Source organism: Pricia antarctica (genome assembly GCF_900101815.1).
Lineage (GTDB): Bacteria > Bacteroidota > Bacteroidia > Flavobacteriales > Flavobacteriaceae > Pricia > Pricia antarctica.
The window spans coordinates 1-115,343 of sequence record NZ_FNAO01000001.1; the positions used below are offsets into that span (position 1 = coordinate 1).

Sequence of the window (115,343 nt, forward strand, 5' to 3'; positions counted from 1 at the left end):
ATAGTTCTTTTTGCCTTGCATACCTTGAATTTACGGATTTCCGCGCATTGGTGAAAGCAAAAATTGATGTTTATCGGAGTTGTGCAACAGCCACGTTCGTTTTATGGGACACTGGATATTAATCCTAGATTGTTAAATTGGTGTTGTTCATATTCCTGTGTATAGATGTCCGGTCAATACTCCTATGTTATGGTTTTAGGTTAAAAATCAACCTTTCGGAGGTACCCTTCGGTCAAATATTATTGCAGTTTTCCCTAATTCTAATAAATAAAATGAAAAGGGGAACTACAATCTTGGTATTGGTAATGGCACTCGTTTTAGGAAGCATGTCATGTATGGCCAAGACGATAGGATGATGGACGGGGCGTCCACGATGTACTCACAAGGAAAAACCACCACCGATATTGCACCGAAGGTGTCCTAGGTGTTAAGAAGGCACCTTGGTAACGGTCTCTATGTTTGACAGCAGAGGGCCGCCCGAATATTGGATCAGCAAAATAGCACAACAAGATAATACATCCCAAATCAGAACAGGGTAATGGCTGGACAGGAACCCTATTGCCCAAAGGGAAGGGTTTTGAAAAAAAGTACCGAGAGGCAATAGAAATTAGGCTTTGGATAGCAAAAAGCATCCTGACGGAGTCAAAAAATGCAGCAATCGTAAAGGCATCCACGCAGGTGCCACTTAAAACCACCAGCCTGCCATACCAATCCCCATAGGAAACAACGTTGTCAAAGACCCGGTGTAGTTCAATCGAGTAGACGGGTCCGCCCCTAGTTAGGAACGGACTGCGCCTCTCACAGCCGTACATACGGGTCTCGTATACGGCGGTTCGTCATTTCAGAACTTTACACGGAAGTAATACGCTAGCAAACTTTCATAACCTCTTTTTCTTAGGCATTTTTTGGTAATAGTAGTCCCGAGAATAGGGCTTTGGGCTACTGCCCATCCTCCCATTCTTGTCCTACTCCAAGCAAAGGCCTGTCCCTGTTTTATTCCTAATCTAATGAGGTTCTTGCGTTTGCGCTCTGGTTTCTTCCAGTCATGCCATATACAGTAGCGAAGTCGGTTTCGTAGCCATTCATCCATCTTTTTAAGTTTGGTCTGTATATTTCCTAAACGAAAATTATTCAACCACCCTTTATAGATGAGTTTTAAGCGTCGTAGTCGTTCCGCTAATGATAATGGCAGCGTTTTCTTGGTAGCGAACTTGAGCTTGCGTTTAAGTGCTTGCCAAGCTGTTTTACTTACTGTTAACTGGTACTTGCCTTTTCCGCCTTTCTTATACATTGGCGTAAACCTATAACCCAAAAGTGTAAATGTAGAAGGTCTTCGGATACCGCTCTTGGCTCGGTTTATAGGCAAATCTAGCTTCTCTTTTAGAAAAAAATAAACCTCGTTCCCTATCTCTCGTGCTGCCGCTTTTGATTTGGTATAAATACTAAAATCATCGGCGTAACATATAAACTTGAACCCTCTCGCTTTTAGGTATTTGTCCAATTGGTCCAACACTATGTTCGACAGCAATGGACTTAATGGGCTGCCCTGTGGTAATCCTTTTCTACGCTTACACAGTCGTCCATTTTCTACAATGGGCGCTCGTAACCATTTGCGGATCAGCCACAAGGTGGTCGGGCATTTTACCTTGTTATAAATAAGTTGTAATAGTTTGTAATGCTGTACTTCATCAAAGAAACTCTTTAGGTCTATATCTACTATGTCATGGTAGCCATCATTGATGTACCCTTGACTTTTTAATAATGCCTGTTGCAGGTTCTTCTTAGGGCGAAAACCATAACTCTCATCCTCAAAATCTAATTCAAAGTGAATCGCTAATTCTTGACTTACCGCCTGTTGAAGCCATCTGTCTACTACTGTAGGCACGCCCAGTAATCTGGTCTTGCCATTTGGCTTGGGTATCTCTACCCCTTTGATAGCTTGTGGTCGGTAGCTTTTTGAAATAATCTGATGAACCACTTCTGAGCGGTGGGCAGTTATAAATGCCTTTAGCTCTTTTGTAGCCATCCCGTCTATTCCTGCCGAACCTTTATTGCGAACTACCTTTTTACAGGCATCACTCAGGTTTCTAGCGGCTACTACTTTTGCTATCATTCGTACTGTTCTTGTCCTTCTAAGTATAGGCTATCAGGTAAACTGATTCCTATACAAATCCAGACGTGATTTAACGTTTAGTCCTTCCTTACTTGTGAGACCTCTAGGCTAATGCCCTAGCTCATTTCCCGTAAGTACTATGACCTCTGCTGACTTCTCCATATAGTTACACGTAACTTTGGAGACCTCCCCAGGTAAGTACATCTTCTTTCCTCTAATTACTGCCTGATCTACTATTTTGGTAGTCTCCAATTGCTTGGAGTCTTGGGCGTTACAATGATGTGTTTGCTTACCCTACCGCATAGCCTCGTGTCAGATTCCTGTTCGTCAGTACCAGAGTTTGTAGGCTCGCTTCCTTCAGTCCTATCCTCACGGATAACAACCTTGCGACTTACTAATGGTTCAAGGCACTACCCCTGCCCATAAGGGACTCGCACCCTCTAGATTAATTTGATTATATTAATATAACCAAAAAGGTGCCCATGCTGGGCACACACACCTCATTCATGCTCGGTCGTACCGACCGCACGAATGCTCAGTTATTGCCAATAGTATCCTTTTAGGATAATCACGAGGCGAAAACCTATCTTTAAATAATCAGATTTTTGTCGGTACAGTACTTTCTTCAGGTTTCCTTTTGTGGTCTTAGGAGATGATTCCAAAAGATGAATTTCCGCTGCTCATTCTAGCAGATTCGGATATGATTTGGAATTTTTCTGTTCCTGCCGTTAAATCATTCCCAACAACAGGATTAGGTAATTTTAAATTTTTAGTAGTTAAGATCTATAGACATTTGCAGAACTCCCCCATCATATGAAAATTCAGCGTCAGAAAAAGAAGGAGCACTCAATGTGACCTCAGCACCACTGGAAAAACCATAACCTTCCTTCGGAATCCCAAAAATATTAGTGTCAAGTTCACCGTTGAAGTTTTCATCATGGATCACGGCAATGGCATATTTTCCCTGTAGAACATCTGAAAACTCAAAACTCGCATCTGTTCCACTTATTTGTGTTATCATGACCTTAGATGCGAATTTCAGGAATTTGCCCGGGAAACCTTCGTCGGATTCAAAAATCGCACAGGCGATAACCCCAGTATTGTTACTTATATTCTGAATTTTTACATTAACGGAGGGGCATTCTGTCTGAGCAAACCCATTTGACGGCAGCCATACTAAACTAAGAGCCAGCCAAAAAAGCAGCCGTGAAAATTTTCGGAAAATCCGGGGCATTTCAGAATGCCCGGTATTTTGGGGAAAAAACTTAAAAAGCAGATTATTCATTATTTTACTGTGTTTTTTGTAGACACGCTAATTTAATCATTTTGGCGGTAAAATAAAAGACGTACTAAAGTTCAAATAAAGCATGTTCAATCTGAAGTGATTAAAATTTTTTTGGATCGAAAGAAAAGGTTACGGATATTTGTGTCGAAAAACGCAAATAACTAAAGAACAACTCTTTATGTACAGTGTACTCGACAAAGATATGATAGAAATGGAAATAGTGCCATTAATTCCAAGGGACAAAGAGGTTTTGTGCCTACGGTCCGGTGGCCGAGATCATCAATGCAATCCTGTACAAGCTCAAAACCGGTGTGCAATGGAACCAGTTGCCGGTAAAAGCACCGTTTTCAGGAGTGGTGGCCCTTAGCTGATAATCGGTCTATTACCATTACAGAAAATGGTGTCTTTGTTGTGAATGGAAGGGTTGTTGGGTCAAATTCCTGAAAAGGCATAGTGGCGATCTGGACCTTTCAAGCGTAGACCTTGACGGTAGCCATATACCGGCGATAAGGGGCGGGGCCAATTTCGAATATCAGGGTAGTAAAAAACGCAGAGCGACCAATGCCCTCTACCTGACCGATAGGCAGCGGACTCCCTTGGCCATGTCAGAACCCGTGGCGGACAGGGTGGAAACCCCAAAGCTCGGCGCGGCCTATTTTCTTATCAAGGCCAACTCGTTCCCGAAGATGCGCAAAGGGATCGCCGAGGCCATCGACACCGTTTTTTCGGGCTGAAATCGTGGCCGTTGGTATTTGTGCCGCGCCGATCGTTGCCATTTAGCTTTCCTTTACGGTCTCCCCTACGGGAACAACCTTCGGCCGTCCGCGGCCTATCCCGGGTTCCCTTGAACGGCCATTTTTGCCGTCCCCAGGCTCCTTAGCATCTTGATATGTTCCATGATGGCCGAAAGGAAGGTCCTATTGGTATGGTAGGGTATCCCGAACTCCTTTGCGGTCCTTTTGACTATGGGCGAGATCTTGCGGTAATGTACATGGCAGATATTGGGGAACAGATGGTGCTCCACCTGATAGTTCAGACCCCCGATAAGCCAGGAAAACAACCTGCTGTCGGGGGAAAAATTGCTCGTGGTCGCCAACTGGTGCGCGGCCCAGTCGTTATCTATGGTCCCGTTTTTATCGGCAAGGGGATATTCCATCCCGGGCATGATATGGGCTATCTGGAAAACGCTGCTTATCAGCAGGCCGGTGACCAGGTGCATGGCGATGAAACCCGAAACGACGATCCAGGGGGCCATGGGCAGAACGATGATCGGTAAAATGAGCGAATACAGGTAATAGAGGGATTTCCATGCGATCAGTTTCATCAGCGTATTCCTGAACTCTCCTTTTTTACCGAGAAAGCCCATTTTTTTATACCGGTAGAGCCTTACGAAATCCTTGGCCGTGACCCAGGCTATGGTCGACATACTATAGAAGAACCATACATAGAGGTACTGGAACCTATGGATCCTATATTTTTTGGCATGGGGCGAGAACCTCAGGAAAAAGGGCATATTGATATCGTCATCGGCCTCCTGTACATTGGGATAGGTGTGGTGCAGTACATTGTGCTGGATCCTCCAGACGGCCGCGTTCGCCCCTATGAGGTTCATCGTATAGCCCAAATACCTGTTCACTGTCCTGTTCCTGGAATAGGAGCCGTGTATGGCATCGTGCATGATGCCCATTCCTATCCCGGCCATCCCCAGGCCGCTTATGATATAGAGCATGAACACGGGCCAGATCTGTGCGATAAGCCCTGTGTTCAAAATTATAAGGGGGGCCAGAAAAAGAAAGAGCATCAGGACGGTCTTCCAGCGCATGCTATTATTGGCATGCCGGTCGGTACCGCTGTCCTTGAAATGCCGTTTTATCCTTTTTCTCAACGTCCTTGAGAAGTCGGACGGTCCTTTGTTCGAAAATGTGGGTTTGCCCATAATATAAGTTTCCGGATTTCTAACGGTTTCCATCTACGGCCTTTGCGGCCCTACCGGAACTTTCCCGTTCTAAGAAACCCCGCAATTTTAAAATGCCGCTTCTTTTTCGTGTCTTTACGGTGCCCAACGGAATATTCAATCGGTCGGAAATTTCCCTTTGGGAATATCCCTTTAAATAGAACAGAATAATGACAACAATGGTATTGTAAGTATAATTCAATGCCTCTACCAAATTAAATGTGATCGATTGTTCAAATTCACCCTTCCCCATGATTTATTACTCTTATTAATTGATGCCATGCTGTGTCCTTGGTTCTTTCCGTCCTATATCGCTTTATTTTTTGAATTCTGCTTTGCAATTTTAGCTTCTTTTTTTTCCTTCCGGGTTTTTAAGGGTGCTGTTTTATCTGATTTTGCCTTTCCATCCTTTTCTCTCAACATACTCTTTTATTTTTAAATTATCCATTTTTGAACATTGTCAAAGGTTCAATTAAAAGCCTGTTTTATGGTAGGGGATCCACGCTATATTTTCTCAAATACCAATCTATAATGATCCATTATTTCTTTTTCAAAGCATATTTTGTTCGGACTAATCCTAAAAACGGCTACCTGATGTCTAAATTCCTTATCCACAACGTATTTGGGAATTAATGACACATAAAGCCAGTACTTTTTCAGATTAAACTTCCTGAATCGCTTTCGCCATTGGCGTATCGTCTCAATATAATCGAGTCTTCCGCTACTTTTGGAAATTAGTTTAAAGGTTGGTTGAGCATTTCTAATGACCATTTCTGGACCGTAAGGAAGCCAGGAACCTGGAAACTCTTTAACCATTAGTGCCATAACATGTGCGGCTGAACCTTTTTTGGCGTTGACATCCAAATCTTTATACTCGATCATATTCTTGCTAAAAGTCATGGTCTGCATATAAAATCTTCCGCCACTGGGTAACAAATTGCCTACGGTTTGAAAAAAATCCCGATATACCTTTTCCTGCTTTCCTTCTTTCCATTCTTCAACGGAACAGAAATGTTCCAGTCCGCCAATGCAGCTAATGGCATCAAACGTTCCAAAATCTTCCGGTACTACATAGCGACAATCTTTCACAATGACGTTCATCCCATTTTTTTGACAAGCTTCAGCTTGCCCCTCCGACAAGGTCAGGCCCATACAGATTGCACCCCTTTCTTGAGAAGCGTATTTAATAAAAGGTCCCCAACCACAGGCCATATCCAACACTTTACTTCCATTTTTAATATGAAGACTGTCCGCTATAAATCTATGTTTTTCTTTTTGGGCTTCCTCCAGCGAAAGGGAAAAATTACCGTCATATCTGGCTCCGCTGTAATCCCCTGTTTCCCCCATACTTAATCTGAATATATGGTCTATGGTGGTATATGTAAAATCTAAATCCTTTTTATCGGCCATTGTTTTAATTTTAAGTTTGACTGCCCATTTTCTTCTAAACCCCTTTTGAGGTGTTTTTTCCTGGGTAAGATGCTGTTTTGAAATATATCGACTATTTTTTCCTGCCCGTCCGACAGCTGGATACGCTTCTTTTCCCTAGATGGTAGTTTATAGTAAAATACCAAGTTTTACATGGAGACCAATGACGTATTCTACGTATAATTTCCATTGGAAATGCGAAGTGGTTGTAAATAAGTGTTGAATATCCCTCTCTCCCCTTTCGGCATTACATGGGTATGTGGTTTTTGGAAAGGTTTTTAATACAATCGAATTCCTATAAAGATAGTCAATATACAGCTTCCTTCAACCTCTATTTAATCTCTATTGGGTTTAATTCCCCTAGGCTTGCCTAGTATTTTAGAGAAAAGTTTGAAAACGGATGGTTTTCATCAATGAAAAAGACATGTTCCTCTGAATGCCTCGGGGGCTTGCCCCGAGGATTATTTACTATTCTTGACAGTAGGTAAAATACTTGTTTTTAGTACTTTAACATACTATTTGGAAGCACTATATAAATCAAACCTACCTTTAGGCTATCTACATTCCCGGCAATAGTGTATCGTCCGGAAGTTGTTCTTCCAACTCCTTCAATGTTTCCTCTTTTTGATCATTAAAACTGACCATCCATTTTATCCCAAATTTATCGGTAAAACTTCCGTAGTAGTCGCCCCAAAACTGTTCCTCCAAGTGCATCTCGATATCGCCGTCTTTTGAAAGCTCCCCGAACAGACGATCCGCCTCTTTTTTACTGGTAGGGCTGAGCATGATATGTATATTGTTTCCAGGCTCGAGGCCTTGGCCTGAGGACTCGATAACGTCCGAGGCCATTAAAATAGTGTCTTTCGCGATGGGCAGCGAAATGTGCATGGTACGGTCTTGATCTTCCCTGGAGAGATTCCCGCTATCGGGGCCGTCCTTCATTTTCATGTGTGACACAAATTCCCCGCCGAAAACCGACTTGTAAAAATGGAACGCTTCTTCGGCCTGGCCGTCGAAGTTTAAATACGGATGTACTTTCATGATCTTTAAATTTTAGGCCTGACCGTTTTGTGCAGTCGGGTATTAGACGTTACAATTTAGCTTATTTTTCCGAAAGCCCCTTTACCTTTTGTAATGCTTTGGGAAAGGCCTTTTGAAAATCGTCTAGATACTCCTCGGCCACATCAATTTTAACGGTCAGTTCCGTTTTGCCTTCCGTTTTTCCAGCGTATAGTTTTCCATCGCTCCCGCCCATCGTTCTACCTTCTCGCTTGTAGTATCTTCTACACCATGTTCAATAAAGCCCAAAGGTTTAAAGGACATAAAATTATAGGGGTCGCTGGTCTTTATTCTTGTCAATTACAAAAGACGATGCGAAAATAAAAGAGTAGATGCGAATTCTACAAGAGTATATGCGAAAAGCAGCGCAAAGAACAGTTATTAAGCTATTGACTTAGGCACTTCACCAATAACCCTGAACGCCATACTGAATGGTTGGGCTAAAGCCCATGAAGTTGTGCCCTATATTGAACACGGGCTGAAGACCCGTGGCAATTGAAAATTAACAGAAAACAATTGCCACGGCTTTTAAGCCGTGGGGATAATTGAAAGAATATAGACCGGGCTTTAGCCCAAACGGGCAGCGGTTCGGTTGCAATGCTCTATGTATTAGAACAAAAACACATGTAAAATAAGTGCTCAGACGTTATTGACTAGGTGCCTAAGTCAATTAAGCTATGTACCTTTTCATTGAAGGCGGAACACCGCCCAACTGATTGAGATGGTCCCAAAAAACGTTCCTTTTTTGGCACTGTCGAGACTTTGTCAAAAAAAGAGGTTTTCGTAACCTGCAATATCATGTCTAGTGTATTCAACGCTGTTTTGTTTTAGCGGTCAAAATATCATTATGATTATCTTTACCGGATGGCACGTAATACATTCGATAAATCGGAATATGGTGATTGGATAAAATCCATTAAGGATAAAATCCGCTCCGCAAAGAACAAGGCGGCACTTTCGGTCAATCAACAACTCATACAACTGTATTGGGAACTGGGTAAGGATATCACCTTCAAGATGAAGGATTCAAATTGGGGAAGCAAGGTAATCGAACAGATTTCCATTGACCTTAATAACGAGTTTCCGGATATGAAAGGCTTTTCAAAAAGGAATCTATACGCCGTAAGGCAATGGTATCTATTTTATTCACAACGATTTGAATTTGTGCCGCAGTCCGTGGCACAATTGCCATGGGGCCACAACAGATTGATCATAACCAAGATAAAAGACGTTGAGAAGGCCCTGTTCTATTCTATCGAAACGGTTAAAAACGGCTGGCCGCGGGATATCCTGGAAGTACAGATCGACGATAATCTGATAGAAAGGGTCGGCGGCACCTCCAATAACTTTGAGAGTACCTTACCGGTTCCCTATTCCAAAATGGCGGGACAGACACTGAAAGACCCCTATAATTTTGATTTTCTTGGCCTTGAAAACGAAGCCAAGGAAAGAGAGATAGAGAACGAGATTTCACGGAACATCACCGATTTTCTATTGGAACTGGGGAAAGGATTTGCTTTTGTCGGTAGACAGTATCCCTTGGAGGTCGGTCAAAACGAATACTTCTTGGACCTGCTCTTCTATCACCTTGATCTCAGATCTTATGTTGTGTTGGAGCTCAAGTCCGGTAAGTTCAAACCGGAATATGCCGGAAAGCTCAACTTTTATCTATCTGCCGTGGATAGCATCCTTAAAAAGGAATCGGATAATCCGACTATTGGCATCCTGCTCTGTAAGAAGAAGGATAAGATCGAGGCCGAATATGCGTTAAGGGATATCAACAAGCCAATGGGAATCAGTGAATACAAGCTGACGGAGGCCATCCCGGAAAATATTAAAACAAAGCTTCCTACGATAGAGGAGCTGGAAGAGGATTTGAAAATGAGAATAAAAAACAAGGATAATTGGAAATGACATTAACGATTTCTCACGCCCAGTCCCATAAATGTTTCGTTTTACGGAACTGACGGATTATGGTTATTGCTCCCTTCGATCTTCGATTTCAAGCTATTTATGTGGCAATAATTGGATTTTTAACAATTCCCGAAAGTATGAAAATTGAAAACCAAAACTCATAGGTATTGAGTGATTGCCGTTGAGAGCATCCTAGAGCCCCCAAAAATATTAGCAACGTTAAATAGTCGATTAGAGATGTTTTTCGGGAAGCATTTTGGAATGTAGAATCCGGACAATAAAAATATCACTTTTGCGCTTTCGGTAATAAATAACATGGCTTTCATACCTAAAAAACAAGTACTGTTGCTCTGTACGGGTATGCAGAAATCCTCGCCCTATATCAGGACGGCCTGCAAGCGACTGCATCCTTTCCTTGAGCCCCGCCAAATATTCCAAGGTCTGGGTCTCCCCAAAGTCTGCCATACTGCGCTTGGTAATTTTCTGGATATCCTCAGTGCTTTTTTTTGAACGGGTATAATTATTCACTGCGCAGCCTCCGTTTTTTGCTCCGCAATGGCTCCCCGCACGACGTCGTCAAAATTCTCGGTACATTCGCCACTTTCCTCACCTTCCTCTAAGGCCTTCATCAAGGTCCCGTATTTTGCCTCTTCGTCTTCCAACAAACGCAAGGCGGCCCGCACCGCTTCGCTAGCGGAACCGTATCGTCCGGCTTTGGTAAGGCGCGCTAAAAATCCTTTGAAATGGTTACCTACATTGATACTGGTCGTGGTGCTCATGTTGCTGAATTTTATTAGTAACACTATAAAATTACTATATTTTGGTAATTTATGCAAATAGAAAATTACAGACATGTAAAAAAATGTTTAAACTAAACCCCATATCATGACTTGTGCTCTTGTTAGAAGCTGAAATATTGATCTGGGTTATTTATGATACAATAGTATCTAAAGGTTCAGATATAGCTGGGATTAGCTCCATTAAAACGTTCCTTTTAGGGGATTGAAACAAATAAGTCAGAAATCTAAAATAATAGCTCAAATCGGGATATTCTTTCAGGGAATGGCCGGTTGGGAAGGGTAGAGACCCCGTGGATAAGCCGTTACTTTCAGAACATTTATCCATGGAGAAATATCAAGGATTATCTATTTTTATTTTGGTTATCAAATTTGTAAAAATCAATGAATCTGATGGTCTAGGAGCAGAAATTGTTTCAATTTTATCATTATATCCAATGATTATGTACCTTGGAATCATAAATGTGCCGGGTCTGTTATCTGTCAAGAAACTGATAATTGAGGATTTGTCGGTATTCAAAAGTCTATATTGATACTCATTTTTTAGAAATTCTCGTAACTCTTTTGATTTATTCAACCATTTTTCTTGATGGCTATCAACAGAGATAAAAACCCATTCAATATTTTCGTTATTTGCCAAATGTTTTCTAAAAGTCTTTGTTTTTGTTATTTCAGAAATACATGGCGAACACCAACTGGCCCAAAGGTCCAAAACCTTGATTTTGTTTTTGGCCTTTTTCAAAACATTATCTAGTGTAACTGTATCACCACTTAGCCCTATCAATCGTTCGGCCATGACTTTTTCAGGAAATTTAAGACCAAAAGCATCCAATTTCTCATCTATTCTGTCGAGTGCTTCCCGATAAGAAGGGTTTAGACCCTTGTCTTTATATTCATGTATTAGATTTTTAATTTCTTCCCTATCGATTTTTCCCTGTCCAAAACCTTTTTCATAATAATCGTGTATAAGACTTGTTATCGCGTAGTTTTCCAAGGACCCGTTCAAATGATTTTGTATATACTCCTTCTCTGTTTTAAAATTCACAGTAGAATAGTTTAATCGTCCGTAATTGACATAGTAGGATCTTATAAACGCAACCAAAGATCTCTTAAAATAATCCTCGTTCAAAAGCTCGGGCCTTTTAAAATCATTAATTGTAATATGGTCCATATAATCACCCACATCAAAAAAGCCATCTCTTTCCACATCGTAATCCTTGGCAATGGTTTGGAAGAAACCTTCTTGACTATTTACGTTAAACCCAAATTCCGTCGTAACGGACCTAGGGGCCACTAAATTATACAAATACTCAAACTTAAGTTCTGCGCCCACAATCCTCTTGAAATCATTCGAAACCTGGTTCTTTACTATATAATCCTCAAAGAATTGATGTCGCCTTTTATAAATGGATAGACATCGCTTTTTATAATCCTTAATATCACCTTTATATTTATTTTTTGCCCATTCGGTGTTTGTCGAATCCAGCTCAGCAAAAAAATTGTACTGAGAAGCATTTCTCCCATTAAAACCAATTCCCCTTTTATCAATTAACATTGCAATCGAGTCTCCAGGGCTTGCAAAAATTCGAGTACTATAATTTGTGGAATCTCCAAAAGAAAAAACTTCAATTATTTGGGCCTGATTAATCGATTCGAGGGTAAATATTGTGGTGTCATTAATCTTTTCCTTAAATAGGTTATCATGATTGGCTCCTCGGAAATAAGAGTAGTTGATAAAATTCATATAATCAAAGGCTTTCGCATCATCAGCAAATCCTTTTATTACTACGTTTTTGGAAGAATTCGTTTTATCCTTAAGGACAGACGTTATTTTTCGGGTATTGTTTTCGTTATTTTGCTTACAAGTTATGAATGACAAAAGGACCAGGGTTAGCAGAAATATTATTTTGTTTTTTAGAAATCTCACGGATGATAAAGTTTTAGTGAAATATTTAGGAGTATGGATTATCTTCTGTTTTTAATGTAGGCCTCATCAGCGTTAATAATAAATTTAATACTTAAAAGTCCCCGGTGCTTCGCAGTGGAAGCCTAGTATAAAGTTTGAAAACGGATGGTTTCCATAAATTTCAAGACTTTTTCTTTTCATACCTCGATGGTTCTGCGGGTAAATTCGTTAGACTCTTGATTTTTCTAATAAATCAAGGTTCTGGCACAAGTACCCACGTCACACTTTCATGACGTATGAAAATCATCAACTCATTAATTATTAATCTATTATTTCAATAACATAAATTTAAGACTTTTTCGTAAATAGACCTAGTCCTATAAAACGGCCGATTTACCTTTTTGGGTTAAAAGATTAGCGAAGTCCCAAGAAAGGTTGGTTTTATGAAACATTGAAAAAAAGAATGGAAGGCCACAATCTCCGAATGGTCAAATGTCTTTCTGATAATCACCATATTCATCAGAGCATGTAGAAAATACAATAGATCATCCCAAGATTGAAACCGGAATGGCATAAAATTGCTCCCAGTATTGACCCGGAATAGAACTTGGAGGCAAAGAAAAAAATGCTGGCCATGAACATTCCCAGTACCCAAATGATTGTTGGCAATAGCAGAAAGTTCCAGCCACCTCCTACAAAAACTAACCCAAAGTGAGAAATGTGGGTAAGTGCGAACGCAAGGCTGTCCACAAGAGAAGCTTTCCTGTCCCCGATTGATTTCGCAAAACTTGAATGTACGATTCCCCTGAAGAACAGTTCTTCCCCAATGGGGCTAAAAACCATTCCCGTGACAGCCATTATTAGGAACATAGCCACCTTATCTTCTTTACCGATATCAGGTGGGATGTTATAGGACCTGCCTATATAGTTGTACCAATTATTAAAGGTATCTCCATAAATATAATCTCCTAAATAGAAAAGTAACAAGCTAATTATCAGACCTATGAAAAAACCGATTAGCAACCATCGGTAATTCTTTGGTTTTGTTATTCCAATTTCTTTTAAGCCCTTTCTTGTCAAGAATATAAATGGAGCCAGTGCCGAAACCACCATTACCAAACCTATATATCCATAATTCTTGGTGGCATTCGCATCTAGGACCAATGCAAATCGAGGAAGACAAACCACCAGAATCAAAAAAAGTCCGAATTTCCAATTAAAATTAAAGACCTTTTTCCATACCGGTCTCAAAATATTCTCCATACTTGGTTTGATCTTAATCTGGGAAATTAACAAAAAAGATAGTCCCAAAAAAGCGTTCGATTAACGGAACTAATCAAAATATGAGATTATCATGTCTCGCCTAGTTGTGGTGGTGGGGGGGCAGTCCAAATCATCTTCATTGGATATTTTGAATTTAAAAATTAGCTGTGGATAAGTGAATTAGTTTGAGGGATACGGTTTTGCGAGCAGATTTTTTACACTAGTCTAATGAAAAAGCTCATAAGATTTACAAAATTATGGCCAACAGTTGGAAAAATAAGATTTCCAGAAAACTTTCGTAAAATTCCTAAGCTTAAGGATGTAATTAATGTTATATAAGCTATCGTTATATAATCAATTTTGATTTCCATCGTTTCAGTCAAAGCTACTCCGTGAACCATTGCAAAAGTGAATGTAACTATTATAAAACCCCAACCGAACATCATTCCTTTGATTTTTTTGGACGGAGCAAATGCCTTGCTCAAAATCCATAATAGAATGCCACGATATACTATTTCTTCTGAAAACCCAGGCATTGTAGCTTGAAAGCCAAATTGTTCCAAATTGAATTCGCCTCCTTTTGGAAATATTATCATTTTAAAAATGAAATCGAATAGAAGAAATCCGAGAAATATCCAAATTCCAAGTTTTAAAGTTCTTTTATTGAATTTTGTTGTAAATCCAATATCCTCTCTAATTTGTTTTGAATGATATAAAACGAAAATCAGGGCTAAAACCAAAGCTAAAAACGCGCCGCTCCAGTTCCAGTTCAAATGGAGAAAATCTAATTTAAGATATTGACTACCAAATATTCTTAAATAAGAATCAAGCAAAAAATAGCCGGCAAAAAGTATGAGATATTTAGGATTTGTTTTTTTTGAGAAGATTTGTGCTACAATTAATAAAGGTAGAATAATTCCGAGATGTAATAATGGTGTCCATAAAGGCATAAAATTCACTTGTTTCTAGTTATAAAACTAGGACGATTTAATATCGACTTTGTTACAATGCTTGCTTTTTTTAAGTGCCAACGCGTTTAGTGTATGTTCGGTGGCACCTATCCGGAAACTTGTTTACGGCTCAAAAAGTGAGTAGTCCATTAAAACGTTCGGTTCACGGGACAACTAAAAAATTCAATAGCTTTCTTCGACAATTCTCTGGGCCTCGGTTTGAGCATCTGAATGAGTTAGAAACTCCTTTTTGAAAAAATAAAAAATTGCTATACTATATTTGTGTAGTTCAAGGAAAATGAAATTACCCATGGAATGGAAAAAATGAAAATCTTTGTTTGTAGTTTTAATAAGCAACAATGAATTCAATTTATTTGACTTTTTCATTACTGTTATTCGTTTAGCCGACTTCCTGATTTCGGAAATGACTTTATAGGGACTATAGTCAATTTCTTGCCTCAAAACAGATAACGGAAAGTCTGATAAATAAGGAATAAACCCACTATCTTTTGAAGATAGGAAGCGCCTTTTTGCATTGAGAACTTGAAATTTGTAATCTATGATTTCCAGCCATCTAATAATATTCATTAAATACTCATCGTCCGGGTAACTTTGATTCAGATCCAATCCGGATATTAGAGTTTTTATATAAGCTTCCACAGAGCCAAGAATGTTGTTGTTACAATTTGCGCAGGTCGGGATTGTTGTTTTATTGTAGGTCTGAGAAAGGCCATTTATATTCGTGGTGAACTTCTTTTTTGTGCTAGCGTCAATAAGCCATTTTGGGACAACATGTTCCTTTGTCAAATTTTGGTCTGTTCCACAAAACATACACAAAACTTGGTTATCAATCTTTGACGTGGGGTTTCTTGAAATATAAACGGAGTTAATATGGTCAGTTACTACTTTCGAGTTCTTTCTGGTTATCTTCCGAAGCACTTTAAAATTACTTTCAATGCCCATATCATTTCGAGAAAACTTATCCATATCCCTGTTTAATTTTGTCCTAAGCAATCAAATATAATTATACTGGAGTACAGTTTTATATAATGGCCGGTTGAAGAACGGAATTTGGAATGGCTGAGAAAACGGAGAACGTGCCAAAAAACGTTCGTTTTAAAGGAATATTGAAAATTGTTTTTCAGCAAGTATGAAAATAATTAGAAGGACCTCTTTTTGCCTAATTTTTTGCATCATGCCAATTTACATCTAATTCGAATACCAAACATTCATACTTTCCAAATTACCACGTATTACCGTATTGTTCAATAGGGCTCCTCCAAATGAAAATCCATGTTTGGCAAAGGCAATGTTCAAACCATAGGAAGTGGCCCTTACTTAGGGATAAATGGTTTTCTAGTAGCTCTGATCCATATTTTTCTTGATTTCCTGTACAAGATAATAGGATAGGTTTTGCTCTTTATAATCAAGGTTTATAGAAAAATCAACGATTTCTACGTTGGATTCTTTATTATGTATTTGGCCTAAGAAGAAAGTTTATCCTTAAAATCGTTTATTACCCCACCCTTCAGCAACAATCCTATTTGCCTATCGCTAAGGCTATGTTTAGTGAAAATCTCCTCGGTATTGTTCTTATTTTTGACCTTAACCTTAATGAGACCTTTATTAATTATGTCTTCCCTTAGGTCTTTGAACTCGATCAAAGCCCCTTGTTCGATATCGTCATAATTCTGGGGGTTATCGAATTCCAAGGGAAGAATACCGAAATTTATTAGATTCTGCCATGCGATCCGTGCATAATCTTTGGCAATGACCGCCACTTGACCTAAATATTTTGGTGCGATTGCAGCATGTTCCCTACTACTGCCCTGTGCGTAGTTTTCCCCGGCCACAACGATATGACCACCGTATTTTTCTTTGGCAAGCATGGCTCGGTCATAAAACTTTTCATCGATTACGGAGTAGGAGTATTTACTTATTTCAGGAATATTACTCCGAAACGGAAGCACCTCCGCACCTGCTTTCAATATTTCATCCGTAGAGACATTGTCCCCCATTTTTAATAGTACGGGAACTTCGTATGCCGATTTTAGTGCGTTCATCTCTGGAAGGGATTTAATATTAGGTCCCTTTTTAAGCTTTATTTCGAGGTTGTCCTTGGTCGGCGGCACCAACATATCCAGATTGATGATTACCTCATCCGGGAACTCATATTGCGGATATTTCATTCCGAACAACTTTTCAAGATCTCTAGGATCCGTAATTTTTCCTGTTAAAGCGGAGGCGGCAGCAGTTTCTGGACTACATAGATAGACTTGGTCGTCCTTTGTCCCAGAACGGTCCGGAAAATTACGGGGCATTGTCCGTAGACTTATAGTGCCACTTGCCGGGGCTTGTCCCATACCAATACAGCCCATACATCCGGACTGGTGATAGCGCGCCCCTGCCTTTATCAGATTGGCAAAAGTTCCGTTCCCGATCATGTTCTGGATGATCTGTCGGGAAGTGGGATTGATATCGAAGGAAACTTCTTGGTTTACGCTTCTATCCTTTACAATAGCACCTGCCATCCAAAAATCCCTAAGTCCCGGATTGGCGGAAGAACCGATGACCACCTGACTGATTTTTCTATTCTCTACATCGCGAACGGGAACAACATTGCCGGGGCTTGTGGGCAATGCAATTAGAGGAACCAGTTCGTCCAGAAGAATTTCATGCTCCAGGTCATAGGAACAACCTTCATCCGCTAAAATTTCGTTCCAATCGTCTTCCCTTCCTTGGGATTTTAGAAAGCGACGGGTTTCCCCATCACTTGGAAATACCGTTGTAGTAGCACCGAGTTCGGCACCCATGTTCGCTATGACATGCCGATCCATGGCACTCAAATGCTTTAATCCGCTCCCATAATACTCTATTATGCTGCCTACTCCCCCTTTGACACCGAAACGACGTAACATTTCAAGTATGACATCCTTGGCGCTTACCCAATCGGGTAGTTTACCCATCAGTTTCACGCCCATGATCTTTGGCATTTTAACAAAATAGGGTTGCCCGGCTATGGCAGCGGCCACATCCAAACCACCTGTGCCAATGGCAAGCATTCCCAGAGACCCCGCGGCACAACTATGACTATCGGAACCTACTAAGGACTTGCCTGGGATTCCAAAACGCTCCATATGAACGGGATGACTTACCCCGTTACCGGGCTTGCTGTACCATAACCCGAATTTTTGAGCAGCCGAATATAAAAAAAGATGGTCGTCCGCATTTTTAAAATCGGTCTGTAATAAATTATGGTCTACATATTGCACGGCCACTTCGGTCTTTGCCCTATCGAGACCCATTGCTTCCAGCTCCAACTGCACCAAAGTTCCTGTAGCATCTTGCAACAACGCCTGATCTATCTTTAGACCAATTTCCGTTCCTGGATCCATTGTCCCGGTTATCAAGTGGGATTGTATCAATTTCTGCGCAACGTTCAATGAGTTCATGTTTTTGATTTTTTTAGAGAATACGTTTAACTAAAGTGCTCGATAGGCTTGAAAAGAGAAAGTATCGAAGAATTGGAGATTCTGCTAAATTTTAACTGCACTCTATAAGATATGCATTTTAGATTAGTATGAAAAATACGAAGGAAAGAAGTTCTGCTAAACGTATCAGGTTCTGCTTCTTGAGAGCCTTTTAACATAGGTTTAACCTGCTTTGACGGAGAGTTCGCACCCAATGTTGTATATTATAAGTTATTGTAAATCAATAAAATAGAAAAATGAGCGATAAAAGAAAATTTAAGAGGAAAGTAAGACAATCAAACCCTACTAATCCATCCGGGGGCAGCGATATCAAGAATAAGACATTTGATATTGACAAAAAAACTATAGACGAAAACCAAAGTAAAAAATAGCGTCGAAAAGAACATTGGAACCGCACAATTATAATGTAGATGTCAATTGGGAAAGAAGATAAAGATTGAAAAAGAGTAATTAAACCAAGAAAATGCAACAATGAAAATTCAATTTAATACCGATAAAACGATAAGTGGTAATGAAAAAGATCAGCATTATTTTACCTCCTTGATAGAAGAAGGGCTGAAAAATTTTGAATCTTATATTACAAGAATAGAAGTTCATCTATCAGATGAAAATGGAAAAAAGGAAGGACTTAACGATATGCGATGTTTGCTGGAAACCAGAATTGAAGGCAGACAACCTTTAGCAGTTTCATGTCAGGCCAATACCGTTGAATTTGCTGTTTCAGGTGCCATTGATAAACTCACAGCTTCTTTAGAAACAATTCTTGGAAAGATACAAGATCATCAAAAAACCACTTAATGAAAATGAAAAAACTAGGAATCTGGATGGATCATGAAAACGCAAATTTAATTGATTTAAATTCCAAGAAACACAGTCGTTCCATAACCTCAGAATTTACTTTCAATACAAAAGAAGACGCATTGAATAGAAGTGAAAGTCTTATGCATAATAAAAGGCAGCAAATGCATGAAGCCTATTACAAAGAAATTGCAGATGTCATTTTGAAATATGATAATGTGCTTTTATTTGGTCCGACAAATGCAAAAACAGAACTACATAATTACTTGAATAAGGATTTACACTTTAAGGATATAAATATTGGTGTCGAATCAGCTGATAAGATGACGGATAACGAAAAAGATGCTTTTGTGGAAAATCATTTTAAAAAGTAATCTTCTACGATTTCTCTTGAATTACTAAATTTTTTTTCGTGTTTGATTTAGGAAGTTGGCTTTTATAGCTAAACCTATATAAAGATTACTATCAGAACACATCGCATACAAAAGGATTAATCTAAAAACAGAATACTAGTGGACAAATTACCAAAGATTGCTTTACCCGCAATATTCATATTGATTGTACTTGTAATTTTAATTTCTAAATCAGCTATCACCATAGGTTCTGGAGATGCTGGTGTTTTATACAAAACCTTTGGCGGAGGTGTGGTTACAGATGAGCCGCCGATGGGAGAAGGCTTTCATATCGTCGCACCATGGAACAAGGTTTTCGTTTACGAAGTGAGACAACAAGAGGTTTTTGAAAAGATGCAAGTACTTTCTTCGAACGGATTGGAAATTAAATTGGATGCCTCTGCTTGGTTTGAACCTAAACGTGAATTCTTGGGTAAATTACACCAAGAGAAGGGAACTGAATATATCCAGCGCGTATTGCTGCCTACCATACGTTCCGCAGCAAGAAGTGTTGTTGGCCGGTACACGCCTGAGCAACTATATTCAAGTAAGCGAGACGCTATTCAAGCTGAGATATACGAAGAAACCAAGAAAATTGTTGATGGTCAGTACATTCAGTTGAACGAAGTATTGGTGCGTGATGTAACATTACCTGCTACGATTAAAGAAGCAATTGAACGTAAATTAAAGCAAGAGCAAGAATCATTGGAGTATAAGTTTCGATTGGTTACCGCTCAGAAAGAAGCTGAAAAAGTAACTATTGAAGCCCAAGGTAAGGCAGATGCAAATAGAATATTGAGTGCATCGCTAAATGATAAAATTTTACAGGACAAAGGAATAGACGCAACCTTAGAGCTTGCAAAGTCACCAAACTCAAAGGTGGTTATCGTTGGAAGTGGAGATTCCGGTCTTCCATTGATTTTAGGAAATAACTAAACTATATCAGGTTGAACGAGGTCAAAGCCATTTCGTCACAATTGGGACACCATGTTTAATGCCATGCTTATTAATTTTTCCATAGTTTAAAAAGCATTTTAATCCCTTAAGAATATAGTATCAACTCCAATAAATTAGAAAAAACAGCATTAAATTCATTACGACTACCAGTGCCATAAAACGGCCGTTTTACGGGACACTTTTACCAAAGCGGAAAATCTTTTGCAGGAGTGTCCTATTTCTGGTCCTTTTTAGTAGTTTCGTTAAATAACGTTTTACGGGACAATTATGGTACTAGGATATGCACGGGTCTCCACAAAGGACCAATCGTTGGATTCACAGAAGAACCTCCTTAAAAAGGCGGGCTGTGAAAAAATATATTCCGACGTCGCCAGTGGAACTAAAGAGGACAGAAAAGGGCTTAAGCGGATGCTCGAACATCTTAGGGATGGCGATACCGTTATTACATATAAGAACGATAGGATGTTCAGGTCATTAAGGAACATGATCGATCTAATAGATGTTTTCAATGATAAGGGAATTCATTTTAAGAGCCTGAGCGAACCGGAGTTCGACACCACTTCGGCCAACGGCAAGTTCCTTCTCCAGATATTTGCCTCCGTGGCCGAATTTGAACGGAACCTTATTTCCGAAAGAACAAAAATGGGTCTGGTCAACGCGAGGAAGAGAAAAAAATTATTGGGAAGGCCGAAGGGGGTGTCAAATGCGATAAAGGATAAATATGAGTACGCAAAACATCTTTATGATAACAGGGATATCCCGATAAGGGAGGCCTGTTCAAGGGCTAAAATCAGCAAAACTTCGTTTTACAGGGTGGAAAATGAAATATCCCAAAAAAAACTCTAAAATAAAAAGGATGGGGAAACCAAGAGCTTTTATGGAACAGCGGTGAATTATGAAATTAGCCTTAAGGAACATTCTTTAAATGATAAATTATATCACGGAAGTTCTTTTGAAGCGGTGATAAAAGAATTAATCAACACCAGATGCGCGACAAAGCTTCTTATTTCTATTAGTATTTTTTAGTAAAGACTGGGGAAATCAATAAAAATGATTCTCAAAAAAGCACGCTGAAAACACGCTGACAAAGAAAAAAGGCAGCTACATTTGAATGTAACTACCTGATTTTAAATCTCCTCCTCTTGGGCTCGAACCAAGAACCTTCTGATTAACAGTTGGTTGTGCTGTGTTAAAAATTATTTATCACTAAAAGCATTCATCCAGTAACATATCTAAAGTGAAGTAGATGAACTCATTTGTTGTACCTATGTTGTACCTGAAAATAAAAAAAGGCTTTAACATTTCTGTCAAAGCCTTTCGTACTCGAGGCGGGAATCGAACCCGCACGTCCTAAAACACTGGATTTTGAATCCAGCGCGTCTACCAATTCCGCCACTCGAGCATACTAGTTTTACAAAAGACGTTGTAAAACAGGACTGCAAAACTATAAAATATTTTGATTGCTGCCCTAAAATTCTGAACATTTATCCTTCTCCTACCCGAATTAATTTCTAAATTTGCACCTCCCTTAAAAAAACCTATGTAAATATAGGTGAAGTCGAGGGTATCAATAAACGCGTTGACAATTTTATCCATGCCGTACCAAGTTCCCGAGCCTAAAATTTTTGCCTGTACACAAAGTACCGTATTGGCAGAAAAAATCGCTAAATCGTACGGTGCCGATTTGGGCAACGTCCATTTTTCAAGATATAGTGATGGGGAGTTTCAGCCTTCTTTCGAAGAATCGGTACGGGGCGCACGGATCTTTATTATAGGTTCGACAAATCCAAGCTCGGAAAATCTCATGGAAATGCTGTTAATGCTCGATGCGGCAAAAAGAGCCTCGGCCCGTCACATAACGGCCGTAATGCCCTATTTCGGTTGGGCGAGACAAGATCGTAAAGACAAGCCACGGGTGCCGATTGCGGCTAAGTTAGTCGCAAAAATGCTGGAGGCGGCGGGGGCGACCCGAATCATTACGATGGACTTGCACGCCGACCAAATTCAGGGTTTCTTTGAAAAACCGGTAGACCATCTGTTTGCATCGACCCTATTTTTGCCGTATTTGAAAAAACTGAATTTAGACAATCTGACCATCGCCTCCCCCGACATGGGCGGATCGAAAAGGGCCTATGCCTATTCAAAAGCGCTGGAATGCGACGTCGTTATTTGCTATAAGCAACGCGCCAAGGCCAACGTGATTTCCCATATGGAACTGATCGGCGATGTGCAGGGAAAAAACGTAGTTTTAGTGGATGATATGGTCGATACGGCCGGAACCCTCACCAAAGCGGCCGATCTCATGAGAGAGCGAGGCGCATTGAGCGTAAGGGCCATTACGACACACGGACTTTTATCGGGCAACGCTTACAAAAAAATAGAGGAGTCAAAACTGTTGGAGTTGATTATCACCGATTCCATTCCAATTACTAAGGATAGCGAAAAAATAAAGGTTTTATCCTGTGCGGAGCTTTTCGCGGATGTCATGCATAGGGTCCATCATAATACTTCGATATCGTCGAAGTTTTTAATGTGATCTCCACCGGCAACGCTCTCAAATTTAAGGGTAGCCAACGGGAAGCATAAAACATATAGCTTTGCAGTAAGTGTAAGAGTAAGAGTAAGAGTAAGAAAAATAATTAATATTAATTAATAATTCTATCTATTTAAAATGAAGTCAATTAAAGTAAAAGGATCAGAAAGAGAAAGCGTGGGCAAGAAGGCAACGAAGGCCCTACGTAATGCTGGAAAGGTTCCTTGCGTTATATACGGAGGGGATAAACCGATACACTTTTCAGCGGACGAACTAGCGTTCAGGGATTTAGTGTACACCCCCGCCGCACATACCGTAAGCGTGGACTTCGGCGGAAAAATGGGCGTCGTCAGGGCCATTATGCAAGACATCCAGTTCCATCCGGTAACGGACAATATTTTGCATATCGACTTTTACGAGCTTTTCGATGATAAGCCAGTGACCATGAACATTCCCGTTCGTCTTCAGGGCAACGCGCCCGGCGTCAGAAACGGTGGTCGTCTGTTGTTCCGAAAAAGAAAGTTGTCAATCAAGGCCGTACCCGAGAAACTTCCCGATTTCTTTGATATCGATATTTCGAAATTGAAAATCGGAGATAATATTACCGTGGAAAGTTTGTTGAACGACGAATTTGAAATCCTACATCCCGAAACGACGGTTGTTGTGCAGGTGAAAACCATGCGTGCGGCCATAGTCGTCGAAGAAGATGAGGAAGGCTTGGAAGGCGTTGAAGGAGAAGAAGGTGTTGAAGGAGAAGAAGGTGCTGAAGGCGCAGCTGAAGGGGGCGAAGCTTCCGAAGGTGGCGACGAAAGTAAAGAATAGTTTTTCTTTGGAATGCCAAAAAAAAAGCATCCCGGCCTCGTGTCTGGATGCTTTTGTATTTTTATGGCCATTGATAGCCTGAAGAAAACCTACCATGTTACACTTTTTTAAATCCCTTTTCAACACTGACAAATCCCTCTTAGAAGAAACAAATGCCATGAAGAAATTTTTGATTGTAGGATTAGGAAATATTGGGGACAAATACACCGAAACACGTCACAACATCGGTTTCAAAACGCTGGATGCCCTTGCCGCGAAAGAGGATTTCACCTTCGCAACCGTAAAACTAGGCGACGTGGGAACTTACAAAATCAAGGGACGCAGCATACTCTGCCTAAAACCCTCGACTTTTATGAACCTCAGCGGAAAGGCGGTGAACTATTGGATGGAACAGGAAAAAATTCCTCTTGAGAATGTATTGGTCATCACCGACGACATCAATTTACCTTTCGGAACGATTCGTTTAAAGACCAAAGGTAGCGATGGCGGCCACAATGGGCTCAAAGATATTCAGAACGTGCTACAGACCACGAACTATAATCGATTTCGGTTTGGGGTGGGCGCTGATTTCGGACAAGGAAGACAAATTGATTATGTGTTGGGCGAATGGAACGATGCCGAGAAAAAAGAGTTACCCGAACGTTTTGAAAGGGCTTCTGCACTCATAAAATCCTTCGTCCTTGCGGGGGTCAAGGTTACGATGAACGAATTCAATGGCACTTAAGAGCCTGTTTAAAACCTACTTCATCGTTTGATTACTTTGGTTGTTCCCCTAGTGTTTTCACCTTCGAACTTGACGATATAGACACCCCGCGACAATCCGGTAAAGTCGAGATTGACCTGATTTCCGTTGGGGACGTACTCATCTTCTTTCACCAATTGGCCATCCACCGAAAAAATGGCAATGCTCAAACGTTCTTCGATCCCTCCTAAAAATAGTTGGGTAATGCCGCTTACCGGATTTGGAAACGCGGTCGGGCCGGTGGAAATGAAAAATTGGTCTTCATAGACTCCTTGGCAGATCTGGCCGGTGAAAACTTTAACAGTATTACTTCCAGTAGAGAGGTCCAATGTGATTTCGAACTTTTCCGTGCGCAGCGTTTTTCCGTTCAATATTACGGTATAGGCATCGGCACCTTCCATAGAAAGCATCACTTGGTTGCCGCTTTGGGCAATTTGCGAAGTAACGACCAAGGGTTCCGGTTCCACTACTGTTGCCTCGATGCAAAATGCCTCGTATTCAATTTCGGCTTCTGAACCGTTTATGCATACGGTATAGCTGCCGACAGAAAGGTTCGGGGCTGTAAACGTATCCGTAAAGGTATCGGTAATCGCAGTTCCGTTTCCGGTTATAGTTATCCTGTAATCAACCTCAGTAAGCAAAACGGCCTCTACCGTTATTTTGCCATCGTCGCTGCTGGGGCAGGACAAACTTTCTACGGATATCGAAAAGTTATCGCTGGGAAATCGGTAAACTGGGCATCCTGAAGCATCCACTTCGGCTCCTTCGGGGGTACCGAGGCACTGGTCGTCGCCATCGTCAAAAACACCGTCTTGGTCGGCATCCGGCCGAAAATCGCCCTCGATACAGACATCCAATGAAAAAGCGTTCAGAGAACCACCGTCCCCATTGGCAATATCTTGAATTTCCAAAATCCACTCCCCCAGAATGGATTCTCCCTTAAATGAATCCAAGTTACCCGAAGGCTTTACCGTGCCGGAGATACCCACAGCGGAAGCGGCACCACATATAAAATCGTTCGCATCATCGTCAAAAGTGGCGTTAATATTTTTAAAATCCCCGCAGGCATTGGCTACCAAGGTAACCGTAGTTTGCGATGGCGAAGTCAGGGTTATTATCACATCTTCCAAATAATTATGGTCGATGTTTAGGTTGACATTGAGATCCGAAATTTGTCGGTCTTCAAAGAAGGATATCGTTGAGACTACGCTGGGCTCACCCACCGATGAAATCACCTCTGGAAGACCGAAAGCTGCTTTCGTATCACAGCTAACCGGGATGGTAGTAAATGAAAAAGGAGAGCTAAAGCTTCCCTCACCACACTCGTTGAATGGTTTTATCCTCCAGAAATAGGTGACGTCGTTACCCAGATCTCTACCCATATAGCGGTTGGAGAATAGGACCGCAGTTTCGACAACATCTTCAAAGTTTTCATCCGTAGCAATCTGTATTTCGTAGGAGGTATAGGATGGATTTTCCTGCCATTCCAAGGCCACCCGCGCCGAGGTGTTTACGGATCCGTCGGTAGGGGATTCCAGAATCGCGTCGGGAAAATCGGCTTCGAACACGGTCAGGCGAAGACCGATCTGTCGGGTGATACTTGCGGAGGTAGCGGTCAGCAACAGGTCATAATTTCCTTTGGGAACGTTCCCTGTGTTATCGAAGAAGATGCTTACCGGCGTATCCCCCATAGTTACGGTATCCGCGGAAAACGAAACCTCAAGACCAGCGGGCGCATTGGCAATGCTAAAACGTACTTCCTCATCAAAATCGAGATAGGATTCATACACAAAGGGAATGGTCAAATCTTCGGATTGGCATATTTCGTAGTTCAAATCGGAAATATTCAGTACAATTTCGGAAGCCACGATCGAAAAATCGGATGCATTGACCGCGAGAAAGACATTATCGGCCGCCTTGACCATGACGCGGGCTTGGGATGTAGGCAACCCAGGAACTAGTATCTCATGTGTGCCATCGTTCGCAACGCCTTCGGCCAGGGCTACTGGAAAAGTGAGTCCGCCATCCGTGGACAACAAAATATCAACGGTTTGTGCATTTACCGGAGCGATATCGGTATCGGCAACGTCCCATATAATTTCTTGCACCTCCCCCGCAGCATAGATTTCATTGGCGGCTTGTGATATGACCAAAAAAGGCCCTGCCCTGTTCGTAACCGATACCGTGGTCAATTGGGAAACTACCTGCCCGCCACCCGGAGCATTGTCCCGCACCGTAAACGCAAAATTCATGTCCCGCTCAACCTCGGAAACGGTCTCCCACGCCGAGTTCAGTGCAGGATCGGTCTGGGTGAGCGAACCTGCGACCACCCGCGAAAGCATCGGAAAATAGCGGATCGGTTCGGCAATGGGCGGTCTGGACCTGAAATTCGCCCCGTTCGGATTCGTAGGTCCGAACGTAGCTTTTTTAACAATCCCATTATCAATCTGCTCCCAAGTATAGGTCAGGATATCATCCGGATCGGGATCTGTAGCGTTACCGCTTAAAACAAATGCGGTAGATTTAGGTATTACGTTCGTAGCAAGCGCATTTACGACAGGAGGATTATCCGCTATCGGAACCACCTCGCCACAAGTTTTGCCTGTCAAATTTTCGATAATCTGCTCGATACTGACATAGTGGAAATAATCGTCCCCGTTCGGTGTGACATTCTCGTTAACGATAATGCCCGCATAGCCCATAATCGTCGTGCCGCTTCCGGGCTCTACCTGTACGGTCGTGCCCTCCGATTCATAAGACCAACTATGGTTCGCGCCCAACTGATGCCCCAATTCATGCGCCACAAAATCCAGATCGAAAATATCCCCTTTGGGATTTTGGCTTGAAGAATAGGCACTGCCCTTTTGGTTATCGACACATATAGCGCCGATAAACCCGGCATTACCTCCGTTGCCGCCCTTGTGCAATACATGCCCGATATCATAATTAGCTTCTCCGACTTCATCGGTCAAGGCTTTTTGTCCCTGGTTACCCAATGCAGCCAATGTACCGCTGAAAGGATCGGTATCCGGATCCGTAAAAATTGCGGCATCAGTAGTACCGACAAGCTCAAGCGTTACCGCCAAGTCGGTCTCGAAAACTTCATTGACCCGTGTAATCGTGGCATTTATTGCGGCTAGCGCATCGGCCACTGTTCCCCCGTGAAAAGCGGTATACTCGGCCGATGTGGTTATGGCCAATCGATATTTTCGAAGCACTTGCCCATCGACCGGTTTGGCCGTCTGACTTCTAGATGTTTTGGCTATCCTATCCTTCGTGCTACAGATAAACTCGGTATTGGTAATGTTTTCCGAATCTCTTGAGTACATCACATAGGTCTCACCGGATACTTTTTGAACAAAACTGGTAGCGCGACCATCGGCATGCACGATCATCGCCTGTACCTCTTTTGGGGAGATACTAAACCTGACCCTATCCTTTGAATCATCCATACTATGACCGATGTAGGATTTTATCTGCGGATATTTTTGCGAGAGTTCAGGGGAGAAAACTGGGGATTCGACCACGCTATAAGCCGAAAAATCTCCCGCTCTATTCGGAAAATACACAATCTTGGAACCTTTGCCGGTAACCGAACCCAAAGACGCCTTGAAACGATTTTCCTGAAAGGAGAACACCTCGCCTTTTTGGACATCGAAGCGATCGGCTATTTTTTTGGTAACGGCATTTCTTGCGGACTGACGTTCCCAATATTGAGCCTGCGCCGAGGCGTAAAAGGAAAGAAATACCATGGTAATTGAGAAAAGTAAGCGTAATTTTGCGTGCATTCGGGAGGAGTTAACCAATCCCAAATATAAGCCTTTTATTACTTTTACTACGTGGTAACAGTCCAAAGCATCTCCAATTACGATCAAAGTCATCCCACGGCCATTACCATCGGCACATTTGACGGGGTGCATGTCGGACACCGTAAAATACTGGAACGCCTGATGAAAACCTCGGCTACCGGAGCGCTTAAATCCACCGTTCTTACCTTTTTTCCGCACCCCAGAATGGTGCTACAAAAAGATGTGGATATTAAATTGCTGAGCACGATAGGTGAAAAGACCAAAATCTTAAAGGCCATGGGACTCGATCAGCTCATCATCCATCCCTTTACCAAAGAGTTTTCACGGCTTTCCGCGACCGAATTCGTTCGCGACATTCTAGTCAACAAGCTAAAAACCAAGAAAATTATCATCGGTTATGACCATCGTTTCGGTAGAAATCGCAACGCGAATATTACGGACCTAAAGACTTTCGGAAGTGCTTTGGATTTTGAGGTGGAGGAAATTTCGGCGCAGGAAATCGATGAGGTATCCGTCAGTTCGACCAAAATCCGGAAAGCCTTGAATGAAGGGGATATTCCTACTGCGAACGCTTATCTGGGCTACCATTATATGCTCACCGGAAGCGTTAAAAAAGGGAAGGGCCTAGGCCGACAAATCGATTTTCCAACAGCCAATCTGAACATTCCGGAAAGTTATAAATTAGTGCCCAAAAATGGGGTATATGCTGTGCAAAGCGAACTGTTCGGCAAAACGGTGCATGGTATGATGAATATTGGCTTCAACCCCACCGTTTCCGGAAAAAAGCAGGTTAGTATCGAAATTCATTATTTTGATTTCAATCAAGATTTATATGGACAGGAGATACAGGTAGACATTTTGCACCGCATCCGCGACGAGCATAAATTCGAATCCGTAGAGGCCCTTAAAAGTCAACTTCGCAAGGATAGGGAAACATCGCTTTCCTTAATTTCAAAGTAAGATGCCTAATCGTTTTCTTTTCTCGAAAATCGATAATTCACCACTCATCATTTTTCGGATTTTTTTCGGTATGCTGGTGGCCTTGGAGTGCTATGGCGCGATTCTGACTGGATGGATCAAAAGAACCTTGATCGAGCCGAAGTTTACCTTTAGTTTTATTGGTTTTGAATGGCTGCAACCCTTGCCCGGCTATGGGATGTATTTCTATTATTTTATCATGGGCACCTTGGGCATCTTGATCGCACTGGGTTACAAGTATCGCTTCACTATCATTTCTTTTACCCTGATGTGGTCAGGCGTTTACCTAATGCAGAAAACATCCTACAATAACCACTATTATCTGTTGGTACTCGTTTCAGGATTAATGTGTTTCTTTCCCGCCCATAGAAGCCATTCTTTAGATGTGCGGCAAAATCCGGCACTTAAAGCGGATGCCATGTACGCCTGGGTAAAATGGGCGATAATTTTTCAGCTTCTGATCGTTTACGTGTATGCCGCAATCGCCAAAGTATATGGGGACTGGCTCGATTTCGGCATCATCCACATTTTGATGCTCGGCAAGGCGCATTATCATGTTGTGGGTGACCTCTTACAACAACCTTGGATACACAAAATCATCGGCACCGTCGGAATTCTTTTCGATTTGCTCATCATACCGGCCCTGCTTTGGAAAAAGACCCGCAGGATCGCTTTTTTCATATCCATCTTTTTCCATCTGTTCAACTCCTTTGCCTTTCAGATCGGAATTTTCCCCTACCTCTCCTTGGCGTTCACGGTTTTCTTTTTTGAGCCGGAGACCATTCGCAAAATATTTTTCAAAGGAAAGACACCCTATGTGTTGAACAAGGTTGAAGCCCCATCCTACAAACCGGCACTCTATAGCCTTGGCGGTCTTTATTTTCTGTTGCAACTGGCGCTTCCTCTACGCCACCACGTCATCAAAGACGATGTACTGTGGACGGAAGAAGGCCACCGGCTCAGTTGGCGGATGATGCTGCGAAGCCGAAGCGGCACTATACAGTTTAAAGTGACAGAAAAAGAAAGCGGCAAGTCGGAAATCATCGATTTCAACGACCATCTTTCTAAAAAACAAAAGCGGCGCATCGCCGCCTATCCGGATTTTATTTGGCAGTTCGCCCAGTATCTAAAAAAAGAGTATGCGGAAAAGGGCATCCCGATCTCCGTGCATGCCGCCAATTCAAAGGTAAGCATTAATGGCAGGCCCTGGCGCGCCTTTATCGACCCCGAAGTCGATTTGGCGAACGCGAAATGGGATTATTTTTGGCATAACGAATGGATATTGCCGAGCTCCGGGGAAAAATAGTTTACCGATAATCCTATCTTTGCAAGAAATTTAAAACAAATGACCCGAAAACTCTTTACCCTTACCTGTGTGCTATTGTTGGCAATGGTCGGATGTAAGCATGAAAAAAAACAAAACGCCGAAGTCGTTACGACAAGCGCCGAAATCGATAGCACTACGGTGCAAGTGCCCGCATCATGGATTGAAAACCGGGTAGCCAAAGCCAAGGAGAAATTAGAGACCAGCGATGCCGGTAAAATCGTTTGGGAGGCCATGGAAGCCTCTGGTGGACTGTCAAAATGGTTCGCTAATGGTCCTATATCATTTCATTTTGACTACGAGCCATTAGATGGCGGCGAACCCCGAAACACCAAACAAGTTGTGGATACCTGGCGGAACCGGGCAAGGCACTTTTCCACGGTCGATTCGACCCAACAGTTCGGCTGGGACGGTGAGGCAGCATGGGTAAAGGCCAAAGATAGCAGTGTTTTCAACTACAACACCCGTTTCTGGTCGCTAACGCCCTATTTCTTTACAGGGCAGCCCTTCGTACTCGAAGGAAAAGGTACCCAATTGGAGCTTTTGGACCAAGTGACGTTTAAAGACAACTTATATAATGCAGTAAAAATCACTTACGATTCCGGTACCGGCGACGCCCCCGATGATTATTATGTACTGTATTTCAATACTCGGTCTAGAAAACTTGAGGTCATTCGCTACATCGTTTCTTACCCCGGTTATTTTGAAAAAGGAAAGCACCTACCCGAAAAGTTCATGGAACTCTTGGGCGAACAGACCGTAGAGGGTATCACGTTTCCCGAAAATTATAAGACCTATTGGCTGAACGAAGAAAATGCTCCGGGAGAACATATTACGGACATACAACTCTCTGAAATCCAGTTTCTACCGGAATTGGAGTCTACCTATTTTGATATTCCAAAAGACGCTCAGGTTTTGAAGGGGTTATAGGAATATCGCCACAACAAAACTCGCGTTGCACGAAATGTATGCCTAACCTAGGCTAAAAATGAATATCACGGATTACTTTCCCTCATAATCCAACAAGACGCCCTCTGAAATCCACTTGGCGAGGGCCTCTCGGTTTTCGGGCACCAGAATACGGTTTTGATCCTTTTTATTACGGATGTTTCCCACTTCGATAAACGTCATGGCCGGATGCGTCTTTTTGACCATGTACAACGAGGTTCGATCTGCAAACGTACCGGAATACACACGGTTGGGCTGGTATTTCTTATAGTTTTTTTGGAAGGTATTATGAATGCTCTCCGCTAGTTTTTTACCGTTTTTGCTCTTTTCATGATGGTAGAAAAAAACGTCGATATTCTGCCCAACGCTACGGCTGTCGACATGGGTAACGATCAAGCGTTGGTACATGCCCCGATGTCTTTCGTATAGCCCATTGACAATATCCACCCTTTGTTTCAAGCGTTTTACCTGGTTCAGGGGGATGGCCTTTTTCAAATAGGCCACCTCGTCGTGGTCGATCTCGAGGATACGCTCGTCGCGGATACCGTCGTTTTCATCACGGATAATGACATATACCATGGCCCCGTGGGAAATCAGCTCCCTTGCCAAACGCAAAGTGATATCGTATGCATATTCGTCTTCGGCGATGGTCTTGCCGCCATATTTGGCCATGGCACCTGGATCGGGGCCGCCGTGGCCCGAAACCAAATAATAGACGGTACCTGCTAAGCGTTTACTTTTTATTATTACCGTAGAATGTTTTTTCCCCAAAATAGGAATTTCCCTACTTTCGATTTTTTTGAATTCGGATGTTTTTCTTTGGATGGAGTCTACGACCGTAACGGTATCGAGGTCTGCCGGGGGAATACGATAAGTGCGCCCCGCATATAAGTGGACGCTATCACGGAGATTGTCCACATTCATGGCGATAAAATTATCATAGTTCGCATAGGGGTCCACTCCTTGTTTCCGTAAAAGGGATAGGATGCCATCCCCTTTTTCGGCGACCACGGTCTGAAGCGCATCTTGGGCAAAGCAAGATAGCGACATCCCAAAAAATAATACCAAGGTGCCAAGCTTCCGGATTCGAGAAAGGGAACAAAGATTCATTCGAAAAGTAAATTTCAATCCAAAAATCAAAAACAATGCCCAAAACGGGACGGTTTCCGTACAAAATTAAAGAACCCTTCCGTAATTTTGCATGCACTGCGTAAATTTAGTTAACGAGGTAGTCAACAATTTCATCCCGTTGCATCAAAAGCAAAGCCGATATGAAGCGTTCCATTTCCATTTTATACCTGACTGTACTTGTAGGTTTGTCTTCCTGTAACACCGAGAAGAAAAAAGATACCATTTCATCCCATAAAAAAGAAGAAACTTTAAAAAATGGAGATGCACAATCCGAAACAAAGCTAATGGATAAAGCCGACAGCTTGGTCCTCAAAACTATCGCGGCGCACGGAGGGGAACTTTACGATACCGCAAATTACAAATTTCGGTTCAGGGACAAAAATTACAGCTTTCACAATAAACCGGGAGGCTACACCTATACGGTAACGGGCCAAAAAGAGGGTAAAGAAATCCGCGATGTGCTAGAAAACGGAACCTTGACCCGCACTGTAGACGGAACGGAGAACGAACTTTCGCCCAAAGATGTCGTGAAATATACCGAGGCCCTGAATTCCGTAATCTATTTCGCCACATTGCCCTACAAACTGAACGACGCTGCGGTAAAAAAATCCTACGAGGGGCAAACCACTATCAAAAATCAGGATTATGAGGCGCTCTCGGTAACCTTTGCCAAAGAGGGTGGCGGCAACGACCACGATGATAAATTCATGTACTGGATAAATAGGGATACGAACACGATTGATTATTTGGCCTACAGCTATGAGACCAATGAGGGTGGCGTGCGGTTTCGAAGTGCCTATAATCCAAGAACAATAGGCGGTATACGTTTTCAGGACTATATCAATTATGAGGCACCCATCGGCACTCCCCTAAGCGAACTGCCCGAACTTTATGAAGCCGGGAAACTGAAGAAATTTTCTAAAATCGAGACTGAAGATGTGACCGTTATTGAAGATTGACAGCAGGGCAGGGTCTTAGATTTCGAAAATTTCTGTTTCGACGTTTTAAAGTTGTTGTTGAAAATTACAAGCCTTCAATGAGATACGATGCGTATATTGAGATCTACTGTTGGCAAATTCAAAGTTCAGAATAAAAGTGCTACAAATTGTACTGGCCCATAATTCCAGAAGCTTCGAATTTCCTGGAGGTCCTGATTCTTAATCAGGCAATTATATTCAAATTGTTATCGACCTAAAAGGGTATAGCTATACTACTTGCAAGTTCCTAATTATAACTCATCATGGTACTTTTCCATCTCATACCTCAGTGATTTTTTTACGGCCGCCCATTCCTGTTCGGTTATCGAAAAAACAACGGAATCTCGGCAACTTCCGTCGGCATTCAATCTGTGATTTCTTAAAACGCCATCTTGTTTGGCCCCGAGTCTAGCAATCGCCGTTCTTGAACGCGAATTATGCCAATCCGTCATAAATTGAACCGCGATGCAGTTTAGGTTTTCGAACGCATATTTAAGCAAAAGGTATTTGCATTCTGTGTTGACCCCGGTCCGTTGGTGTTTTTTCGCATACCAGGTAGATCCAATTTCCAAACGTCTATGTTCGGACTGCATGTTTAAATATCTGGTCGAACCGATGATATCGCCCTTGTTTTTGTCCAATACCACAAATGGAAATTCCGAGCCGTTTTGCTTTTGGTTTAATGCGTGTTCGATGTACTTATCAATATTGCTCGATGAGGGTACCGATGTAAACCAAAGTTCCCATAATTTTCCATCAGCGGCGGCTTTTAAGAGTCCCGCTTTATGCGATTTTTGCAGCGGAACCAGTTTTACTTTTTGTCCCTCTAATTCTATTGTTTTTAGCCAATTTTTCATTTTAAGCGTATCGGGTTGGTTTTGGTCCTCTGATTTCGAAAAAAGTGTCGTCGATTTTCCGAACAAGCATAAATCTTGCAGTCATAGTCATTAGTATTTTTTCCTTAATCGTTGCAACACGTAGATCAGCATATAGTTCAAGCGGAAAAAGGGTTAATACGCTTTATAAAACTTCCGTAAAACCCCTTCTGCCGGCTTATTCTGGGGCGTAAAGCGATTGTCTTTTGCGCCGCCGGATTTTTTGTGTTCGATAAACCATTTCCAGACATAGCCGCCGGCGAACCAGTCCTCGGGCCAGAATTCTTCGAGTATCGCTTGTGTGGCGTTCGCTTGGGCTGTCAGGTTCACGGGTTCTTCGTGGCGGTCGACTAGCCAAGGTTTCCAAGCGGTCTGGTCCGTGCTTCGATATCCGAATTCGGTAAAGAGTACGGGCTTTGAACAGGTGCCGCTCAGTGATTTGATGTTTTCTTTTTGCTTTTGCCATCCGGCTTTCAATTGTGCCACGGAGGGTGTTTTTTCTTCGGATAACGGGAAATAGGCATCGATGCCAATATAATCCAGATCTTGCCAAAAGGGAACGCGGGGGTATTCATCCCAATTGGCGGCGTAGGTCAGTTTTCCGTTATAGACCTTCCGTATTTTTGCGATGAGCCTTTGCCAATATTCAGGACGCATGAGTACGAACTGCTCCAGTTCGGTACCGATACAGAACAGCTCCGAACCGGTCTCCTGCGCCATTTCCGCATAGGTTATGATGAACTTATCGTAGGAATTCTCTAATATTTGCCAATCCACTTCAGAAGCCATTTTCAGGGTGCCGGTGAACTCGCCCTTCCAGATCCATATCTGGGGCTTGACCATTGTTTTGATGCCGTTCTTATGCAAAAGTTCGATGTATTGCATGGCGCCTTGCTTGGTCTCGCCGAACCATTGCCGATCCGTATTAAAGATGATTTCGGGGGAATTGATATCCTTTATAAAACCGAAAGGCATGAGCGCCGCATGATTGGCATGTAGTTCGATTACCTCAACAACATGCTCTTGGGCGATTTTCTCTCGGGAGGCTACAAAGCTTACGCCTTTGACCTTTTCCGTCACCTGACCATAACAGGAAAGCTGTATAGCACAAATAATAATCAGTACCCATCTACGCATACAATGCTTTTAACGTCTAAAATAGAGGTTTTAAGCGAACTATAGGATTCCCGCTCCAATATATAATCTGCACCAATGCGGATAGGATGTGGTCCAAAACGATTTTGCAATCTACATCAAGTTCTTCTTGAAAAAATCGATAGTCCGTTGCCAAGCCAGTTCGGCGGCTTCCCGGTCATAACGCGGCGTGGTATCATTATGGAAGCCATGATTTACGTTGGGATACGTATAGGCCGTATATTCGATATCGTATTTCTTCAAAGCTTCTTCGTAGGCGGGCCATCCGACGTTTACGCGTTCATCCAATCCGGCGTACTGTAATAAAAGTGGGGCGTTGATTTTGTCGATATCTTCTGTGGGCTGTCCGCCGTAAAAGGGAACGGCGGCGGCCAAATCGGAAATCCGTACTGCCATCATGTTAGAGATCCATCCTCCGAAACAGAAGCCGACCACGCCTATTTTTCCGGTACAATCCGGGACCTTTTTAAGGTATTCGTAACCTGCGATAAAATCTTCAAGCATTTCGTCGCGATCCCGCTTACTTTGCAATTCACGCCCATCATCATCATTGCCCGGATAGCCGCCAAGTGGGGTCAGCGCGTCCGGAGCCAAAGAGACGAACCCGGCCAAGGCAGCCCGACGCGCTACATCCTCGATATGCGGATTGAGACCGCGGTTTTCATGAACTACCACGATGCCCGGAAGTTTCCCCTTGGCATCTGCGGGTTTGGAAAGAAGGGCCTTTATTTCCCCGCCTCCTTTTGGGGATTTGTAGGTAATGTATTCCGTGATCAAACGGGGGTCTTCTTGTTTGATCTGGATTTTTTTGACGTAATCGGGTGAAATAAAACTTAACAAGGATCCCACGGTAATGCCTCCAACTGCATACGTGGATAGCTTATCGAGAAACAGCCTTCTATTGACCCTGTTATGCGCATAATCGTCGTAAAGATCGAACACTTCCTGTTTGATATCTTCTTTTTGGAGTTTTTTCATTTTCTTGTTCTTTTGATTTGTGATATAAAGGCGTTTGCCAACCTAAATTTACGAATCCTAAGATAGGGTTTTAGTTTTCGGTACCGCAGTAAAAAAATCAACTTCTCAAAAATTATAGGATATTCAACGCAATCGAAATAGGACCATATTAGGGTTACAATCAATAGACCCTATCTTGGTTAGCGTTCTTAGGAAGGGTTGTCATGGTAGTTGCTTAAATAGGAAGGATACCGTACTATTTCATCTCGTTCAAAGTCCAGTCATACTCATAATAGGACACTTTTGCACCATCGGGAAGTTTTTCGGCCCGGCATGTGTTGATAAAATCCACAATGCGTTGACCGTCTTTGGTAAAATCGGTCGCGTACCACTCGAAAATCTGGGAGAACTTTATATTATTTTTCGCAACCCTGATGAACTTGGGGTCGTTCAGGGCCTTTTTGGTCTGTTTTTCCAACTGCCGGTTTAAAGTCGCGGGCATATAGGCCTCGTCAATGATCGGCGGACAGCTCAACGCTCCGCAGACCAGCACAAAATGGAAACGGGGCTCATCGGGGAAATTGCCGCGTAGTAATTCGTTCTCGATAGCGTTCAAGGTAATTTGGGTACCGCCGATGTTTCTTTTTTCTTTATCGAAAAATCCGTCGATATCCATGGGTGAGTTAATGGGATAATTGTCCACGATGCCCTTAATGACCATCAGATTGTATCCGTTGATCCAAAAAGCCTGATATTCATCGACTTTATCCTTCGAAACGGATAGCTTTCCGGCCATTTCGACCAATGCATCCAATGCGTCGGGGTGGTCATGGATACCCTTATAATCGACCAATCCATCCTTTACATTTTTCTTTAAAAAAGCATCTGCCTTTGAAAAGAACTCCGAAGTTTTTTGGGCATAAGTCGTCGATATTATGCAAAAAAAGAGAATACCAAAGAACAGCAATGATTTCTTCATACCAGTAAATTTTAAACCTAGCATTCTATATAGGTCGTACTATATGTCATACCCTACAAAGGAAGTCAAAATTTAAATCCGTTCTAAATTGATGCCATACATTAAGTTCTTACCTTTAAAAGCGACAGAAGTCACTATCACCAGAAATAGTATGGAACATATAGTCATTATCGGTAACGGTATCGCAGGGGTTACTGCGGCGCGGCACATCCGAAAACTTTCAGACAAAAAAATCACCCTAATATCGGCAGAGACCGATCATTTCTTTTCCCGTACCGCCCTGATGTACGTCTATATGGGCCATCTGCGATGGACGGATATCGAACCCTATGAACATTGGTTCTGGGAGAAAAATCGGTTGGAACTAAAAAAAGCCTACGTCGATCGGATCGATACCGATGCCAAAGCCCTTTATTTTTCAGAAGGGGATGCCCTAAACTACGACAAACTGATCATCGCCACGGGATCCGTGACCAACACCTTTGGCTGGGAAGGACTCGAACTCGATGGCGTTCAGGGCCTAGTTTCCAAACAAGATCTCGATGCACTCGAAAAAAATGCCCCGAACAAGGAAATCTGCCCCAGTGCCGTAATCGTTGGCGGAGGATTGATCGGCGTCGAAATGGCGGAGATGTTACGCACCCGAGGCATTGCCGTCAGTATGCTGGTTCGTGAAGATGCTTTTTGGACCAACGTACTGCCCAACGGGGAAGCCGAAATGATTTCCCGCCACATCAAATCACACGGCGTAGACCTTCGACACAATACCAATCTCGATAAAATTTTGGGCGATGAAAACGGACAGGTACGCGCTATATTGGCAAAGGAAACCGGAGAAGAAATATCCTGTAAAGTCGTTGGCGTTACCACAGGCGTGAAACCGAATATCACCTTTTTAAAGGACAGCGGTATTGAAACCGATAAGGGCGTACTGGTCAATCGCAAGTTGGAGACCAATATTAAGGATATTTATGCCATCGGCGATTGTGCCCAACAACGCGAGCCCATTGGCAACCGGCCTCCGGTGGAAGCGGTTTGGTATACGGGCAGAATGATGGGCGAGGCCTTGGCGCAAACAATATGTGGTAATGCGTTTGAGTACAACCCCGGCCACTGGTTCAACAGTGCGAAGTTTTTCGATATCGAATACCAGACCTATGGATGGGTGTTTTCCGAGCAACGGAGAAAGGAATACGAGCAACATTTCCATTGGAAACATGAAGACGATACCAAATGCATCACGATTGCCTATCATAAAGACAACCAAAAGTTTTTGGGCATCAATACGTTCGGCATCCGCTTGCGACATGAGATAATGGACCGTTGGCTGACCGAAGAGCGCGAGGTATACTATGTTATGGAGTATCTGAGGGATGCCAATTTCGATCCCGAATTTTACGATACCTATGAAGCCGAAATCGTGAGCAAATTCAATTCGGAAATGGATACGAACATCAAGCCTAAAAAGAAAAACTGGAAACGGATATTTAGTTACTAAGAAAACAAAACATGAACGCTACGAACAATAACATGTCCCTCACCGGCGAACCACCAAAGGCACTGAACACCCAACAAAAGATGGCCACCTTTATCGGGCTTGCAGGTTTGGCCATACTGTTTTTAGCAATGTTCAACCTCGATTTCCCAAACAAGGCTATCTGGTTGACAGTTTCCCTGGTTTCCATAGCGGTAGGCACCATCTGGTTCGCAAAAGCGGCCTATTTAAACAAGCATGAGGGCATCAAGAACGATGGCGTTTATTTTAAATCAATATCATCGAAAGGATTATGGGCTTGGGTATTGGGTATTGCCATGACGCTTTTCTACGTTGTGCTCTACTGGTTTCCTGCATATCTCGGCCTAGTCAAAGAAGGTGATAATCAGGGAGTCATCGCCTTGTTCGACCCCTTAAGCAAACAGCTCAGCGGTAACCCGGCCAGCCAATGGTTTCTTTACGGCACCTTGTATACCCTTGCCATTTTGGCTTTCGGTATCAAATTTATTTGGAAATACCGGCATAACCGCTACGAGATACTGCGTACGATATCGGTCATGTTCTTTCAGTTAAGCTTTGCCTTTATCATCCCCGAAATATTGGTCCGCTTGAACCAGCCCTACTACGACCTGAAAAATATCTGGCCCCTAAACTACGACCTGTTCGCCGGCTATAAAATCAACGAATTTTTAGGCGCGGGGAACATTGGGCTTATCATGCTAATTTTCGGAGTACTATCCATATTCGTCATCACCCCTATACTCACCTACAAATTCGGAAAACGCTGGTACTGTAGCTGGGTCTGCGGTTGCGGCGGGCTTGCGGAAACGGCTGGCGACCCTTTTCGCCATCTGAGCGACAAACGTCAGTCCGCCTGGAAGGTGGAGCGTTGGGTGATACACAGCGTCGTGGTCTTCGTTACCGTCATGACCACTGCGGTCGTGTTTTCCTATTTAAGGGGCAATGAATCGGAATCCATTTCAAAATGGAGCAATCTCGACGATAAAATGGTGGTCATTAGCGAACCGGAAGGGAAACCAATCGGCGAACGCATCTTGGCGGCACAGGAAGCCGGGGCGAAAAGTGTCATCTTTCTTCTCAAGGATGCTTCCGAGAAACCACCGGTCATCGAAAAGACGGAAGGTATCACTATCAAATATGGGGTGGTTTCGCAAGCGGATAACCAACCGGTGCTGAAGCGCATAGAAGAGGGCCAAGATGCCGCCCTTACAGCGACCGACGGAACCTCCTTCATAGTGCAAAAGGGCGCTGACGTCAAGCAATATGACAACTCACTGATTTCCAAAGAGTTTTTTGTCTGGGGGGTAATCATCGTGCTGACCCTCATATTTTCGTGGGTGATGCTCTTTAAGCGCCAAGAACTGGCCAAAGATGCGAAATATGGGGCCATCGGCTACTTCGCCGTAGTCATAAGTATTCTGCTTTTCACCTACTACAGCAGTCCCGGTAAACTATTTTTCTTCGACGCCTACCAACTGAACAAGGCCTATGGTTTTGTGATTGGATCCATTTTCAGCGGGGTAATCGGTGTTGGCTTCTACCCAATTTTCGGTAACCGGGTCTGGTGCCGTTTCGGCTGCCCCATGGCCGCTATATTGGGGTTTCAACAGCGGATGCTATCTAAATTCCGTATCACCGTTAATGGCGGACAGTGCATCTCCTGCGGTAATTGCTCGACCTATTGCGAGATGGGCATTGATGTACGGGCCTACGCCCAGAAAGGAGAGAATATCGTACGCTCTAGCTGTGTAGGCTGCGGTATCTGTTCGGCGGTCTGTCCAAGAGGCGTTTTGAAACTGGAAAACGGACCGCTAGAAGGGCGTATTGACGGCAACGAGATTTTGTTGGGCAACGATGTGGATTTAATGACCCTGGTCAACAGGAAATAAAATCGGTTAGGAGTTGACATTTAGGTAAGCAACCCTCCTTTTATTCGACCAACCATAAAAGCATCCTAATAATGTTCCCTAAACTATTTTTAATGGTGGCGCTCTTCCTTTTCCTCGGAAATCAATCCGAAGAAACCGGCGTGTACCAACGGGACTATTATCCAACGGGTAAACTAAAGTCCGAAGGGTGGTCGAACAACGGGGTCAAAACGGCCTATTGGAAATAGTACCATCCCACCGGGAAATTATCCGAAGAAGGGCATTATCAAAACAATCGGCGCGCCGACTATTGGAAGTTCTATACCGTTACCGGCAAACTACTGCAAGAAGGCCATTATAAGAACGGGAAGAAGACCTATTGGTGGCTATTTTTCGACGCCCAAGGAAAAATAGACCAAAAATGTCAATTGAAAAATGGCACGAAAAACGGCTACTGCCTGAAATACAAAAACGGAAAATTGGCTTCCGCAGAAAAATACATAAATGGTAAAAAGAGTAAGGAATGGTACAGTTTCAGTAGTTTTGCAAAAGAAAATAACCTATCAGACCTGAGGTAAATGACCGCAGCATTCGCCACTAAACCAGATATCAGAGTCATTATTCCTGCATTTAATGAAGCCGATTCCATTGCCGAGGTAGTTAAGGAACTACCTGCCTCCGTTTCCGAAATAATAGTTGTTAACAATAATTCTTCTGACAGGACCTCAGAGAACGCCCTATCCGCGGGAGCCACTGTATTGACGGAAGAAAGAAAAGGCTACGGCTATGCCTGTTTAAAGGGAATGGAGTATGTAGCCCAGCAATCCAAAACACCCGATATTATCGTATTTATCGATGGAGACTATTCCGATTATCCGGAAGAACTCGACAAGGTGGTGGCCCCTATATTGAACGAAGGCAAAGATTTTGTAATCGGCGCTCGGGTGAAACGACTAAGGGAGGAAGGCAGCATGACGCCCCAGCAGATTTTCGGTAATTGGTTAGCCACTGCGTTGATGAAATTGTTTTTCGGGGCAACGTTTACCGACCTCGGTCCTTTTAGGGCGATACGATATGACAAATTGTTAACGCTCGACATGGAGGATAAAACCTATGGCTGGACCGTGGAAATGCAGTTAAAGGCGATAAGGAAAAAACTGGCATATACCGAAGTCCCAGTGCGTTACAAAAAAAGAATAGGGGTCTCGAAAGTGTCGGGTACCGTAAAAGGTAGTATCTTTGCAGGCGTAAAAATATTAGGTTGGATTTTCAAATACAGTATCGGATAAAATGGGATTGATTATTTCATATATTATACTTGCCATTTACAGCATAGCCTTGCTGTTGATATTCTTTTATAGTTTGGCACAATTGAACCTCTTGGTCAACTACTTAAGCTATAAACGCCAAGATCAGACCGCACCGAAATTCAATCTTCTAGACGCTAAGGAAATTCCTTATGTAACCATTCAACTTCCCGTTTACAACGAAGAATATGTAATGGAACGCCTACTTGAAAATATCGCTAAAATCGAATATCCAAAAAGTAAGCTCGAAATACAGGTCTTGGACGACTCTACTGATGATTCGGTTGTAGATACTGCAAAATGGGTAAAAGACTTACAGGAGACCGGACTCGACATCCAGCATATACGCCGCGAAAATCGCCAAGGCTTTAAAGCAGGCGCCTTAAAGGAAGGCTTAGAAACGGCCAAAGGGGAGTTCGTCGCCATTTTCGACGCCGATTTCTTGCCCGCCAGCGATTGGTTGAAAAAAACGGTTATCTATTTCAAAGATCCGGAAATCGGTGTGGTGCAGACCCGATGGGGGCATATCAATAGAGACTATTCCACTTTGACCCGTATTCAAGCGTTCGCCCTTGATGCCCATTTCACTTTGGAGCAAGTAGGCCGAAATGCCAAGGGCCATTTTATCAACTTTAACGGTACCGCAGGTATTTGGCGCAAGAATTGTATTCTCGATGCCGGCAACTGGGAGGGTGACACGCTGACCGAAGATCTGGACCTTAGCTACCGCGCTCAATTAAAAAATTGGAAGTTCAAATATTTGGAGGATGTCGAAACGCCTGCCGAGCTTCCCGTGGTCATCAGTGCAGCACGTTCACAGCAGTTTCGTTGGAATAAGGGCGGAGCAGAGAACTTCCGAAAATCCGTTTGGAGTGTTGTGTCGGCCAAGAACATATCGTTCAAAACCAAGTTTCATGGCGTGATGCATTTATTGAACAGTTCGATGTTTTTGTGTGTATTTCTCGTGTCCTTGTTGAGTATCCCAGCCATGTATATCAAGGCGATTTACCCGCAGTTCGACATTGTGTTTTCGTTGCTTAGTTTTTTTGTGCTGAGTACCATTATACTGTTCGTCTGCTACTGGTTTACCTATAAAAGCATACAGGGCAGCAGTTTTGATAATTTTGTGGATTATATCAAGATTTTCTTTACCTTTTTCTCCGTCGCCTTGGGTTTCTCCCTGCACAACTCCATCGCCGTGCTCGAAGGCCACTGGGGCAAGCGGAGCGAATTTGTTCGTACGCCCAAGTTCAACCTCGACAATTTGACCAATAGCTGGAAAGGCAATAAATACCTCGCCAAAAAACTGTCGCCGAACATGATTTTAGAGGCTTTGTTGATGGTATATTTTCTCTTTGGAATGTACAGCGCCATTCCGCTCAATGATTTCGGACTCTTTCCGTTTCACTTAATGCTTTTTATGGGTTTTGGATTCGTGTTTACCAAGTCATTGACGTCGCGGGCTTGAAAATGATTTGCAATGTCTTACCTCTCATCCCAGAGCATTGCATCGAAAAGAAGTAACCTAAGAGGAAACCTAACATTACTCCGTGATCAACTCATTTCTCAATAATCCGGAGGCGTATTGCTGTTTTTGAAGTTACTTGGAAAAAGGTTGGTAAAGCAAAAGTTATGGGCTTTGGGTATAAAAATCCCCCGAATCAACAAAATGATATCAAGGAAGCTTCCGAACAAATAGAGCAGGGATTGACAACGGCATGTGAAACCTTCATCCTGAAACACCGATAATGGGCTGAAATCGATTCCAAGAAAATCTATATCCTGACGATTTTTGCACCAAAGCAACATCCAGATACACGGGATACAGATTTAAAATGAATTTAAATTCCTTCAAAACCCCTAAATTCGTCCGACAGAAAGACCGGACCAAATGCCCAACAAGCTCACCACATACCTAAAGTTGCACAAAGTCCCCATTGCATTGGCGCTATTGACCCTGATTTTTTACTATACTTTCGCCTACAATCTGGTGCGTATCGATTTCATTAAACTGATTGCCCTGTTTGCTGCGCTGTTCTTTCTTTGCCTTCGGATTATCCAGTTCGAAAAGTGGAACCTGAAATTTTTATTGGTCATTGGCATCCTTTTCCGGTTGGTGTTTCTAATGGCCGAACCCAATCTTTCACAGGATTTTTATCGGTTTATTTGGGATGGCCATTTGGTCGCCAACTTCATCAATCCGTATTTAGAGGTGCCCGACATTCTTATCCAACAAAAAGATTTGATCATTCCCAACGCCCAGGAACTTTACAACGGAATGGGCGAGCTGAGCGCGAAACATTTTAGCAACTACCCGCCCTTCAATCAACTGATTTTCGGCTTGGCCGCTCTGCTAGGCGGAAAAAGCATCATGGCTTCGGTACTGGTTATGCGTACCGTAATTATTTTGGGAGATATCGGCATTGTTTACTTCGGAAGAAAGCTTCTGAAACACCTCAACCGCCCTCAACACCTTATTTTCTGGTATTTCCTAAACCCTCTGGTCATCACAGAACTTACGGGAAACCTTCATTTTGAAGGGGTTATGCTTTTCTTTTTCGTTTGGGCGCTATACCTGTTATCGCAGAAAAAATGGATGCTGGCCGCTGTACCGTACGCCCTATCCATCGCTATTAAATTGGTGCCGCTACTGTTCCTGCCGCTTTTCCTGAAATATCTTGGACTTAAAGAGAGTTTCATTTTCTATCTGTTGGTCGGCGCAATCTGCATTTTGTGTTTCCTTCCGTTTTATTCCCCGGATTTCTTGGCCAATTATTCCCAGACTATAGGACTCTGGTTCTCCAATTTTGAGTTCAATGCAGGACTGTATAACGGCGTTAAACAAATCGCCATCGCCTTCGACGGCAAGCCTTGGGAGCTGATAAAAACCTACGGGAAGATTGTTCCGATACTGACCATATTAGCGGTTTTGGGTGTTACTTTTTTTCGCAAAAACCAAAATCTGGCCGTACTGTTAACGTCCATGCTGTGGGTCTTGACGCTGTACTATTTGCTTTCGGCCACGGTGCATCCGTGGTATATCATTTTCTTGGTCTTGCTCGGCGTTTTCACGCAATACCGTTTCGCGGTACTTTGGTCGTTGGTGGTAGTGCTCAGTTATTTTGCCTATTCCAATCCGGCCTTTACCGAAAACCTTTGGTTGCTTGCCCTTGAATATTTTGTTGTATTCGGATTCTTAGCCTATGAAATCTTCAATCCAAAGCGGCAAAAACCGATTTTTCATAAAAATTAGGCTTCAATTGTTGTAGTTTGGACGTATTCTTGTACATTTGAAATTCAATGAAAGAACAAAATCACATAGCAAGCATGAACAGCATCCCTGCTCCCGTTCGTTCTTTTTCTCCACGCCGTCGCCCGTAAGGGTGCGTATACTTCTATGGAAATAGGTGAGTCCATTTCCGCTCAACTCCGAAAACATTATTTATTTACCATTAAATTGTCATAGCAATGAAAATCGTAATTGCTAACGAAACCCATTTTAAATACGCCCAGATCATTTGCGACACCATTGCCGAGTCGGCCAAGGTACGCGGTACCGGCATCGCCAAGCGCACCCCCGAATACATCCAAAAAAGATTACAGAACGGGAACGCGATAATCGCCTTGGACGGCGACACATTCGCCGGTTTCTGTTATATCGAAGTTTGGGGACATGAGAAATTTGTCGCCAATTCAGGCTTGATCGTACACCCCGATTACCGAAACCAAGGCTTGGCCAAAAGAATAAAAAAGCGGGTTTTCGAACTTTCCCGTGAAAAATTTCCCAATGCTAAAATTTTTGGGATTACCACCGGTCTGGCCGTCATGAAGATGAACTACGAACTGGGTTATAAACCGGTCACCTTTTCGGAACTCACTGACGATCCCGAATTTTGGAAAGGCTGCCAAACCTGCAAGAATTTCGACATACTTACCCGAACTGAACGGAAAATGTGCCTTTGTACAGGCATGCTGTACGACCCGAACGCAAAATCGAAAATAGAGGAAAGGAAAAAACCGAACAGTAAATCTTTTGAAAGATTGAAAAGTATCAAGGAGAGTTTGTTTTTGAAGAAAAAGTCGAAATAAAACACGAGATACCAATTTTAAAAAATAAAACATGAAATTAGTTCTAGCATACAGCGGCGGTCTCGACACCTCGTACTGCGCCAAATACTTATCGAAGGAAAAAGGATTCGAAGTCCATGCCGTAAGCGTAAACACCGGTGGATTTTCAAAGGAAGAAATCGCCGACATCCAAGAAAAAGCACTGCAATTGGGAGCCACTTCCTATACTTCCATCGATGCGGTACACTACTTTTACGACAAAGTCGTCAAATACCTCATCTTCGGCAATGTGTTGAAAAACAACACCTACCCCTTATCGGTAAGTGCGGAACGGATCGTACAGGCTATCGAAATCGTAAACTATGCCAAAAGGGTAGGTGCACAATACATCGCCCACGGCAGCACGGGCGCAGGCAACGACCAGGTAAGGTTCGATATGATTTTCCAAATTATTGCCCCCGAAATCGAAATCATAACCCCTATAAGGGACAATACCTTATCGAGGGAAGCCGAAATCGAATACCTAAAGCAGAACGGTGTCGATTACGCTTGGGAAAAAGCCAAATATTCCGTCAACCGCGGACTTTGGGGTACCTCGGTGGGGGGCGAAGAAACCTTGACCTCGCAGAAGCCGCTGCCCGATTCTGCGTATCCAAGTCAGTTGCAGGAAAAAGAACCCTCTGAAATAAAGCTGACTTTTGACAAAGGGGAACTGGTCGGTATCGATGGTGAACAAGCTACTCCAGTAGAGAATATTATCAAGCTTGAGAGGCTCGCATCAAAGTATGCCATCGGCCGCGATATTCATGTAGGTGATACCATTATCGGCATTAAAGGGCGGGTGGGCTTCGAAGCACCGGCGTCGCTAATTATTATCAAAGCACATCATTTATTGGAAAAGCATACCCTTAGCAAATGGCAGCAGTTCCAAAAAGAACAGTTGGGCAATTTTTATGGGATGTTGCTTCATGAGGGCAACTATCTCGACGAGGTCATGCGGAATATCGAAGTTTTTTTGACCGATACCCAAAGAAACGTCTCTGGCGATGTGTATGTATCGCTCCACCCCTACCGATTCGAACTCAACGGAATATCATCGGAACATGATTTGATGAACGCCTCCTTCGGAAGCTATGGTGAAATCAATAAAGGCTGGTCGGCCGATGACGCCAAGGGCTTTATCAAAATTTTGTCGAATTCCGGGAAGATATACAACCATGTGAACAAGAATTGATAGTCGTTGTCAGGTCGAGCGCAGGCGAGACCCACATGGGCAAGATTGCATTCGAAGGGCGGTAAGAACAAAAAAGGCATTTTTTTATGATCAAAGCAGGAATAATAGGCGGTTCAGGATACACGGGTGGAGAATTGATCCGAATTCTCCTGCACCATTCCGAAGCGGAAATCGATTTTGTGTTCAGCACGACCCGGGCCGGGAAGACATTGGTTACGGCGCATCCTGATTTATTAGGGTCGACTGAAATGGAGTTTACAGGAAGTATAAATCCCGATGTAGATGTGGTGTTTCTCTGTTTGGGACATGGTAATTCCTCAAAATTCTTGAAGGAGAACCACTTTTCCAATACCACTAAGATTATCGATCTCAGCAACGATTTCCGGTTACAGGAGGATGCTGTTTTCGAGGGAATGAAATTTGTTTACGGCCTTCCCGAACTTAAAAGATCGGATATCCAAAAAGCGGATTATATCGCCAATCCCGGCTGTTTTGCAACTACCATTCAATTAGGATTGCTGCCCCTGGCCAAAGCGGGACTTCTAACTAACGACGTTCATATCAACGCCGTCACCGGAAGCACCGGTGCAGGCGTAAGTCCGTCGGCGACCTCGCATTTTAGCTGGCGGAACAATAATGTGAGCTGGTACAAGCCTTTTACACATCAACATTTGGGGGAAATCAACGAAAGCTTAAAATCCCTACAATCCGATTCAGGGGAACTGTTTCTCTTGCCCAACCGCGGGAATTTTACAAGGGGGATTTTGGCCACCGCCTATACCAAGTTTGAAGGAAGTGAAGAAGAAGCCATCCGATTGTACAAAGATTTCTACAGCGATGCGGTTTTCACACATATTTCCGAAGAACCCATCTACCTAAAACAAGTGGTGAATACAAACAACTGTCATATCCATTTGCATAAACATGAAGATATCCTATTAATTACATCCGTGACCGATAACCTATTGAAAGGGGCTTCGGGGCAGGCGGTGCAGAATATGAACCTAATGTTCGGATTTGAAGAAAGTGAAGGATTGCAATTGAAGGCCGGCGTTTTTTAACTAAATAACTGAAACCATGAAAATAGCCATTATCGGGGCCGGAAACCTCGGCTTGTCCATAGCCAAGGGCATTTTGAATTCCAACGGCGCGACGACCATGTATTTGACCAAGCGGAACCTATCGGAAATTCAGGATTTTGAGAAGTACGGCAATGTAACGGTAACTTCCGACAATCGCGAAGCGGTCCAAAATTCCGATATCTTGATCTTGGCGGTGCAGCCCAGTCAGTTAGAGTCCGTTTTAGAGGATACTAAAGATCTGCTAACCGAAAAGCACGTGGTCATCTCCACGATAACCGGGTTCAGTATTGCAAAGATGGAGTCGATAATCGGAACAGAACACAATATTATCCGTAGTATGCCCAACACGGCAATTTCGGTAGGGCAATCGATGACCTGTATCTGTAGTAACGAAAAGGGCAAGAAAAAAATAGAACTGGCAAAGGCCATTTTCAACAGGATGGGCCATTCGATGGAAATTCCCGAGCCACAAATGCAGGCCGCAACGGTCATCTGCGCCAGCGGTATCGCCTTTTGGATGCGCCTGATCCGCGCCACCACCCAAGGCGCCATTCAGTTAGGATTCGATGCCAAGGAAGCGCAAGAACTGGCCATGCATACCTGCAACGGTGCGGCAAGCCTACTGATTGCCTCCGGCAGCCATCCCGAAGCGGAAATCGATAAGGTGACCACCCCGAAAGGATGCACGATACAAGGCCTTAACGAAATGGAACATCAAGGGCTAAGTTCGTCGCTGATTCAGGGAATTGTGGCATCTTACGAAAAAATTAGTCGCATTCAAGAAGGGCAGTTGTGATAATTGCTATGCAAATTACGCTTATCGCTAAATAAAAAATACGAATTGCGCGTGGCGAAGAGCGCCGGGCGCAAAGCCAAGATACTATGAAATTATTCGATGTTTACCCATTATACGATGTAACCCCGGTTTCCGCCAAAGGTATCGTCGTAACCGACGACAAAGGCCAAGAATATCTCGATTTCTATGGCGGGCATGCCGTGATTTCCATCGGACATTCGCATCCGCATTACATAAAGCGTTTGAAAGATCAGCTCGACAAAATTGGATTTTACAGCAATTCCGTGAAAAACCCGCTACAAGAAGAGTTGGCCGACAAATTAGGTCGATTATCAAGCTGCGAGGATTACAATTTATTTCTCTGCAATTCTGGGGCAGAAGCCAATGAGAATGCTTTAAAAATGGCCTCCTTTCATACAGGGAAATCCCGCGTTATTGCCTTTAACAACAGTTTTCACGGCCGCACATCGGCGGCGGTCGCGGCGACGGACAATCCGAAGATAAACGCGCCCATCAACAAGCAGCAAAAAGTGACATTTTTGCCTTTTAATGATAGTGACGCACTTGAGAGGGAAATCAAAAAAGAGGACGTGTGCGCGGTTATTCTGGAAGCCGTGCAAGGCGTAGGCGGACTGGACCAACCTTCCACAGCATTTTATCAGCTCATCGAGAAATTGTGTAAAAAGCACGAAGTCATTTTGATTGCCGACGAAGTACAGTCCGGTTTCGGTCGAACAGGCAAATTTTTCGGATTCCAACATCATGGGATTACCCCCGATATTATTTCAATTGCCAAAGGCATGGGCAACGGCTTTCCCGTCGGTGGCATTTTGATTCACGAAGATATCAAGGCATCCTATGGATTATTGGGCACCACCTTCGGAGGTAACCATTTGGCCTGTGCCGCGACCATGGCCGTTTTAGAAGTATTGGAAAAGGAACGCCTAATCGCAAACGCCAAGCATTTGGAAGGCTACTTTAGAGGATTGGCCGCCGAAATCCCACAGATAAAAAAAGTAAAGGGCAGGGGATTGATGATTGGACTGGAGTTCGATTTCGAAGTGGCCGACCTAAGAAAACGACTGATTCACAATCAATATCTTTTTACTGGGGGTGCCAAAGACAAGTACGTTCTTCGAGTGCTTCCGGCATTGAATATTACGGAGAGGGATTTGGATAGCTTTTTTGAGGGATTAAAAGCTGAATTAAACGGAACACCATAATCATCAGGCCATTATACAACCAGAGGTTAGGCAGTATTGAGATGAGTGAAAAATTAACCTAGTTAAACAGATTCCCGACTAAGCCTGGGCCCAGCGCAGTGGAAGTGAGGGAATGACAAAAGAGTAATCATTGAAACGTCGCATACTTATAAAAATTGGCTCCAACACCCTGACCAAGGAAACCGATCAGATTTCCAGAGGAAAAATCGAGGATATCGGTCGACAGATTGCCCTGCTGAAAGTCGATTATGAGTTTATCGTCGTCAGTTCGGGCGCGATTGCCGCGGCCAAACAGTTCGTGAAATTAGAACATAATGGAGAGGAAATCAATGTAAAACAAGCCTTGGCCGCTATCGGGCAGCCGCATTTGATGCGTATGTTCCAAGAGAGTTTTCGAGAACTGGGCCTGTTTGCCGCACAATGCCTGTTGTCGTATTCCGATTTCGAGAATCCAAAGTCAAAAGCCAACATTAAGAATACCATAGATGTTCTGGTATCGAACAATTTTATTCCTATCATCAACGAAAACGATACGGTAGCGGCAGACGAAATCCAGTTCGGCGATAATGACAAGCTGGCCGCCTTGACCGCATCCCTTTTGCATGCCGACCTATTGATTATCGCCACAAATACCGATGGCATTTACACCAAAGTTTCCTTAAAGGATACCCATCCTAAAACAATACCTTCCATTACGGACATCGATGCATTGGCCAAAGAAGTCGGTGACGAAAAGTCCTCGCACGGTACCGGGGGCATGCAATCAAAGATCGAGGCCGCCACGATAGCGCAGAAAGCGGGAATCGAAACTTGGATCGTAAACGGACTGAAAGACAATTTCATGGTCGATGCCCTGAACGGGAACAGCGAACACACCAAAATAACTGTATAAAATTAGCCATAATACTGTTGATACCAACCGAGATGAATACTGGTGAATTACATCTGACCGCTGAAAAGGAAATGAACTTATATAGAGGTATTGTTTAGAACCGTTAATGTCGGTTTTTGAGGTCAGATGAAGTCATTTTTTAATATCATTGCAGGGCTATGGTTTCAAAAATGAGGGAATAGGGCCTCAAATTGTGATATTCGGAGGTAAAAGAAAAAGTCTAAGTGAGTTCAATAAAAAGAAACAGATGAAAAACTATTTGTCTATAAAAGATATCGACAATCTGCCCGGTTGGGTCGAGGAAGCCAAGAAACTAAAACAAAATCCCGTTACCCATAAAAACTTGGGAGCAGGAAAGACGCTCTGTCTTCTTTTTTTTAACAACAGTCTCCGTACACGCCTCAGTACCCAAAAAGCGGCCCTAAACTTGGGCATGGAAGTCATGGTGATGAACTTCGGCAACGAGGGATGGATATTGGAATACGGTGACGGAACCGTCATGGACCAAGGCAATTCGGAACATGTCAAGGAAGCGGCCCAAGTCGTTTCGCAGTATTGTGATATCGTCGCCATCCGTGCTTTTGCGGGATTAAAGGACAAGGCAAAAGACGAGGCGGAAGAGGTTTTGAACGGCTTCGCAACATACGCCTCCGTACCGGTCGTAAATATGGAAAGTTCGGTCGGACATCCGTTACAGGCACTTGCCGATGCGATTACGTTGTCTGAACAGCATCCCACAAAACGTCCTAAAATCGTACTTTCGTGGGCCCCGCATCCCAAAGCCTTACCGCATGCAGTGGCGAATTCGTTTGTAGAGATGATGCGCTTGCAAGATGCAGAATTCGTGATTACCCACCCAAAGGGATATGAATTGAATCCGTCTATAACCGAAGGATTGACCATTGAATACGACCAAAAAAAGGCATGTGAAAATGCCGATTTCATATATGTGAAAAATTGGAGCAGCTATTCAGATTACGGGAAAGTGCTGCATCAAAATCCGGATTGGATGATGACCCAGGAGAAATTGGGAGGTGCAAAATTCATGCACTGCCTGCCTGTGCGAAGGAATGTTATTGTGGCAGATGCCGTTCTGGATGGGGCAAAATCATTGGTTATTGAACAGGCGAACAACCGGACGTTTTCAGCACAGGTTGTTCTAAAGAAATTGTTGGAGCAAACCTAACCCCCTGAATTCCCTCTGTGACACTGAGATGGAGCTGTTGAACAGCGATATGCGGAGAAGGCACGGAGATATACCGAGAAAATAAAGAGAGATTCCCAACGCTGTTTATCCTGAGTGGAGTCAAAGGACAGGAACAACAAAAAAGATGAAATTAAAAGATAAAGTCTGCATTATCACCGGTGCCACCAGCGGTATGGGAAAAGCAATTGCCGAATCTTTTTCAAACGAAGGGGCTAAATTGATACTTTCAGGTCGCAATGCCGAAAGGGGAAATGCCCTTTCCGAACGATTGCCGCTTTCCATTTTTGTGGCAGGTGATGTTAGCGAACCCGCTTACAACGAAAATCTGGTGAAAGCGGCCCTAGAAAATTTCGGCCAATTGGATATGCTATCCCTGAATGCGGGAATGCTCGGCTTGGGCAATGTGGTAAACCTCCCTGAAACGCTATGGCATATGACCTTGAACGTCAATCTTAGCTCGATTTTTTACCTTTGTAAACATGCTATTCCACATATGCAAAAAAGCAATAGCGGGGTAATAGTAATCAACACTTCCATTGCGGCGTTCAAGAGCTTTCCGAACCATCCGGCCTATTGTGCCTCCAAGGCGGCGGCCGTGGCGCTGATGAAACAGATGGCGGTCGAATATGCACCGAACATCCGAATCAATGCTATTTGTCCGGGTCCGGTGGACACTCCTTTTTTATGGGATTCAGCAAAAGCTTTTGAACATGAGGATACCGCCGTGGAAGATGCCAAAAATACGACATTGATGAAGCGATTGGGTACGCCCGATGATATAGCCAAACTGACTTTGTTCTTAGCGTCCGCAGATGCCTCTTGGATTACGGGAACGGCAATGACGATTGATGGGGGTATTTTAAATGCATGACATGAAACCAAGCCTTTCCATACTAAAAATCGGCGGAAACGTCATCGAGAACAAGGCAGAGTTATCCCAATTCCTGACCTTATTTTCCAAATTGGAAGGCTTTAAGATCTTGGTACACGGCGGTGGGAAACTCGCTACTGAAATTGGGAAAAAAATGGGCATCGAATCCAAAATGGTCGGTGGCCGGCGCATCACGGACGAACAGAGCCTGGAAGTCATAACCATGGTCTACGCAGGCCTGACCAATAAAAGAGTAGTTGCCGAATTACAGGCAAGAAATTGTAACGCCATCGGTCTGAGCGGTGCGGACGGCAATACGATTCAAGCCCATAAACGCCCAGTAAAAGATATCGACTACGGTTTCGCAGGCGATGTCGATGGGGTCAACGAAGGGCTGCTCTCCCATCTTTTGACCTTGGGGCTCACGCCCGTCTTTTGCGCTATGACCCACGATGGTAAAGGGCAACTGTTGAATACCAACGCAGACACCATTGCTTCTGAAGTGGCTATTGGGCTTGGCGAACGCTATGAAACCACGCTGTACTACTGCTTTGAAAAAAATGGGGTCTTAAAGGATGTTTCCGATGACCGCTCGGTAATTCAACATATCGATACCGCAACTTATAATGAATTGCTCGAACAGGGAATTATAGCAGACGGAATGCTTCCGAAAATGGCCAACTGTTTTCATGCATTGAACAATGGCGTAACCAAGGTTTGTATTGGAAACATGGCGATGTTGACCCAAAATGAAAAGCTGTACACGACGATAACCCTATGAAGATGGATAAAAAACAACTGACGGAAAAGGCTTTGGATTTACTGAAACAGCTGATTTCAATACCATCATTTTCCTCCGAAGAAGATAACACCGCCGATGCTATTGAAGCATGGTTCAAGGCATTTGACATCCCTTTTAAGCGGGAAATCAATAATGTATTTGCGGTAAATAAACACTTCGATGACAGCAAACCGACTTTATTACTGAACTCCCACCACGACACGGTCGAGCCGAATTCCGCCTATACCAAAGACCCGTTCCATCCACATATCGAGGACGGCAAATTATACGGTCTAGGCAGTAACGATGCCGGTGGTGCCTTGGTATCCTTGATCGCGACTTTCACCCATTTTTATTCCAAAGATAACCTGAGCCATAACCTTTTAATGGTCGCCTCGATGGAAGAAGAAAGTTCAGGGGATAATAGCTTACGCGGACTTCTACCCCAGCTGCCAAAAATCGATGTAGCAATCGTAGGGGAACCGACCTTGATGCAATTGGCCATTGCCGAAAAAGGCTTGGTGGTTTTTGACGCCCAGGTAAAGGGTACGCCTTCGCATGCGGCACATCCGAATGAAGACAACCCCATTTATAAAAGTATCGAAGTACTTGAATGGTTTAAAAACTATAAATTTAAAAAAGTCTCCGAGGCTTTGGGCGAAGTCAAATTGACGGTCACCCAAATTAATGCGGGCGTGCAGCACAATGCTGTCCCTGCCCAAGTCAATCTGGTCATCGACGTTCGCGTTAATGACAAATATACCAATGCCGAAATAGCGGAAATCTTAAAAAAGGAAGCGCCATGCGTACTGAAGGAACGTTCGTTGCGGTTAAATTCCTCGGCCATAGCCAAAGATCATCCCCTGGTACGATCGGGCATCGCCGTGGGCAGGGAAACCTATGGCTCCCCCACCCTATCCGACCAAGCTGCCCTGACGTGCCAAAGTCTTAAACTGGGCCCTGGAGATAGCACACGATCCCATTCCGCGGACGAGTTTATTTACGTTCAGGAAGTTGAGGAGGGAATTGATTTGTATATTCGGATCTTAGAGGGATTTTTAATGAAAAAGACATGAGATTTTAGTTATTATATGTGAGATAAAACGTGATTTCCACAATCACACATTCCGATTTTACATTTCAAACGCAATACTAGGAGAATTCAAAGATATACTAGCCATTTCCCCGCCGGAGTTTATGCAGAGCGTAGCCGAGGTACGGGGAAGACAAAAAAATTAATTCATGAAACTCTGGGACAAAGGCTATAGCACCGATAAAAAAATAGACCATTTCACCGTGGGCAACGACCGCGAACTCGACCTGCACTTGGCAAAATACGACGTAATCGCCTCGAAGGCACATGCCAAAATGCTGGGTAAGATCGGTTTGCTAACGGATGATGAAACAAAATCTTTGGTAGATGAACTGAACCATATTGCCACTTCAATTGATAATGGGAATTTCGTAATAGAAGACTCGTTTGAGGATATGCATTCCAAAATTGAATTCCTACTAACGGAAAAACTGGGCGATACGGGAAAGAAAATCCATACCGCCCGTTCCCGAAACGATCAGGTCTTGGTCGCGATGCATTTATACCTAAAGGATGAATTGATAGAAATCAAAACCCAGACCGAAATACTCTTCGACTTGCTATTGAAACTGGCGGAAGAACATAAGGATGTACTGCTCCCCGGATATACCCACCTGCAAATAGCAATGCCCTCATCTTTCGGGTTATGGTTCTCGGCCTATGCGGAAAGCCTGATCGACGACCTCTATTTTATCGAAGCGGCGTATAAGGTGGCGGACCAAAATCCGTTGGGAAGTGCTGCAGGTTATGGAAGTTCCTTTCCCATTGATCGGAGTTTTACCACAGCGGAAATGGGTTTTGCCGCGATGAAATACAACGTAGTCGCTGCCCAAATGGGCCGTGGAAAAGTCGAAAAAGCTACGGCCTTCGGTATGTCAAGTATCGCTTCCACGCTATCGAAAATGGCGATGGATGTCTGCCTCTACATGAGCCAGAACTTTGATTTTATTTCCTTTCCCGATGAGCTGACCACCGGCAGCAGCATCATGCCGCACAAGAAAAATCCAGATGTATTTGAGCTGGTCCGTGGGAAGTGCAACAAACTACAGAGCATCCCCAACCAATTGACTTTGGTCATCAACAACCTGCCCAGCGGCTATCATCGCGACCTGCAATTGGTGAAGGAAATCATCGTTCCCGCCATTCAGGATATGAAGGCCTGTATGGAAATTTTGACGTTTAGCCTAAAGGAAATCCGTGTCCATAAAAACATCGTCAACCATCCGAAATACGATTATATGTTCAGTGTCGACACCCTGAACGAACTGGTACAAAATGGGATGCCCTTTCGGGATGCCTATAAGAAAATGGGGCACGAAATTCAGAAAGGAACCTTTACGCCCAAACGCGATATCGAGCATACGCACGAAGGAAGTTTAGGAAATTTGTGTCTGGAGCAGATTCGGGAAAAAATGAAAAAAATCTAAATAACATGATAAAAAAACACGATCTCATTCTGGCGCTTTCATTACTTTTATTTTCTCCTATAAACGCCCAAGACACCTACCAAAGAAACGCATCCGCCGATGTTCAAAGCTACGTCTTCAACCTCACCCTTAACGACTCTACCAACCAAATCGAAGGCGAAGCCGAAATTACTGTAGCGTTTAAAAACAATCCCGAAGCCTTTACGTTGGACCTCATCGCCAAATCTCAAACCTTCGGCATGGAAATCACCGATATTCTTGAGGGCGAAAACCCAGCAAACTACTCCTTCAAGAACGACAAAATCACAATAACCCCCTCATCCGATTCGACCCGATCAAGAACTTTTAAAATAGCTTACAACGGCATCCCCGAAAGGGGACTGGTCATCGACACCACCAAATTCGGCCAACGTTCTTTCTTCGGCGATAACTGGCCCAACCTGGCACGACACTGGCTGCCTTCGGTTGACCACCCCTATGACAAGGCCAGTATCGAATTCCGTATCACCGCACCCGAACATTACGATGTGGTCGCTACGGGCGAAAAAATCGAGGAAAGCTATTTGGATGATGGGCAGAAGCTGACCATTTATAGAGAACCCGCTCCCGTGGCAATGAAAGTTGTAACCATCGGGGTAACTCAATTTGCCAGCAGGTTGATCGACAAGGTCCACGATATTCCCGTAACCGCTTGGGTCTACCCCGAAAATCGGTTGGACGGATTTTCAGATTACAGCGTTGCCTCCAAGGTGCTGAACTATTATATCGATAATATTGGTCCGTATTCCTACGCGAAACTCGCCAATATGCAGGCCAAGACCCAATGGGGCGGACTCGAAAATGCGGGTACGATATCCTACTTTGAAAATTCCGTCACCGGAAAAAACGAGGTCGAAGGCCTTATAGCCCATGAAATTGCACACCAATGGTTCGGTAATTCCGCCACAGAAAACGATTGGAACCATGTTTGGCTTAGTGAAGGTTTTGCCACCTACTTCGCCATTCTCTACCAAGAAAGCGTCTATGGCGAGGAAAAGCGAAAGGAAGAGCTGGCCCTCGACCGGAAACAGATTTTCGAGTATTACAGAAAAAATCCTTCCCCGATCATTGACCTTAGCATTACAGATCCCCTTAAAGTTTTGAGCGTAAACACCTATCAAAAGGCCGGCTGGGTCTTAAACATGCTACGCCATAAACTGGGCGACGGCGTTTTTTGGGTAGGTATCCGTACCTACTACAAGCGGTTTCAAAATGCCAATGCCATGACGACCGATTTCAGAAAGGTGATGGAAGAAGTATCCGGCACGGATTTGAAAGTTTTTTTTGAGCAATGGATGCACACCAAAGGATATCCCGAAATCAAATGGGATTGGAACTATAGCGATGGTAAATTGGCGATTACCATCGCGCAGCTGCAAAAGCATCATATCTTTCAATTCCCCTTGGAAGTCGGCGTCATTACCGATGGTCAGATGGAAATCAAAACGCTGCAAATCGATGAAAAATCGAAGACTTTTGAGATTCCTATCAGTGACAAACCCGATGCCCTCGTTCTCGATCCCGAGTCATGGTCATTGTTCGAGGATAAGAAATAAAGCCATTGCTATCGCACCCAGCGTTGTGTCAAGCCTGTTTTAGCCGACCCGAAAGACTTAACCTAACATTATTTGGGTTGTTATCGCCAGAAATAATAAAAATTCGAAATACCACCACCAACATCCTTATAAAACAGAATACAAGCTTTTTCAGATGGGTCTTAAATCGACCAACTGCACAGAATAACCGTTGACCTACATTAAATCTCATTTCACAACATAAATTTTTTCTAGGGATACTTCCCCGCTATTTTTAAGAATCATTTGGATTACCTACACATCCACAGTCCAAAAATAGTCCCAAATCATGAAGAGAATAGTCCTACCTATTCTATCGCTCTTGGCGGTAGCATGCAGTTCAGAAATCGATGAAGTTACCTTTGAAGAAGTCAACGAAAAAGTAACCGCAGAAGCGTATACCGATAAAACTGCCGAAGAAAACAGTTCAGCAAAAGACGCAAACAGCGCCGCTTTTTTCAAACAACGCTCCTTTACCGTAGCCGAACACTCCGAAGCAGGCAGTAGTATCGGTTTTTTGCCAGCTACCGATGCCAACGGACACCCAATGACCTATACCCTGGAATCGGGTACCGATATCGATATCGATGACCTTACTGGCGAACTAAAGGTTGGTGCGACCCTAAAACTCGATTTCGAACGTACGAAAAATATGGAGTTTTCAGTTTCCGCATTTGATGGAAAGACCAGTATCGAAAAAAAGATTTCCCTAGCGATTCAAGATGTAGATGAAATGGCCCTCTTGACAGCCGACCAAAAAGAACTGATTTCCTATTTTCAATACTTAACGCTTTGGAAAGGGCCGCACGTAAGCGAGATCGATAAGAACAGAAAATGGACAACCCTGATGATCCTGCATCTCGATGGCACGATTACAGACGCGTACAGTGCGACCGTAGAACGTGTCATCGCTCAATACAATGCCCTATTTACAGAAAGTGATTTTAGAATTACATTGACCGAAGATGCCGATAGTGCCAATGCAAGTTTATTTTTTGGAACTAAGGAAGCGGTTGCAGACGTCTGGCCAGACATGTACGCTGTTATCAAAAACGGTAACTATGACGGATATACGAAGACACCCTCGAAAAATTCCGCAATCACCTCTACCCGTATATGGATTTCAAACCCCATCGGAGTACTTATCAAACACGAAATAGGTCATGCCCTCGGCTTCGGCCATTCAGATCATTGTGAAGGCAAAAAGAGTATAATGTGCTCTACGGTCAGTTCAGCCAGCACTATTTTGCCCATTGAGGCAAATATAATTCGATACCAGTACCATCGAGACTTGCCCTCCGGCCTGTCGGAAAAGGAAATCGAAGAAGTTTTGGCAAATATTATTCTAAACGAACGATAAGTTCTTCTTTGGTTTGAAGGGGCACCTGTCTTCTTTAATTGATCATCCCCAAATTTACTATTTCCTGATCGGTCAGATATCGCCAATGGCCACGCGGTAAATCTTTCTTGGTCAAGCCGGCGTAGACAACCCGGTCGAGTTTCACTATTTCATACTCTAAAGTCTGGAAAATACGGGTTACGATCTTACTGCGTGAGCTGTAAATTTCCATACCTATTTGGGTCTTGGGGGCATTGTCGACAAAACTGACGTCGTGCACCTTTACGACTTTTTGGTCGACCAAAAGACCATCTTGAATCTTTTTCAGGTCGGCACTTCGTAACGGCTTGTTCAATTCGATATGGAATATTTTTCGCAATCCATTTTTAGGGCTGTTCAGACGTTTGGTCAGTTCACCGTCGTTGGTGAACAGTAGAAGTCCGGTTGTGTTTTTATCCATTTTACCGACGGGCTTTAACTCGACTTGGGTAGCTTTTGAGATAAGGCCAATTGCAGTTCGGTTACCGTGCTCGTTACGCGCGGCCGTGGTAAAATCTTTGGGCTTATTGAGTAATACGTATTCTTTTTTTGCGGGATTCAACAACCGTCCGTCAAACCGTACCTCATCGGTACGTTTCACTTTATGGCCCATTTGGGTGACCGGCTTTCCGTTGACCGTAACACTACCTGCCGTTATCAGCACATCGGCCTCCCTACGCGAACAGACCCCGGAATTCGATAGATATTTGTTCAATCGGATCAGGTCGGGATTACTAGATGACTGCCCGTTGCCATTGCCTTTTATCGGGGCGTTCCCACGGGAATAGCTCTTTTTTCTGAACGTACCGCCCTCTCGACCAGATGCTTTTTGACCCCCCTCCTTTTTCGACCTGTTCGACGATTTATTTCCCTTATTGGACTCCGATCGGCTCATGATTTCTGTTTTTGCAAAGGTAGGGAAGGGAATCCGTTTAAAGACCCAATCCACAGTAGAATTGATTATCACAAGATACGGTTCAATACCAAATCTACATTGATCAATAAAATACTAAAAACGCCCACCACAATAATCAACTTCAGAATATTGTGCAACCAGACATAATGCCTTTTTGTACCTGATTTCAGCAACAGCACAAGAAAGAGTAATAAAAGCAATACACATCCCATAAAATAATAATGCATATAACCAACATCGAACTTGATAATTAGCAACAGCGAGGGAATCAAGGTGAGCAGAATCAAACAGGATATCAATAATTTCGAGACTTTGGCACCGTATAAAATGGGTATAGTGTCATAGTTTTGGGCCAAATCACCGGTCATATTCTCGAGGTCTTTGATCATTTCGCGAGCCAGAATAAGCAAGAATAGGAAAATGGCATGTACGAATATCACGGTATCGAAGTTCTTGTAATAGACGAAGACCGCAAAAAAGGGGGAAATGGCCAAGGTTGCGGAGACAAAATTGCCCAAAAAGGGTATTCTTTTCAGTTTGTGCGAATACAACCAAATTCCAAAAATATAGGCCGAGAAGAACACGACCGCGCGAAAAGAAACGTAACTGGCGGCGAGAACGGACAAAAAATTAAGCACAAAATACGTCGACAGTTTGAAGCGTTGACTGACCAAACGATCTAACATGCTCTTACGGGGCCTGTTGATCAGATCTTTTTCCGCATCATAAAAATTATTGATAATGTATCCACTGGCGATAATTAGCGCAGAGGCAACCACGATCATAAAAAGGTTCAGGTCGAAAACTACCTGTCGCAGTGGCAGATCAGGGGCAAGAATATAAATTGAGGCCAAATACTGGGCCAAGGCAATAATGAGAATGTTGTATCCGCGTACCACCGAAAATAGGCTCAACAACTTTAAGAGTATGAGTCTATTTTTTCTGCTCAGCATGTAGGAGAGAGTTTCTAAAAGTTATAGACCACCTCTAAATTGTAATCTTTTAAGGCCTTTTTGGCCTTATCGATGTCTTGGGTAAAGCCTAAAATATAGCCTCCACCACCGGAACCGCAGAGTTTTAGGTAGTAATCGTTGGTCTCGATACCTTTTTGCCAAAGTTTGTGGAACTTGGTGGGAATCATCGGCTTGAAATTATCCAGTACTACGTGCGAGAGCTGTTTTAGGTTTCCAAAAAGCGATTTTACGTTGCCGTTTACAAAATCTTCAACACAGGCGTCGGTATGTTTGATGAACTGGTCTTTCAGCATATTGCGGAAACCTTCGTGTTTCATTTTTTCCATAAACAGTTGTACCATCGGTGCGGTTTCTCCGGTCGACCCACTATCCAAGAGGAATACGGCCCCTTTTCCGTCCAAATTTTGGGAAGGGATACTCGTCGATTCGATATCTTCCTTCGAATTGATAAGGATGGGAAGGCTCAAATAACTGTTCAAGGGATCCAATCCGGAGGATTTTCCATGGAAGAAAGACTCCATTTTCCCGAAAATCCGTTTTAAACGCAGTAATTTTTCACGGGTCAGGTTTTCGAGGATAGTTATTTTATCGTTAGCGTATTTATCATAGATCGCAGCGACAAGAGCGCCACTGCTGCCCACACCATAACCTTGCGGAATGGAACTGTCGAAATACATGCCAGATTCGATATCGCCTTTCAGGGACTCGAAATCAAAAGAGACCAAGTTGGGACTGTTCTTATGAACCATTTCAAGATAGCCCACAAATTCGCGAAGGCCTTGATTGGATTTTCTGGCCTTTTCAGAAAGATTGTCGTCGGTCTTTAAAGCACCCTTAAAAAAATTATAGGGAATGGAGAGTCCCTTGGAATCTTTTATGATGCCATACTCCCCGAAAAGGAGAATTTTTGAATAGAACAACGGTCCTTTCATATACAAGTTGGATAATTACGGTGCAAAGATACGAATTTTCGGACTGTAAAACATCCAGACGTCCTTATTTGAGATATATATCCGTTTTCAGGTACCAGTGATTTTGGACAGATTTTTCGATCCTAATCCCGTTCGATCACAAATATGCTTTTCGTCTTTACAGAAGTGAAGCAGCTCATTTTTGATAAATTCGTAAACAGTTTCCTTTTCTTGCTCAGGGTATAACACATGAACGTTGGCTCCGGCATCCAAAGTGAAACATACTTTTGCTTTTGAGGTTTCCCGAAAAGACCATATCCTATTGATAATCTCTAGCGTATTGGGCTTCATCAGTATAAAGTACGGATGACTCGTCATCATCATCGCGTGCAAGGTCAATGCCTCACTTTCTACGATTTTTATGAATTTGTCCAGGTTTCCATCGGCCAAAATAGAGCGAAAATCGGATAGATGGCTATGCCCCTGCCCAAAACGTTGTTCGGCAAAGGGGTGGCCGTGCATTAAATCATGGCCTACGCTACTACTTATTTGCTTTTGACCTTCGTCTACCAATAAAATGGTATCCTGAAAATTCCTGAAAATTTCGTGGATTTTATAAGGATATTCGATACCGTAGAAATCGGAACTTCCCTCGATTGTGGAATGGTTTCCCCATTGTACTAGTGGTCCCTCTATACTGCGGCAGGCACTACCGGAACCCAACCGGGCAAGAAAGGATGCTTTTTTATTGAAAAACTTGGTGTCCATTTCGGATACCAATTCCCTTTCCATCGACATGAGACATAGCGCAAGGGCACTCATTCCCGAAGCCGAGGAAGCAATGCCACTGCTATGGGGAAAGGAATTGGAGGTCTCGATCTTAAAATGATATACCCTCAAAAAGGGAAGGTACGAATCGATACGATTGAAGAAAGTTTCAATTTTTGGTCTGAAATCACTCTTTAACTTCCCCTCAAACAAAAGGTCGAACGAAAATCCTGTTGTCCTTTTGTCCAATTTATGATATGAAATCGTGGTATCGGTGGCGCAAACATCCAACGTAAAACTTAGGGAAGGATTGGCCGGCACCTGATTTTTTTTCTTGCCCCAATATTTGACCAATGCAATATTGCTCGGGGATTTCCATCTAACTTTGCCCGTATTTTTTAAGGACCCATATTCTGATGTAAGAAAATCTTTCTCCGTCATTGCGATAAGAATTTTTGCAAATATAGTTTTTACGTACAACGGGAGTAGCGCCAAAGAAATAAATTACTATTTTAGGGGAAACCTACCGGATCACTTGAAAAAAAAGGGAACCTATATCTTTTACGCCGTCGGTATTTGCCTACTCACGGGATTTCTAGCGGGCTTTGCCACAGAAAGCTCGGTCAATGACTGGTACACTACCCTGAACAAACCCGATTTTACCCCACCGGGATGGCTTTTCGCCCCAGTATGGATTGTGCTTTATGTGTTAATGGGCATTGCCGCAGGCCTTGTTTGGGCGAGGGGCTTTTATCATCGTTGGGTCAAGAAAGCTTTGTACCTTTTTTGGTTTCAGTTACTGTTCAATGGCGCCTGGAGCATCGTTTTTTTCGGTCTCAAAGAACCCTTTTGGGCTCTTCTAATCATCGTTACCCTGTTGATATTGATCGGAATGACCATCCGCTGGTTCAAAGTGGTCAACAAATGGGCTGCGCTACTATTGGTGCCGTATCTGCTCTGGGTCTTCTTTGCGACGGCGCTCAATTATAAGATTTGGGAGATGAACTAATGCGGGGTACTCTATTTTCAAATCGTTAAATTGACACCTCTTTATATAGAAACGTACAGCCGAAACCGCTACCGCCTACTTCCCCGCCATTTCCCACAATCTCGCCATCGTTCGATAATTGCGTGTGGTAGCCTTGACCTTTAGTTTTCTTTCGACAAGATTGTTGTTGAACTTTGCCTTGCCATAGCCGTTTTCACATAATAGATAAACGCAATCATCTTCGATTGCAAATTTTTCTGTCTTGTAGATTTCTTTTTGAAGTGCAATCCTCTTCTCTTTGTCGGGAGTGTTTTTAAGCAAAATGAAATAGACTTGATTCTTTTCCAAGGCTTCCGCGTCTTTGAACGGATTTTTCCGAAATATCTTTTCGAAATCCGCTTTGGATTTCACTAACACCGGTACATCGAATCCAAAAGTGCGCTGAATGTGCCTTCTAATTTCATCCTCTAAAGCATGGGTATCATTTTTATGCGAACTGAAAACCGCATTGCCACTTTGAATATAAGTGGAAGTATCCTTAAAATCCATTTTCTCCAACATACTGCGTAAATCGGCCATGGGCAGTTTCTTTTGGCCGCTAACGTTTATCCCTCGGAGCAGTGCAATAAAGGTGTTCATCCCATTTACTATTAATGCCCTTAAATATACTGACAAAAGTACCGATTGTCAATTGTACAGTCCACAAAATAATACGGGAGCGTTTCCCGATCCAAAATGATTGATGGCAGGGATTAAATTTGTAATTTCCTTTGCTGTCTAGCCCATAAACGGAAACTATTACTATTTTTGACAACGAAGTATCCGCTTAAAAAGCGTCAAGACTAATCAAGGAAATACATGATCGAAGGCAGAGCTTAGAATTTCCTTTTATATACATTTAAATATATCATATGCGCTATATTCTTTGCTTACTGACCGTTATTAGTCTTACCTCTTGTAAATCACAGAAAAACATGCCTGAGTTCGCCAAAAACGTAGTAGTGGCCCACCGAGGTGCCTGGAAGGCCCAGGGACTTCCCGAAAATTCCATAGCCTCGTTAAAACACGCCATTGCCTTGCAATGTGCCGGGTCCGAATTCGATGTGCAAATGACCTCCGATGATATTCTGGTCGTCAACCATGATGAGGCTTATGAGGGGATGGACATTGCCGAAACCTCCTATGCCAATCTAGCCGTTCATAAACTTTCCAACGGCGAAACCTTGCCCACCTTGCGCGAATACATCCTAGCGGGCATGGATAAAAACACCTCCACGCGATTGGTCTGTGAGATAAAACCCGCCAAAACCAAGGAGCGGGGACAAAAGATAGCCGAAAAAACGTTGCTGTTGGTCAAAGAACTGGACGCCGAGGATATGACGGTCTATATCAGTTTCGACTACGAAATCCTACAGAAAATCGAGGAATTGAACCCCAATGCCCATACGCAATATCTGGAAGCCAATAAATCGCCCGAACAAATAAAGACCGACGGCATCGATGGCGCCGATTATCATTTTAAAGCATTCAAAAAACATCCGGAATGGATTGAAAGTGCCAAAAAAATTGGCATTACCCTAAATGCTTGGACCGTGAACGACCCTGATGATATGGATTGGCTGCTCGAGGAAGGTTTCGATTTTATTACCACCAATGAACCGGAACTTGTATTGGAAAAATTAAAGACTCGATAGGGATGCGATGCCCTGCGCCGCAATATACCCGCCCGTCCACGCATTCTGAAAATTGAATCCGCCCGTGATAGCGTCTACATCGATTACCTCTCCTGCAAAATAAAGACCTGGCAAAACTTTGCTTTCGAAGGTCTTGAAATCAATTTCCTTGAGGTTCACCCCCCCTGCGGTTACAAACTCTTCCTTGAAGGTACTTTTGCCATCGACCAGAAATTCAGATTGGGTAAGTTGATGTGCCAAACTTTCTAAATGGGCCTTCGTCACTTCCGCCCATTTCTCGGTCTCGCCAATACCGGAGGCCCTGACGAGGTTCGTCCATAAACGTCTCGGAACATCTACAGCCTTGGTGCGCAAAACGGTTTTTTTGGCCTCGATTTCCTTGATTTGCATAAGCAGACCGATAAGGCCCTCAACATTATATTCGGGCAACCAATTGATCCGTATTCGAAACCGGTATTTCATTTCGTTCAACAGTTTGGCTCCCCAAGCGGACAGCTTCAGAATGGCAGGGCCGCTCATGCCCCAATGCGTAATAAGCAAGGGGCCTTCGGATGTCATTAGGGATTGTTCCGTTTCTCGGCTTCGGAGCTTTATAGTAATTTTAGGAGTGCCCAACCGCTGTTCGAGTACATTGACGGCTGCATGGGTACTTACGCCCTGTATTCCCTTTATGCGCTTGTCCTTAATATTAAAGGTGAACAACGAGGGCACGGCAGGCTCAAGGGTATGGCCCAGTTTTTTCAGTAGTTTCCATATTTTGGGATTGCTGCCGGTGGCGACCACTATTTTCTTGGCATGGTAGGTGTGTTTTATGGATTCTACCTCCCATAGCATTGATTTTGTTTCGTTGGATGTAGGAATCCCTTGCGGTGCATTCGCAATAGAATTGCCGATCTCAGTTGAAACGCCGTGCAAGTTGACCTCCCTACGCCGAATGTCGATTACCGCACTATGCCGCAAAACCCGAATGCCCAGCCGATCGGCCTCGTTCAAAAAACAATCGATAATGGTCTGTGAGGAATCGGAGACAGGAAACATCCGCCCATCCGCTTCGATTTTGAGGGAAATGCCCCTTTTCTCGAAAAAGGCCAGGGTATCGCCACTGCAATAGGTGTGAAAAGGTCCCAATAATTCTTTTTCGCCCCTAGGATAATTTTTGACTAGTTCACCAGGGTCGAATTCGGCATGAGTAACGTTACATCGCCCGCCCCCCGAAACCTTGACTTTTCCCAAGACTTCCTTACCACGCTCCAGAATGGCGATTTTCAGGTCAGGTCGAGCTTCGGCGATGTGGATTGCAGAGTAAAAACCTGCCGCACCACCACCGATAATTAGTACATCGAACATTACTGGACCTTTAAAATAAACGATTCCAACGGATTAATATCAATGCGAACTTCCCCCATGCCATTCTTTACTTCCAAGGTATGTTCACTTCCATATAACACATCCTTGATTTGATGGTTTCCTTCGGATAGTCCCCATTTTTGAACGATATCTTCGGGAAGCTTCAATTCGAATCCGAAGCGGTCGTTGGCATCGAAATTGGAGATAATGATCAATTTTTCGTTATCGGACCATCGCACATAGGATAACACATGATAATTGTACCACAAGGTGTTGTCCCGATTATAAAAATGGATATCTTGATATGTACCCATCAAGGCATCACTATGAATCGTGAAATTAAGTAAACGTTTGTAGAAGTCCCGCAATTGAGACTCCGCCTCGGACAATTGCCCGCCATCGAATTTCTTATCGTTGACCCAACGCTGATGATGCGGCACGCCGATATAATCGAAGATGGATGTTCGGCTGGGGCTACCAAAACCGGCGTTTTCGGCCCCGGGTTCGCCGACTTCCTGTCCGAAATAAATCATAACGGGGGCCGTGGTCATGGTAGCGGAAACGACCATGGCCGGTTTTCCAATTTCTGCATTGCCGACAAATTCAGGACTGGCAATACGCTGTTCGTCATGGTTCTCCAAAAAATGCAGCAGATGGTGCTCTATATCCTCTGTCCCTTTTTTTACCACGGGGATGTGATCCGTCCACCCATCGCCTTGCATGATGTTTTTCACGGAATCATACATTTCGACCTTGTCGTAGAGATAGTCCATTTTTCCCTTTTGGATATAGTTGCGATATTCATCCGGGTTATAGACCTCGGCCAATAAAAAGGCCTTCGGGTTTTTTGTTTTAATATAGGAGTTCATATAGCTCCAGAATTCCACAGGAACCATTTCAGCCATGTCATACCGGAAACCATCCACCCCCATATCAAGCCAATAAAGGGCAATATCCTTAAATTTCACCCACGAATCGGGTACATCCTTATCCTTCCAAAACTCATTATGCGCCGCATAATCCTTCGACCCAAAGCCCTCGGGAAGCGTATCGAAGTTGTAAGAACCATCAGGCCGCACGCCATAATTGATCTTGACGGTTTCGTACCAGTCGTTAAAATTGGGCTTTGCCAGCCTAGAACCGTTGCCCGTCCATTTTGCAGGATTTTCGTCGAATTTTCCATCCGCCATCGGATGGTCTTCTCCACCAAGGGGCAAATAACCGTCCCGCCAATCCGGCACTTGAAAGGCTTCACCGGGGATGTAGTAAAAATTATTATCCTTTGCATATTCCACCGAAGTATCATCGGAAGCACCGAAAGGTTCATGGCCCTCGGGCGTGGACTTGCCTTCGTAGTTCCGTGCCACATGGTTCGGTACGATATCGATGAGCAATTTGAGGCCCGCTTTGTGGGTTCGGTCGATAAGGGCCTTGAATTCCTCTAACCCGTTTTCAGGATTCTCCGCCAAATCGGGATCCACGTTGTAATAATCCTTCACCGCATACGGCGACCCTGCCCTACCCTTCACCACATCGGGGTCGTCGTTAGAGATGTTGTATTCGGTATAATCATGAATCACGGCATGATGCGGCACCCCAGTGTACCATATATAGGTAACCCCTAGGTCTTTGATTTCCTGCAAGGCTTTTTCCGAAAAATCGGAAAACTTGCCCACCCCGTTCTCCTCGATAGTGCCCCAAGGTTTGTTGGTGGTATTCGTATTCCCGAAAAGTCTGGTAAAAACTTGGTAGACGACCTCTTTCTTCATTTCCTTTTTGTTATCTTCAATGACCTTTTCCTCGGTATTTTTTTGTTTACAGCACAATACAAGTAACAGAATGCCGAATAGTAGTATTTTATTTAATATCTCCATGCTATTACTGTCCTTCCGATACAAAATGAGCATCTTCTCGCTTAAACCGCGACAACCGTATCCGGATGCAATACCACTCTTTCCCCATTGACCCGAATGGACATCTCATTTTTGCCATCCAAAGAAAATTCAGTTTTTTCTTTTGTAACGGTCACTTTTACGATGCGGTTCCTGAAATTAATTTTAAAGGAATATGAGCTCCACTGCTCGGGAATCCTAGGCCTAAACGATAATTTGTCGTCCACGATACGCATCCCGCCAAAACCTTCGACAATGCTCATCCAAGTACCTGCCATAGAGGTAATGTGTAGGCCTTCTTCTACTTCTTTGTTGTAATCGTCGAGATCCAGCCGGGACGTTCGCAAATAAAATTCATAAGCCTGTTGCATCTTGTCCAATTTGGCGGCTTGAATACTATGTACGCAGGGCGATAAGGAAGATTCGTGTACGGTAAAGGGTTCATAAAAATCAAAATGTTTTTCCAGTTGTTTCGTGGTAAAATGGTCCTCGAAAAAATAGAATCCCTGTAAGACATCGGCCTGTTTGATATAAGGGGAACGCAGAATCCTATCCCAGCTCCATTTTTGGTTGATGGGCCGCTGCGCTTTGGGCAGGTTTTTGACGGTAATCAGTTCTTTATCCAAAAATCCATCCTGCTGCAAAAACACCTGATGTTCTTCGGAATAGGGAAAATACATATTGTCGGCCACCTTTTGCCACTTCGCGGTCTCTTCATCGGTCAAACGGGTCTTGCCGATTACGCGTTTGTAATCCTCCCCAAAACCATCCTTAACCTTGGTGAGCTGTTGTAAGGCATACGCGATGCACCACTTTCCGATATAATTGGTATACCAGTTATTGTTCACATTGTTCTCGTACTCGTTAGGCCCGGTAACGCCCAAGATGACGTATTTGCCCTTAAGTTCGGAAAAATTGGCCCTTTGGTGCCAGAATCGGGCAATGCCGATAAGTACCTCGAGTCCCATTTCGGGAATGTAGGAGTAGTCGCCGGTGTACCGAAAATAGTTGAAAATGGCAAATGCTATCGCTCCGTTGCGGTGGATTTCCTCAAAGGTAATTTCCCATTCATTATGGCTTTCCTCGCCGTTCATGGTCACCATGGGGTACAAGGCCGCACCTTTGGTGAACCCCAGTTTTTGCGCATTTTCAATGGCCTTTTCCAAATGATTATAGCGATATTTTAATAGGCTTCGGGCCACTTTTTGGTTCTTGGTCGCCATATAAAAAGGAATGCAATAGGCCTCGGTATCCCAATAGGTACTGCCCCCGTATTTTTCGCCGGTAAAGCCCTTGGGGCCAATGTTTAAACGGGAATCCTTGCCCAGATAGGTCTGGTTCAATTGGAAGATATTAAAACGGATGCCCTGCTGCGCCTTGATATCGCCTTCGATGGTAATATCGGCCGTATCCCAAATTTTTGCCCAGGCCTGCTTTTGTTGTTCCAAAAGGGATTCAAAACCTAAATCGACGGCCCTTTTCAGGGATTTTTTCGCTGCATCTACCAATTCGGATGCCTTATGGTTTCGGGAAACCGTGTATCCCCCAAACTTTTGTAAGGTCAAGGTTTCACCGTTTTTAACGGTCTGCACAAATTCATGGCCGATCCGTAGTTTATTTTTTACTTCGGATGGATTTTTGTTCAAGTGCTGCCCATCTAAAAACAGATGCGATTCCATAAAGGTACAGACCTGAAAGTTCGTCTTTAATGTTTGGGATTCGATAAAGGCCCGATTTTCCTTGGATGTTAGCTCTGTCGTTTCCCAAAATGTATCGTCCCAATTCGTATCTTCATTCGTGATTCCGCTGTCCAAATACGGATGGAATTTTACTTCAACATCGGCGTCCCTAGGAATAATTTCATAGCGTATCGCCCCGACCTCATCAATATGAAGGCTCAAAAACCGGATGATATTCACTTGTATCATCACCTCGTTCGGTAAAGTGGCCGTAAAAGAACGGCGGTACCATCCCTCTTTCATGTTCAGCTCTCGTCGAAAATCGGTCACCTTTTTGCAGGTGTTCAGATCCAGAGGTTCCCCGTTTATAAATACATCGATTCCAATCCAGTTGGGCGCGTTCAACACCTTGGCAAAATACTCGGGATACCCGTTTTTCCACCAGCCGACACGGGTTTTATCGGGATAGTACACGCCTGCGATATAACTTCCCTGAAAGGTATCCCCTGAATAGCTTTCCTCGAAATTGGCACGCTGGCCCATGTGGCCGTTGCCCTGACTAAAAATACTTTCCGAGGATTTTACACGGTCTTTGTCGAAGCCCTCTTCGATGATGGACCAAGGGTCAGGTTTTAGGTAGTCATGCATATGGGGATGTTCTTAAGTTCTTTGTTTACGTTTTTGTTGTAAAATTGCCTGATGGCCGATGATAAATTAGCGAAAAAAAATAAACTGCTAAAGTTGGGAACTGTTTACCGAGCCTTCGTCAACCGCTCTAAAAATTCAGTACTAATCTCAGTAAAATCCTTAAAAACAAAATCGGCTTCGGAAAGGGTTTTGGCATCGCCGATACCGATACTGGTCATTCCCGCCTTGTTGGCCGCTTGTATTCCCGCCACGGCATCCTCGAAGACAACGCAGTTTTCAGGTTTGGTATCCACTTTATGGGCAGCGATCAGAAATACTTCCGGATCCGGTTTGGCCTTGGCGACGTCCGTACCGTCGACTATGGCATCAAAATACGGCAATAGTTTTACTTTTTCAAGTATCGGTTTCGCATTTTTACTTGCGGAACCTAGGGCGAGGAAAGCTTTTTTATCCTTTAGATAATTTAAAACCTTCAGTACGTCGGGAAGTATTTCTGAGGTATCCATATCCTCAATATAAGACAGATAATCCTCGTTCTTTTCTCTCATCCATCGGTCAAAATCTTCCTGAGTGGCCTCAATACCCCCGATATCCAATAAAATGGCTAAACAACGCTTGCGGCTTACGCCTTTGAAAAGCTCGTTCTGCTCTTTTGTAAATTCGAAGCCGAGTTCGTTGGCCAGTTTTTTCCAAGCGAGGTAATGGTATTTGGCAGTATCCACGATGACGCCATCTAGGTCGAAAATGAAAGCAGTTTTACTCATGAAGTTGGATTAATTTCAGGCAATATACAAATGTAATACCGTATCGTTATAATAAATAGCTTAGGGCAAATGTCAACCGCTACCTTTCTTAGTTCACCGTCGACCCCCTTTCGATGATAGTTCCCTCAACAATTACTGTTCGGAAAGGTTTTTCTTCGTCGATCTCAATACGTTCGATTAGCATTTCGGCAGCAATTTCGCCCATACGTTCGCCATGCTGCGCTACGGTCGTAAGGGTCGGGTTTGAATATTTGGAGAGAATACCGTCGGTAAAACCGATAAAGGCAATGTCATCGGGAATCTTCCTCCCCATTTTTTGAACAACGGCCATACATTGTACGGCAAAAATTTCATTGACACACAACACCGCATCTATCTTGGAAGCGCTAAAAAACTTCCGGATTTCATTGTCATTGACATCCCTATAGGGCAACGTAAGCCTCAGCTCTGGTCTGACGGAAATCTGCTCTTCCAATAGCGCTTCTTCGTAACCCTCGGCCCTTTTTTCGCTGACATTAAAATAGCTTTCTGTGGTCACCAAGGCAATGTTCTTTCTCCCATTGGCGAGAAACTTTTTTACCGCCTGATAAGCAATTTCCCTATCGTTCAGGATGACCTTGTCGCAGGAGACCTGGTCGTCTACCCGATCGAAAAGCACTAACGGAATGCCTTGTTCGGTAATTTCAAGAAGATGGTGGAAATCCATTTTGCGCTGGGTTCCGGCAGATAATGACATAACGAACCCGTCGATACTGCCATTCGCCAACAACTCGGTATTGATTACCTCTTTATCGAAAGATTCATCGGAAACGCAGACGATTACATTGTATCCCTTTTGGTTCGCCAACTTTTCGATACCCCTAAATACCGTGGTAAAAAAATAGTGGACAATATCCGGAATAACGACCCCGATATTTTTGGTGCGTTTATTTTTTAGGCTAAGGGCAATGTTATTGGGCCTATAATTATACAATTTGGCGAAGGCCTGCACCTTTTCTTTGGTGTCGCGACCAATTTCCTCACTATTTTTAAGTGCCTTTGAAACTGTAGAAATGGATACTTCGAGTTCTCGGGCGATATCTTTTAATGTAATTTTCCGTTTCAAACTGCGTCTAAATTTTAAAGAATTGAAAGGTAATCCTTAAAATAGGCAAAAGTAAAAATTCTTAGTTTTTTAACAATCCACCCAATAGCAACCTAAATCAGAGACGTAATCCAATCCTGATTGAATTCTAAAGAAATGTATTATCTTTGAAGAAAATTAACAATTCCATATTTAATTCATCTTTAATTGTAAAGTCCCCAATTATACCCATGCTTGTCTATTGGGATGTTCTTTTTAGGAAAGTTATCAACACGAAACCGTTTGCGTAACACTTGTATAGTAATATGTTAAGCGTTTAAGGATTTTTTTGCATATGTTTAACCTTTGATTTTTAAATTAACTCAACTCAAAAACAATTTTTATGAAGATTACATGGATTAGGACCCTGATGATGTTTGGGGCTTTTTTGTGCCTTGCATTCGTTCAGGCCCAAGAGGTATCGGGAACAGTTTCCGACGCCACCGGCCCTTTACCGGGAGCTAGCGTCGTAGTAAAAGGAACAACTACAGGTGCACAGACCGATTTTGACGGAAATTATACATTAAGCGAAGTGCCTGATGATGGCACATTGGTCTTTAGCTACATCGGCTATGCCAATCAAGAGATTGCCGTAAATGGGCAAACAACTATTAATGTTACCCTTGAAGAAGATGCCCAGGCATTGGACGAGGTGGTGATTATAGGATATGGGACCACTACGGTAAAGGATGCTACCGGGGCCGTCTCCTCAGTTAAATCGGAAGATTTCAACAAAGGTATAATAAGCTCCCCAGAACAACTTATACAAGGTAAAACGGCAGGTGTACAAATATCACAGTCCAGTGGTGAGCCAGGTGCCGGTATTTCATTGAGAATTCGGGGTACTGCATCGGTTAGGGGAAATAACAGTCCTTTATTTGTTGTCGATGGTGTTCCTGTATCGAACGAAAGCGTTTCTGCTTCGGGCGCCGATATTGGCGTTGGATCAAGTGGTTCTAAAAACCCGCTGAACTTTTTAAACCCTAACGATATCGAAAGCATGAGTATTTTGAAAGATGCATCTGCTACCGCCATTTATGGTTCTAGGGGAGCCAACGGAGTTGTGGTCATCACCACAAAATCTGGAAAAGGTGGGGGAACAGAAGGCCAATGGGGCTTTACCAGCAATCTAAATATTTCCCAGGCTGCCAATGAATATGATTTGTTGAGTACCCAGGAGTTTGTAGAAAGAGGTGGTGCCGACCTTGGTGGTTCGACCAACTGGCAAGATTATGTTTTTAGAACGACAGCGTCGACCGATAATAACCTATCCTATTCCCAGAACTACGGAAGCGGCAATGTTAGGGCCACTTTCGGCTATTCTAAACAATTCGGTATCATTGAAAATACCGATTTGGAGCGTATCACAGGAAGGATTAATGTAGGCCAACGGTTTTTCGACGACAAATTAAAGGTTAATTTTCAGGGGACCGTTTCGAGAATCAATGACAAAAAGCCTTTTATAAGCAGAACCGCAGGAAGCACAGGTGATTTATTGGCGGCCAGCTATTATTCCAATCCTACGCTTAATGCTAATCCCTTGGCAAATACAGACCCGGACTTGAATCCTGCCAATCTATTGGCCTACTATGATGACAATACCCAAACAGATAGATTTCTTGGCAATCTATCGCTCGAATATTCCATTACGGATAATTTATCGGCCAAGGTAAATTTAGGTCTTGATACTTCTACATCTTCACGTGGTCAAGTGGCCGGCCCTGCATTACTTGGTTTGGGGAATGGTGTACAGGATAACGGACGGGGGTCGGTTCGTAATTTAGATACTGAAAACATGTTGTTAGAACTCACCGTAAACTATACCAAAGAATTTGAAAATTCTAATTTGGACGCATTGGTGGGCTTTTCCTATCAAGATTTCAATAGGCAGGGAGAAAATCTCTTGGGACAGGGATATGGCACCAGCGATCTGAATGCCATTGCAAAAATTACCCAAGAAGCATTCGATGATACAGAAAATCTTGCCAACAACTATCAAGGCTATGGTATCGGTACTTTTCAGGATAATGCCGATGCAGGAAATCAACTTAGAGTTTTGAGCCTGACGCCGGGTGTAAGCGATACGACACTGCCCTTACCCAACATTCCAATTGATGCTTTCGCGGCAGACACCTTTGATTTTACCGATGAACTGCAATCCTTTTTCGGAAGGATCAATTACACACTTTTTAATAAATATTTATTTACCGCTACGGTAAGGGCCGATGGTTCTTCAAAATTTGGCGGCAACAATAAATATGGCTATTTCCCATCTGCCGCTTTTGCATGGAAACTTAATGAGGAAAATTTTATAAACGAGGAAAAGGTTTCGACGTTGAAACTACGATTGAGCTGGGGTATCACCGGTAATCAAGATGGTCTAGGGTACGGAAATTATCTGAATAGAACTAGATGGAACGGTTTAGGCGTTTTAAACAATTCGCAACTAACCACTCCTGCCACTTCCGAAGTAGCATTCGCAAATCCCGATCTGAAATGGGAATCGACCGCGCAATATGGTCTTGGATTCGATTTTGGTTTTAATAATGATCGTTTTAACGGAAATATCGATGTATACCGTAAAGAGACGACCGACATACTCCTAAATCTACCCGCAGTGCAACCGGCTACTACGCCCTTCGTTTTTCAAAATGTAGATGGTACACTCATAAATCAGGGTATTGAATTGGGTCTTAATTACGATATCGCAACTTCCGAAGACTTTTATTGGAACGCCAGCTTTAATATTTCATACAACGAAAACGAACTTACCAATTATAATGGACCTACCATTCAGGCCGGTAATTTATATGGCCAAGGTCTTACTGGAACTACTTCTCAAGTATTGACGGACGGCAAGCCAATTTATACGTATAATTTACGGTCCGTCGATGACAACTTTAACGTAGCAACGGATCCCGAGGTACTCGATAAATCAGCACTCCCCAAGATTATATCAGGGCTATCGACCAGTGCAAGCTATAAAAACTGGGATGCCTCGCTATTCTTTTCCGGTCAATTTGATTTCTATGTGTACAACAATACTGCCAACGCTTTATTTGCCTCGCCGCAAATCGGAAGTAGAAATAATTTAAAAAGCGTTGTTGATGAAGGTGTCGTTCTATCCGCGACAAACCCAAGCACCTTTTTCTTGGAGAAAGGAGATTTCGTAAGACTGCAGACTGCATCGATTTCTTATAATGTACCTTTGAGCGGGGACGGACTGTTCAAAACTATGCGCTTAAGTGCTATCGGGCAGAACTTATTTTTAATCACTGATTACAGTGGGTTAGATCCAGAGGTCAGTACCTCTGACATACCGGCAAACGGTTTACCTTCTGCTGGAATTGATTATCTTTCATATCCGAGACCAAGAACTTACAGTATTGGATTTAACGTTACATTTTAAAGTACAAAAAAAATAATTATGAAAAATATATTGAATTACGTGTGCGTAACGCTTGCTATAAGCCTTGCACTTTCATGTACCGATTTGGAAATAGAACCTACCGATTCGCTGATTACCACGGGTTTTGCCGGTGTCGCTGATGTTGAGTCGGAAGTTGCCAACCTTCAAAATATTATTGCAAACGGTAATTTGGCAACTCAAGATGGCCTTTTTGCTTTGAACGAAGTTTCTTCCGACGAATATTTTGTACCTACCCGGGGAACCGATTGGGGGGATAACGGAAGGTGGTTAGCTATTCACAGACAGACCTGGAACGCAGAACTGCAAGATATTGTCCTATCTTGGCAAGAACTTAATAGTGTTACCATAAACGCTACCCGTGTGATAAACCCTCGAAGCTCCAATACCTCCGACGGAAATATCACGGAGCTTAAAGCCGAAGCCCGTTTTTACAGGGCGTGGGCGATGAGTTGGATATTGGATATGTGGAGACAGGTACCTTATAGGGACGTCAATTTACCCAACAGTGCTATTCCTGAAGTATTGACGGGGCAAGTGGCCATCGATAGTATTGTAGCCGACCTGAACATAGCGATTCAAGACCTACCCGATGTCACTGCAGGCGATGGAATAGCTCTTAAGTCGTCTCCTTCAAAAGCGACTGCCAGACATCTATTGGCAAAGGTACATTTGAACAAGCACGTCTATCTGGGAACAGAGCCCGAGACTGCAGATATGCAAATAGTTATCGATGCGGTAGATGAAATTGCAGCAAGTGGATATACCTTGGCAGCACCAGGAGACTTCTTTGATATTTTTAGGCCCAGTAATGATGTAGAGACTATTTGGTGGTCTCCATCGAGTACCGAGTGGAGAACTTGGCTTACCCTTCACTATAACCTAAATTCACCGGATAATACGGGTGGTGGCTGGAACGGCTTTGTCACCTTATCTGAATTCTATCAATCCTTCGAGGGAGATCCCGACACAAACTATCAAGGTGATGGACAAGAAGAGCGCAGAGGATGGGTGCCGGATGCCGTAACTGCCAATGCCGATAATTTGGGTATCGGCTATGGATTCTTAATCGGGCAGCAATACGAACAGGATGGAACCCCCTTAAATGCCAGAGCTAATGTCGGTTCTGTTCCCTTGGTCTTCACCAAAGAAGCTGAAAAGGCAGAATACACGGCTCCGGCGGATAACGCCGTGTTAGAAACCGCAGGGACAAGAATGTTAAAATATCACCCCAATGAAGAAGGAGGCCATGCCAGAAGACATATTGTGCGATATCGATTCGCCGACGATTATTTAATGAAAGCAGAAGCCATGTTTAGAATGGGCACCGATATCACCCCTATGATAAACGAATTAAGAACTATTAGGGGAGCCACGCCTTTGCCCGCTGTAGGTGAAACCGAACTATTGGCGGAACGAGGCCGGGAAATGTATCAAGAAGTTGCAAGAAGACAAGATCTGATACGCTTCGGTCAGTATCTAAGACCTTGGCATTTAAAAGACGCTGGAGATGAGCATTTAGAGATTTTCCCCATACCATTGGCCGATGTTCTGGCCAATCCAAACTTAGTACAGAACCCGGGCTACTAAAAAAGCCTTTTAAATTTTTTAAGTGTTTAGAAAGTCCTGACAATAAAAAGTCAGGACTTTTTTATATACTGCAGTTTGCCATATTAAAACAAAAGCAATATCTTGGCTTTCCATTTTTAAACGTACCTTACAAAATGTATTCCATCGGTTATGACATCGGCAGTTCTTCCATTAAAGCGGCATTGGTGGAGACCGCCACAGGAAAAACTGTGGCCGTTGTCAGCGAGCCCAAAGTCGAAATGGAGATGACGGCCCTAAAAAATGGTTGGGCCGAACAGCATCCCGATACGTGGTGGACCCATGTTTGCCATGCTACACAATCCCTTGTAAAAGACAACCGTATTGAAGCCGCCGACATCACAGGTATCGGCATTTCGTACCAGATGCATGGGCTGGTCGTTGTAGACGAAACCGGGAAACCTTTACGGAATTCCATTATCTGGTGCGATAGCCGAGCCGTTGAAATAGGCCAAAAAGCCTTTGACGACCTGGGTAACGACAAATGCGCGGAACATCTTTTGAATTCCCCTGCCAACTTCACGGCATCCAAATTAAAATGGGTCAAAGAAAACGAGCCTGATGTTTATTCAAAAATTTACAAGTTTATGCTCCCCGGCGATTATATCGCGTACAAACTGAGCGGTAAAATCAATACTACGATCTCAGGGCTTTCAGAAGGTATTTTCTGGGATTTCAAAACAAATTCCATAGCGGATTGGTTATTGAATCACTATGGTATCAACGGGCATCTGATCGCCGATATTGTAGATACCTTTTCCGTACAGTCAAAAGTATCGGATAAAGGGGCAACAGAATCCGGATTGGCGGAAGGAACGCCCATTTATTACAGGGCGGGCGACCAACCTAACAATGCGCTTTCGCTGAACGTGTTCAATCCCGGGGAGGTGGCCGCAACAGGAGGTACATCGGGTGTAATCTATGCCATTACCGACAGTCTTTCGGTAAAGGAAAGTTCGCGGGTCAACAATTTTGCCCATGTAAATTATACCGTTGAAAATCCCAGAATCGGTAAGATGGCCTGCATCAATGGTGCGGGCATCATGTATCGATGGTTGATGAACAACCTTGAAGTATCCGATTATAAAGAAATGAACGATCTGGCCAGTTCGGTGCCCATCGGTTCCGACGGGGTTACGATACATCCTTTCGGCAATGGTGCGGAACGTGTTTTGAACAATAGGAGTTTAGGAACCCGTATGGCCAACATCAATCTCAACAATCACAATAAAGCCCATCTTTGTAGGGCCGCTTTAGAAGGTATTGCCTTCGCTTTCGTTTATGGGATGGAAATCCTGAAATCCGACGGTATCGCATCCAAAGTCATGCGCGCAGGAAACGACAACCTTTTCCGTTCCGAGATATTTTCAAATACTATATCGACCCTAATCGGACAGGAAATCGAAATTTATAATACGACAGGGGCGATAGGCGCTGCCCGGGCATGTGAGCTTTATATGGGGGATTTTGATACTTTCGGCAAACGAATCGTGGACAATGATTTCGTGATGGGGTTCAAGCCCTCCGAGGAGAAAACAGAATACGTAAAGGCGTATCAGAAATGGAAAGATGAATTGGGGGAGATGCTACAATCAGACTAAAACGGTTTTACGAACTCGCGGTAAGGTGCGTGTGGTAAACTTTTTAAGTTTTTAGCTAAGATTAACCGTTGCGTTATTTTTAGCCTTTTGTCAAAACTCGCAATAGTTCACCCAATTGGAATATTAAATAGATTGCTTCGCTTTTTCGCGGAAGCGAAAACGCTCGCAATTACGAACATACAATAATCAATAACTAAAATACAATGGCAACACTAGGAGACAAAGAATATTTCAAGGGAATAGGTGAAATCAAATACGAAGGCAAGGATTCCGACAATCCGCTGGCCTTTAAATGGTACGATCCAGACCAGAAGATTGCAGGTAAAACGATGAGGGACCATTTCAAATTTGCCATCGCTTACTGGCATACTTTCTGCGGACAAGGTGCCGATCCGTTCGGACCCGGAACCCAGAATTTTCCATGGGACGAGCCCTCCGATGCGGTCGAGGCCGCCAAAGCAAAAGCGGATGCCGCTTTTGAGTTCATTACCAAGATGGGCTTCGATTATTTCTGTTTCCACGATTATGATCTGATTCAAGAAGGTTCGAGCTTCGCAGAATCCGAAAAGCGGCTGGCTACAATCGTCGACTATATCAAGGGCAAGAAAAAAGAATCCGGTGTAAAGCTGTTATGGGGTACGGCCAACTGTTTTTCCAATCCAAGGTATATGAACGGGGCTTCCACCAATCCCGATTTTAAGGTGTTGGCCAGGGCCGGCGGACAAATAAAATTGGCCATGGACGCCACCATGGAACTCGATGGTGAAAACTATGTATTCTGGGGAGGCCGGGAAGGCTACATGTCCCTTTTAAATACGGACATGAAACGCGAAGTCGACCATATGGGCCGTTTCTTGGGCATGGCGCGGGACTACGCTCGTAGCCAAGGTTTTAAAGGCACTTTCTTTATCGAGCCCAAGCCCATGGAGCCGATGAAGCACCAGTACGATTTCGACTGCGCCACCGTTGTAGGGTTTCTGAACCAATACGGTCTGCAAGACGACTTTAAAATAAACATCGAGGTCAACCACGCAACCTTGGCCAGCCATACCATGCAGCACGAGTTGGAAGTAGCCGCCGCCCACGGTATGCTGGGCAGTGTTGATGCCAACCGTGGCGACTATCAAAATGGATGGGATACGGACCAGTTTCCCAACAACGTCATGGAAGTCACCGAAGCCATGCTGGTATTCCTTAAAGCTGGTGGACTGCAAGGTGGCGGCGTAAATTTCGACGCCAAGCTACGAAGAAATTCCACGGACATGGACGATGTTTTCCACGCACATATCGGCGGGGCGGACACCTTTGCGAGGGCCTTAATAACCGCAGATAAAATTATCTCATCTTCAAGCTATGACGAACTCCGCAAAAAACGATACAGCTCTTTCGACTCCGGAAAAGGCAAGGATTTCGAAAACGGAAAACTCGATTTCAAGGCCCTTTATGATATTGCCAAGGAGAATGGAGAGCTTGAATTACAAAGTGGTAAACAAGAACTTTTCGAGAATATTGTGAATCAGTACATCTAATTCAAATATAACATCCCAAAAACTTGTTAGAAGGGTATGTCGCAGCTTGATAGCGAAGCGATACATCCTACTAACCGGGTTGTTTTGAGCCCAAAATCCTCAAAACGACTTGAATCTCTATAAGGTTACCCTAACTTGCAGGTATACCCTAAATACCACTAATATTTTAAAGATCTGCCCTTTGGATATAATATAACAATCTGTTGAAATTAACAGGTATTGGGTAGGATGGGTGTATCGTAAAGGCTAATTTTGCTTAAATCATTAAGTCCAAGATGGTATGGGCAATAGTACAATCAGCCTATATTATAGGGGCAATAAGAAAATGAAATTGATTTTTAGGAAAAAAATCGTACTGCTTTTTGGGGTTTTGGCCGGGCTACTTTCCTGCACCTCCGATACGAAAGAAACCCCTAATAACGTAGAGCAAAAAGAGACGTTGTTCACTATGCTTCCCGCAACGGAAACGGGGATAGATTTTACAAACAAGGTCATAAACGAGAAAGACTTCAATATTTTCATATACCGTAACTTCTATAACGGTGGTGGCGTAGCGATCGGAGATATCAATAATGATGGCCTAGCGGATATTTATCTCTCCGCCAATATGGGAGGCAATAAACTGTATCTCAACAAAGGGAGCTTAAAATTTGAGGATATTTCCGAAAAAGCCGGCGTCACTGGTAACAAACCTTGGTCGACAGGCGTAGTGATGGCCGACGTCAACGGTGACGGTTTGCTGGACATTTACGTCAGCAATGCCGGCAATATGGAAGGCAATAATCACGACAACGATCTCTATATCAATAACGGTGACCTGACATTTACGGAAAAAGCGACAGAATACAATCTGGCAAAATCCGGATTTTCGACCCAAGCCTCCTTTTTTGATTATGATAAAGACGGTGACCTCGATGCTTACATCCTGAACAATAGCAATGTACCCGTGAACAGCTTGGGATATGCCGAGCAACGTAATGTTCGCGCGCAGGATTGGGAAGGTGTACCCGATATTTTTAAGGGCGTAGGCGATATGCTATTGCGAAACGATAATGGAAAATTTGTCGACGTCAGTGAAAACGCCGGTATTTATGGTAGCCTTATCGGTTTCGGCCTTGGCGTGATGGTAAGCGATATCAATGGAGATCTCTGGCCCGATATTTATGTATCCAACGACTTTTACGAACGTGACTATCTATACATCAACCAAAAGGATGGCACCTTTAAAGAGGAAATCGAAGATTGGACGCGCCACCTCTCCCTCTCCGCCATGGGTGTGGATATGGCAGATATCAACAACGATGGCAATGCTGATATATTTATCACCGATATGCTTCCCGAAGGCGATCAACGGACCAAATCAGTAATGGAGTTCGAAGGCTACAATGTATTTAAGCTTAAGCAGAGCAAGGATTTTTACCAGCAGTACATCCAAAACACACTACAGCTAAACAATGGCAATGGTTCCTTTTCCGAAGTTGCCTATCATAGTGGGATCGCCAAAACCGATTGGAGCTGGGCGGGACTTCTTTTCGACATGGATAATGACGGTCTCCGTGATATTTATATAACCAATGGTATCAACCACGACCTCACCGATCTCGATTTCGTTGATTTCTTTGCCAACGAAATCATGCAAAAGATGGAAGCGACAGGAAAAAAAGAATCTATAGATTCCATCATTAAGAAAATGCCGGTCAGACCCCAACCCAATTACGCTTACAAAAACAATGGGGATATCACTTTTGACAATACTTCTAAGAAGTGGGGCCTAGACATACCCAGCTTTTCCAATGGTGCGGCATACGGAGACCTCGACAACGACGGCGATCTCGATTTAGTGGTCAATAATGTCAACATGCCCGCTTTTGTATATGAGAACAGAACCAACGAACTGACCGACAACCAGTATATCAAATTGAAGTTTGAGGGCAGCGGTAAAAATACGTTCGCCATCGGGGCGAGCATCAAATTGTATTATACCGACAATGTGGTTTTTCAAGAATTAATCCCTTCGCGCGGATTTCAGTCCTCTATGGACTATGTAATGACCATCGGTCTGGGGAAGATCAATAAAATCGATTCCCTGCGCGTTATCTGGCCCGATGATTTTACCCAAAAACTGACCGGCATTAATGCGAATCAATTGCTGACCCTTAAACATTCGGATGCCACTGAAAAATTCATTATTCCGCAAAAGAAGGAACGCAAAACCTTTTTAAAGGAAATCAACGAAGAAGATCTGATTGCCCATAAAGAGAATAATTATCGGGACTTCGACCACGAGGGCCTGATCTCGAAAATGATTTCACAGGAAGGTCCCGCCTTGGCCGTCGGCGACGTTAACGGAGACGGCAATGAAGACATTTTTATAGGCGGTGCGGTCGATGAAACGGGCGTAGTTTACATCAACAAGGGGAATGGGAAATTGGAGGCCCGCCCCTTGAAACTCGATGAGGCGTTCGAAGATACCGCAGCGGCTTTCTTTGATGCCGATGGCGATGGTGATACCGATTTGATGGTCGGCAGTGGTGGTAACCAAATTGGCGATTATAAAACCTATCGTGCCCGCCTATATCGTAACGATGGCCATGGAAATTTCTCAAAAGTAAAGCAAGACCTACCTTCGACCTTCGCCAATATTTCTGTCATTGCACCGCATGATTTCGATGGGGATGGTGATATTGATGTGCTGATCGGATCACGGAGCGTGGTAGGTACTTATGGCGTAGACCCCGAACATCTTTTCTTAGAGAATCAGGGAGACGGCAGCTTCACCGACGCCACCGAACGTTTTGCCTATGACCTAAAGGATGCCGGAATGATGACCGATGCCATCTGGGCCGATGCCGATGGCGATGGTAAAAAGGATTTGATTACCGTTTCCGAATGGGGCCGACCGAATATCTATAAAAATTCAGGTAGACGCATGGGTAGAATTTCCACATCCCTTGACAGCCTGTATGGCTGGTGGAACACTGTTGAGGCCGCCGATCTGGACCGTGACGGTGACCTTGATTTCATCTTGGGCAACCAGGGAAGCAATGTGTCCTACAAAGCCTCCGTAGATCACCCTATGAAATTATGGATCAACGATTACGATAATAATGGCACCTTGGAGCAGATAGTAACCCAAAATTTTGAGGGAAAGGATTATCCTATCCATCAAAAAAGAGAGCTGACCGCACAGGTTGTATCCCTAAAAAAACAAAGTGTTAAAGCTTCGGAATACGCCAAAAAAACGATCAATGCCCTTTTTCCGGAATCCGTTTTCAATAATACCATTGTAAAGCAGGCCAACACCATGGAGTCCGTTATAGCCATCAATGAAGGCGGCGGAAGGTTCACCATTAAAAAATTGCCCGCTCGGGTACAATTATCATGTGTATGCGGAATCAGCTGCGCCGATATCGACCAAGACGGAAATCTGGATCTCATCATGGGCGGTAACAATTTTGAGTTTAAGCCTCAATACTCTCGCCTTGACGCCAGTTACGGCCATGTGCTTTTGGGAGATGGCAAACTGAATTTTGCGTGGCAAAATTATGAGGATAGCGGATTTTTTATCCGGGATGAAATCAAGCATATACAACAGTTCAAGGATAAAGATGGTAAAACCTTTTTGATTACGGCAATCAATAATGCAAAGCCCAGGGTGTATGCATTGCCCCAAGAAGCTCCCAACCCTTAAAATTGCATATGTAAAGGCAAATGGATAAATTTTTAAATTTCATACTTATCGTTCTTTTTCTGACTTCTTGTTCAGACGAAGGTTCGCTATTTAAAAATCCTACCCCTCTAAAAACGGGTATCACCTTTGAAAATACCCTTACCGAGACCAACGACTTGAACATTCTTGACTACCTCTATTTCTACAACGGCGGCGGCGTGGCGATCGGCGATATAAACAATGATAGCCTGCCCGATATTTTCTTTTCGGGCAATCAAGTAAAAAACAAACTATACCTCAACAAGGGAAATCTAAAATTCAAGGAGGTCACCGAGAAAGCAGGCGTTGCCGGTAAAAGTACCTGGAACACCGGCGCGGTCATGGGCGATGTCAACGGAGATGGTCTTTTAGACATATACGTCTGTGCAGTAGTGGGCATCAACGGCTTTAACGGATATAATGAGCTTTTCATTAATAACGGGGATACCACATTCACGGAAAGTGCCGCCAAATACGGACTTGATTTTGACTCCTATAGCTCCAACGCCGCTTTTTTGGACTACGATCGCGACGGTGATCTCGATATGTACTTGCTAAACCACGCCGTACATACCCAAGAATCTTTCGGCAAGGCTGATCTACGCTTACAACGCAACTACCAGACGGGTGATAAACTGTTACGCAACGATGGCGGAAAGTTTACCGATATCAGCGAGGAAGCGGGCATTTTTGGCGGTATCAATGGCTATGGTCTGGGTTTGGCCATCTCCGACTTCAACCAAGATGGCTGGCCCGACATCTACGTGGGTAATGATTTTCATGAAGATGATTATTTTTATCTGAATAATGCCGACGGCACTTTTACCGAAAGTGGCGAACAGTTTTTCGGTCATACTTCGCGTTTCTCCATGGGAAACGATGTGGCCGATATCAATCACGACGGTTGGCCCGACTTAATTTCGTTGGACATGTTGGCCCAGGACGAAACCGTATTAAAATCGTCTCAGGGCGACGAAAACATTCAGACCCAAAGCTTACGTACGGAAAAGTTTGGATATCGGTACCAGTTCACACGAAACATGCTCAACGTCGGTCAACCGAACGCCCCTTTTATGGAAACGGCCTTGCTGAGCGGGATTGCGGCAACCGATTGGAGCTGGAGCGCCCTTTTTGGAGATTATAATCAAGATGGGGAACAAGACATTTTCATTTCCAATGGCATTCCCAAACGACCCAATGATTTGGACTACATCAATTTTGTAAGCAGCGACCAAATTCGGGGCAAAATGAACAATACAAAATTGATGGACCAACAGGCCTTGGACAAAATGCCCTCGGGAAAAATCCACAACTATATTTTTAAGGGTACACAAAATCTATCTTTTAAGGACGAATCTGGCGAATGGATAGTAAAAGACACCTTGATCTCTGCGGCTACTGCCATGGCAGACCTTGACAATGACGGGGATCTTGACTTGGTAACCAACAACCTTAACAGTACCGCTTCATTGTATATCAACCAAACGAACGAAACGGCTAACTACCTAAAATTAAGATTTCGTTTTCCGGGTAAGAATGTATTCGGTTTAGGAACCAAGGTCTTTTCATACTTGAATGGAAAATTACAGTACAAAGAATTATACCAGGTCCGAGGCTTTCAGGCGTCGTCAGAACCTATTGTCCATTTTGGTTATGGAAAAGCGACCACCGTGGATTCCCTAAAAATAGTCTGGCCTGATGGAAATTATCAAGTTTTAAGGGATGTTGCAACCAATCAAACCATGACCTTGTCCCCTAGAAACACCATGCCGTTCGACTACGGCTCATTACTGCCAAAGCCCCAACCTCTTTTTAAAAGAATGGTGGGCAACCTAGGTATCGATTTTAAGCATGAAGAGGATAACTACACCGATTTCAACCGGCAGAAATTGATTCCCTATCAACTTTCCGATCGCGGTCCGGCCACGGCTCTAGGTGATTTAAACCACGATGGCAAGACGGATATCTTCTTTGGAGGCTCGAAATTTTATCCTGCAAAAATCTATGTCCAGAACGACTCGACGTTTACACAACAGGATATCCCATCTATTGCCAAGGATTCCATCAAAGAGGATGTTAGCGCCACCATTGCAGATTTTACCGGGGATGGCAAAAACGACTTGATGGTAGGTTCGGGAGGAGGTGATTTTTATAATAAAATGCCACCCCTGTTGGATTCTTATTACATACAAGGGGACAGCACTTTTGTAGAGGGGCAACTTCCCGAACATTTCGAAAATGCTTCCATAATGGCACCGAACGACTTTGACGGTGACGGTGACATTGATGTTTTCGTGGGCAATCAAGCGGTTACGAATGATTTTGGAAAACTGCCGAACTCCTTTCTCCTGAAAAATACAGGTGGCCGTTTTGGTGTCATTGAGAATGCAGATCTGCAAAACGTGGGTATGGTCACGGATGCCATTTGGAGTGATTTCGATGGTGACGGCCGAGATGATCTAATTGTTGTGGGCGAATGGATGGCACCGGTATTTTTCAGGAACCTAGATGGAAAATTGGTTAGAACCGAAGTCATCGGCAGCGACCTGAACGGCCTATGGCAATGTGTGGCTCCCTTTGATATCGATGGCGACGGCGATATCGATTACCTGTTGGGTAACTGGGGAACGAATTCCAAATTTACGGCTTCCCAAAAATCACCGCTCAAAATGTACTACGGGGATTTTGATGAAAACGGACAGACCGAAACGATTACGACCGTCAAGAAAGAGGGGAAATATTATCCGCTGGAAAATTTAGACGGATTGGCATCCCAAATGGTTTTCTTAAAAAAGAAATTTAACACCTATGCCTCCTTTGCGGGAAAATCGATAGATGAAATTTTCGATAAAAAAACCATTGAACAAGCAAAAATACTGGAAGCATACGAGTTACGGTCGGGCTTTTTGAGGAACGATAATGGTAATTTTACCTTTGTTCCCTTTCAGAATGAGCTGCAAGTCTCACCCTTGATGGCATTCGTTTCCTATGATTTTGATGGTGATGGAAAAGAAGAGATATTGGTCGCAGGTAACTATTTCGGTGTAAAGCCATATCAAGGCCGTTTCGATTCATTCCCCGGTGCCTTGATCAAAGCGGAAAATAATGTGATTTTAGGATCCGGAATCGGACTAAACTTCAGTCATAAATCGGTACGTCACCTAAATATCCTAGACTACAAAGACCATAACTATTTGTTGGTGACCATCAATAACGACAGCGCTCAGGTGTATAAATTGAATCCCAAGCAAAATACAAATGATACATGGGGAAGAAAATAGGCTTGTTTTTCGGGGTTGTTGTTTTAAGTTTCTTACTCTGGTACTTTTTCTTAAAACCGCACGACTATGTGGTAAGATTCGAGGTGAAAGCATTACCGGGCACTATCAACCAAACCTTAAAATTTTGGGGAAATCAGCTTGAAGACAATGAATTTTTAGAGCAAAATGATCTTCTTAATATCGAAAATCGTATTAAATTCAATGATTCAACGTATACCTATCATTGGAAAATCGAATCGCAGAATGATTCCATATCGAAAGTGAAAGTCTACGTTACCGATGACGAACACAGTTTGGCCAACCGTTTGGCCATACCCTTTTCGGAAACCGATTTTGAAAAACGGACAAAAAGGACCGTTGAAGAATTTACAAAGGCGCTAAAAGATCATCTGCTCAGTTTTAGGGTTACCGTTACCGGCAAGGACGAGATTTCTTCTAAATACTGCGCCTGCTTCTCCTTGAAAGGCACCCAAAGAGAAAAAGCACGTGGCATGATGGAGTATTATTCATTATTGAGCAATATCATGGCGCAAAAAAAGGTCGTGCTTGACGGTACACCCTTACTTAAGGTGACAAAATGGAATATGCAAAAAGACAGCATATCCTATGATTTCTGCTTCCCCGTCATTAAATCGGATAGCCTTCCCAAAACAGAAGGTCTGTCGTATATTCAAATTGAAAAGCAAACTGCCATACGCGCCGTATACCATGGTAACTATATTACCTCCGACAGAGCTTGGTACGCTTTGGTCGACTACGCTAAAAAAAACAATATCGCCATTGACCAAAAACCTTTAGAAATTTTTCATACCAATCCCAACATGGGCGGGGACGAGCTACAATGGGAAGCCGAGGTTTTTATGCCTGTTCAGGAGTGAAGCTTCAAGTTCCGAAATAGAATTATTTACCTAATTTTGTTTCCCAAGACCTAACATTACTTGGATGCTGCGTAAATTTCTCTATATATTCCTCTTACTTCTTATTACCGCTTGCGGCGCTAAAAAGAAAACCACGGCTAACAAAACGCGAACCGTTTCGGTGGCGTCGACAAAAGAGAATAGGCCAAAAGCCCACTCAGCACCACCAAGTAGAACATCCACTACAAAACGTACTAAGGCCGATTACATCATAGATACTGCCCTGGAATTCTCGGGAGTACGGTACAAATACGGTGGTACGACCAAAAAGGGAATGGACTGTTCAGGACTTCTATATGTGGCCTTTGCCGAAAACAACGTAAAATTGCCAAGAGCATCCTACCACATGGCGGAAGAGGGTAGACGCATTGACCTTCGCGATGTTACCAAAGGCGATCTACTCTTCTTCAGAACGACCAAAGGCGCCAAACGAATCAACCATGTAGGCATGGTGGTCACTGTCGAAAGGGGGGAAATCAAGTTCATACATTCTTCAAGTTCGCGGGGTGTCATCGTCTCGTCGCTTCGCGAGGGCTATTGGAACAGTACTTTCGTAAGGGCGAAGCGGGTTTTATAAATTACATGTCCGTTTTAAGTCCGTTCGCGGTAGGATAGTTCTAAGCCTATATCAAAATCAAACTCGATCTTAAGGCGAAAGATTCTCAATTCAGAATTAAAACTGTGGTGCAGATTTCTTACAACCTGTACCGTCGTGGATGGGTTCGTGCCTTTCAACGAATATTTTCAAATCTTCAATTCAACACATTTTCAAATCAGTACATTGATGCTTTTCATCATCGCCTCATCGATACCCGACCATGAACCTGCTGCGATTCGTTCCCATAAAACTGACATTGCTATTAGTTTTGGGGATTCTTTTGGGCAGGCACTTGCGACCGGATATCATTTTACCCGTTACTTTTACGGTCCTCCTTTTAATGCTGCTCGGATTTCTTTTTTATCGGGATAAGCGAGTAACCTCATTTAATACACATGGAAAAAACTCTGTCATATTTGGAATTTTAGTTGTCTTTACAACTATTTCCATAGGAATCTTGGCCGTGTCATTGACCTATCCAAAAAACCAGCCGGAACACTATGCCCACAAAGACGTTACGGGAAACCACCTGTGGAAAATCAAAATTCATGAAGTTCTTAAATCCTCTGCTTTTTCAGATCGCTATGTAGCCAAGGTGTTGGCGCTGGAAAACGAAAAAGCGTCGGGTAGACTACTGTTAAGTTTTCCTTCGGATGTTTCGATCGAAAAACTCACTGTAGATGACGAGCTGATGGTTTATACCGAGCTATTAGCAATTAATGCACCATTGAATCCGCATCAGTTCGACTACAAGAACTACTTGGAAGGTTTAGGCATCATGAATCAGATGCGGTTACAGGGGAACGATTTTATCACGATCCAAAATCCAGAAAGCACAATTTACGGGGTAGCCGCCAAATTCCGAAATCAAATTATCGCCAACCTGAAAAAAGCCAATTTCGGAAAAGAAGAATTAGGCATTATACAGGCCCTATTACTCGGTCAGCGCAACGAGATATCGACGGAAACGTATGACAACTACAAAAATGCCGGCGCGGTACACATTCTTGCTGTTTCCGGATTGCACATTGGTATCCTCCTACTCTTACTGCAGTTTTTGCTCAGGCCTATGGAAAGATTGCCCAAAGGAAAAACTTTGAAATTGATTTTGATCGTTGTCATGCTCTGGGGTTTTGCAGTCTTGGCCGGCCTCTCCGCATCCGTGGTTCGGGCGGTCACCATGTTCTCGTTCGTGGCCTATGCCCTCTACCTCAACCGGCCGAGCAGCACCTTTAACATTTTGGCACTCTCAATGTTCTTTATCCTCTTGATTATAAATCCGATCCTGCTATTTCAAGTGGGTTTTCAAATGAGTTATGCGGCCGTGTTCGCCATCGTTTGGATGTATCCGTTACTTCAACGCCTTTATAATCCGAAGAACAAGGTTGTACGCTACTTTTGGCAATTGCTTTCGGTAAGTATAGCGGCACAGGCGGGAGTCTTACCTATAAGTCTGTTTTACTTCCACCAGTTTCCGGGCCTTTTCTTTATCTCCAACCTTTTAATCGTTCCCGCATTGGGAGTGATTTTGGGTACGGGCATCCTAGTTATTTCCCTGGCACTTCTCAAAAGCTTGCCCGATATTCTGGTTACGGCCTACGATGCTTTGATTCGCTGGATGAACGCTATCATCGGCTGGATCGCCCAACAGGAGTCGTTTATATTTGTAAATATTTCCTTTGATGCCGTACAGCTGGTCTTGGCGTATACCATCCTAACATGTGCCGTTTTTTTCTTTTCAAAACCTACCTTTAAAAAGTCTATCGCCTTGTCAATGGCCATTATGGGATTCCAATTATGGCTTTTCAACACCTCCTATCAGACGCGGCAAAATGAAACCTTGTTCGTAGCCCATCAAACGAGAAACTCCGTCTTGATGCACCAAAAAGGAAACCATATATCGGCCCTGGCACAAGATGAAAAAAGCCTTGAACGCTTGACTACGGATTATCAAATTGCCGAACGGATGGCGTCCGTAGCATATCGACCGCTAAAAAATGGGTATCGATGGCGCGATAAAAACCTGTTGATCATCGATAGTTTGGGAGTCTATCCAAAGAAAACAACTGAATCGGATTATGTGCTATTGACCGGTTCGCCCAAACTTAACTTGGAAAGGTTGATTGATTCCATTCGACCACAAATGATTATTGCCGATGGCAGCAATTACCGAAGTTATATTGAACGGTGGAGGAAAACCTGTAATGAAAGAAAGTTAAAATTTCATTTTACGGGAAAAGAGGGGGCGTTTTATTTTGAATAAAATCAAGCTCCTTTGGCCGGTTCATGCCCCTCGATCTTAAAATCTGCCTGAATCTCATCAGACACTTTACCCTCACCATCTTCGGCGCCATGGGTCAATCGTTTTAATGGTTTAAGACATACAATGACCAAAACGCCGATGAGCGACCATATCACAAGAATACCGGTAAATATTTCGAACTCTCCCCAATCTTGCGAAACCTCCCCAATGAGTCCCGCTACTTTATTCCCCAGTCCCGTAGCGGCCCAGTAGAGTCCCATAATAATAGATGCATATTTCAGTGGTGCCAATTTGGTTATAAAAGATAAAGAGGGTGGCGAAGCGCAAAGTTCGCCTATAGTATGGAACAGGTATGCCAAAATCAACCAGTACATGGCAGAAGAACCATCACTTTCATATTGCATGGAGGCGGCACTCATAAATCCAAAGCCCAGGGCCATAATAATCATTCCTACCGCAATCTTGAAGAGTGAAGAGGATTCCTTTCCCTTTTTGCGCCATTTCAACCAAAACGCACCAACCACAGTGGCCAGGGTGATGATAAAAAACGAGTTGACCGACTGAAAGACCGAAGCGGGCACGACGAACAACCCGAAAAAGTCTCTATCGGTCTTTTGTTTGGCATACAAGTTCATCAGGCCGCCTGCCTGTTCAAAGGCCGCCCAAAAAAGGATAATGAGCAAAAAAGATATCAGCAAAACCTTTATCCGGTCCTTTTCCACCGAGCTCAAAGGTCGATTCAGCATTTCCCTGTTCTTTTCATCTTTCCGGTCGATTAAGTTCCCCACATGTACCAGATATTTTTGGCCCCACATATAAACGACTTGCCCTAAAATCATTCCTATGGCAGCAAGCCCGAAACCGTAATGCCAATTGATTTGTTCCCCGACATAACCACATATAATCGGTGCCAAAAAGCCACCAATATTAATACCCATATAATAAATATAGAAGCCGAGGTCGCGACGTTCATCTTTAGGTTTGTACAAACCGCCCACCATCGACGATATATTGGGTTTTAGGCCACCGACGCCAAAGATGATAAAAAGACAGCCCACATAAAAGGTAGTCTCCGAATCCAGGGCCAGTATAGCATGGCCTATACAGAGAAGTATACCCCCTACCATAACTGTTTTCTTTTGGCCCAAAAACCGGTCAGCTACCCATCCTCCGGGAATCGACGACACGTAGACCAGCATCGTATACCATCCATAAAGGGCAAGTGCCTCTTCGTTCGACCATCCAAAACCTCCGTTCTGTTTGCTTGTTTCCGCTACCAAGAAAAGGGTGAAAAGCGCTCGCATCCCGTAATAGGAAAAACGTTCCCACATTTCGGTAAAAAACAATACGTACAATCCTGCTGGATGCCCATAAAGCTCTCTTTGATGTGCGGGCTTATTCGATGTTGCCATATATTTCTATGTTTGATTAAAGATTCTCCGTAATAAATCGGGTCATTTTGTTGAACAGGTGTACGCGTGTCATACCGCCATAAATACCATGGTTCTTATCGGGATAAATGGCCATATCGAACGCCTTATTGGCCTGCACCAAAGCTTCGATCATTCGCATGGAGTTCTGCACATGTACGTTGTCATCGCCCGAGCCGTGTATGAGCAGATACTTCCCCTTTAGCAATTCAGGATAATTGAGAGGTGAATTATCGTCATAACCGCTAGGATTCTCTTCGGGGGTCTGCATAAAACGCTCGGTGTAGATGCTGTCGTAAAATCGCCATGAGGTGACCGGGGCGACAGCTATCGCCGTTTCAAAGACCTCGTTGCCCTTTAAAATACAGTTGGTCGACATGAACCCACCATAGCTCCAGCCCCAAATCCCCGTGCGGTTTTCGTCGATATAGGACAGTTCGCTCAACTTTATTGCCGCGGCTATCTGGTCTTCGACCTCATATTTGCCCAGCTCTTTATACGTAATTTTTTTAAAACCGCTTCCCTTAAAACCGGTACCCCGCCCATCTATGCAGGCCACCACATAACCTTTGGAGGCCAAAACCTCGTGCCAATAATCTCTATCGTTAAGCCATTGATTCGAAACGCTCTGGGAACCGGGACCGCTATACTGGTACATCAACAACGGGTATTTTTTGGATTCATCAAAATCCGAAGGCTTGATCATGTACATATTCAAGTCATTGCCGTTGATGTCGATGGTAGAGAATTCCTTGGGTTGGAATTGATAGTCCTTTAATTTCGTAAGTAGTGCCTTGTTGTTCTTGATCTCTTTGATCTGTTTGCCGTTCAAGGCCTTGTGCAAGGTATATACCGGAGGCGTTGTAGCACTGGAAAACGTATTGATAAAGTAGGTGAAATCGGCACTGAAATCCGCGGAATTGGTGCCTGCTTCGGCAGCAAGCGCCTTTTTATCTTGACCGTCGCTTTCGATACTGTAGACGCCACGATTAATAGACCCGTTTTCAGTGGACTGATAGTAGACCTTATCCTCATTCTGATCATAGCCAAAATAGCGCGTCACCTCCCAAGGACCTTTCGTGATTTGGTTCATCAGTTTTCCGTCTTGATCATAAAGATAAATATGGTTATAACCGTCTTTTTCGCTGGTCCAGATAAAGCTGTCGTCGGCCAAAAATGTCAGGTCGTCCGTGACATCGACATAGGCCTCGTCCTTTTCTTCGTGCAAAAGCGAGACCGAGTTATCCTCCGCATTTACCGCATGTAGTTTTAAATCGTTCTGGTGACGGTTCAACGTCTGTACACTCAGTCGATCGGCATCGTTCATCCATTGTATCCGAGGGATGTAATACGGATTTCCTAAGTCCACTTTGGATATTTTTTTCGATGCCACATCAAAAAGATGCAAGGTGACCACTGAATTATTCTCCCCCGCTTTTGGATATTTGAAAATTTCTTGGGATGGATACAGATCCTCACCAAATATATCCATAGAAAATTCGGGCACCTTAGTTTCGTCAAAACGGAGGAAAGCGATTTTTGTTCCATCGGAATTCCATCCGAAAGCGCGCACGAAGGCAAACTCCTCTTCATAGACCCAATCCGTCACCCCATTGATAATTTGGTTTTTTACGCCATCGGTGGTCATCTGTTCGGTTTCCTTGGATGCGATATCGAAAAGATACAGATTGTTCTCGGAGACATAGGCTACTTTTTTCCCGTCCGGGGATAGTGCAGGCTCACGTATTTTACTTTGGGAAATCCGGGTCAATCCCCTTGTGCTGACATCATACACATAAAAAATACCTAAGGTAGACCTCCTAAAAATAGACTCCACCTCCGTCGCCAAAAGAATTTTAGATGCATTGTCGTTGAATTCGTAGGACGAAAAATAGTCGATTTCGGGTAAATCCTTCGAACTGACCACGGTTCCGACCTTTTTTAAGGTCGCATAATCATATTTGTCGATGGTCGTGGTCATGGCCGACCTATCGAAATTTAAGACCGTATATTGCATTCCGTTTTCTAGGGAACGTAGGGCATCAAGACCTTCTGTACGAAAGCCGCCGCTATAGATTTCCTCTACGGTTATCTCTTTTTTTTGGGCATTGGAAATGGTCAAAAGACCGATAAAAAAAAACAGGAGTAGAGACGATTTTTTCATAGGAAGTTAAAAATAGATTAAATCGTTCAAGTTTAACCCTATTTTATTGAATAAATAAACTTTCTCGATAATAAGTTGGATGTTTTATGATGACCCGCTTCTTTCCTTTATCCTTATATTTATCCCTCGAAACCGATTGCTATGACCAAGCCCATCGAGGGATTCTCAAAATTGACCAAGGAAGAAAAACTGGATTGGATCACCACCAATTATACCGAAAATTCCGAAGACGCCAAGAAGATCTTGAAACGCTATTGGAATCCGGATAAGACGCTACAGCAATTGCACGACGAGTTTATCGAGAACACCCTCACCAATTATTATCTGCCGTTTGGTATCGCCCCTAATTTTTTAATTAACGACACATTGTACGCTATCCCCATGGCCATCGAAGAAAGTTCGGTAGTGGCCGCCGCCAGCAAGGCTGCCAAGTTTTGGTTGACCCGCGGTGGCTTTAAGACTAGGGTGCTGGGCACTCAAAAAATCGGACAGGTACACTTCATCTTTCAAGGTAATCCTCAAAAATTAAGCGCTTTTTTTGAGGAAATTAAGCCAAAATTATACTCCGAAGCCGTTCCTATAACTAAAAATATGGAAAAGCGTGGCGGCGGAATCACCGAAATTGAATTACGGAACAAGACAAAGGCCCTTGAAAACTACTATCAGCTCCATTGCACCTTCGAGACCTTAGATGCCATGGGCGCCAATTTCATCAATTCCTGTTTAGAGCAGTTTGCCAACACGCTTAAGACCGGGGCTCAAAATTTCGCGTCCTTTACCAAGGAAGAAAAAAATATCGAGGTGGTCATGGCTATCCTCTCCAACTATGTACCGAATTGTTTGGTGCGTGCCGAGGTCAGTTGTCCTGTGAATCAATTAAATGTCGGCGGGCAGCTTTCTTCCGCAGATTTTGCCCAAAAAATGGTCAGGGCCGTTGAAATTGCCAAAGTGGAACCCCATCGGGCCGTGACCCATAATAAGGGAATTATGAACGGTATCGATGCCGTAATTCTTGCCACTGGCAATGATTTTAGGGCCGTCGAGGCGGGTGTTCACGCCTATGCCGCAAAAGATGGGCGGTATAGCAGCCTTACCCACGCCGAGGTAAAAGATAATACATTTCGATTTTGGATCGACGTGCCGCTGGCCCTGGGCACCGTAGGCGGACTGACAAGCCTGCATCCACTCGTAAAACTGGCCTTGGAAATTCTGGGAAAACCCTCGGCCGAAGAACTGATGCAAATTGTGGCCGTAGCGGGACTGGCACAGAACTTCGCGGCCTTACGCTCCCTAGTGACCACCGGAATTCAGGAAGGTCATATGAAAATGCACCTGTTGAACATTCTCAACCAATTAGGGGCCACAGAAGCGGAAAAGACCAGGTTGACCGAGTATTTCAAGAAAAATGCCGCAACACATAGTGCGGTAGTGGCCGCTTTTGAACAGCTAAGAAAGTCGTAAATGACAAAATCCTTCTACAGCAACGGAAAACTATTGCTTACGGGCGAATATGCCGTGTTGGACGGTGCTTTGAGCTTGGCCGTGCCAACAAAATACGGACAATCCCTATCAGTAGAAACAGCCGATTCACATGAATTACTATGGACCAGTATGAACGAAAACGGCAGGGTTTGGTTCGAGAGTACCTTTGACATATCATCGCTCGAACACGACCCCTCACGGCAAAAGTCCCAAGAAGGCAACGCTATAGGGGAGAAATTATCCAAAATTTTACGGGAAGCCCGAAAATTAAATCCCAATTTTCTTTCGGATAATAAAGGATATACCGTTCGAACGGACCTAAATTTCCCTCGGAATTGGGGCCTTGGCTCCTCCTCCACGCTAATTAACAATATCGCACAATGGGCCAAAATCGATGCCTACCAGTTGCTATGGAACTCCTTTTCAGGGAGCGGATACGATATCGCCTGTGCGCAAAACAATTATCCTATTTTGTATTCTTTAAAAGATGGAAAACCAGCGGTCAACAAAGTCGATTTCAATCCTCCGTTTCGCGATAGGCTGTATTTCATCCATCTGAATAAAAAACAGAATAGCAGGGACGGTATTTCAGCGTACAGAAAAAAAGATTTTGACAAGGCCAAATTCGTACGGCAACTATCCAATATTACCCGAAAAACCCTTACCTGTAATACGCTTTCTGAATTTGAATCGCTGATGACAAAGCATGAAGCTTTACTTTCCCGTACACTTCATATGCCCACGGTCAAAGAATCGCTGTTCCCCGATTTTAGGGGAACCCTTAAAAGTTTGGGTGCCTGGGGCGGGGATTTTATTTTGGCAACGGGAGACTATGAGGTTCTCCCCTACTTTCAGAAAAAAGGCTACAAAACCATTGTAGCTTATGCAGCAATGGTTTTATAGCCTAGTTGTTCAATTGTCAAATCTATTTACTTACAAAAGTGCTGAACCTTTAAAAACGAAATTAATAAAACGCCGCCCGATTATCCTCAATTTCAGAGGCATCCTTTAACGCGTTGTAGACCGCGGTGCTCACTTGGGCCTCGCGCGTCGCTTTCACCGAACGGGCATACGTGCTGTAGTTGTCCAGTTTCGGGGCCGGAATCTTCTTCGTAACCGTAATTTTAAAAATACCGGTGTTGCCCTCGATCAATTCAGAAGTATCGCCCTGTTTCATGGCGAATGCAGCACCCACAACGGCAGGTTCAGATCCAGAACCGGGAATGGTCGGCGATTTGACGTTCAAGGCCGAAGCCGTTGAGGTACTCACATTGTTGTCTTTCGCGATATCCTCAATAGATTTCCCCTTGTTCGCGGAAATAATCTGGGCCGCCTTGCGTTCTTTCCTGATTTTTGGGAGAACCGTTGCCGATGCGTCTTCGACCGACATCAGGCCCTCGTCATAAGTCTTGGTCAATTGGGCTACCGCATAGCCGCTATTGAGGTCGAAACGTTTTATGTCCCCGATTTTAGTATCATCATTAAAAGCCCATTTCACGATGCTACGCTGAGATGATAGTCCCGGTAGGTTTTCATCGGTGGCCTTGATCTTGTTTACCGGTCTCACGGTGTATTTGTTCTCCTTGGCCAAATCTGAAAATGCCTTGTCCGATGAAATGGATGACATTTCAAATTGTGTGGCATCGGTAAACAATTTGTTAATAGTACCTTCGGATGCTTCGATTTCTCGAGCCAAATTGGCTATCTGAATGATATCACGCTTATCGTCTACCTTGATAATGTGGAAACCGAAACTGGTCTCCACCATGCCGATGGTTCCTACTGGATTTTGGAAGGCAAAATCGTTGAACTCGGGCACCATTCTTCCTTGTTGAAAGTAGCCAAGGTCTCCCCCGTTGGGTGCAGAAGGACCGTCAGAATTATCTCTTGCCAGCTCTACGAACTTGGCATCCTTTTTTCGGGCTTCCTTTAAAAGCCGCTTTGCTTCGGTTTCCGCTTCTTCCTTAGTCCGCGTTACCTCCGGATTCGCTCTTTCCGCGCCTTTATATCCAATTAGAATATGACTGGCCTTAACAGAACCATTGGGCTTTCTATCCATCATTTTAGAGATTTTAAAGTAATCTCCGTCGCGATAGGGTCCGAATATTTCACCGACCTGTAAGGCCATCAACGTATCGGCAAATTTAGTCGGCAACTGGTTTTTCTCTTTGTACAGCGTATCCAATTTGATATCGGAGTTCCGATCTAAGAATGCGGCCATATCGGTGGTATTTCGAAAACCGCTTAACGTATCGTTCGTATCGGTTCGGTCGTTGTACTCGACCCTATCCTCCATCACCTCGGCGAGTGCGGCCTTTACGGCATTCTCGTCTTCGGTAGATGGTTTTTCCTCAAAATATACGAACTGGATATCACGGGCGGCCTCTTGTTTAAAATCTTCCTTATGAGCGTCAACGTAACTCTGAATCTCGCTTTTCGAGACGGTAATCGAACTATCGGCAATCGAGGTGAAAGGAATTCGTACATATTTGATGTCGCTCTTCTCATTGGCCAAACGATAATCGAACTCCCCTTCTTTCAAAGTAGCACCGACACCAGCTTTGACCAAATTGAAATAGGCCTGCTGTTTTGCACTCTGGATGATAGAGGCTTCATTCTGCAACCAAAAATTATACTGCGAGGGTTCGTTGACCTTGATTTCCGCAATAAATGACCGGAATTTATTCGGGTCAAACACCCCATTTTCGTTTTGAAATTGTGGATTTTGGGCATATCCAGGAATCGTACCGATATAGTTCATGATCTGGTCCTGCTCTATATTCAACCCTAACTGTGCAAGTTGCTGCTCCATAATAGTATTGCGGACCTCTTGGTCCCACACCTGATTCACCGTTTGCATGGTAGAGGCGTTCGGCCCTGAATTTCTTGAAGCAATATCCACCTTTTCACGGAAGCCGTCGATGGACACCTCTTCCCCGTTTATTTCGGCGATGTTGGATCCTGCTTTGCCGCCACCCAGATTACTACTGGTAAAGACTCCGGAAATCACAAAAGCGAACAACGCCAGACCTATAATCAGTATCAGGATTGTAGTTTGTTTTCTTATACTCTCTAAAATAGCCATTTATGGTTTTTTTAAAATCAGTTTGCAAAATTAGGGTTTTCTTTTCAATTAATAAAGGCTTTTTGCCATACGCATTTCGCTGAACATAAAAATATTTGTTGGCCCACAACCTAAGGCGCAAAGCGATTAGCGCATCACTCCTTCTCAACAATCTGCAGCGTTACCAGATCAATTTTCGTACTGGAAACTTCGAGGATAGTGAATTGAAATCTATCAATACGAATTTTGGAATCCTGTTCGGGTATCTCGCCTCTTTCGTTTACGATAAGGCCGCCCAAAGTCTCATATTCATCGCTTTCGGGAAGTTCGAACTTATAGATTTCGTTCAGATAATCGACTTCAAGCCGCGCTGAAAAGGTATAGGTACCAGCATCGATCTGTTCTTCGATGAGATCGGTAGTATCGTGTTCGTCCTCGATTTCCCCGAAAAGTTCCTCGACGATATCTTCTACGGTCATCAGGCCCGAAGTGCCACCATATTCGTCTAATACCACGGCGATACTCTTTCGTTTCTTGGTCAGGATGTTCAGAATATCTTGAATCAGCATCGTTTCCGGCACGAACTCGACCGGAAGCAAAATGCTTTTAATGGTCTTCGGTTTTTTGAACAGTTCGTAAGAATGTACGTAACCGATAACGTTGTCGATGGTATCTTTATAAATCAAAATTTTCGAGAGCCCCGTTTCGGTGAACAGTTTGGCCAGATTTTTCGGGGTTTCATGGATTTCGACCGCGCTGATCTCAGTTCTTGGCACCATGACCTCCCGAGCCTTCACGGCCGAGAACTCCAAAGCTTTTTGAAAGATCTGAATTTCGGAATCCATCTCATCCTCCTCTTCCACGGTTTCCATCTGTTCGGTGATGTAATCGCCCAGTTCTATTTTGCTGAAGGACAGTTGCACCTCGTCGCCATCTGTCTTAAAAAGAGTTTTCAGAATAAAATCGGATATCCAAATAATAAAATCCGAGATTACCGAAAACACCAAATAGAAAAGGTAAGCGGGGATGGCCAGTAATTTCAATAATTTGTTCGCATAAATTTGAAAGAGCACCTTGGGCAAAAATTCAGCAGTTAACAGGATGATAAGTGTTGAAATAATCGTCTGGACCAAAAGACTGAAATCGGTCAGCATCAGATTCAGGAAGCTATTGGATACGGGCAGCATACTCTGAAACCAAAGCATCAACAGGTCGCCCATAAAAAAGCCATAAATGACCAATGCTATGTTATTGCCAATTAACATAGTGGCAATAAACTTCGAGGGTTTTTTGGTCAAGCGCGTAAGCACCTTGGCCAAAAAGCCTTCCTGTTTCTTCTCGATTTCGATATGAATCTTATTGGCCGAAATGAAAGCGATCTCCATCCCGGAGAAAAAAGCCGAAAAAAGTAATGAAAGAACAATTATTAGCAGGCTTGCTTCCAAAATCAACGTTCGTTATCGCGCTTTCGCTGTTCGAATTTCTTTCGGTAGTTTCTGCGGAAGAAAAACATGCCGATGGACACTATCGCAAAAAAAACGAACAAATAGGCACTTTGTCGGTCAAGATTCCAATCAGTGTAGATTCTGTACAGGGAAAAAATGAACACCCCCAGGTACAAATACTCCGTATACCTTAATATTTTAATCATTCCGGTTCTTCTGTTATACTCATTAAACCATTGGTCAAGTGGGCACTAAAAAAATAGGGATCCTTTTTAAAATCCATGCCCGTTCCGAACATGACAGAACCATCTTCGGGGTTCGTATATTTGAACTTTTCTTGAGTAAATACCCAGTCGTTGTCTTGGTCCCAATACACCTGTGTTGTTTCCATTATCTTACCATCATGGGTCTCCATGACCACATTGCCCCGCAAATCTATCACATTCGTAGCAGAATAAATAATACCATAATCGGCCTTGATGATACTTTTTTGGCCTTCGTCATTGAAAAAATCTACAACTAGACCTTCAGGAAAGGTCTGATAGGGAAACTCCAAGTTGGTGTAATCCTTTCGTAAAGGACTTCTTAATATCGCTATGACCTTCGTAGAACTCGAATCTTCACTACTTAATTCGGTTTTGGCCTCGGTATAGGTAAAGGTAAGATCTTCGGCGATACCCGTAGGATAGACCACAGGCACCTTTTCTTCACCGGACCTTTTGTACGTATCGGAACATGAATAAAAAAGTATTGCCATGACACAGGCCATGGCAATACTTTCATAAGAATATTTTCTAATAGATGACATTTTATAAATTCGGTACCGTAACGCTACCGCCTACCCAGCAATCAAAAGTAATTTTCTTACCGGCCATACCAGAATTGAAGATATCGGTCTTCGACGGTGCTTTCGCGGAGTAACTGGCAGCAGCCTGATTGGCGTGTGAACTTAGGGCAGGATCAACACGACCTGCCTGACGGGCCATATCTGCCGCCTTCCAGTACAGCGAACGTTTCTCGAAAGGGGTACTACCACAATCATTGGCACTGCTCGCATACAAAGTGGCAATCAACAAATAAGCCTTACCGTTTGCTGCATCGGCCTTAATAGCCTGTTGCGCATAATTTCGGGATTGGGACTTACTGCTTTTACGTAAGATGGTAGCAATTTTATATAGAATATTCGATTTCTTATAGGAATCGGTTTCCAGACCTACGGCTTTGTTAAAGTCGGACAAAGCACCCTGGTTATCACCCGCCTTTTGTTTTAACAATCCGCCGTACATGTACGCTTGAGCAGATGGTTCCAAGGCCAATTGGGCCTCAAACAGCTTTCGGAATAAGGGATCGTCGGTACATTCTTTACTGAACATTCTACCTACGGCCCGCTTTACCCACTTGACATCTCCTTTTTTCTCTTCAAAACCCTTTTGATATAAAGGAATAAGATTATCACAATCGGCCAGAGCACCCAATTTTGAATCGACACTACCGGCGATCTTACCGTAAGATTCGGAATTGGTAGTGGCTATCTTCAACGATCTTTTCTCCTTTGAGGTTATTGTGCCCGTAGAATCTTTAGGCAGCAACTGTGTAATTACATCGGTAAGTTTCTTGTTTTCGTCCTCGATTTTCTCGGTCACGTCATCGTAGACATCAAAAACCTCTTGAAGTTCTTTATTTCCTCCTTTATGCAAATCGACCAAGCTGGAAAAATACAGATAAAGCGCTCTTGGGTTCTTAAAATTTTTGGGATCTTCATCGAATGCCTTTTTCAGCATATCATAGATTTCAGCATCGGAACCCATTTTATTTTCGTACATCAGCAGCGCTTTGTCTATGGCTACAACGGAAGGGGTATATTTATCCGGGAAATACTTGGCGCTGTTATCGTGCAATGCCAATAAATCCTTAATATATCCATCCTTTTCGGCACCGGATGATTTTTCGATCTTGTCTTTCAAAATCCGCTCCCCATAAATAAAGTTGGCCTTATTGATATCGGGGCAAGTTTCATACACCATTTTCCACGGCGTATAGGCCGCTTCGTAGTTTTTAACTTTGGCATGCTCAACATAGATGGAAAGGTTGGTCATACACTCTTGGTTTTGGGCTTGGGCATTGCCAAGACCCATGGCGCCTAGAAAAAGTATCGCAATGACGTAAATCTTAGTTTTCATTTTTTCTATTTTTTTTCGTGTTTTAAAGTTTGCCCCGATAGCGACCGAGAGTTAAATGTTTCGAGGGGGTTAATGTACTAATTTTTTGCCAAGAGAACTACAAGAGTGCCCTAGGAAATTTAAAATTTGACCGATTAAAGGTAATTTTTATCCTCATATCGATCACTATCGTGCCAGTTTTTAAATCATACCGTTCAAATCAGAAACCACTTTAATTGATCTTCCGCTTTTGGAACCATTGATCGTTCAGCGACAAGCCAATGTTTACCTTAAAATAGCTTTCTTCAATAAGGCCAGCGGCGGAGGTTCCCCTTCTTCCCAACTCAAAACCTAGGTTTAGATTGGAAAGACCATTGCCGAGTGGTAGACCTAGTCCAAAAGTTATGCCAAGATTTTTAATGTCCTTGTTGTTGACCACCATTCCGGTCTTATCATAACGGAGACCCGCACGATAGGTTATCCTTTTAAAATAGCTTTCAAAGGAGTTTCTATCGGGCGTATAAAACCCGCCTAAAGCAATCATACTGGCATCGCCATATACCAAATTATCGATTTCCAAAAATTCGTTCGAAAGGTCGCCCAGTTTTTGGAAGCTGTATTCGACGCCTAAGAACCATTTCATATCCTCCCCATAGCCAACACCCAAAGTCGTGGTAGTCGGTATCTTCACCTCGGTATTCTTAAGCCCCTGTGCCGCAAGATTTACATCAATGAGCTCGATGTCTTGCGATGTGGCCAAAGAAAAAGAACCAATCTGTTTTGTATTGCGGGCGGACAGATTGGCCTGGGTATTGATCCGTACGGAGGTAAACAGGGTATGATTAGTATCGACAGCAGGGGTATAGTTTAACGCGTAGTTCAGGTCGTAGCCCGTAATTCTTGACGACCTTTTATCCTTTGCGCCGAATTGCACATTCTCGGTGCTCTGCACCCTTTCACTATCGATGGTACCGAAGTTGTAGTTGACGGTCACCCCGAGACTCAAATCTTTTAAGAATTCATATCCTAAAGAAGCATAGACCTTGTTGATACCGCCTTCCCCAGAATATTCGTTCAAAATTCTTGAGCCCTCGGCACCCCTTAAATCCTCAAAATTATAGCCAACAGATGAGTAAGGCTTTATCCCAAAACCTAGGCCTAAACCTTTTTTAAGGCTCACCCCCAAAGCCAAGTAATCTAAATTGGTAACGGCACTGCTCTGCTCTTCGGAAAAACTTTTAAAACGCAACATTTTGTGCGAAACGCCTGCCGTATAGGTGGTAATACCAAAATTATCCCTAACCTGAACCCCTAATTTGCTGTAAGCGGCCGGGTTGTTCATGTTAATGTGGATGCTATCGGCGTACACACCAATACCGCCCATCATCTGATTTTCTACCGTAGTGGATTCCCTAATATCTCCGAGACCAAAATAGGAGTATGGGGAAATCGAACCGTCTTGGGCGTACATGCCCGTTAAGGTGAGACACGCGATGACAAAACCTATTTTTTTGATCATTTAAACACTTTGGTTGTTAATCTGACGGCCAAGCTTACTGGCTTGAGGTCGGCAGGCTGATTTCCCGATTTCCTTTTTAACTGGAATTAACCTCCAGTTTTCGGAGGCTTTTATGCATTTAATGCCTATTGTATTCCAACAGATAGTTTAATCCTTCCAGAAGAAATTTGGAATCCGCAAATATGGTATTTTTTAGCCGCTTTGACAAAAATTGGGCATCGCCGCCTGTTAAAATAACTGTTAAATCTGAAAAGCGTGATCGGTATTGGTCGATGACGCCGTCGATTTCAAGACAAATGCCGTTTACGACCCCGCTATGGATACCGGTGGCTGTGGAATTTCCTATAAAATCGATAAAAGCTGTCGGCTCGAGCAAGGGAAGTTTTGCGGTATGTTCATGCAATGCCCTGTAGCGCATTTGTAGGCCCGGGGAAATTGCACCGCCCAGATATTCACCGTAATCGTTCACCATATCGAAGGTAATACATGTGCCGGCGTCGATTACCAACGAATTGCCCTTCGGATTATTATAAAACGCAGATGCGGCCAAAGCGATCCGATCCAAACCTAAGGTCTGGGGCGTAGCATACGAATTTTTGAAAGGCAGCTTTGACAGATGGCTCAACTCGTGTACCTCGCAAAATACAGCCAGTACAGCGATAACCTTGCGATCCAGGTTTCCTACCGACGAAACGATACTTCGCTCTATGCCGGGGTAGTGGTCGCAGACTTCCTTTACTTGTCTTGCCACATGTTCGGTCTTGACGTTCTGATGGAATACAATACCTCCTCCCTCAAAAACGGCCAGCTTTATCGAGTGATTTCCGGCATCTATAATTAAGTTCATGTCGCAAAGATCAAAAAACGAATAAAAACAAACGCCTTTTTTTTACAATTTGTTTGTATATCGCAAAATTGAAATTATATTTGCAGCCCCTTAAAGGGATGGTGCCTTAGCTCAGTTGGTAGAGCAATGGACTGAAAATCCATGTGTCCCTGGTTCGATTCCTGGAGGCACCACAAAAAATCCTTACCCCGCGTAAGGATTTTTTTGTTTTTACCAGTATCTTGCATAAAACTATAGCTTTGACGTCCGTAGATACTTCAACCCCGATTCCCGAGCTGCAAGCCTACCTTCGAGAGAAGGAATGGCTGAATCCCGATGAAAAAATTATCTCTATAGCGAAACCCGGCGAGGGTAATATGAACGTCGTAATCCGTGTGGTAACCGACCAACGCTCTTTTATCCTAAAACAATCGCGGCCTTACGTGCAGAAATATCAAGAGGTCGAAGCGCCCGTGGAACGTATTGCGGTTGAAAAGAACTTTTATCAAGCGGTGCGTGACAACGCGGTGAATGCCCATATTCCAACTATCTTAGGATATGATTCCGCCGAAAACCTATTACTTCTAGAGGATTTGGGGCACTGTGAGGATATGGTTTCCATCTACCGGCAAAGGGCCATACCTGCGAAGGAATTGGACAGGCTGATTTTTATACTCGGACTCATCCATAGAAAAAACGTGAAAGACGACTTTCCGGATAACCTCGAAATGCGACGGCTGAACCACCAACATATTTTTGTGCTGCCTTTTCTTGAGGACAATGGTCTTGACCTTGACGATGTACAACCCGGACTGCAAGAACTTTCAATTCCCTTTAAAACGGATGCAGTATTGAAATCGGTGGTCGACCGCATCGGAAAAAAATACCTATCCCCCGGAAAAACCCTGCTACATGGCGATTACTATCCCGGAAGTTGGATGACGGAGGGCGATAATCTCTATGTCATCGACCCTGAATTTGCGTTCCCCGGATTTGCGGAGTTCGATCTGGGCGTGATGGCGGCACACCTTATTATGGCCACCGGAAAAAAAAGGTTTTTGAACCAGATTCACGATCGCTATCAAGGCGAGGCGGACAAAAAGCTGATGGGGCAGGTAGCGGGCATCGAAATCATCCGTCGTTTGATCGGGTTGGCGCAATTGCCCCTGGAACGAGACATCAACGAGAAGCGAAAGCTGTTAAAAAAGGCGCGTAGGCTGATAATGGGATGACAGATATAAAATGGATTTTTAATACTAAAATCATCCACCTAGCTACATATACTACTTTGAAACATACCTTTTATTTTATTTTTGCCCTGTTGGCACTTGTTTCTTGCAAGGAAAACGTTTTCGACGTAAACATCCCTTCCCCGAAAAAATCGACCTATATGGGCGACGATTTAAAACTATCGAAAGAGGCATATTACGATAAAGTGCTGGGCGCTTTGGTCGGTTCCGCTATCGGTGATGCCATGGGCGCCTCGACCGAAATGTGGCGCCGCAAAGACATTCAGCTTAAATACAGCTACATCACCGGTTTTACGCCCGCGGTGCGCGAACAGTCCCCCGAAGGCACATGGGGCCATAATCTTACTGCGGGCGCCACCACCGACGATACCCGCTGGAAATTCGCCATGGTGAAGTACCTCTCCAAGTACCAAAACGATTTGAACCCCCAGCACTTTGCCGATTTTATAACGGATTATTATACAGCTCTGGCGCGGAGCCTCTCGGATAATGGCGACATCCCCAAAACCGATTTTCTGGATACCCAAATCGAAAAGATCGACTGGATCAAGGAGTGGGCCCGTGTGGCCATGGCCTACCGCGACAATCCAGCAGCATATCAAAGGTCTTTGAACCGATTTTATGGGGGCGAGATGTCCTGCGCCGGCCAACTGTACACACCCATGTTCGGATTGGTGAGCGCGACCCCCGAAGACGCTTACAGCATCGCCTACGACCATTCCATTTTTGATATAGGCTATGCCAAGGATATTTCAGGCTTGGTCTCGGCCATGACCCAAGTGGCAATGCGTACCCAAAACATGGACTCCATAATCGACGCGGCCACGTTTATCGATCCCGAAGGGTACCAAGACAGCCGTTTGGTGGGGCGCATCGCCTATTCCGTTGCCGATGCCTCGGTCAAGAATGTTTTGGAGGTAAAGGATTTAGTCTTGACGGATTCTTTGAGCGCGACAGATTCTTTGATTTTTAAAATGCCCAAAGGATTTACGGGCAATCAAAAGGATTGGATACATCAGGAAATGGTGTATCAATATTTGGAAAAGGATGAAAAGGCCATCGCCTTCCATTCCGGGGAAATTTGGCAGATTTTGGTAACGGCCCTACAATTCGGTGAGGGCGATTTTGAAAAGACGATGCAATTTGTCGTCAACTACGGGAGGGACAATGACACCGTCGGCGCTGTCGCGGGAATAATCTTAGGGGCCAAAGACGGATATTCGAACCTTCCCGTAGCCTTACGCACCGAAGCACTTCGGGTCAACAAAGAAAACATGGGTATTGATCTGGAGGCATTGGCGCACGAAATGACGGAACGGAATGCCGCTAATTTTACCGAATAATTCCTTCGTTCGCGTTATTGTGTATTTCAAACAAAGTTCGCTAAGTGAAATAACCCAACTTCAGCCCATAGAATCAATACCATGATTCGCTGTGATGTTTGATAATAGCAATCTGGTCGATCACCACACTCCTTTTACGGTGCCAATCCCAAACTTTTTAAACTCCAACGCCTTAGCATCCGAAGTGTTCACAATCTTCAAGGCATTGTAGTCTTCGTTAGGGAAAACCTGCGCCGTCATTACATACTGGCCTTTATTGAGAAAGATTTCTACAGATGACCTATCCACCAAAATCCGTACTTCGTATTGGCCATCGGGCAAAACGGGGATTGGCATTTGCTGGATGGTTTTACCAAAATCTTCCTGAAAATCCGTTTTTCCCGAACGGGACCTGTCCAACGTAAATTCATTATCATCGGCCTTCATGGTCAAAACCAATTCTTCATCCGCTCCATTGCCGAATTTCAACTGAAAATCTCTGGATGAAGTCGTAAAACGAACTTCGGACTGCATCAGACTATCAACGGAAATTGACTGCTCTTCCCCAATGGCGATGTTCAGATCTTTCGTAGACCCTTCCGAAATAAGGCCATCCACTTTTTCTATCGGATAGTTGAAAAGCGCATATCCCTCGCCCACGCGCTCCAAAGCTAATTTTCTTGGGAGGGTCATGGCACTGCGCCACGTCGATGTCGGGGTTTCGTTGGCATATTGCCAGTTGCTCATCCATCCTAAAAAAAGGGTTTCATCATCTGGCGTATTGCTGAAGGTGACCCCTGCATAATTATCGGTGCCCCAATCGATCCAACGGTCTTCGGTCTGGTCGGTGGTAAAGGTTTTCCCGTCAAAATCTCCTATAAAATACTGTGTGCCGCTTCCCCCGTTCGGTGCACCGGGATTGATACTGATGAATAACACCCACTTTTCTTCCTCGATACCCCCGATTTTAAACGGTATCAGATCGGGACATTCCCAGACCCCGCCGTGGGCGCCCTTATCCTTACCGAATTCGCCGAGTAATCCCCAGTCCCTTAGATTCTTGGAACCGTAGAACTGGGCATGATCGCCAGCTACGAGACTCATTATCCATTTTTGGTCGGGTTCGTACCAGAAGACCTTGGGATCTCTGAAATCGGTCAAATTTTCATTGTCGATTACCGGATTATCCTTGTATTTTGTCCACGAATCGCCGTTATCAAGGCTGTAAGCGATTCCTTGGGTCTCGAAACCAGTGGAGTCGCTGGCTTGCTTTTTCGCATTGTGATAGGTAAAAATGGCTACCAAGGGCGGATTGCCATCCGTACCGAAACCGGACGAATTCTGTTTATCGAGCACTGCGCTTCCCGAAAAAATGAATCCATGGTCATCAGGATAGAGCGCAATCGGCTTATGTTCCCAATGCAATAAATCGTTACTCGTTGCATGCCCCCAGTGCATAGGTCCCCAAACTGTGCTCTTTGGATGGTATTGATAGAAGAGATGGTACACTCCCTTGTTGTAGACCATACCATTGGGATCGTTCATCCACATGGTTTCTGGGGAAAAATGGAACTGCGGCCGGTAAGGTTCGGTATAATAGGCTCTATTGGTTTTTTGGGACATAGATTCTCGGGTATTTTTGTCGTCTTTACAGGATGCCAAAAATAGTACAACGAAAAGAAACGGCATCCAATTATTAGTAGTGACCATAGTATTTTTTTGTCCCTAAATCTATCCTATTGTATCACATGTAATGCGTAAACGCCAAAACGGATACCCATGAATTTCAAACACCTCCCGAAAATAGTATCTTTACGCGGACTATTTTAAAAACTATGCGATTTTTTATCATTACAGTTCTTTATTTCACTTGTTGTCCCCCGGTTTTTGCGCAGACCAAAATGGACAAAACCCTAAAAAAATTCAACAAAGAGAGCGTGCCCTATATTAAGGTAGATGCCCTGAACGGTATGAACCATGTAGTATTGCTTGATGCCAGGGAAAAAGAGGAATATGAGGTAAGCCATTTAAAAAATGCCATTTGGGTCGGCGCCAAAACCTTTGATCTGGATTCCGTTGTCCCGAAAATTGAAGATAAAAACACTGAAATCATAGTCTACTGCTCCATCGGTGTCCGTTCCGAGAACATCGGCGAAAAATTGATGGATGCCGGCTACCCCAACGTGAAAAACCTGTACGGAGGTATCTTCGAATGGAAGAATGAAGGGCATGCCGTCTATAATCCGGAAGGCAACGAGACCGAAAAGGTACATGCGTTTAACAAGCATTGGGGGAAGTTGCTGAAGAAGGGGGAAAAGGTGTACGGCGCGGCAGACGGAGGCCCTTAGGGACCCCCGTTTGGCAAAACTTAAGACAAGGGCATACAACTTTCTAACCCTATTCCCATCACATATCAAAATAAAACCATACGGGCGTAAAATTTTGCGCCGTTACTATAAAAATTCATCATGGGTATTATTAACCAAAAAGAGAACAAATACGATAAAAAGACCATCCATTTTACGCTGGCCTCCTCGAAAGATCTTTTGCTCATTTTTACGCGCAATCCCGAATTGGGGAAGTGCAAGACACGTTTGGCGGAGACCGTGGGCGACGAAACGGCATTGGATATATATAAATTTTTGCTGCGGCATACGGTGTCCATCACCGAAAATCTGAACGCGGCCAAACAGGTGTGGTATTCCGAAGAAATCTGGGAAGATGACATTTGGGACGATGCGTTTTACGACAAAAAACTTCAAAAGGGGCCGGATCTGGGTGTTCGTATGGCCAATGCCTTTCAAGAGGGATTTGCATCGGGCTATGAGAAGATTATAATAATTGGAAGCGACATGTTCGATCTTAAGCAAAATGACCTCGAAAATGCGTTCGCCCAACTCGATGAAAATGATTTTGTGGTAGGTCCAGCGCAAGATGGCGGGTATTATCTGTTGGGAATGAAAACCTTCAAGTCCGAACTTTTTCAAAACAAACCATGGGGTTCGAAAACAGTCTTGGAAGATACCCTTGGGAATCTCAAAGACGACAAAATTGCTATTTTAGAAGAACGCAATGACGTCGATGTTTATGAGGATATAAAGGATGATAACGCCTTTCAACACTTTTTAAAGCATATAGGGAAATGACACAAAGACAACTAGACGAGTCTACAGCCTATCTCCAGAATAAGGGATTTGATTCGCCGGAAATCGGTATTGTTTTAGGCACAGGCCTAGGGAAACTGGCCGATGCCATTGAAGATCCGGTCGTAGCCCATTACAATCATATTCCGTTTTTTCCGTTGGCCACGGTAGAATTCCATTCCGGCAAATTGATCTACGGCACTTTGCAGGGTAAAAAAACCGTAGTGATGCAAGGGCGTTTTCATTTATACGAAGGATATGATTTCTTGGATGTCACCTACCCCGTTCGCGTCATGTACCAATTGGGAATCAAAAAACTTTTTATCAGTAATGCCTCCGGCGCCATCAATCTCCAATTTGGTTTGGGCGACCTGATGCTTATCGAAGACCATATCAATTTACAGGGCGGTTCGCCGCTGGCCTTTAAAAATGTAGCTAAGTTCGGCACCCGGTTTACCGACATGGCCGAGCCCTATGACATGGACATGCGCAAAAAGCTCGTCGAAATCGCGAAAAAAGAGAACATAACCCTACAAAAAGGCGTTTATGCTTCCGTGGTAGGCCCACAATTGGAGACCAAGGCCGAATACCGCATGCTTAAAATATTGGGTGCCGATGCAGTCGGAATGAGTACCGTACCCGAGGTCATCGTCGCCAACCATTTGAACCTTCCCGTGGTGGCCGTATCGGTATTGACCGACATGTGCGATCCCGATAATCCAGAACCGGTTAATATTCAGTCCATTCTTTCAGTTGCGGAGAAGGCGGAACCTAAGATGGTGAAATTGTTTCGGGCATTGATCGGGGCATTGTAGGGGCTAAGCTCGGCACATCCCAGATTTCAGTTTCGGAATTTGGAATTTTGAATTTTGCCCGATAAAATTTGAATGGGGGTACCATCCTATTTACAAGTTGCTATCAAATGGCTCTGTGCGTTCACACAATTGCAAGGGCATCCCCCAAGGATCCCGCAACATAATGAGATGGCTGCCGTCCTCTTTTTTGACTTCCTCTATAAAGGTGGCTCCTTCGGCCATAAGCCTATCCTTATCTTCCTCCGCGTTTTTGGAAACAAAGGCCAGATGAAAGCTTAGAAAATGCTGAAGGGTAAAATCAGTTATGGCCTCGTCCGGTCTGTGATAGAGTTCCAACATCACTCTTCCTGAAGCATCGGCCAAAAAGGTCATAAAAGGAGGCTCTTTTTGAGCCTTTACCACTTTCAATCCCACAAATTCGGAGTACCAATCCACCACGGCATCTACATGGGTTACGTTCAGCGCAAAATGTTCGAAAATCATGGTGTTCATCAGTTTTAAAATATACCAAGTAAAAGTATCGGTTTTTACACAAGTTCATCAAATGATTCCCTTAAATTTGTCGGAAATATTAGGGATACATGTTACAATTACAAGCCATACGCGAGAACAAAGACCGCTTTATCGCTGCACTGAAAAAGCGGAATATCGACGCGGCACCGATGATAGAAGAGGTTATCCTGTTGGATGAAAAACGCCGTACGACACAGACCCAGCTGGACCATATTTTGGCGGAAAGCAACAAAATATCCAAAAACATAGGCGCACTTTACAAAAACGGAAAGTATCAGGAAGCCGAAATCATAAAGCAAAAAACAGGAAGCCTCAAAGAAGATTCCAAAAAACTTGGGGACGAACTCAGCACCGCGACCGAAGCGTTACAGAAAGTACTGTACCAAATTCCCAACGTACCCCATGACACCGTACCAGCGGGCACTTCCGAAGAAGATAACGAAGAGGTTTACGAAGAGGGCGCTATTCCCGTTTTACAGACCGATGCCCTGCCCCATTGGGAACTGGCCAAAAAATACGATATCATCGACCTTGAACTGGGCGTAAAGATTGCGGGTGCCGGTTTTCCTGTTTACAAAGGAAAAGGCGCCAAATTGCAGCGTGCCTTGATCAACTATTTCTTGGACAAAAATACCGCAGAAGGCTATACCGAGGTACAAGTACCGCACCTGGTCAACGAAGCTTCCGGCTATGGCACGGGACAATTACCGGACAAAGAGGGCCAAATGTACCATCTGCCGGAAGATAACTTGTATCTAATCCCTACCGGGGAAGTGCCCGTGACCAATATGTTCCGGGACCAAATTTTGGAGACCAGTGATTTTCCCTTAAAATATACCGCCTACACCCCCTGTTTTAGAAGGGAAGCCGGCAGCTATGGCGCTCACGTGAGGGGTCTGAACCGCCTGCACCAGTTTGACAAAGTAGAAATTGTTCGGGTAGAGCATCCCGACGGGTCCTATGCCGCTTTAGACCAAATGGTCGAACATGTCAAAATCATTCTTCGCGAACTCGAACTCCCCTATCGCATTTTGCGCCTATGTGGTGGTGACCTTGGCTTTACGGCCGCACTAACCTACGATTTCGAGGTGTTCAGCACGGCACAAGACCGTTGGCTCGAAATCAGTTCCGTCTCCAATTTCGAGACCTATCAGGCCAATCGCCTAAAACTGCGCTTTAAGGATGAAAACGGAAAAAGCCAATACGCACATACCCTGAACGGGAGTGCCCTGGCCCTACCTCGCGTCGTGGCAGGTATTTTAGAGAACTATCAAACTGCCGAGGGTATTCGTATTCCCAAGGTTCTGGTGCCGTATTGTGGGTTTGATATCATCGATTGACCTCGAATTTTATTGACCAGCCATCCAGATATTAATCCTTAACTTTGATAGAAAGATCTAATTTCAAAATGCAGTCTCTAAAAAATCGCGCTTAAACGTATCCAATGAAAGTAATGTTCTTTTTTTGTTTAATTCTTTCCGCAGGAAGCGCTGCAGCCCAAGAAGATTTTCTCGCCCAGCAATACTTCAACGATGGCGATTATGAAAAGGCCGTGGTTTTTTACGAAAAACTGGTCGAAAAAAATCCAAGGAGAACAGACTATGCCGAAGGCCTTATCGCCACCTACCAGCAGCTGGAACGCTATGCGGATGCCGAAAAATTTCTATCGGAAAAAATCGAG

The 115,343-nt window shown here is 43.8% G+C and carries 93 protein-coding genes, 2 tRNA genes and 2 pseudogenes (1 of these 97 running past the window's edge); 56 read left to right on the forward strand and 41 right to left on the reverse strand.

Annotated features, from left to right (window positions below; all coding sequences use genetic code 11):
* Positions 1-371: 371 nt before the first annotated feature.
* Positions 372-539 (forward strand): annotated as a pseudogene (locus tag BLT07_RS21800) (IS91 family transposase); the annotation flags it as partial.
* 302 nt (positions 540-841) lie between these two features.
* Here BLT07_RS21800 and ltrA read toward each other — a convergent pair.
* Positions 842-2,113, reverse strand: coding sequence for a group II intron reverse transcriptase/maturase (ltrA, locus tag BLT07_RS00005; RefSeq protein ID WP_091864509.1), 1,272 nt, complete (start codon positions 2,111-2,113; stop codon positions 842-844).
* A 769-nt stretch (positions 2,114-2,882) separates the two neighbouring features.
* Positions 2,883-3,398, reverse strand: coding sequence for a DUF2141 domain-containing protein (locus BLT07_RS00010; protein ID WP_245726403.1), 516 nt, complete (start codon positions 3,396-3,398; stop codon positions 2,883-2,885).
* A 602-nt stretch (positions 3,399-4,000) separates the two neighbouring features.
* On the opposite strand from BLT07_RS00010, the gene BLT07_RS21540 reads away from it, so the two are divergent.
* On the forward strand, positions 4,001-4,132 hold the full coding sequence (locus BLT07_RS21540) for a hypothetical protein (protein ID WP_262503227.1): 132 nt from the start codon (positions 4,001-4,003) through the stop codon (positions 4,130-4,132).
* A 95-nt stretch (positions 4,133-4,227) separates the two neighbouring features.
* On the opposite strand, the gene BLT07_RS00020 is transcribed toward BLT07_RS21540, so the two are convergent.
* From BLT07_RS00020 to BLT07_RS20845, 5 genes are all read right to left on the reverse strand, one after another.
* The gene (locus tag BLT07_RS00020) at positions 4,228-5,367 is read right to left on the reverse strand and encodes a fatty acid desaturase family protein (protein WP_245726404.1); all 1,140 of its coding nucleotides are present in this window, start codon (positions 5,365-5,367) and stop codon (positions 4,228-4,230) included.
* A complete protein-coding gene (locus BLT07_RS00025) occupies positions 5,354-5,605 on the reverse strand; it encodes a sigma factor-like helix-turn-helix DNA-binding protein (protein WP_091864515.1) in 252 nt (83 codons plus the stop codon). The genes BLT07_RS00020 and BLT07_RS00025 overlap by 14 nt, the downstream gene beginning before the upstream one ends.
* A gap of 251 nt (positions 5,606-5,856) precedes the next feature.
* Positions 5,857-6,762 (reverse strand): SAM-dependent methyltransferase, encoded by a 906-nt coding sequence (locus tag BLT07_RS00030; protein WP_091864517.1) that lies wholly within the window; start codon positions 6,760-6,762, stop codon positions 5,857-5,859.
* Positions 6,763-7,338: 576 nt separating this feature from the next.
* On the reverse strand, positions 7,339-7,821 hold the full coding sequence (locus BLT07_RS00035) for a VOC family protein (protein ID WP_091864519.1): 483 nt from the start codon (positions 7,819-7,821) through the stop codon (positions 7,339-7,341).
* Between the two features lie 61 nt (positions 7,822-7,882).
* Entirely contained in the window at positions 7,883-8,035 is a 153-nt protein-coding gene (locus BLT07_RS20845) for a hypothetical protein (RefSeq protein ID WP_175455219.1), read from the reverse strand.
* 668 nt (positions 8,036-8,703) lie between these two features.
* On the opposite strand from BLT07_RS20845, the gene BLT07_RS00040 reads away from it, so the two are divergent.
* A complete protein-coding gene (locus BLT07_RS00040) occupies positions 8,704-9,753 on the forward strand; it encodes a PDDEXK nuclease domain-containing protein (RefSeq protein WP_091864521.1) in 1,050 nt (349 codons plus the stop codon).
* Positions 9,754-9,984: 231 nt separating this feature from the next.
* Here BLT07_RS00040 and BLT07_RS00045 read toward each other — a convergent pair whose 3' ends face one another.
* The 7 genes from BLT07_RS00045 to BLT07_RS00075 form a co-directional block, all read right to left on the reverse strand.
* On the reverse strand, positions 9,985-10,281 hold the full coding sequence (locus tag BLT07_RS00045) for a type II toxin-antitoxin system RelE/ParE family toxin (protein WP_091864524.1): 297 nt from the start codon (positions 10,279-10,281) through the stop codon (positions 9,985-9,987).
* Complete coding sequence (locus BLT07_RS00050; RefSeq protein ID WP_091865520.1) at positions 10,278-10,532, reverse strand: type II toxin-antitoxin system ParD family antitoxin; 255 nt, start codon at positions 10,530-10,532, stop codon at positions 10,278-10,280. The genes BLT07_RS00045 and BLT07_RS00050 overlap by 4 nt, the downstream gene beginning before the upstream one ends.
* Before the next feature lie 355 nt (positions 10,533-10,887).
* On the reverse strand, positions 10,888-12,477 hold the full coding sequence (locus BLT07_RS00055) for a TlpA family protein disulfide reductase (RefSeq protein ID WP_091864526.1): 1,590 nt from the start codon (positions 12,475-12,477) through the stop codon (positions 10,888-10,890).
* A 498-nt stretch (positions 12,478-12,975) separates the two neighbouring features.
* The gene (locus BLT07_RS00060; RefSeq protein ID WP_091864529.1) at positions 12,976-13,719 is read right to left on the reverse strand and encodes a CPBP family intramembrane glutamic endopeptidase; all 744 of its coding nucleotides are present in this window, start codon (positions 13,717-13,719) and stop codon (positions 12,976-12,978) included.
* 215 nt (positions 13,720-13,934) lie between these two features.
* Positions 13,935-14,669 (reverse strand): CPBP family glutamic-type intramembrane protease, encoded by a 735-nt coding sequence (locus BLT07_RS00065; RefSeq protein ID WP_091864531.1) that lies wholly within the window; start codon positions 14,667-14,669, stop codon positions 13,935-13,937.
* Between the two features lie 183 nt (positions 14,670-14,852).
* Entirely contained in the window at positions 14,853-15,656 is an 804-nt protein-coding gene (locus tag BLT07_RS00070; RefSeq protein ID WP_091864533.1) for a hypothetical protein, read from the reverse strand.
* Between the two features lie 497 nt (positions 15,657-16,153).
* Positions 16,154-18,121 carry an aconitate hydratase gene (locus BLT07_RS00075; protein WP_091864534.1) on the reverse strand — a complete coding sequence of 656 codons (1,968 nt, stop codon included), beginning with the start codon at positions 18,119-18,121 and terminating at the stop codon, positions 16,154-16,156.
* A gap of 510 nt (positions 18,122-18,631) precedes the next feature.
* Here BLT07_RS00075 and BLT07_RS00080 point away from each other — a divergent pair.
* From BLT07_RS00080 to BLT07_RS00095, 4 genes are all read left to right on the forward strand, one after another.
* Complete coding sequence (locus tag BLT07_RS00080) at positions 18,632-18,958, forward strand: HPF/RaiA family ribosome-associated protein (protein WP_091864536.1); 327 nt, start codon at positions 18,632-18,634, stop codon at positions 18,956-18,958.
* Positions 18,958-19,332: a hypothetical protein gene (locus BLT07_RS00085; protein WP_245726405.1), complete on the forward strand. Its 375-nt coding sequence runs from the start codon at positions 18,958-18,960 to the stop codon at positions 19,330-19,332. Before BLT07_RS00080 ends, BLT07_RS00085 begins: the two co-directional genes overlap by 1 nt.
* Before the next feature lie 138 nt (positions 19,333-19,470).
* Positions 19,471-20,286, forward strand: a complete 816-nt coding sequence (locus BLT07_RS00090; RefSeq protein WP_091864538.1) for a prohibitin family protein — start codon at positions 19,471-19,473, stop codon at positions 20,284-20,286.
* Between the two features lie 288 nt (positions 20,287-20,574).
* Entirely contained in the window at positions 20,575-21,153 is a 579-nt protein-coding gene (locus BLT07_RS00095; protein ID WP_091864540.1) for a recombinase family protein, read from the forward strand.
* 474 nt (positions 21,154-21,627) lie between these two features.
* On the opposite strand, the gene BLT07_RS00100 is transcribed toward BLT07_RS00095, so the two are convergent.
* A tRNA-Leu gene (locus tag BLT07_RS00100) sits at positions 21,628-21,709 on the reverse strand.
* Positions 21,710-21,901: 192 nt separating this feature from the next.
* Between BLT07_RS00100 and BLT07_RS00110 the strand changes: the two genes are divergently transcribed.
* The 3 genes from BLT07_RS00110 (at position 21,902) to pth (ending at position 24,386) form a co-directional block, all read left to right on the forward strand.
* Positions 21,902-22,843 (forward strand): ribose-phosphate pyrophosphokinase, encoded by a 942-nt coding sequence (locus BLT07_RS00110; protein ID WP_091864543.1) that lies wholly within the window; start codon positions 21,902-21,904, stop codon positions 22,841-22,843.
* Positions 22,844-22,978: 135 nt separating this feature from the next.
* On the forward strand, positions 22,979-23,662 hold the full coding sequence (locus tag BLT07_RS00115; protein WP_091864545.1) for a 50S ribosomal protein L25/general stress protein Ctc: 684 nt from the start codon (positions 22,979-22,981) through the stop codon (positions 23,660-23,662).
* A gap of 94 nt (positions 23,663-23,756) precedes the next feature.
* Positions 23,757-24,386, forward strand: coding sequence for an aminoacyl-tRNA hydrolase (pth, locus tag BLT07_RS00120; RefSeq protein WP_091864547.1), 630 nt, complete (start codon positions 23,757-23,759; stop codon positions 24,384-24,386).
* A gap of 20 nt (positions 24,387-24,406) precedes the next feature.
* Here the strand turns inward: pth and BLT07_RS00125 are convergent, their stop codons facing one another.
* The gene (locus tag BLT07_RS00125) at positions 24,407-28,192 is read right to left on the reverse strand and encodes a reprolysin-like metallopeptidase (RefSeq protein ID WP_091864549.1); all 3,786 of its coding nucleotides are present in this window, start codon (positions 28,190-28,192) and stop codon (positions 24,407-24,409) included.
* 51 nt (positions 28,193-28,243) lie between these two features.
* Here BLT07_RS00125 and BLT07_RS00130 point away from each other — a divergent pair, with 51 nt between their 5' ends.
* Genes BLT07_RS00130 through BLT07_RS00140 form a run of 3 tightly spaced genes read left to right on the forward strand, consistent with a single transcriptional unit; the run spans position 28,244 to position 31,445 of the window.
* Positions 28,244-29,173, forward strand: a complete 930-nt coding sequence (locus tag BLT07_RS00130; protein WP_091864551.1) for a bifunctional riboflavin kinase/FAD synthetase — start codon at positions 28,244-28,246, stop codon at positions 29,171-29,173.
* 1 nt (position 29,174) lies between these two features.
* Positions 29,175-30,497 carry an HTTM domain-containing protein gene (locus BLT07_RS00135; protein ID WP_091864553.1) on the forward strand — a complete coding sequence of 441 codons (1,323 nt, stop codon included), beginning with the start codon at positions 29,175-29,177 and terminating at the stop codon, positions 30,495-30,497.
* A gap of 39 nt (positions 30,498-30,536) precedes the next feature.
* Positions 30,537-31,445 (forward strand): DUF6503 family protein, encoded by a 909-nt coding sequence (locus tag BLT07_RS00140; protein WP_091864555.1) that lies wholly within the window; start codon positions 30,537-30,539, stop codon positions 31,443-31,445.
* A 72-nt stretch (positions 31,446-31,517) separates the two neighbouring features.
* Here BLT07_RS00140 and BLT07_RS00145 read toward each other — a convergent pair whose 3' ends face one another.
* On the reverse strand, positions 31,518-32,573 hold the full coding sequence (locus BLT07_RS00145) for an N-acetylmuramoyl-L-alanine amidase family protein (RefSeq protein ID WP_091864557.1): 1,056 nt from the start codon (positions 32,571-32,573) through the stop codon (positions 31,518-31,520).
* A gap of 161 nt (positions 32,574-32,734) precedes the next feature.
* Here BLT07_RS00145 and BLT07_RS00150 point away from each other — a divergent pair, with 161 nt between their 5' ends.
* Positions 32,735-33,553: a DUF6503 family protein gene (locus tag BLT07_RS00150; protein WP_091864558.1), complete on the forward strand. Its 819-nt coding sequence runs from the start codon at positions 32,735-32,737 to the stop codon at positions 33,551-33,553.
* A gap of 269 nt (positions 33,554-33,822) precedes the next feature.
* Here BLT07_RS00150 and BLT07_RS00155 read toward each other — a convergent pair whose 3' ends face one another.
* From BLT07_RS00155 to BLT07_RS00170, 4 genes are all read right to left on the reverse strand, one after another.
* On the reverse strand, positions 33,823-34,428 hold the full coding sequence (locus tag BLT07_RS00155) for a GNAT family N-acetyltransferase (protein ID WP_091865526.1): 606 nt from the start codon (positions 34,426-34,428) through the stop codon (positions 33,823-33,825).
* A 153-nt stretch (positions 34,429-34,581) separates the two neighbouring features.
* A complete protein-coding gene (locus BLT07_RS00160) occupies positions 34,582-35,583 on the reverse strand; it encodes a glycoside hydrolase family 113 (RefSeq protein WP_091864560.1) in 1,002 nt (333 codons plus the stop codon).
* Between the two features lie 111 nt (positions 35,584-35,694).
* Positions 35,695-36,579, reverse strand: a complete 885-nt coding sequence (locus tag BLT07_RS00165) for a dienelactone hydrolase family protein (protein ID WP_091864563.1) — start codon at positions 36,577-36,579, stop codon at positions 35,695-35,697.
* Between the two features lie 235 nt (positions 36,580-36,814).
* A complete protein-coding gene (locus BLT07_RS00170; RefSeq protein WP_091864564.1) occupies positions 36,815-37,537 on the reverse strand; it encodes a DUF547 domain-containing protein in 723 nt (240 codons plus the stop codon).
* Between the two features lie 151 nt (positions 37,538-37,688).
* On the opposite strand from BLT07_RS00170, the gene BLT07_RS00175 reads away from it, so the two are divergent.
* The 20 genes and pseudogenes from BLT07_RS00175 to BLT07_RS00270 all read left to right on the forward strand — a co-directional run bounded on the left by BLT07_RS00175 (position 37,689) and on the right by BLT07_RS00270 (position 59,875).
* Positions 37,689-39,035 carry an NAD(P)/FAD-dependent oxidoreductase gene (locus BLT07_RS00175; protein ID WP_091864566.1) on the forward strand — a complete coding sequence of 449 codons (1,347 nt, stop codon included), beginning with the start codon at positions 37,689-37,691 and terminating at the stop codon, positions 39,033-39,035.
* Positions 39,036-39,046: 11 nt separating this feature from the next.
* Positions 39,047-40,942 (forward strand): 4Fe-4S dicluster domain-containing protein, encoded by a 1,896-nt coding sequence (locus BLT07_RS00180; protein ID WP_091864568.1) that lies wholly within the window; start codon positions 39,047-39,049, stop codon positions 40,940-40,942.
* A gap of 71 nt (positions 40,943-41,013) precedes the next feature.
* A complete protein-coding gene (locus BLT07_RS21255; RefSeq protein WP_245726406.1) occupies positions 41,014-41,169 on the forward strand; it encodes a hypothetical protein in 156 nt (51 codons plus the stop codon).
* A pseudogene (locus BLT07_RS21605) lies at positions 41,170-41,499 on the forward strand (toxin-antitoxin system YwqK family antitoxin); the annotation flags it as partial.
* Positions 41,500-42,210: a glycosyltransferase family 2 protein gene (locus BLT07_RS00190; RefSeq protein WP_091864570.1), complete on the forward strand. Its 711-nt coding sequence runs from the start codon at positions 41,500-41,502 to the stop codon at positions 42,208-42,210.
* 1 nt (position 42,211) lies between these two features.
* Positions 42,212-43,696: a cellulose synthase family protein gene (locus BLT07_RS00195; RefSeq protein ID WP_091864571.1), complete on the forward strand. Its 1,485-nt coding sequence runs from the start codon at positions 42,212-42,214 to the stop codon at positions 43,694-43,696.
* Positions 43,697-44,119: 423 nt separating this feature from the next.
* A complete protein-coding gene (locus tag BLT07_RS00205) occupies positions 44,120-45,481 on the forward strand; it encodes an MptA/MptB family glycosyltransferase (protein ID WP_091864575.1) in 1,362 nt (453 codons plus the stop codon).
* A gap of 215 nt (positions 45,482-45,696) precedes the next feature.
* Positions 45,697-46,317, forward strand: a complete 621-nt coding sequence (locus tag BLT07_RS00210) for a GNAT family N-acetyltransferase (RefSeq protein ID WP_091864577.1) — start codon at positions 45,697-45,699, stop codon at positions 46,315-46,317.
* A gap of 31 nt (positions 46,318-46,348) precedes the next feature.
* Complete coding sequence (gene argG, locus BLT07_RS00215) at positions 46,349-47,530, forward strand: argininosuccinate synthase (protein ID WP_091864579.1); 1,182 nt, start codon at positions 46,349-46,351, stop codon at positions 47,528-47,530.
* A gap of 86 nt (positions 47,531-47,616) precedes the next feature.
* Complete coding sequence (gene argC, locus BLT07_RS00220; protein ID WP_091864581.1) at positions 47,617-48,591, forward strand: N-acetyl-gamma-glutamyl-phosphate reductase; 975 nt, start codon at positions 47,617-47,619, stop codon at positions 48,589-48,591.
* A gap of 16 nt (positions 48,592-48,607) precedes the next feature.
* Positions 48,608-49,408: a pyrroline-5-carboxylate reductase gene (proC, locus tag BLT07_RS00225; protein WP_091864582.1), complete on the forward strand. Its 801-nt coding sequence runs from the start codon at positions 48,608-48,610 to the stop codon at positions 49,406-49,408.
* An 86-nt stretch (positions 49,409-49,494) separates the two neighbouring features.
* Positions 49,495-50,631: an aspartate aminotransferase family protein gene (locus BLT07_RS00230; RefSeq protein WP_091864584.1), complete on the forward strand. Its 1,137-nt coding sequence runs from the start codon at positions 49,495-49,497 to the stop codon at positions 50,629-50,631.
* 130 nt (positions 50,632-50,761) lie between these two features.
* Complete coding sequence (proB, locus tag BLT07_RS00235) at positions 50,762-51,523, forward strand: glutamate 5-kinase (RefSeq protein WP_091864585.1); 762 nt, start codon at positions 50,762-50,764, stop codon at positions 51,521-51,523.
* 247 nt (positions 51,524-51,770) lie between these two features.
* Positions 51,771-52,709, forward strand: coding sequence for a Rossmann-fold NAD(P)-binding domain-containing protein (locus tag BLT07_RS00240; protein WP_091865529.1), 939 nt, complete (start codon positions 51,771-51,773; stop codon positions 52,707-52,709).
* Positions 52,710-52,854: 145 nt separating this feature from the next.
* A complete protein-coding gene (locus BLT07_RS00245) occupies positions 52,855-53,601 on the forward strand; it encodes an SDR family NAD(P)-dependent oxidoreductase (protein WP_091864587.1) in 747 nt (248 codons plus the stop codon).
* A 1-nt stretch (position 53,602) separates the two neighbouring features.
* Positions 53,603-54,382, forward strand: a complete 780-nt coding sequence (gene argB, locus BLT07_RS00250; protein ID WP_091864589.1) for an acetylglutamate kinase — start codon at positions 53,603-53,605, stop codon at positions 54,380-54,382.
* Positions 54,383-54,384: 2 nt separating this feature from the next.
* The gene (locus tag BLT07_RS00255) at positions 54,385-55,458 is read left to right on the forward strand and encodes a M20 family metallo-hydrolase (RefSeq protein WP_091865532.1); all 1,074 of its coding nucleotides are present in this window, start codon (positions 54,385-54,387) and stop codon (positions 55,456-55,458) included.
* A 166-nt stretch (positions 55,459-55,624) separates the two neighbouring features.
* Positions 55,625-56,902, forward strand: coding sequence for an argininosuccinate lyase (gene argH / locus BLT07_RS00260; RefSeq protein WP_091864591.1), 1,278 nt, complete (start codon positions 55,625-55,627; stop codon positions 56,900-56,902).
* Between the two features lie 5 nt (positions 56,903-56,907).
* Positions 56,908-58,497 (forward strand): M1 family metallopeptidase, encoded by a 1,590-nt coding sequence (locus BLT07_RS00265; protein ID WP_091864593.1) that lies wholly within the window; start codon positions 56,908-56,910, stop codon positions 58,495-58,497.
* A 307-nt stretch (positions 58,498-58,804) separates the two neighbouring features.
* On the forward strand, positions 58,805-59,875 hold the full coding sequence (locus BLT07_RS00270; RefSeq protein WP_091864595.1) for a cadherin repeat domain-containing protein: 1,071 nt from the start codon (positions 58,805-58,807) through the stop codon (positions 59,873-59,875).
* A gap of 34 nt (positions 59,876-59,909) precedes the next feature.
* On the opposite strand, the gene BLT07_RS00275 is transcribed toward BLT07_RS00270, so the two are convergent.
* From BLT07_RS00275 to BLT07_RS00290, 4 genes are all read right to left on the reverse strand, one after another.
* Positions 59,910-60,788: a pseudouridine synthase gene (locus tag BLT07_RS00275; protein ID WP_091864597.1), complete on the reverse strand. Its 879-nt coding sequence runs from the start codon at positions 60,786-60,788 to the stop codon at positions 59,910-59,912.
* Between the two features lie 68 nt (positions 60,789-60,856).
* Entirely contained in the window at positions 60,857-61,762 is a 906-nt protein-coding gene (locus tag BLT07_RS00280) for a geranylgeranylglycerol-phosphate geranylgeranyltransferase (RefSeq protein ID WP_091864599.1), read from the reverse strand.
* Positions 61,763-61,776: 14 nt separating this feature from the next.
* Positions 61,777-62,715: a mevalonate kinase family protein gene (locus tag BLT07_RS00285; protein WP_091864601.1), complete on the reverse strand. Its 939-nt coding sequence runs from the start codon at positions 62,713-62,715 to the stop codon at positions 61,777-61,779.
* 87 nt (positions 62,716-62,802) lie between these two features.
* A complete protein-coding gene (locus tag BLT07_RS00290; RefSeq protein ID WP_091864603.1) occupies positions 62,803-63,903 on the reverse strand; it encodes a diphosphomevalonate decarboxylase in 1,101 nt (366 codons plus the stop codon).
* 94 nt (positions 63,904-63,997) lie between these two features.
* Here BLT07_RS00290 and BLT07_RS00295 point away from each other — a divergent pair, with 94 nt between their 5' ends.
* Complete coding sequence (locus tag BLT07_RS00295; protein WP_091865535.1) at positions 63,998-64,471, forward strand: TspO/MBR family protein; 474 nt, start codon at positions 63,998-64,000, stop codon at positions 64,469-64,471.
* A gap of 75 nt (positions 64,472-64,546) precedes the next feature.
* Here BLT07_RS00295 and BLT07_RS00300 read toward each other — a convergent pair whose 3' ends face one another.
* The gene (locus tag BLT07_RS00300; RefSeq protein WP_091864605.1) at positions 64,547-65,089 is read right to left on the reverse strand and encodes a DUF1697 domain-containing protein; all 543 of its coding nucleotides are present in this window, start codon (positions 65,087-65,089) and stop codon (positions 64,547-64,549) included.
* A gap of 272 nt (positions 65,090-65,361) precedes the next feature.
* Here BLT07_RS00300 and BLT07_RS00305 point away from each other — a divergent pair, with 272 nt between their 5' ends.
* Positions 65,362-66,144: a glycerophosphodiester phosphodiesterase gene (locus BLT07_RS00305; protein ID WP_091864607.1), complete on the forward strand. Its 783-nt coding sequence runs from the start codon at positions 65,362-65,364 to the stop codon at positions 66,142-66,144.
* Here BLT07_RS00305 and BLT07_RS00310 read toward each other — a convergent pair.
* The 5 genes from BLT07_RS00310 to BLT07_RS00330 all read right to left on the reverse strand — a co-directional run bounded on the left by BLT07_RS00310 (position 66,130) and on the right by BLT07_RS00330 (position 73,579).
* Positions 66,130-67,491 carry a BaiN/RdsA family NAD(P)/FAD-dependent oxidoreductase gene (locus BLT07_RS00310; protein WP_091864609.1) on the reverse strand — a complete coding sequence of 454 codons (1,362 nt, stop codon included), beginning with the start codon at positions 67,489-67,491 and terminating at the stop codon, positions 66,130-66,132. The two genes, BLT07_RS00305 and BLT07_RS00310, sit on opposite strands and share 15 nt — an antisense overlap.
* Positions 67,491-69,365, reverse strand: coding sequence for an alpha-amylase family protein (locus BLT07_RS00315; RefSeq protein WP_091864611.1), 1,875 nt, complete (start codon positions 69,363-69,365; stop codon positions 67,491-67,493). The genes BLT07_RS00310 and BLT07_RS00315 overlap by 1 nt, the downstream gene beginning before the upstream one ends.
* 41 nt (positions 69,366-69,406) lie before the next feature.
* Complete coding sequence (locus BLT07_RS00320; protein ID WP_091864613.1) at positions 69,407-71,710, reverse strand: glycoside hydrolase family 65 protein; 2,304 nt, start codon at positions 71,708-71,710, stop codon at positions 69,407-69,409.
* 104 nt (positions 71,711-71,814) lie between these two features.
* Positions 71,815-72,474, reverse strand: a complete 660-nt coding sequence (gene pgmB, locus BLT07_RS00325; RefSeq protein WP_091864615.1) for a beta-phosphoglucomutase — start codon at positions 72,472-72,474, stop codon at positions 71,815-71,817.
* An 88-nt stretch (positions 72,475-72,562) separates the two neighbouring features.
* Entirely contained in the window at positions 72,563-73,579 is a 1,017-nt protein-coding gene (locus tag BLT07_RS00330; protein WP_091864617.1) for a LacI family DNA-binding transcriptional regulator, read from the reverse strand.
* A gap of 361 nt (positions 73,580-73,940) precedes the next feature.
* Here BLT07_RS00330 and BLT07_RS00335 point away from each other — a divergent pair, with 361 nt between their 5' ends.
* The 9 genes from BLT07_RS00335 to BLT07_RS00375 all read left to right on the forward strand — a co-directional run bounded on the left by BLT07_RS00335 (position 73,941) and on the right by BLT07_RS00375 (position 92,530).
* Positions 73,941-77,006: a SusC/RagA family TonB-linked outer membrane protein gene (locus BLT07_RS00335; RefSeq protein ID WP_091864619.1), complete on the forward strand. Its 3,066-nt coding sequence runs from the start codon at positions 73,941-73,943 to the stop codon at positions 77,004-77,006.
* An 18-nt stretch (positions 77,007-77,024) separates the two neighbouring features.
* The gene (locus BLT07_RS00340) at positions 77,025-78,614 is read left to right on the forward strand and encodes a RagB/SusD family nutrient uptake outer membrane protein (RefSeq protein WP_091864621.1); all 1,590 of its coding nucleotides are present in this window, start codon (positions 77,025-77,027) and stop codon (positions 78,612-78,614) included.
* Between the two features lie 134 nt (positions 78,615-78,748).
* Positions 78,749-80,233, forward strand: coding sequence for a xylulokinase (locus BLT07_RS00345; RefSeq protein WP_091864622.1), 1,485 nt, complete (start codon positions 78,749-78,751; stop codon positions 80,231-80,233).
* Between the two features lie 203 nt (positions 80,234-80,436).
* Positions 80,437-81,762 carry a xylose isomerase gene (gene xylA / locus BLT07_RS00350; RefSeq protein WP_091864624.1) on the forward strand — a complete coding sequence of 442 codons (1,326 nt, stop codon included), beginning with the start codon at positions 80,437-80,439 and terminating at the stop codon, positions 81,760-81,762.
* Positions 81,763-82,087: 325 nt separating this feature from the next.
* Entirely contained in the window at positions 82,088-85,453 is a 3,366-nt protein-coding gene (locus BLT07_RS00355; RefSeq protein ID WP_091865538.1) for a VCBS repeat-containing protein, read from the forward strand.
* Between the two features lie 20 nt (positions 85,454-85,473).
* Positions 85,474-88,752 (forward strand): VCBS repeat-containing protein, encoded by a 3,279-nt coding sequence (locus BLT07_RS00360; protein ID WP_091864626.1) that lies wholly within the window; start codon positions 85,474-85,476, stop codon positions 88,750-88,752.
* Positions 88,737-89,630, forward strand: a complete 894-nt coding sequence (locus BLT07_RS00365; protein ID WP_091864627.1) for a GyrI-like domain-containing protein — start codon at positions 88,737-88,739, stop codon at positions 89,628-89,630. Before BLT07_RS00360 ends, BLT07_RS00365 begins: the two co-directional genes overlap by 16 nt.
* A 64-nt stretch (positions 89,631-89,694) precedes the next feature.
* Positions 89,695-90,246 (forward strand): C40 family peptidase, encoded by a 552-nt coding sequence (locus BLT07_RS00370; protein WP_091864629.1) that lies wholly within the window; start codon positions 89,695-89,697, stop codon positions 90,244-90,246.
* Between the two features lie 241 nt (positions 90,247-90,487).
* Positions 90,488-92,530: a ComEC/Rec2 family competence protein gene (locus tag BLT07_RS00375; RefSeq protein ID WP_091864631.1), complete on the forward strand. Its 2,043-nt coding sequence runs from the start codon at positions 90,488-90,490 to the stop codon at positions 92,528-92,530.
* A 2-nt stretch (positions 92,531-92,532) separates the two neighbouring features.
* On the opposite strand, the gene BLT07_RS00380 is transcribed toward BLT07_RS00375, so the two are convergent.
* Both BLT07_RS00380 and BLT07_RS00385 read right to left on the reverse strand, forming a co-directional pair.
* Entirely contained in the window at positions 92,533-93,942 is a 1,410-nt protein-coding gene (locus BLT07_RS00380; RefSeq protein WP_091864632.1) for a peptide MFS transporter, read from the reverse strand.
* 16 nt (positions 93,943-93,958) lie between these two features.
* A complete protein-coding gene (locus BLT07_RS00385) occupies positions 93,959-96,124 on the reverse strand; it encodes a S9 family peptidase (protein WP_091864634.1) in 2,166 nt (721 codons plus the stop codon).
* 141 nt (positions 96,125-96,265) lie between these two features.
* Here BLT07_RS00385 and BLT07_RS00390 point away from each other — a divergent pair, with 141 nt between their 5' ends.
* Both BLT07_RS00390 and BLT07_RS00395 read left to right on the forward strand, forming a co-directional pair.
* Complete coding sequence (locus tag BLT07_RS00390; RefSeq protein WP_091864636.1) at positions 96,266-97,585, forward strand: hydroxymethylglutaryl-CoA reductase, degradative; 1,320 nt, start codon at positions 96,266-96,268, stop codon at positions 97,583-97,585.
* On the forward strand, positions 97,586-98,509 hold the full coding sequence (locus tag BLT07_RS00395; protein WP_091864638.1) for a GYDIA family GHMP kinase: 924 nt from the start codon (positions 97,586-97,588) through the stop codon (positions 98,507-98,509).
* Positions 98,510-98,570: 61 nt separating this feature from the next.
* Here the strand turns inward: BLT07_RS00395 and BLT07_RS00400 are convergent, their stop codons facing one another.
* Both BLT07_RS00400 and BLT07_RS00405 read right to left on the reverse strand, forming a co-directional pair.
* Positions 98,571-100,691 (reverse strand): peptidylprolyl isomerase, encoded by a 2,121-nt coding sequence (locus BLT07_RS00400; protein ID WP_091864639.1) that lies wholly within the window; start codon positions 100,689-100,691, stop codon positions 98,571-98,573.
* Between the two features lie 134 nt (positions 100,692-100,825).
* Positions 100,826-102,055, reverse strand: coding sequence for a hemolysin family protein (locus tag BLT07_RS00405; RefSeq protein WP_245726407.1), 1,230 nt, complete (start codon positions 102,053-102,055; stop codon positions 100,826-100,828).
* A 26-nt stretch (positions 102,056-102,081) separates the two neighbouring features.
* Here BLT07_RS00405 and BLT07_RS21610 point away from each other — a divergent pair, with 26 nt between their 5' ends.
* Positions 102,082-102,309, forward strand: a complete 228-nt coding sequence (locus tag BLT07_RS21610) for a hypothetical protein (RefSeq protein ID WP_175455218.1) — start codon at positions 102,082-102,084, stop codon at positions 102,307-102,309.
* Between the two features lie 8 nt (positions 102,310-102,317).
* Here BLT07_RS21610 and lptC read toward each other — a convergent pair whose 3' ends face one another.
* The 4 genes from lptC to BLT07_RS00430 form a co-directional block, all read right to left on the reverse strand.
* Complete coding sequence (lptC, locus tag BLT07_RS00415) at positions 102,318-102,923, reverse strand: LPS export ABC transporter periplasmic protein LptC (RefSeq protein WP_091864643.1); 606 nt, start codon at positions 102,921-102,923, stop codon at positions 102,318-102,320.
* Position 102,924: 1 nt separating this feature from the next.
* Complete coding sequence (locus BLT07_RS00420; protein WP_091864644.1) at positions 102,925-104,295, reverse strand: hypothetical protein; 1,371 nt, start codon at positions 104,293-104,295, stop codon at positions 102,925-102,927.
* A 211-nt stretch (positions 104,296-104,506) separates the two neighbouring features.
* Positions 104,507-105,793: a BamG family beta-barrel-assembly machinery protein gene (locus tag BLT07_RS00425; protein ID WP_091864646.1), complete on the reverse strand. Its 1,287-nt coding sequence runs from the start codon at positions 105,791-105,793 to the stop codon at positions 104,507-104,509.
* A gap of 118 nt (positions 105,794-105,911) precedes the next feature.
* Complete coding sequence (locus BLT07_RS00430) at positions 105,912-106,640, reverse strand: type III pantothenate kinase (RefSeq protein WP_091864648.1); 729 nt, start codon at positions 106,638-106,640, stop codon at positions 105,912-105,914.
* Between the two features lie 100 nt (positions 106,641-106,740).
* Here BLT07_RS00430 and BLT07_RS00435 point away from each other — a divergent pair.
* The 3 genes from BLT07_RS00435 to BLT07_RS00445 all read left to right on the forward strand — a co-directional run bounded on the left by BLT07_RS00435 (position 106,741) and on the right by BLT07_RS00445 (position 109,212).
* Positions 106,741-106,813, forward strand: a tRNA-Phe gene (locus tag BLT07_RS00435).
* 66 nt (positions 106,814-106,879) lie between these two features.
* A complete protein-coding gene (locus tag BLT07_RS00440) occupies positions 106,880-107,851 on the forward strand; it encodes a phosphotransferase (protein ID WP_091865544.1) in 972 nt (323 codons plus the stop codon).
* A gap of 56 nt (positions 107,852-107,907) precedes the next feature.
* Positions 107,908-109,212 (forward strand): ADP-ribosylglycohydrolase family protein, encoded by a 1,305-nt coding sequence (locus BLT07_RS00445; RefSeq protein ID WP_245726408.1) that lies wholly within the window; start codon positions 107,908-107,910, stop codon positions 109,210-109,212.
* Positions 109,213-109,332: 120 nt separating this feature from the next.
* Here BLT07_RS00445 and BLT07_RS00450 read toward each other — a convergent pair whose 3' ends face one another.
* Positions 109,333-110,901, reverse strand: coding sequence for a glycoside hydrolase family 32 protein (locus BLT07_RS00450; RefSeq protein ID WP_245726409.1), 1,569 nt, complete (start codon positions 110,899-110,901; stop codon positions 109,333-109,335).
* A 191-nt stretch (positions 110,902-111,092) separates the two neighbouring features.
* Here BLT07_RS00450 and BLT07_RS00455 point away from each other — a divergent pair, with 191 nt between their 5' ends.
* The 3 genes from BLT07_RS00455 (at position 111,093) to BLT07_RS00465 (ending at position 113,149) form a co-directional block, all read left to right on the forward strand.
* A complete protein-coding gene (locus BLT07_RS00455) occupies positions 111,093-111,539 on the forward strand; it encodes a rhodanese-like domain-containing protein (RefSeq protein WP_245726410.1) in 447 nt (148 codons plus the stop codon).
* A gap of 120 nt (positions 111,540-111,659) precedes the next feature.
* Positions 111,660-112,337, forward strand: coding sequence for a TIGR04282 family arsenosugar biosynthesis glycosyltransferase (locus tag BLT07_RS00460; protein ID WP_091864656.1), 678 nt, complete (start codon positions 111,660-111,662; stop codon positions 112,335-112,337).
* On the forward strand, positions 112,334-113,149 hold the full coding sequence (locus BLT07_RS00465) for a purine-nucleoside phosphorylase (RefSeq protein ID WP_091864658.1): 816 nt from the start codon (positions 112,334-112,336) through the stop codon (positions 113,147-113,149). Before BLT07_RS00460 ends, BLT07_RS00465 begins: the two co-directional genes overlap by 4 nt.
* A gap of 90 nt (positions 113,150-113,239) precedes the next feature.
* On the opposite strand, the gene BLT07_RS00470 is transcribed toward BLT07_RS00465, so the two are convergent.
* The gene (locus BLT07_RS00470; protein WP_245726411.1) at positions 113,240-113,641 is read right to left on the reverse strand and encodes a VOC family protein; all 402 of its coding nucleotides are present in this window, start codon (positions 113,639-113,641) and stop codon (positions 113,240-113,242) included.
* 89 nt (positions 113,642-113,730) lie between these two features.
* On the opposite strand from BLT07_RS00470, the gene serS reads away from it, so the two are divergent.
* Positions 113,731-115,002, forward strand: coding sequence for a serine--tRNA ligase (gene serS / locus BLT07_RS00475; protein WP_091864659.1), 1,272 nt, complete (start codon positions 113,731-113,733; stop codon positions 115,000-115,002).
* Between the two features lie 104 nt (positions 115,003-115,106).
* Positions 115,107-115,343, forward strand: the beginning of a protein-coding gene (locus tag BLT07_RS00480) for a tetratricopeptide repeat protein (RefSeq protein WP_091864661.1). The gene runs 1,548 nt beyond the window's last position; the window shows 237 of its 1,785 coding nt (coding positions 1-237); the start codon lies at positions 115,107-115,109; its stop codon lies beyond the right edge, outside the window.

What these genes read in the sequence shown, in the direction of transcription:
- ltrA (WP_091864509.1), bottom strand. Translation starts at nt 2,113, where the DNA reads ATGATAGCAAAAGTAGTAGCCGCTAGAAACCTGAGTGATGCCTGTAAA.
- BLT07_RS00010 (WP_245726403.1), bottom strand. Translation starts at nt 3,398, where the DNA reads ATGAATAATCTGCTTTTTAAGTTTTTTCCCCAAAATACCGGGCATTCT.
- BLT07_RS21540 (WP_262503227.1), top strand. Translation starts at nt 4,001, where the DNA reads ATGTCAGAACCCGTGGCGGACAGGGTGGAAACCCCAAAGCTCGGCGCG.
- BLT07_RS00020 (WP_245726404.1), bottom strand. Translation starts at nt 5,367, where the DNA reads ATGGAAACCGTTAGAAATCCGGAAACTTATATTATGGGCAAACCCACA.
- BLT07_RS00025 (WP_091864515.1), bottom strand. Translation starts at nt 5,605, where the DNA reads ATGGGGAAGGGTGAATTTGAACAATCGATCACATTTAATTTGGTAGAG.
- BLT07_RS00030 (WP_091864517.1), bottom strand. Translation starts at nt 6,762, where the DNA reads ATGGCCGATAAAAAGGATTTAGATTTTACATATACCACCATAGACCAT.
- BLT07_RS00035 (WP_091864519.1), bottom strand. Translation starts at nt 7,821, where the DNA reads ATGAAAGTACATCCGTATTTAAACTTCGACGGCCAGGCCGAAGAAGCG.
- BLT07_RS20845 (WP_175455219.1), bottom strand. Translation starts at nt 8,035, where the DNA reads ATGGGCGGGAGCGATGGAAAACTATACGCTGGAAAAACGGAAGGCAAA.
- BLT07_RS00040 (WP_091864521.1), top strand. Translation starts at nt 8,704, where the DNA reads ATGGCACGTAATACATTCGATAAATCGGAATATGGTGATTGGATAAAA.
- BLT07_RS00050 (WP_091865520.1), bottom strand. Translation starts at nt 10,532, where the DNA reads ATGAGCACCACGACCAGTATCAATGTAGGTAACCATTTCAAAGGATTT.
- BLT07_RS00060 (WP_091864529.1), bottom strand. Translation starts at nt 13,719, where the DNA reads ATGGAGAATATTTTGAGACCGGTATGGAAAAAGGTCTTTAATTTTAAT.
- BLT07_RS00065 (WP_091864531.1), bottom strand. Translation starts at nt 14,669, where the DNA reads ATGCCTTTATGGACACCATTATTACATCTCGGAATTATTCTACCTTTA.
- BLT07_RS00070 (WP_091864533.1), bottom strand. Translation starts at nt 15,656, where the DNA reads ATGGATAAGTTTTCTCGAAATGATATGGGCATTGAAAGTAATTTTAAA.
- BLT07_RS00075 (WP_091864534.1), bottom strand. Translation starts at nt 18,121, where the DNA reads ATGAACTCATTGAACGTTGCGCAGAAATTGATACAATCCCACTTGATA.
- BLT07_RS00080 (WP_091864536.1), top strand. Translation starts at nt 18,632, where the DNA reads ATGAAAATTCAATTTAATACCGATAAAACGATAAGTGGTAATGAAAAA.
- BLT07_RS00085 (WP_245726405.1), top strand. Translation starts at nt 18,958, where the DNA reads ATGAAAATGAAAAAACTAGGAATCTGGATGGATCATGAAAACGCAAAT.
- BLT07_RS00095 (WP_091864540.1), top strand. Translation starts at nt 20,575, where the DNA reads ATGGTACTAGGATATGCACGGGTCTCCACAAAGGACCAATCGTTGGAT.
- BLT07_RS00110 (WP_091864543.1), top strand. Translation starts at nt 21,902, where the DNA reads ATGCCGTACCAAGTTCCCGAGCCTAAAATTTTTGCCTGTACACAAAGT.
- BLT07_RS00115 (WP_091864545.1), top strand. Translation starts at nt 22,979, where the DNA reads ATGAAGTCAATTAAAGTAAAAGGATCAGAAAGAGAAAGCGTGGGCAAG.
- pth (WP_091864547.1), top strand. Translation starts at nt 23,757, where the DNA reads ATGTTACACTTTTTTAAATCCCTTTTCAACACTGACAAATCCCTCTTA.
- BLT07_RS00125 (WP_091864549.1), bottom strand. Translation starts at nt 28,192, where the DNA reads ATGCACGCAAAATTACGCTTACTTTTCTCAATTACCATGGTATTTCTT.
- BLT07_RS00135 (WP_091864553.1), top strand. Translation starts at nt 29,175, where the DNA reads ATGCCTAATCGTTTTCTTTTCTCGAAAATCGATAATTCACCACTCATC.
- BLT07_RS00140 (WP_091864555.1), top strand. Translation starts at nt 30,537, where the DNA reads ATGACCCGAAAACTCTTTACCCTTACCTGTGTGCTATTGTTGGCAATG.
- BLT07_RS00145 (WP_091864557.1), bottom strand. Translation starts at nt 32,573, where the DNA reads ATGAATCTTTGTTCCCTTTCTCGAATCCGGAAGCTTGGCACCTTGGTA.
- BLT07_RS00150 (WP_091864558.1), top strand. Translation starts at nt 32,735, where the DNA reads ATGAAGCGTTCCATTTCCATTTTATACCTGACTGTACTTGTAGGTTTG.
- BLT07_RS00155 (WP_091865526.1), bottom strand. Translation starts at nt 34,428, where the DNA reads ATGAAAAATTGGCTAAAAACAATAGAATTAGAGGGACAAAAAGTAAAA.
- BLT07_RS00160 (WP_091864560.1), bottom strand. Translation starts at nt 35,583, where the DNA reads ATGCGTAGATGGGTACTGATTATTATTTGTGCTATACAGCTTTCCTGT.
- BLT07_RS00165 (WP_091864563.1), bottom strand. Translation starts at nt 36,579, where the DNA reads ATGAAAAAACTCCAAAAAGAAGATATCAAACAGGAAGTGTTCGATCTT.
- BLT07_RS00170 (WP_091864564.1), bottom strand. Translation starts at nt 37,537, where the DNA reads ATGAAGAAATCATTGCTGTTCTTTGGTATTCTCTTTTTTTGCATAATA.
- BLT07_RS00175 (WP_091864566.1), top strand. Translation starts at nt 37,689, where the DNA reads ATGGAACATATAGTCATTATCGGTAACGGTATCGCAGGGGTTACTGCG.
- BLT07_RS00180 (WP_091864568.1), top strand. Translation starts at nt 39,047, where the DNA reads ATGAACGCTACGAACAATAACATGTCCCTCACCGGCGAACCACCAAAG.
- BLT07_RS21255 (WP_245726406.1), top strand. Translation starts at nt 41,014, where the DNA reads ATGTTCCCTAAACTATTTTTAATGGTGGCGCTCTTCCTTTTCCTCGGA.
- BLT07_RS00190 (WP_091864570.1), top strand. Translation starts at nt 41,500, where the DNA reads ATGACCGCAGCATTCGCCACTAAACCAGATATCAGAGTCATTATTCCT.
- BLT07_RS00195 (WP_091864571.1), top strand. Translation starts at nt 42,212, where the DNA reads ATGGGATTGATTATTTCATATATTATACTTGCCATTTACAGCATAGCC.
- BLT07_RS00205 (WP_091864575.1), top strand. Translation starts at nt 44,120, where the DNA reads ATGCCCAACAAGCTCACCACATACCTAAAGTTGCACAAAGTCCCCATT.
- BLT07_RS00210 (WP_091864577.1), top strand. Translation starts at nt 45,697, where the DNA reads ATGAAAATCGTAATTGCTAACGAAACCCATTTTAAATACGCCCAGATC.
- argG (WP_091864579.1), top strand. Translation starts at nt 46,349, where the DNA reads ATGAAATTAGTTCTAGCATACAGCGGCGGTCTCGACACCTCGTACTGC.
- argC (WP_091864581.1), top strand. Translation starts at nt 47,617, where the DNA reads ATGATCAAAGCAGGAATAATAGGCGGTTCAGGATACACGGGTGGAGAA.
- proC (WP_091864582.1), top strand. Translation starts at nt 48,608, where the DNA reads ATGAAAATAGCCATTATCGGGGCCGGAAACCTCGGCTTGTCCATAGCC.
- BLT07_RS00230 (WP_091864584.1), top strand. Translation starts at nt 49,495, where the DNA reads ATGAAATTATTCGATGTTTACCCATTATACGATGTAACCCCGGTTTCC.
- BLT07_RS00240 (WP_091865529.1), top strand. Translation starts at nt 51,771, where the DNA reads ATGAAAAACTATTTGTCTATAAAAGATATCGACAATCTGCCCGGTTGG.
- BLT07_RS00245 (WP_091864587.1), top strand. Translation starts at nt 52,855, where the DNA reads ATGAAATTAAAAGATAAAGTCTGCATTATCACCGGTGCCACCAGCGGT.
- argB (WP_091864589.1), top strand. Translation starts at nt 53,603, where the DNA reads ATGAAACCAAGCCTTTCCATACTAAAAATCGGCGGAAACGTCATCGAG.
- BLT07_RS00255 (WP_091865532.1), top strand. Translation starts at nt 54,385, where the DNA reads ATGGATAAAAAACAACTGACGGAAAAGGCTTTGGATTTACTGAAACAG.
- argH (WP_091864591.1), top strand. Translation starts at nt 55,625, where the DNA reads ATGAAACTCTGGGACAAAGGCTATAGCACCGATAAAAAAATAGACCAT.
- BLT07_RS00265 (WP_091864593.1), top strand. Translation starts at nt 56,908, where the DNA reads ATGATAAAAAAACACGATCTCATTCTGGCGCTTTCATTACTTTTATTT.
- BLT07_RS00270 (WP_091864595.1), top strand. Translation starts at nt 58,805, where the DNA reads ATGAAGAGAATAGTCCTACCTATTCTATCGCTCTTGGCGGTAGCATGC.
- BLT07_RS00275 (WP_091864597.1), bottom strand. Translation starts at nt 60,788, where the DNA reads ATGAGCCGATCGGAGTCCAATAAGGGAAATAAATCGTCGAACAGGTCG.
- BLT07_RS00280 (WP_091864599.1), bottom strand. Translation starts at nt 61,762, where the DNA reads ATGCTGAGCAGAAAAAATAGACTCATACTCTTAAAGTTGTTGAGCCTA.
- BLT07_RS00285 (WP_091864601.1), bottom strand. Translation starts at nt 62,715, where the DNA reads ATGAAAGGACCGTTGTTCTATTCAAAAATTCTCCTTTTCGGGGAGTAT.
- BLT07_RS00290 (WP_091864603.1), bottom strand. Translation starts at nt 63,903, where the DNA reads ATGACGGAGAAAGATTTTCTTACATCAGAATATGGGTCCTTAAAAAAT.
- BLT07_RS00300 (WP_091864605.1), bottom strand. Translation starts at nt 65,089, where the DNA reads ATGAACACCTTTATTGCACTGCTCCGAGGGATAAACGTTAGCGGCCAA.
- BLT07_RS00305 (WP_091864607.1), top strand. Translation starts at nt 65,362, where the DNA reads ATGCGCTATATTCTTTGCTTACTGACCGTTATTAGTCTTACCTCTTGT.
- BLT07_RS00310 (WP_091864609.1), bottom strand. Translation starts at nt 67,491, where the DNA reads ATGTTCGATGTACTAATTATCGGTGGTGGTGCGGCAGGTTTTTACTCT.
- BLT07_RS00315 (WP_091864611.1), bottom strand. Translation starts at nt 69,365, where the DNA reads ATGGAGATATTAAATAAAATACTACTATTCGGCATTCTGTTACTTGTA.
- BLT07_RS00320 (WP_091864613.1), bottom strand. Translation starts at nt 71,710, where the DNA reads ATGCATGACTACCTAAAACCTGACCCTTGGTCCATCATCGAAGAGGGC.
- pgmB (WP_091864615.1), bottom strand. Translation starts at nt 72,474, where the DNA reads ATGAGTAAAACTGCTTTCATTTTCGACCTAGATGGCGTCATCGTGGAT.
- BLT07_RS00335 (WP_091864619.1), top strand. Translation starts at nt 73,941, where the DNA reads ATGAAGATTACATGGATTAGGACCCTGATGATGTTTGGGGCTTTTTTG.
- BLT07_RS00340 (WP_091864621.1), top strand. Translation starts at nt 77,025, where the DNA reads ATGAAAAATATATTGAATTACGTGTGCGTAACGCTTGCTATAAGCCTT.
- BLT07_RS00345 (WP_091864622.1), top strand. Translation starts at nt 78,749, where the DNA reads ATGTATTCCATCGGTTATGACATCGGCAGTTCTTCCATTAAAGCGGCA.
- xylA (WP_091864624.1), top strand. Translation starts at nt 80,437, where the DNA reads ATGGCAACACTAGGAGACAAAGAATATTTCAAGGGAATAGGTGAAATC.
- BLT07_RS00355 (WP_091865538.1), top strand. Translation starts at nt 82,088, where the DNA reads ATGAAATTGATTTTTAGGAAAAAAATCGTACTGCTTTTTGGGGTTTTG.
- BLT07_RS00360 (WP_091864626.1), top strand. Translation starts at nt 85,474, where the DNA reads ATGGATAAATTTTTAAATTTCATACTTATCGTTCTTTTTCTGACTTCT.
- BLT07_RS00365 (WP_091864627.1), top strand. Translation starts at nt 88,737, where the DNA reads ATGGGGAAGAAAATAGGCTTGTTTTTCGGGGTTGTTGTTTTAAGTTTC.
- BLT07_RS00370 (WP_091864629.1), top strand. Translation starts at nt 89,695, where the DNA reads ATGCTGCGTAAATTTCTCTATATATTCCTCTTACTTCTTATTACCGCT.
- BLT07_RS00375 (WP_091864631.1), top strand. Translation starts at nt 90,488, where the DNA reads ATGAACCTGCTGCGATTCGTTCCCATAAAACTGACATTGCTATTAGTT.
- BLT07_RS00380 (WP_091864632.1), bottom strand. Translation starts at nt 93,942, where the DNA reads ATGGCAACATCGAATAAGCCCGCACATCAAAGAGAGCTTTATGGGCAT.
- BLT07_RS00385 (WP_091864634.1), bottom strand. Translation starts at nt 96,124, where the DNA reads ATGAAAAAATCGTCTCTACTCCTGTTTTTTTTTATCGGTCTTTTGACC.
- BLT07_RS00390 (WP_091864636.1), top strand. Translation starts at nt 96,266, where the DNA reads ATGACCAAGCCCATCGAGGGATTCTCAAAATTGACCAAGGAAGAAAAA.
- BLT07_RS00395 (WP_091864638.1), top strand. Translation starts at nt 97,586, where the DNA reads ATGACAAAATCCTTCTACAGCAACGGAAAACTATTGCTTACGGGCGAA.
- BLT07_RS00400 (WP_091864639.1), bottom strand. Translation starts at nt 100,691, where the DNA reads ATGGCTATTTTAGAGAGTATAAGAAAACAAACTACAATCCTGATACTG.
- BLT07_RS00405 (WP_245726407.1), bottom strand. Translation starts at nt 102,055, where the DNA reads ATGGAGATCGCTTTCATTTCGGCCAATAAGATTCATATCGAAATCGAG.
- BLT07_RS21610 (WP_175455218.1), top strand. Translation starts at nt 102,082, where the DNA reads ATGAAAGAACAATTATTAGCAGGCTTGCTTCCAAAATCAACGTTCGTT.
- lptC (WP_091864643.1), bottom strand. Translation starts at nt 102,923, where the DNA reads ATGTCATCTATTAGAAAATATTCTTATGAAAGTATTGCCATGGCCTGT.
- BLT07_RS00420 (WP_091864644.1), bottom strand. Translation starts at nt 104,295, where the DNA reads ATGAAAACTAAGATTTACGTCATTGCGATACTTTTTCTAGGCGCCATG.
- BLT07_RS00425 (WP_091864646.1), bottom strand. Translation starts at nt 105,793, where the DNA reads ATGATCAAAAAAATAGGTTTTGTCATCGCGTGTCTCACCTTAACGGGC.
- BLT07_RS00430 (WP_091864648.1), bottom strand. Translation starts at nt 106,640, where the DNA reads ATGAACTTAATTATAGATGCCGGAAATCACTCGATAAAGCTGGCCGTT.
- BLT07_RS00450 (WP_245726409.1), bottom strand. Translation starts at nt 110,901, where the DNA reads ATGGTCACTACTAATAATTGGATGCCGTTTCTTTTCGTTGTACTATTT.
- BLT07_RS00455 (WP_245726410.1), top strand. Translation starts at nt 111,093, where the DNA reads ATGGACAAAACCCTAAAAAAATTCAACAAAGAGAGCGTGCCCTATATT.
- BLT07_RS00460 (WP_091864656.1), top strand. Translation starts at nt 111,660, where the DNA reads ATGGGTATTATTAACCAAAAAGAGAACAAATACGATAAAAAGACCATC.
- BLT07_RS00465 (WP_091864658.1), top strand. Translation starts at nt 112,334, where the DNA reads ATGACACAAAGACAACTAGACGAGTCTACAGCCTATCTCCAGAATAAG.
- BLT07_RS00470 (WP_245726411.1), bottom strand. Translation starts at nt 113,641, where the DNA reads ATGAACACCATGATTTTCGAACATTTTGCGCTGAACGTAACCCATGTA.
- serS (WP_091864659.1), top strand. Translation starts at nt 113,731, where the DNA reads ATGTTACAATTACAAGCCATACGCGAGAACAAAGACCGCTTTATCGCT.